Origin of the sequence: Paenibacillus sp. Soil724D2 (assembly GCF_001427935.1) — a bacterium.
Lineage (GTDB): Bacteria > Bacillota > Bacilli > Paenibacillales > NBRC-103111 > Paenibacillus_E.
The window spans coordinates 1-115,343 of sequence record NZ_LMRY01000004.1; the positions used below are offsets into that span (position 1 = coordinate 1).

Annotated in this window: 101 protein-coding genes and 1 pseudogene (1 of these 102 running past the window's edge); 84 read left to right on the plus strand and 18 right to left on the minus strand. The window is 44.2% G+C overall.

The window, feature by feature from the left end:
- Window positions 1-645: 645 nt before the first annotated feature.
- Genes ASG85_RS05900 through ASG85_RS05910 form a run of 3 tightly spaced genes read left to right on the plus strand, consistent with a single transcriptional unit; the run spans window position 646 to window position 7,331 of the window.
- Window positions 646-2,172 (plus strand): hypothetical protein, encoded by a 1,527-nt coding sequence (locus ASG85_RS05900; protein WP_060645642.1) that lies wholly within the window; start codon window positions 646-648, stop codon window positions 2,170-2,172.
- Window positions 2,156-2,917 (plus strand): DUF6063 family protein, encoded by a 762-nt coding sequence (locus tag ASG85_RS05905; RefSeq protein ID WP_235550073.1) that lies wholly within the window; start codon window positions 2,156-2,158, stop codon window positions 2,915-2,917. Before ASG85_RS05900 ends, ASG85_RS05905 begins: the two co-directional genes overlap by 17 nt.
- Window positions 2,901-7,331 carry a hypothetical protein gene (locus tag ASG85_RS05910; protein WP_060645643.1) on the plus strand — a complete coding sequence of 1,477 codons (4,431 nt, stop codon included), beginning with the start codon at window positions 2,901-2,903 and terminating at the stop codon, window positions 7,329-7,331. The genes ASG85_RS05905 and ASG85_RS05910 overlap by 17 nt, the downstream gene beginning before the upstream one ends.
- Window positions 7,332-7,455: 124 nt before the next feature.
- Here ASG85_RS05910 and ASG85_RS05915 read toward each other — a convergent pair whose 3' ends face one another.
- On the minus strand, window positions 7,456-9,024 hold the full coding sequence (locus tag ASG85_RS05915) for an alpha/beta hydrolase (protein WP_060645644.1): 1,569 nt from the start codon (window positions 9,022-9,024) through the stop codon (window positions 7,456-7,458).
- Between the two features lie 632 nt (window positions 9,025-9,656).
- On the opposite strand from ASG85_RS05915, the gene ASG85_RS05920 reads away from it, so the two are divergent.
- The 6 genes from ASG85_RS05920 (at window position 9,657) to ASG85_RS05945 (ending at window position 20,984) form a co-directional block, all read left to right on the plus strand.
- Window positions 9,657-14,429, plus strand: coding sequence for an S-layer homology domain-containing protein (locus ASG85_RS05920; RefSeq protein ID WP_060645645.1), 4,773 nt, complete (start codon window positions 9,657-9,659; stop codon window positions 14,427-14,429).
- Between the two features lie 404 nt (window positions 14,430-14,833).
- Complete coding sequence (locus ASG85_RS05925) at window positions 14,834-16,615, plus strand: LytS/YhcK type 5TM receptor domain-containing protein (RefSeq protein WP_060645646.1); 1,782 nt, start codon at window positions 14,834-14,836, stop codon at window positions 16,613-16,615.
- Window positions 16,596-17,348, plus strand: a complete 753-nt coding sequence (locus ASG85_RS05930) for a LytR/AlgR family response regulator transcription factor (protein WP_060645699.1) — start codon at window positions 16,596-16,598, stop codon at window positions 17,346-17,348. The genes ASG85_RS05925 and ASG85_RS05930 overlap by 20 nt, the downstream gene beginning before the upstream one ends.
- 134 nt (window positions 17,349-17,482) lie before the next feature.
- Entirely contained in the window at window positions 17,483-17,800 is a 318-nt protein-coding gene (locus ASG85_RS05935) for a DUF485 domain-containing protein (protein ID WP_057307449.1), read from the plus strand.
- Window positions 17,797-19,317 (plus strand): cation acetate symporter, encoded by a 1,521-nt coding sequence (locus tag ASG85_RS05940; RefSeq protein WP_060645647.1) that lies wholly within the window; start codon window positions 17,797-17,799, stop codon window positions 19,315-19,317. Before ASG85_RS05935 ends, ASG85_RS05940 begins: the two co-directional genes overlap by 4 nt.
- Before the next feature lie 140 nt (window positions 19,318-19,457).
- Window positions 19,458-20,984, plus strand: a complete 1,527-nt coding sequence (locus ASG85_RS05945; RefSeq protein ID WP_060645648.1) for a cation acetate symporter — start codon at window positions 19,458-19,460, stop codon at window positions 20,982-20,984.
- Between the two features lie 35 nt (window positions 20,985-21,019).
- Here ASG85_RS05945 and ASG85_RS05950 read toward each other — a convergent pair whose 3' ends face one another.
- The 4 genes from ASG85_RS05950 to ASG85_RS05965 all read right to left on the minus strand — a co-directional run bounded on the left by ASG85_RS05950 (window position 21,020) and on the right by ASG85_RS05965 (window position 24,213).
- A complete protein-coding gene (locus tag ASG85_RS05950; protein ID WP_057307175.1) occupies window positions 21,020-21,556 on the minus strand; it encodes a hypothetical protein in 537 nt (178 codons plus the stop codon).
- A gap of 556 nt (window positions 21,557-22,112) precedes the next feature.
- Window positions 22,113-22,493 (minus strand): WYL domain-containing protein, encoded by a 381-nt coding sequence (locus tag ASG85_RS39710; RefSeq protein ID WP_321166563.1) that lies wholly within the window; start codon window positions 22,491-22,493, stop codon window positions 22,113-22,115.
- A gap of 21 nt (window positions 22,494-22,514) precedes the next feature.
- On the minus strand, window positions 22,515-22,913 hold the full coding sequence (locus ASG85_RS39715) for a hypothetical protein (protein WP_321166564.1): 399 nt from the start codon (window positions 22,911-22,913) through the stop codon (window positions 22,515-22,517).
- Complete coding sequence (locus ASG85_RS05965; protein ID WP_060645650.1) at window positions 22,888-24,213, minus strand: helix-turn-helix transcriptional regulator; 1,326 nt, start codon at window positions 24,211-24,213, stop codon at window positions 22,888-22,890. Before ASG85_RS05965 ends, ASG85_RS39715 begins: the two co-directional genes overlap by 26 nt.
- A gap of 163 nt (window positions 24,214-24,376) precedes the next feature.
- Here ASG85_RS05965 and ASG85_RS05970 point away from each other — a divergent pair, with 163 nt between their 5' ends.
- The 16 genes from ASG85_RS05970 (at window position 24,377) to ASG85_RS06045 (ending at window position 43,422) form a co-directional block, all read left to right on the plus strand.
- Complete coding sequence (locus ASG85_RS05970; RefSeq protein ID WP_060645700.1) at window positions 24,377-25,789, plus strand: RtcB family protein; 1,413 nt, start codon at window positions 24,377-24,379, stop codon at window positions 25,787-25,789.
- A 25-nt stretch (window positions 25,790-25,814) separates the two neighbouring features.
- Window positions 25,815-26,270, plus strand: a complete 456-nt coding sequence (locus ASG85_RS05975) for a DIP1984 family protein (protein ID WP_057307179.1) — start codon at window positions 25,815-25,817, stop codon at window positions 26,268-26,270.
- A 795-nt stretch (window positions 26,271-27,065) separates the two neighbouring features.
- Window positions 27,066-27,848, plus strand: coding sequence for a nucleotidyltransferase domain-containing protein (locus ASG85_RS05980; protein ID WP_057307180.1), 783 nt, complete (start codon window positions 27,066-27,068; stop codon window positions 27,846-27,848).
- A gap of 15 nt (window positions 27,849-27,863) precedes the next feature.
- Window positions 27,864-29,285 (plus strand): RtcB family protein, encoded by a 1,422-nt coding sequence (locus ASG85_RS05985; RefSeq protein ID WP_057307181.1) that lies wholly within the window; start codon window positions 27,864-27,866, stop codon window positions 29,283-29,285.
- Window positions 29,282-30,592, plus strand: coding sequence for an AAA family ATPase (locus tag ASG85_RS05990; protein WP_057307182.1), 1,311 nt, complete (start codon window positions 29,282-29,284; stop codon window positions 30,590-30,592). Before ASG85_RS05985 ends, ASG85_RS05990 begins: the two co-directional genes overlap by 4 nt.
- 45 nt (window positions 30,593-30,637) lie before the next feature.
- Window positions 30,638-31,216 (plus strand): RNA 2'-phosphotransferase, encoded by a 579-nt coding sequence (locus ASG85_RS05995; RefSeq protein ID WP_057307183.1) that lies wholly within the window; start codon window positions 30,638-30,640, stop codon window positions 31,214-31,216.
- Entirely contained in the window at window positions 31,209-32,012 is an 804-nt protein-coding gene (locus ASG85_RS06000; RefSeq protein ID WP_057307184.1) for a TatD family hydrolase, read from the plus strand. The genes ASG85_RS05995 and ASG85_RS06000 overlap by 8 nt, the downstream gene beginning before the upstream one ends.
- A 255-nt stretch (window positions 32,013-32,267) precedes the next feature.
- Window positions 32,268-32,699 (plus strand): hypothetical protein, encoded by a 432-nt coding sequence (locus tag ASG85_RS37645; protein WP_156390255.1) that lies wholly within the window; start codon window positions 32,268-32,270, stop codon window positions 32,697-32,699.
- Window positions 32,700-32,761: 62 nt separating this feature from the next.
- Entirely contained in the window at window positions 32,762-34,201 is a 1,440-nt protein-coding gene (locus ASG85_RS06010; protein WP_057307186.1) for a hypothetical protein, read from the plus strand.
- 24 nt (window positions 34,202-34,225) lie between these two features.
- On the plus strand, window positions 34,226-36,040 hold the full coding sequence (locus tag ASG85_RS06015; RefSeq protein WP_057307187.1) for a HEAT repeat domain-containing protein: 1,815 nt from the start codon (window positions 34,226-34,228) through the stop codon (window positions 36,038-36,040).
- Window positions 36,016-37,107, plus strand: coding sequence for an ATP-binding protein (locus tag ASG85_RS06020; RefSeq protein ID WP_060645701.1), 1,092 nt, complete (start codon window positions 36,016-36,018; stop codon window positions 37,105-37,107). The genes ASG85_RS06015 and ASG85_RS06020 overlap by 25 nt, the downstream gene beginning before the upstream one ends.
- Window positions 37,065-39,437 carry a DUF5682 family protein gene (locus ASG85_RS06025; RefSeq protein ID WP_057307188.1) on the plus strand — a complete coding sequence of 791 codons (2,373 nt, stop codon included), beginning with the start codon at window positions 37,065-37,067 and terminating at the stop codon, window positions 39,435-39,437. Before ASG85_RS06020 ends, ASG85_RS06025 begins: the two co-directional genes overlap by 43 nt.
- A gap of 3 nt (window positions 39,438-39,440) precedes the next feature.
- Window positions 39,441-40,649: a VWA domain-containing protein gene (locus tag ASG85_RS06030; RefSeq protein ID WP_057307189.1), complete on the plus strand. Its 1,209-nt coding sequence runs from the start codon at window positions 39,441-39,443 to the stop codon at window positions 40,647-40,649.
- Between the two features lie 75 nt (window positions 40,650-40,724).
- Window positions 40,725-41,975: a stalk domain-containing protein gene (locus tag ASG85_RS06035; RefSeq protein ID WP_057307190.1), complete on the plus strand. Its 1,251-nt coding sequence runs from the start codon at window positions 40,725-40,727 to the stop codon at window positions 41,973-41,975.
- An 85-nt stretch (window positions 41,976-42,060) separates the two neighbouring features.
- Window positions 42,061-42,369, plus strand: a complete 309-nt coding sequence (locus ASG85_RS06040) for a hypothetical protein (RefSeq protein WP_057307191.1) — start codon at window positions 42,061-42,063, stop codon at window positions 42,367-42,369.
- A 96-nt stretch (window positions 42,370-42,465) separates the two neighbouring features.
- Complete coding sequence (locus ASG85_RS06045) at window positions 42,466-43,422, plus strand: 3'-5' exoribonuclease YhaM family protein (protein ID WP_057307192.1); 957 nt, start codon at window positions 42,466-42,468, stop codon at window positions 43,420-43,422.
- A 63-nt stretch (window positions 43,423-43,485) separates the two neighbouring features.
- On the opposite strand, the gene ASG85_RS06050 is transcribed toward ASG85_RS06045, so the two are convergent.
- Window positions 43,486-43,947, minus strand: a complete 462-nt coding sequence (locus ASG85_RS06050; protein WP_047676635.1) for an Lrp/AsnC family transcriptional regulator — start codon at window positions 43,945-43,947, stop codon at window positions 43,486-43,488.
- A 268-nt stretch (window positions 43,948-44,215) separates the two neighbouring features.
- On the opposite strand from ASG85_RS06050, the gene ASG85_RS06055 reads away from it, so the two are divergent.
- The 11 genes from ASG85_RS06055 (at window position 44,216) to ASG85_RS06105 (ending at window position 57,489) form a co-directional block, all read left to right on the plus strand.
- Window positions 44,216-45,601, plus strand: coding sequence for an amidohydrolase family protein (locus ASG85_RS06055; protein WP_057307193.1), 1,386 nt, complete (start codon window positions 44,216-44,218; stop codon window positions 45,599-45,601).
- Window positions 45,602-45,658: 57 nt separating this feature from the next.
- Entirely contained in the window at window positions 45,659-46,654 is a 996-nt protein-coding gene (locus tag ASG85_RS06060; protein ID WP_057307194.1) for an aromatic ring-hydroxylating oxygenase subunit alpha, read from the plus strand.
- A 199-nt stretch (window positions 46,655-46,853) separates the two neighbouring features.
- Window positions 46,854-47,954: an ABC transporter substrate-binding protein gene (locus ASG85_RS06065; protein WP_057307195.1), complete on the plus strand. Its 1,101-nt coding sequence runs from the start codon at window positions 46,854-46,856 to the stop codon at window positions 47,952-47,954.
- A gap of 37 nt (window positions 47,955-47,991) precedes the next feature.
- Window positions 47,992-49,371 carry an amidohydrolase family protein gene (locus tag ASG85_RS06070; protein WP_235549465.1) on the plus strand — a complete coding sequence of 460 codons (1,380 nt, stop codon included), beginning with the start codon at window positions 47,992-47,994 and terminating at the stop codon, window positions 49,369-49,371.
- Window positions 49,372-49,379: 8 nt separating this feature from the next.
- Window positions 49,380-50,096, plus strand: coding sequence for an NAD(P)H:quinone oxidoreductase type IV (wrbA, locus tag ASG85_RS06075; RefSeq protein ID WP_057307196.1), 717 nt, complete (start codon window positions 49,380-49,382; stop codon window positions 50,094-50,096).
- Between the two features lie 119 nt (window positions 50,097-50,215).
- Window positions 50,216-51,031, plus strand: a complete 816-nt coding sequence (locus tag ASG85_RS06080; RefSeq protein WP_321166565.1) for a creatininase family protein — start codon at window positions 50,216-50,218, stop codon at window positions 51,029-51,031.
- 37 nt (window positions 51,032-51,068) lie between these two features.
- Window positions 51,069-51,866, plus strand: a complete 798-nt coding sequence (locus ASG85_RS06085) for an ABC transporter ATP-binding protein (RefSeq protein WP_200961661.1) — start codon at window positions 51,069-51,071, stop codon at window positions 51,864-51,866.
- Between the two features lie 21 nt (window positions 51,867-51,887).
- Complete coding sequence (locus ASG85_RS06090) at window positions 51,888-53,225, plus strand: FAD-binding oxidoreductase (RefSeq protein ID WP_235550075.1); 1,338 nt, start codon at window positions 51,888-51,890, stop codon at window positions 53,223-53,225.
- A 134-nt stretch (window positions 53,226-53,359) separates the two neighbouring features.
- Window positions 53,360-54,139 (plus strand): ABC transporter permease, encoded by a 780-nt coding sequence (locus ASG85_RS06095; RefSeq protein ID WP_235549482.1) that lies wholly within the window; start codon window positions 53,360-53,362, stop codon window positions 54,137-54,139.
- A 59-nt stretch (window positions 54,140-54,198) separates the two neighbouring features.
- On the plus strand, window positions 54,199-55,419 hold the full coding sequence (locus ASG85_RS06100) for an amidohydrolase family protein (protein WP_060645703.1): 1,221 nt from the start codon (window positions 54,199-54,201) through the stop codon (window positions 55,417-55,419).
- 204 nt (window positions 55,420-55,623) lie between these two features.
- The gene (locus ASG85_RS06105) at window positions 55,624-57,489 is read left to right on the plus strand and encodes a sensor histidine kinase (RefSeq protein WP_162257238.1); all 1,866 of its coding nucleotides are present in this window, start codon (window positions 55,624-55,626) and stop codon (window positions 57,487-57,489) included.
- A gap of 46 nt (window positions 57,490-57,535) precedes the next feature.
- Here the strand turns inward: ASG85_RS06105 and ASG85_RS06110 are convergent, their stop codons facing one another.
- Both ASG85_RS06110 and ASG85_RS06115 read right to left on the minus strand, forming a co-directional pair.
- Window positions 57,536-57,775: an NHLP leader peptide family RiPP precursor gene (locus tag ASG85_RS06110; RefSeq protein ID WP_060645655.1), complete on the minus strand. Its 240-nt coding sequence runs from the start codon at window positions 57,773-57,775 to the stop codon at window positions 57,536-57,538.
- Between the two features lie 76 nt (window positions 57,776-57,851).
- Entirely contained in the window at window positions 57,852-58,784 is a 933-nt protein-coding gene (locus ASG85_RS06115; protein ID WP_060645656.1) for a hypothetical protein, read from the minus strand.
- Window positions 58,785-58,941: 157 nt separating this feature from the next.
- Here ASG85_RS06115 and ASG85_RS06120 point away from each other — a divergent pair, with 157 nt between their 5' ends.
- The 6 genes from ASG85_RS06120 (at window position 58,942) to ASG85_RS06145 (ending at window position 64,681) form a co-directional block, all read left to right on the plus strand.
- Complete coding sequence (locus tag ASG85_RS06120) at window positions 58,942-59,382, plus strand: MarR family winged helix-turn-helix transcriptional regulator (RefSeq protein ID WP_047676650.1); 441 nt, start codon at window positions 58,942-58,944, stop codon at window positions 59,380-59,382.
- A gap of 35 nt (window positions 59,383-59,417) precedes the next feature.
- Window positions 59,418-60,338, plus strand: a complete 921-nt coding sequence (locus tag ASG85_RS06125) for an AEC family transporter (RefSeq protein WP_060645657.1) — start codon at window positions 59,418-59,420, stop codon at window positions 60,336-60,338.
- 89 nt (window positions 60,339-60,427) lie between these two features.
- Complete coding sequence (locus ASG85_RS06130) at window positions 60,428-60,730, plus strand: hypothetical protein (RefSeq protein WP_057307203.1); 303 nt, start codon at window positions 60,428-60,430, stop codon at window positions 60,728-60,730.
- Between the two features lie 38 nt (window positions 60,731-60,768).
- Window positions 60,769-61,131, plus strand: coding sequence for a DUF423 domain-containing protein (locus tag ASG85_RS06135; protein ID WP_056835112.1), 363 nt, complete (start codon window positions 60,769-60,771; stop codon window positions 61,129-61,131).
- Between the two features lie 134 nt (window positions 61,132-61,265).
- Window positions 61,266-62,789, plus strand: a complete 1,524-nt coding sequence (locus tag ASG85_RS06140) for a PAS domain S-box protein (protein ID WP_060645658.1) — start codon at window positions 61,266-61,268, stop codon at window positions 62,787-62,789.
- A gap of 26 nt (window positions 62,790-62,815) precedes the next feature.
- Window positions 62,816-64,681, plus strand: a complete 1,866-nt coding sequence (locus ASG85_RS06145) for a putative bifunctional diguanylate cyclase/phosphodiesterase (RefSeq protein ID WP_060645659.1) — start codon at window positions 62,816-62,818, stop codon at window positions 64,679-64,681.
- A gap of 42 nt (window positions 64,682-64,723) precedes the next feature.
- Here the strand turns inward: ASG85_RS06145 and ASG85_RS06150 are convergent, their stop codons facing one another.
- Window positions 64,724-65,221, minus strand: a complete 498-nt coding sequence (locus ASG85_RS06150; RefSeq protein WP_060645660.1) for a hypothetical protein — start codon at window positions 65,219-65,221, stop codon at window positions 64,724-64,726.
- 231 nt (window positions 65,222-65,452) lie between these two features.
- Between ASG85_RS06150 and ASG85_RS06155 the strand changes: the two genes are divergently transcribed.
- From ASG85_RS06155 to ASG85_RS06220, 13 genes and pseudogenes are all read left to right on the plus strand, one after another.
- The gene (locus ASG85_RS06155) at window positions 65,453-65,965 is read left to right on the plus strand and encodes a DUF1003 domain-containing protein (protein WP_057307207.1); all 513 of its coding nucleotides are present in this window, start codon (window positions 65,453-65,455) and stop codon (window positions 65,963-65,965) included.
- Between the two features lie 136 nt (window positions 65,966-66,101).
- On the plus strand, window positions 66,102-66,404 hold the full coding sequence (locus ASG85_RS06160) for a YunC family protein (protein ID WP_057307208.1): 303 nt from the start codon (window positions 66,102-66,104) through the stop codon (window positions 66,402-66,404).
- Window positions 66,405-66,637: 233 nt separating this feature from the next.
- Window positions 66,638-67,426 carry a basic amino acid ABC transporter substrate-binding protein gene (locus tag ASG85_RS06165; RefSeq protein WP_057307209.1) on the plus strand — a complete coding sequence of 263 codons (789 nt, stop codon included), beginning with the start codon at window positions 66,638-66,640 and terminating at the stop codon, window positions 67,424-67,426.
- Between the two features lie 83 nt (window positions 67,427-67,509).
- On the plus strand, window positions 67,510-68,157 hold the full coding sequence (locus ASG85_RS06170; RefSeq protein ID WP_047676658.1) for an amino acid ABC transporter permease: 648 nt from the start codon (window positions 67,510-67,512) through the stop codon (window positions 68,155-68,157).
- Window positions 68,158-68,170: 13 nt separating this feature from the next.
- The gene (locus tag ASG85_RS06175; RefSeq protein ID WP_057307457.1) at window positions 68,171-68,893 is read left to right on the plus strand and encodes an amino acid ABC transporter ATP-binding protein; all 723 of its coding nucleotides are present in this window, start codon (window positions 68,171-68,173) and stop codon (window positions 68,891-68,893) included.
- A gap of 256 nt (window positions 68,894-69,149) precedes the next feature.
- Window positions 69,150-69,818, plus strand: coding sequence for an ABC transporter ATP-binding protein (locus tag ASG85_RS06185; RefSeq protein WP_057307458.1), 669 nt, complete (start codon window positions 69,150-69,152; stop codon window positions 69,816-69,818).
- Window positions 69,802-70,842: an efflux RND transporter periplasmic adaptor subunit gene (locus tag ASG85_RS06190; protein WP_063860178.1), complete on the plus strand. Its 1,041-nt coding sequence runs from the start codon at window positions 69,802-69,804 to the stop codon at window positions 70,840-70,842. Before ASG85_RS06185 ends, ASG85_RS06190 begins: the two co-directional genes overlap by 17 nt.
- A gap of 19 nt (window positions 70,843-70,861) precedes the next feature.
- On the plus strand, window positions 70,862-73,756 hold the full coding sequence (locus ASG85_RS06195) for an ABC transporter permease (protein WP_057307211.1): 2,895 nt from the start codon (window positions 70,862-70,864) through the stop codon (window positions 73,754-73,756).
- A gap of 2 nt (window positions 73,757-73,758) precedes the next feature.
- Window positions 73,759-74,643 carry an ABC transporter ATP-binding protein gene (locus ASG85_RS06200; protein ID WP_057307212.1) on the plus strand — a complete coding sequence of 295 codons (885 nt, stop codon included), beginning with the start codon at window positions 73,759-73,761 and terminating at the stop codon, window positions 74,641-74,643.
- Window positions 74,644-74,819: 176 nt separating this feature from the next.
- Window positions 74,820-76,115 (plus strand): homocysteine synthase, encoded by a 1,296-nt coding sequence (locus ASG85_RS06205; RefSeq protein ID WP_057307213.1) that lies wholly within the window; start codon window positions 74,820-74,822, stop codon window positions 76,113-76,115.
- 569 nt (window positions 76,116-76,684) lie between these two features.
- A pseudogene (locus ASG85_RS39825) lies at window positions 76,685-77,072 on the plus strand (D-alanyl-D-alanine carboxypeptidase family protein); the annotation flags it as partial.
- Between the two features lie 174 nt (window positions 77,073-77,246).
- Window positions 77,247-78,266 carry a Gfo/Idh/MocA family protein gene (locus tag ASG85_RS06215; protein ID WP_060645661.1) on the plus strand — a complete coding sequence of 340 codons (1,020 nt, stop codon included), beginning with the start codon at window positions 77,247-77,249 and terminating at the stop codon, window positions 78,264-78,266.
- A gap of 30 nt (window positions 78,267-78,296) precedes the next feature.
- Window positions 78,297-79,253 (plus strand): AraC family transcriptional regulator, encoded by a 957-nt coding sequence (locus ASG85_RS06220; RefSeq protein WP_060645662.1) that lies wholly within the window; start codon window positions 78,297-78,299, stop codon window positions 79,251-79,253.
- A 57-nt stretch (window positions 79,254-79,310) separates the two neighbouring features.
- Here ASG85_RS06220 and mtnA read toward each other — a convergent pair whose 3' ends face one another.
- Together mtnA and mtnK are read right to left on the minus strand one after the other, a co-directional pair.
- Window positions 79,311-80,402, minus strand: a complete 1,092-nt coding sequence (mtnA, locus tag ASG85_RS06225) for an S-methyl-5-thioribose-1-phosphate isomerase (protein WP_057307217.1) — start codon at window positions 80,400-80,402, stop codon at window positions 79,311-79,313.
- Complete coding sequence (mtnK, locus tag ASG85_RS06230) at window positions 80,399-81,625, minus strand: S-methyl-5-thioribose kinase (RefSeq protein WP_060645663.1); 1,227 nt, start codon at window positions 81,623-81,625, stop codon at window positions 80,399-80,401. Before mtnK ends, mtnA begins: the two co-directional genes overlap by 4 nt.
- A 205-nt stretch (window positions 81,626-81,830) precedes the next feature.
- Here mtnK and ASG85_RS06235 point away from each other — a divergent pair, with 205 nt between their 5' ends.
- The 8 genes from ASG85_RS06235 (at window position 81,831) to sufB (ending at window position 89,364) form a co-directional block, all read left to right on the plus strand.
- Window positions 81,831-82,283, plus strand: coding sequence for a Dps family protein (locus ASG85_RS06235; protein WP_057307219.1), 453 nt, complete (start codon window positions 81,831-81,833; stop codon window positions 82,281-82,283).
- A gap of 90 nt (window positions 82,284-82,373) precedes the next feature.
- Window positions 82,374-82,544 (plus strand): hypothetical protein, encoded by a 171-nt coding sequence (locus ASG85_RS37650; protein WP_162257239.1) that lies wholly within the window; start codon window positions 82,374-82,376, stop codon window positions 82,542-82,544.
- Window positions 82,545-83,307: 763 nt separating this feature from the next.
- The gene (locus tag ASG85_RS06240; RefSeq protein WP_060645664.1) at window positions 83,308-83,877 is read left to right on the plus strand and encodes a DUF1802 family protein; all 570 of its coding nucleotides are present in this window, start codon (window positions 83,308-83,310) and stop codon (window positions 83,875-83,877) included.
- Between the two features lie 167 nt (window positions 83,878-84,044).
- Window positions 84,045-84,875 (plus strand): Fe-S cluster assembly ATPase SufC, encoded by an 831-nt coding sequence (gene sufC, locus ASG85_RS06245; protein ID WP_060645665.1) that lies wholly within the window; start codon window positions 84,045-84,047, stop codon window positions 84,873-84,875.
- An 85-nt stretch (window positions 84,876-84,960) separates the two neighbouring features.
- Entirely contained in the window at window positions 84,961-86,256 is a 1,296-nt protein-coding gene (sufD, locus tag ASG85_RS06250; protein ID WP_060645704.1) for a Fe-S cluster assembly protein SufD, read from the plus strand.
- A complete protein-coding gene (locus ASG85_RS06255; protein ID WP_057307223.1) occupies window positions 86,253-87,479 on the plus strand; it encodes a cysteine desulfurase in 1,227 nt (408 codons plus the stop codon). The genes sufD and ASG85_RS06255 overlap by 4 nt, the downstream gene beginning before the upstream one ends.
- Window positions 87,466-87,900, plus strand: a complete 435-nt coding sequence (gene sufU / locus ASG85_RS06260) for a Fe-S cluster assembly sulfur transfer protein SufU (RefSeq protein ID WP_060645666.1) — start codon at window positions 87,466-87,468, stop codon at window positions 87,898-87,900. Before ASG85_RS06255 ends, sufU begins: the two co-directional genes overlap by 14 nt.
- 66 nt (window positions 87,901-87,966) lie before the next feature.
- Window positions 87,967-89,364, plus strand: a complete 1,398-nt coding sequence (gene sufB, locus ASG85_RS06265; protein ID WP_056834494.1) for a Fe-S cluster assembly protein SufB — start codon at window positions 87,967-87,969, stop codon at window positions 89,362-89,364.
- A gap of 73 nt (window positions 89,365-89,437) precedes the next feature.
- Here sufB and ASG85_RS06270 read toward each other — a convergent pair whose 3' ends face one another.
- A complete protein-coding gene (locus ASG85_RS06270) occupies window positions 89,438-89,866 on the minus strand; it encodes a PH domain-containing protein (RefSeq protein ID WP_057307224.1) in 429 nt (142 codons plus the stop codon).
- 223 nt (window positions 89,867-90,089) lie between these two features.
- Between ASG85_RS06270 and ASG85_RS06275 the strand changes: the two genes are divergently transcribed.
- The 6 genes from ASG85_RS06275 (at window position 90,090) to ASG85_RS06300 (ending at window position 94,420) form a co-directional block, all read left to right on the plus strand.
- A complete protein-coding gene (locus ASG85_RS06275) occupies window positions 90,090-91,193 on the plus strand; it encodes a C40 family peptidase (protein ID WP_057307225.1) in 1,104 nt (367 codons plus the stop codon).
- A 114-nt stretch (window positions 91,194-91,307) separates the two neighbouring features.
- Entirely contained in the window at window positions 91,308-91,529 is a 222-nt protein-coding gene (locus tag ASG85_RS06280; RefSeq protein WP_057307226.1) for a hypothetical protein, read from the plus strand.
- Window positions 91,526-92,188, plus strand: coding sequence for a hypothetical protein (locus ASG85_RS06285; RefSeq protein WP_057307227.1), 663 nt, complete (start codon window positions 91,526-91,528; stop codon window positions 92,186-92,188). Before ASG85_RS06280 ends, ASG85_RS06285 begins: the two co-directional genes overlap by 4 nt.
- Window positions 92,189-92,193: 5 nt before the next feature.
- Window positions 92,194-93,390 (plus strand): glutathionylspermidine synthase family protein, encoded by a 1,197-nt coding sequence (locus tag ASG85_RS06290; RefSeq protein WP_082562596.1) that lies wholly within the window; start codon window positions 92,194-92,196, stop codon window positions 93,388-93,390.
- The gene (locus tag ASG85_RS06295) at window positions 93,387-94,034 is read left to right on the plus strand and encodes a hypothetical protein (protein WP_057307229.1); all 648 of its coding nucleotides are present in this window, start codon (window positions 93,387-93,389) and stop codon (window positions 94,032-94,034) included. Before ASG85_RS06290 ends, ASG85_RS06295 begins: the two co-directional genes overlap by 4 nt.
- A complete protein-coding gene (locus tag ASG85_RS06300) occupies window positions 94,031-94,420 on the plus strand; it encodes a DUF350 domain-containing protein (RefSeq protein ID WP_057307230.1) in 390 nt (129 codons plus the stop codon). The genes ASG85_RS06295 and ASG85_RS06300 overlap by 4 nt, the downstream gene beginning before the upstream one ends.
- Here ASG85_RS06300 and ASG85_RS06305 read toward each other — a convergent pair whose 3' ends face one another.
- The 3 genes from ASG85_RS06305 to ASG85_RS38990 all read right to left on the minus strand — a co-directional run bounded on the left by ASG85_RS06305 (window position 94,421) and on the right by ASG85_RS38990 (window position 97,304).
- A complete protein-coding gene (locus ASG85_RS06305) occupies window positions 94,421-95,470 on the minus strand; it encodes an HD-GYP domain-containing protein (RefSeq protein WP_057307231.1) in 1,050 nt (349 codons plus the stop codon). It lies immediately after the preceding gene.
- A gap of 45 nt (window positions 95,471-95,515) precedes the next feature.
- Window positions 95,516-96,538 (minus strand): ThiF family adenylyltransferase, encoded by a 1,023-nt coding sequence (locus ASG85_RS06310; protein WP_060645705.1) that lies wholly within the window; start codon window positions 96,536-96,538, stop codon window positions 95,516-95,518.
- Between the two features lie 64 nt (window positions 96,539-96,602).
- Complete coding sequence (locus ASG85_RS38990) at window positions 96,603-97,304, minus strand: molybdenum cofactor biosynthesis protein (protein ID WP_057307232.1); 702 nt, start codon at window positions 97,302-97,304, stop codon at window positions 96,603-96,605.
- Between the two features lie 127 nt (window positions 97,305-97,431).
- Between ASG85_RS38990 and ASG85_RS06320 the strand changes: the two genes are divergently transcribed.
- From ASG85_RS06320 to ASG85_RS06375, 12 genes are all read left to right on the plus strand, one after another.
- Complete coding sequence (locus tag ASG85_RS06320) at window positions 97,432-97,902, plus strand: hypothetical protein (RefSeq protein ID WP_057307233.1); 471 nt, start codon at window positions 97,432-97,434, stop codon at window positions 97,900-97,902.
- Window positions 97,903-97,970: 68 nt separating this feature from the next.
- Entirely contained in the window at window positions 97,971-99,431 is a 1,461-nt protein-coding gene (locus tag ASG85_RS06325) for a bifunctional metallophosphatase/5'-nucleotidase (protein WP_057307234.1), read from the plus strand.
- Window positions 99,432-99,543: 112 nt separating this feature from the next.
- Window positions 99,544-100,356, plus strand: coding sequence for an undecaprenyl-diphosphate phosphatase (locus ASG85_RS06330; protein WP_057307235.1), 813 nt, complete (start codon window positions 99,544-99,546; stop codon window positions 100,354-100,356).
- Window positions 100,357-100,474: 118 nt separating this feature from the next.
- Window positions 100,475-101,608 carry an HD-GYP domain-containing protein gene (locus ASG85_RS06335; protein WP_057307236.1) on the plus strand — a complete coding sequence of 378 codons (1,134 nt, stop codon included), beginning with the start codon at window positions 100,475-100,477 and terminating at the stop codon, window positions 101,606-101,608.
- 64 nt (window positions 101,609-101,672) lie between these two features.
- A complete protein-coding gene (locus ASG85_RS06340; RefSeq protein WP_156390257.1) occupies window positions 101,673-103,901 on the plus strand; it encodes an MMPL family transporter in 2,229 nt (742 codons plus the stop codon).
- 129 nt (window positions 103,902-104,030) lie between these two features.
- The gene (gene yfkAB / locus ASG85_RS06345) at window positions 104,031-105,158 is read left to right on the plus strand and encodes a radical SAM/CxCxxxxC motif protein YfkAB (RefSeq protein ID WP_057307237.1); all 1,128 of its coding nucleotides are present in this window, start codon (window positions 104,031-104,033) and stop codon (window positions 105,156-105,158) included.
- A gap of 25 nt (window positions 105,159-105,183) precedes the next feature.
- Window positions 105,184-106,521 (plus strand): hemolysin family protein, encoded by a 1,338-nt coding sequence (locus tag ASG85_RS06350; protein WP_082562597.1) that lies wholly within the window; start codon window positions 105,184-105,186, stop codon window positions 106,519-106,521.
- 14 nt (window positions 106,522-106,535) lie between these two features.
- Window positions 106,536-107,582: a sporulation integral membrane protein YtvI gene (ytvI, locus tag ASG85_RS06355; protein ID WP_057307238.1), complete on the plus strand. Its 1,047-nt coding sequence runs from the start codon at window positions 106,536-106,538 to the stop codon at window positions 107,580-107,582.
- 29 nt (window positions 107,583-107,611) lie between these two features.
- Window positions 107,612-108,319 (plus strand): HAD family hydrolase, encoded by a 708-nt coding sequence (locus ASG85_RS06360; protein WP_060645667.1) that lies wholly within the window; start codon window positions 107,612-107,614, stop codon window positions 108,317-108,319.
- Between the two features lie 378 nt (window positions 108,320-108,697).
- Window positions 108,698-108,934, plus strand: a complete 237-nt coding sequence (locus ASG85_RS06365; protein WP_414858679.1) for a spore coat associated protein CotJA — start codon at window positions 108,698-108,700, stop codon at window positions 108,932-108,934.
- Window positions 108,931-109,197 (plus strand): spore coat protein CotJB, encoded by a 267-nt coding sequence (locus ASG85_RS06370; RefSeq protein WP_047676707.1) that lies wholly within the window; start codon window positions 108,931-108,933, stop codon window positions 109,195-109,197. Before ASG85_RS06365 ends, ASG85_RS06370 begins: the two co-directional genes overlap by 4 nt.
- Window positions 109,198-109,212: 15 nt before the next feature.
- Window positions 109,213-109,782 (plus strand): manganese catalase family protein, encoded by a 570-nt coding sequence (locus ASG85_RS06375; protein ID WP_060645668.1) that lies wholly within the window; start codon window positions 109,213-109,215, stop codon window positions 109,780-109,782.
- 384 nt (window positions 109,783-110,166) lie between these two features.
- Here ASG85_RS06375 and ASG85_RS06380 read toward each other — a convergent pair whose 3' ends face one another.
- The 3 genes from ASG85_RS06380 to nagB all read right to left on the minus strand — a co-directional run bounded on the left by ASG85_RS06380 (window position 110,167) and on the right by nagB (window position 113,000).
- Complete coding sequence (locus ASG85_RS06380; protein WP_057307259.1) at window positions 110,167-110,925, minus strand: YdcF family protein; 759 nt, start codon at window positions 110,923-110,925, stop codon at window positions 110,167-110,169.
- Between the two features lie 177 nt (window positions 110,926-111,102).
- A complete protein-coding gene (gene nagA, locus ASG85_RS06385) occupies window positions 111,103-112,275 on the minus strand; it encodes an N-acetylglucosamine-6-phosphate deacetylase (protein ID WP_060645669.1) in 1,173 nt (390 codons plus the stop codon).
- Window positions 112,272-113,000: a glucosamine-6-phosphate deaminase gene (nagB, locus tag ASG85_RS06390; RefSeq protein WP_060645706.1), complete on the minus strand. Its 729-nt coding sequence runs from the start codon at window positions 112,998-113,000 to the stop codon at window positions 112,272-112,274. The genes nagA and nagB overlap by 4 nt, the downstream gene beginning before the upstream one ends.
- A gap of 266 nt (window positions 113,001-113,266) precedes the next feature.
- On the opposite strand from nagB, the gene ASG85_RS06395 reads away from it, so the two are divergent.
- The 3 genes from ASG85_RS06395 to ASG85_RS06405 all read left to right on the plus strand — a co-directional run.
- On the plus strand, window positions 113,267-113,935 hold the full coding sequence (locus ASG85_RS06395; RefSeq protein WP_057307262.1) for an HAD family hydrolase: 669 nt from the start codon (window positions 113,267-113,269) through the stop codon (window positions 113,933-113,935).
- Between the two features lie 75 nt (window positions 113,936-114,010).
- Window positions 114,011-114,235 carry a spore germination protein gene (locus tag ASG85_RS06400; RefSeq protein WP_057307263.1) on the plus strand — a complete coding sequence of 75 codons (225 nt, stop codon included), beginning with the start codon at window positions 114,011-114,013 and terminating at the stop codon, window positions 114,233-114,235.
- Between the two features lie 208 nt (window positions 114,236-114,443).
- Window positions 114,444-115,343, plus strand: partial view of a cation diffusion facilitator family transporter gene (locus ASG85_RS06405; protein WP_082587992.1) — the 5' portion only. It continues 99 nt past the right edge of the window; 900 of the gene's 999 nt are visible here — the first part of the coding sequence; its start codon is at window positions 114,444-114,446; its stop codon lies off the right edge, out of view.

The window sequence follows — 115,343 nt, forward strand, 5'->3', positions numbered from 1 at the left end:
CACGACCTGTATTCTCAGTTCGTCAAACTTGCTATGCTTTACCCTCATACGAACAACCTCCGGCTAATTTCATTGTATTTTCTTAGCCTAAAAGTGTCTAACTTAATTAGGGGGCTTTATAGAAATGTTGTACAAACTGCAACTTCAACGTACAAAATAGCCTTTTGGCATATGAATTGTTGCAGAAATTGCAACATTGGTAATTACAATAGTCGATCGCATTAGCATTCAAGGCTAGCTGTGGTTAAAGCTAACCAAGAGGGCAGGGCACTTTCTGAGCACCATCTTTTAACAGCTTAATCCAGGTCTTCCTTTGAAGTGTAGTGTCACGAACGGGGGTTCAGTTCAGAAGTGGCTGAGGGATAGCCTTTTTTGCGTTTAATGAGTACAAACATTCGCCCATGGTGCTATACTAAAACGTGACGAAAAAAAAGGTTGGAAATTGAAGTGGAAACATCAGTATGATAAAGTCTGTTTGGGCTTAATCGCTTAAACAGGCTTTTTCTATTGGATGGATGGAACTACTTCCCAATGGCCTACCAATCCTTCAACCTTTGAAATTTTGATATAATAGGCATATATTCTCAAACAGGAGCAAGAAATATTACCCACACACGAGCTTTGTACGATTTGGAGGCACACAGCATGGATTACATAGAAATTGGTCAGGTTGTTTCCGGGTTTCGGGAACGTATGACCAAGCTGGCACTTTTTGATCCTCTCTATGAGCTTCAGAGAAAGCGGCAAACCGATCGGCAAAATAAACCGATAGATTTCATGGAGCTTGGGCTGTTGACGCTGCTTTACTTTTTTGAGCAGAAGTTGATGCGAAACAATAAGGTGGGTGTCAAAGACTTAGCCGAGTTTCTTTTGAAGGTGACAGGGATTTTCATCGATTTGGATGAAGCCGAATTTGAGGATCTGGCAAGGCAGATCACGCAAGTTTTTCGTCCAACGACAGGGAAAAAACGGGATTTCACCTTTATGAATTGGGAATCCGGCCAGTCGGAGCATATTTATATATCGATTCTGAAAGCGAATGCCTTCGACTTAAAAACGAATACGCAGTACTACACGCTCGACGAAGATGGGTTGGAGCTTATTTTTGCGACCAAGGAATTTTATACCGAATTTCAATTATCAATTCATCAGTTGGTACTGCGCAAGCAATTGGAAAAGGGCGAGTTCGAAGGAGCCCTGCGGCAGATTAATGAAATGCGGATTGATGTGGAAGCTTTGCAGGAGCGGATGGTCAAGCTGGAGCATGAGTTGAAAAGAAATATCGTGTCGGAAGAGACGTTCGGACGTTATAAAGGTCTGCTCGACGATATTTATTTGCGCTTGCAGATGGAGAACGAAGAATTCGAAGAACTGCGGCAATTCGTGAAGGAGACGAAGGATCGCGTTCAGGCACAAACGGTTAGACAAGCAGATCAACGGCCTTATGAGTTAATTTTACGTATATCCAATGAGCTGGAGAAGGTTCATGGCGAGCATTCGGATCTATTTCATGAAAGTATGGTTTTAAAATCACATGCACTTGGCGCAGCGCAAGAATCTTTATATTATACCGGGTTGGATTCCTTTAATTTTGATCAGGATATTGCTTCTCTTATCTTTAGTACGCCACTGCCTTTGGAGACGATGAAAGGGGTGCTGGCCCCGTTCTTACCAGTTCAAGAGACGAAGGCGTGGTCGCTTTTGACGGTGTGGGCTGAGCAAAATATGCTAGAAGATGGCAGTGGACAAGAACGGGATGATAAGTTCCTGGAACTTGGCGGAGACAGCGACGAATACCGTTACCAAACGATGCAGAAAAAGTTGTACAAGCTTCTGATGGAGCAGCTGCTGCAAATGATGGAAGAGCAGGGCCAAGTTGAATTAAAACTGTTTATTCAGCTGTTCAAAGAGAGCGAGCTTGCAAGATTGCTGGGCGAAAGAGCTTTCTATGATTTCTGGATCTATCTGCATCAAAGAAGCCCCCTTCGGGCGGATGATAGGGATAAGCAGCAGAATGAAGAGCAGGGGACGTTGCTGGAAGATATGTATATGCTTCTGGGAAGCCGCTGTCTGGTCATCATTGAGCAAGAAAATATTATTAAGGTAAACGATAGATTTAGCATTCAGAATATGTTGATTTCGTGGGGAGAACAGGATGACAATTGGACTTGAAAATGGGACAGTAATGAGAGCTTTTCGCATCTATACCTTGTTAGCTCGCGATAACGCAGTTGGCAAAGAGCGGCTCCAAGAATACATGGCCGACGATGTGGTGCGAGGGCTAGTGGATCAATTCGCGCGAGAAGTCGATTGCGTAACGGTTATTGCCGGCGAACAGCTGTATATGATTCCAGAGACACGGTTATCGCCTTTTCATATGAACAACGAAGTGATTAAACGTACCTATCTGCGAGCGAATGCCGTGAATGCGGATCTTTATCTGATGTATGTCAGCATTATTGTGTTGATTGGCGGCTTTTATGACAGCTACCAAACGATGGAGCCGACGAGAAGTTTTATCGGAATTGAAGAGTGGACGGAACTTGTGAATGAGCGAATAGCGTTATTGAAGACGCATCCTGAAGCTGAACTAAGAGAGATGGAGCAAGAGTTTTCCTATAACTGGACGGCCTTGATTGAAAAATGGAGTGCCATGGACGATATCAAGGAAACAGCTGCGAGGCAAAGCGGGAATACGATTAGCCGGGTTAGCTTTATGGATTCTGTCCGCAAGTTTCTCGTCGCGCAAGAGTTAGTGATCGATATTGGCAACCAGGAAATTACGTTAACCGAAAAGGCGAAAGTGGTCGTGCAGCGTTATTTTATGGAGCTGGAATATAACCGTGGCATTTTGGAGTTTTTATATCAAAGCAATACGTTTGAGGAGGAGGGAAGCGAACATGCCAGCCATCTCTAAAATACGTTTTACCAATGTGGTCTATGAGGATGGAAATAAGCGCTACAACGATGAATTGTTTCATTTCGATGGGCATAATGGCGCGATTCTTCTGGAAAATGGAGGGGGCAAGACGGTTTTTATCCAGTCTGCCATTCAAGCCATACTGCCGCATGCGGAACTTGCCGGACGTAAAATGAAGGATACGTTAAGTCTCGAAAACGGCCCTGCGCATATCGCGATCGAGTGGATTCTGAGTGAACGGCCACGGAGATATGTGGTCACTTGCGTTAGTTTGTTTCTAACAGCAACGGGGGTAGATTCCTATCGGTATGTCTATGATTATCCGGAGCTTGATGCCGATGCCATTGATCGGATACCTTTTGTCAAGGAAAGTGCAGGCAGCCTCCGAGCAGCCGATAAGGGCGAAATCCATGATTATTACCACCAAATGACGTCGAAACGGATGAACGCGAAGCTGCCGTCATCGATTAAAGAATACAAAAAAGTATTGGAAAACGATTACCACATTATCGCATCAGAGTGGGATCGAATTGCGAAGATCAATAGCTCAGAGGGCGGTGTAGAGAGCTTTTTTGATGAATGTAAAACGACGAGTCAATTGTTCGATCGCTTGTTGATCCCAACGGTAGAGGATGCGATGGCCGGGTATGAACAAGGCGAGTTCGCGAATAATTTTGAAATGCACAGGGACAGCTTCAAAAAATATAAAGAATTAAAAGAAAAAATCGAAGAAAATAAGAAGATCCTCGTTGAATTGGATGGCTATGTGCTTCATTTTGCCAAAATGGATGCCAAACAGATGGCTTATGCAGCTGCCCAGGCTGAAACGAAGGCCTATTGGTTATTAGTGAATGAGCATAAAAATGAGGAAGCCTCTAAGCTTTCACAATGGCACCGGCAAATGGCAGAATGCGATCAGCAGCTGCTGTTATTGGCTCGGAGGAAAGAATCCCTTCAGATTGCCAAGCAAAAACAAGATCAATCCGCTTTGGAAACAAAGCTGAGATTGGTCGAGGAAGACGTTGAGCGGAAAGAGGCGCAAGTACGAAGTGCTAAGCAGCACTACTATTCTCTGCGTTTGGCTGACTACAAGCAGCAGTGGACCTCTGCAGAAGAGCGCATGAATTATTTGCAGCGCGAACTTGATCAGTTCGGTAATACCCAAGAAGAGGGGGATCTTCGCGAAGCATGGAACAATAATAGCGGGCAAATTCGCAGTATTTACAGCAAGATGGAGCAAGAGTGGCAGGTGGAAGAAGAGAAACTCAGGCAGGAATTAGATGCTCATCAGAATAGGACGGCTTTAGAGGAAACGATTCTGAGAGATCTGTCGAGCGAACTTGAGGGATTGAACAAGCAGCTCATTGAACATAGATCCATTGTGCAGGCCCGCGAGAAAGATAAAGAAGTGCTTAGAGCTAATGTTTTGGCAAATCCAGCAGTCGAGAGCATGGAAGGCAGTATGACGGATTGGATTCAGCGTTATCAGAAGTTGGATGACAGCAATGTGCTGCTTGTGCAGAATAACAAGGATTTGGCATTCGGTAAAGAGGAAAGCATGAGAGAGCTGGAACGAGTGAGTGAAAGCCTTAAGATCGCCTATGTGGGACGCGCCAGCTCGGAGCAAAATCTCGAAGCATTTAAAAAAGAGCATCAATCCATGCTTACCGAAATTTCTGCGTACAGGTCATCATGGGGGAGACTCTCATCCGTATATGAGAAGCAGAGTTCGATTGAAGAGCGGCTTAGGGAGGATTTGGAAAAGCTGCACCTGCAGAAAGAAGCATATTTGCTGAAAGAACGTCTCGCTTTCCGGTATATCGATGATTACAGCTACCAGCATACATTTTTTGCGGATACCTATGTGGCAGGCTTGGTAGACAAGTGGAGAAATCAATTCGCGTTATTGGAGACAGGCATTCAATATTTGCAGGGCTTAGACCTAAGCGAGCGGGCAATGACACATCCTCTGTGGTCAGTGACTTTGATTACGACAGAAGAAGAGGTTGGGTTATTAACGAGCAAGCTTGGGCAGTATGCGGAGGATATGCAGTTTCCGATTCAAGTCATCTCATCGCAGGAAGCATCACGTCTAGCCAATATGGATACGCCGATAGCTGTGCAAGACAAAGCTTGGGTTGAACCGCAGCATTGGCGTGAAAATGCCGATGTCGCTGAATTTGCGAGCTGGAAACGAGCGATATCTCAAAAAGGTGAAGAGGTCCTGACAGCACGTAAAGTAAAGGAAAGCGAATTGCAGCGTACTTCTGATTTACAAACCTCTTTCAGTCGATTCACTGCTTCATACCCTCTAGAGGTCGTACAAGAAATGGAAAGGCAAGTTGGACTTAAGCGCGAACAAGTGCGTGAATTAGAAAGCCAGGAGGATTCCATCAGGAAATCCGTTCGTCAGGCTGAGCAAACGATTCAGCAGCACAATAACATCATGGACGAGCAAAAAGGTGAAATGGTTCAGCTCCAACAGTGGATTGAAAAAGGACGGACATATGTCGAGCTGGGGAAAGAAATCGCTGCATTGAACGTGGCGATTGATCAGCTTGTTGAACAGGCAGAAGATCAGCAAAGCAAGTTGGATAGCAGGCAGCGCTCTATGGAGCAAGTGAAGCTGCAGATCGAATCAGTGAAAAGCAGCATGAACTATTTGAGGACCGAGAAAGCGAGTCTTCAAAGTCAAGATACGTATATAGAGACTCTCGATGTACAGCCGATTGAAACGAATCATAGTTTAGATTGGTTGAAAACAGAAAGAAAAGATTTGCATCTCAAGTTAAATCGCATATCTCAAGGACGTCAGCAGCTTGAAACGGAGTGGAATCATGCCAAGACCAGCAGAACAACGCTGGAGAAGGAGATGAACAAGCTTCGACTGGAACAAGCGGACTTGGATTTGAATGAGGATCTTGCGTTTTCTGTGACCGGTGAAGACCAGATGTCGCAGCTGTTATCGGAGCTCAAGGACCTTGAATCTCGGTTGTCTCGTGACAAAGAAGAATTTACGCGAGTTGAGAAGCAATTTGATGCACTAGCGACGACAATTAAACTACTCATTGAGCAGTATGGCGCTGCGCATTCGGGGGGGCTGCCTGTAACCTTTACAGAGTCGCTGACAGTGGTGGATGATCAAGTTCAAAGCGAAGAAACACGCCTGCATCAGCAGAAGACGGGATTACAGCAGCAGCATACACAAATTCAGGCCCAATTAGGTAAAATCGAAGACGTTATCCAATACTTAAATCAATATAAAATCATGCATGGGTTTGAAAATTCACTCATTCAGGCGTCATTAATCACGCAAGAATTGAAAGCCGAGTTTCTGAATGACAGGATGAAAATGGTCCGAAAATCCGTGACTTTGTTATCCGCCGTTATGAAAGAACTGGAAGCCGAAGAGTCTTCTGTGAAAAAAGCCAGAGTTCATTTCGTTGATTTTTGCCGGAAACAAATCAAAGATATCAAAATGAGAGATATGGCCGAGCAAGGTGTCGAGAAAAAAGACAACTATCAGGAGTTAATGCAATTTCAACAGAAAATGCACAGCCGGATTGAACGTGTCAATCATGTCGCAGAAGAAACGATGCGTACACACAATCAACAGCTGGAACAGTATATTATTCATGTGCATAGCCATATCAAGCTGATTGCTTCTGAGCTTCGAGATATTCCTAATAAAACGAGAGTCAAGGTCGAGGATCAGTGGAAGCACATTTACTCGTTTCAAATTCCGGAATGGGATGAGCTTGAAGCCAAGGACCATCTGCGCAAGCATCTGGAGTGGATTTTGGCCGAACTGGACAAAGGTCATTACCTTGATGACAACGGTCAAGAAGTGAAATCGACGGTTCGCAAGGAGATCGAAAAATGGTTGGATACCAAGCAGCTACTGCACATTGTTTTGCAAGAAAGGCCGATGAAAGTATCCTGCCGCAAAGTAACCAATGAGAATAACGTGACGAAGGCCTCCTTCTCTTGGGAGCAGTCTAATAATTGGTCCGGCGGGGAAAAATGGAGCAAGAATATGACCTTATTCTTGGGATTACTTAACTATGTCGCCGAGAAACGACAGCATATTCAAGCGAATATGAAAAGACATCGGACCGTGATCCTGGATAATCCCTTCGGAAAAGCATCGAGCGACCATGTATTAAGTCCTGTATTTTTTATAGCCGAACAGCTTGGGTTCCAAATTATCGCGCTCACCGCGCATGCGGAAGGGAAATTTCTTAAAGACTATTTCCCTGTCGTCTTTAGCTGCAGGCTTAGACAAGCGGCTAATGGAAGCAAACTAGTCATGACCAAAGAAAAGGAAATTAATCAGGCCTATTTCCGTGATTATGCGCCGATTTCACTGGAAAGATTAGGGGATGTCAAGCAGATGGAGTTATTTATATAGCGGCTTGAAAAGTAAATAAACCTTAAGAAAGTCTGCCTGATCTCCCGCAATTACGCATCGGAGATCAGGCAGACTTTTTGTTACTTCTGAAAAACCTTGATTAAGCAGACTACTAGGGGGATTATTATGTTAATTCTTGAAGAACAGCCTGTTTCTTCATTTCCCACTCATTTGTGTTACTTTTTTTTCCAGACTTTAACAACAGTTCAATCATCCAATCGTAGTACCTGATTTCATGCTTCCTTAAAAATATGGCATAACTAACGAAATTCATTGCTTTCTCATAGTTTAATTTTTCTTGGTGAAATAGTATGAAATATTCAGTTAATTTGAGTAATTTTCTTTCAATATTATCTCTTAAGGTTAAAATCCAATTATCATAATATCCGCTAAGCCAATCAAGTGGTAAGTTTTCGATGATATCTAAAACCAATTTTTCCTTTTTTTTAGGTATCTCTTCGTTAGCAGCTCGGTGAAGCATTTCAATTAAATCATTTAAGTCACATTGGATTTGCCCCTTGAGGTAAATATGCTCCCTGTCTGTGTGTAGAAAACTAAATTGGTCCGTATAAATTAATTTGTTTAAATAATTAAGCGATACCCTGAGATTATTTTGAGCTTTACCTATTTCTAGATCTGGCCAAAATTCATCATAAAGTTCTTCACGTGTGGATGTGGGATGCAACAATAGATATATAAGTATTTTTTTTGCATTTCTTTTATTCCATCCCTCTAGAACTTCGGTATCATTAATGTAAACACGAAAGGTCGTTAATACCTGGATTTTCAATATGCCTGTTTGTTGTTTCTTTTGTTTACGGTTTTTAATTATTTCAAATAATTCTTCTTTTGTATCAATAAGCAATGGATCATTATATTGAGTGCAAGGTGTTGACAGATCTGGTGATTCTAAAAATCCAATGATCTTTTGAGCAGTTTCCTGTGGTTGATCAATAAAAGTTACATTTGAAGAGTTGGCAATTGTGATAAAGGTTGATTTAGGAATTAGGCTGGACATAACTCCTGACAAATATGGTTGTAGCAAGAGATCTGAGGATCCTGCCATGACCAGCGTTGGTACATGGAGCAATGAAAAATCATCCAATGATGGTCTTGCATCAATAAATAAGTTGAAAAGTTCAAAGTATTTTGTGACTATAACTCGTTGATATGCATTGTGAAGTAAATGAACTTCTTGTGAATCGGATGGTTTATTCGAAATCGTTTTAACTAAAAGAGATGATAAGGGCTCAATAGATGTTCCGCTAGCTAGGGAATGTCGGAATTCAACGGATTTCTTGAGTACATTCTCAGAGTAAAATCCAGGTGTAGAAATAAGCGTTAGTGATAGGATAGAGTTTACATTTTTTAGAGAGTAGTATATTCCGATAATGCCCCCAATCGCATGCCCGACTAGATGAAAACACTTCATTTTTAAATCTGAAATAACTTCATTTAAATCCTCACACATTAAATCCCAAGTAAAAGGAATGTCTCCAGCAGAAGTTAATCCATGTCCCCTTAAATCGTACAAGACAATATTATATTCTCCTTTTAGAAAAGGGACAATGTAATGCCAAGTTGTTAGATCTAGGCCTAAGCCGTGTATAAATACAATGTATTCCGCATCTATTTTCTCAGTTAAGTGAATTTCTCTATGTATTGTCACGTCATTGTTATGTAAGTTATTCAAGTTGCCTCCGAAAAATGGGATATTCTTGTAATGATAGTGTAATGGTGGAACTGGTAGTATTGTACTATAGATATGACAAAATAACTAATATCTAATCAATTTTTATTGTTTGATAGTTCGTCGGTCGGTTTTACCTAAGTGAAAAGACCTAATTTACTGAGGGTATTTATTTTTTAAACTTTGTTTTACCAATTATTAGGTACTAAGGATCATGGAACATTCGTTCCTATTAATGAAAAGCTAAGTAGGGTATGTGAGCATTTTGTGTCGAAAAGTGCATGTATCCACGATGCTGCTGACTGAAAAGCTAGAGAAAAAAAGTTTCACGGAAAGGGATGGGTGGATGGGAATCGGGACATTTAAGCAAATTTGATTGAAATACAAGCGACAAGCCCTGTGGAGGAACTAAGTATGCATGAAAGCTCAAATGTCGAACAAGGTATTTGTGAGGATGTGGAGCAATCCGCAACATAGAGGATTTAAGAAGTTTTAAATCTGCAAACGAAGATATTCACGGCGAAAGCGAAAGCGGTTATTTCTGTAAGGATGCTTGTCCAAAGAAAGGTTAAGTTTTATTTTATAGAAGTTATGTCCAAATCATACAATTATAATAATCGGAGGAACACAAAAAAATGAAGAAAATTTTACCAACAATTGTATCAACAGCTATGCTATTATCCCTTACAATTCCTGCACTAGCAGAAGAAACTAATCAATTCTCAGACATTACTAATTCATTCGCTAAAGACGCAATCATTCAGCTTCAAAAAGATGGCGTTCTAACAGGTATGGACGCTGAACACTTTGATCCGAAAGGCACGCTTACACGCGCTCAATTCGTTACTATCCTAGTAAAAGCTTTAAAACTTCAAATTGATAATAGCGCTGTTTCTAGTTTCACTGACGTTGAAGGTTGGGCAGTACCTTACGTTGAAGCAGCTAAAAAATATGGCATCATTGATGGCATGGGTGACGGTACTTTCGCACCAAACGGAACTGTAACACGCGAACAAACGGCTGTAATTATGGTTAAGGCATTGCAAAAGCAAGGTAAAATCGAAGATTCAGCAGAATTGACATTCACGGATGCTGATAAAGTATCTGATTGGGCTAAAAAATATGTTGCACTTGCTCTTAAATACAAATTGGTTTCTGGTAATCCAGACGGTTCATTCAATCCGCAAGGCAATGCAACACGCGAACAAGCTGCACAAATGGGTTCAAACTTCATTAAAGGCGCAGAAGAAGTTAAAGACCAACAAAAACCAGAAACACCACAACCAACACCTTCGACGACACCTGCTCCAAGCGCAACTCCTGCACCTAGTACTGGTGGCGGTGGCGGTGGTAGCACAGGCGGTGGCGGCGGTGGAAATAACACAACTCCGGCAACAACAAGCCTAACAATCACGGCACCTAATATTTCGAATGCTGTTCAAGGTACGCAATTTAATTTAGCCGTAACAATGAAAGGCGCAATAGAATCAGACCATGCAAATGATAAAGTAAGACATTATGTAGCCATTAGTGGTCTGACTTCAAGCGATATCGTCTTGACCGCAGTTAATGGTGTGGTTCCAGTAGTCGTTCAAGAAGGTACAGCGACTTTACCACTAATAATTGCAGCCGGATCAGCAGACGGTTTTAGATTGGGCGATTTTGTTTCCCAATATGCAGCAGGCGTAACAACTACGTACCCTGTCACTATTAAAAAAGTAGGCAATTATACATTTAATTATAGCCTAAAAACGGTTGGCGCTAGTCCAGTAAGTCTAGTAACGGGAGCAAGCACAGTGGCAGTTCAAGCTTCAACTACTACGCCTGCACCTGTAGTAGTTGACGGAGTAAGCATGAGAAATCTTACACAGTCCGAAGTAGCTGCAAATGGTAAAACTTCTTCTGGCGGTATTGAAGCCGTTGTTACTAATAGTGATGTTCCAGATTCCGTAAAAGACTTTAAATATATTGCTGTTCGCGGTTCTAGTAATGAACGCACAAACCTCACTTTAAATGATTTGGTACTAGGAGAGAATGAACGTACTGTAGAAAAAGGAAATAGTACAACAGTTTTTAATTGGGCTTTTTCAGTTTATAGCCTTGACCAAGAATGGTTTACAGTTATGTTCTATGATGCAAACAAAAATCCAATTGGTTACTACCAAAAAAATCAAGTTGTCGATTTCTTCCCTGCTGAACTAGGTTCGATATCATACCTAGTTGGCAAAGGGCTAGATGATGTTCTTTTTGCAGAAGACGTTGCTAGGGCGCGTGAGCGTTACGAAGAGTTAAACGAGCAACAAAAAGCATTAGTATCAAACTACAATGTTTTGTTAGCAGCAGAAGCTTTGCTTGAAAATCCAACGCCTGCAACTTTAGAATTGACTGCCATTGGTATCTTTTCAAGTAATGCTAATGACAAAACGATAGCAGTTAAAGGTGACACAGTTTCAGTATTGTTCCTATCCACAGAAGAAACGTTTATGCTTGACACTTTCAAGATCAACGGAAAAAATCCTACTTCATTTACATCAGAGCTAAAAAGCGGTAAATGGCTAAATCAAGCTAATTACGTTCTTGATGGAACTGAACCAGAAGGTCTTGTTACTTTCAAGATCAACGTAAAAAATAGTGCAGGCACATTATCAAAAACTATTGAAACTACAACAATTGGCGGTAGCGTTACAGTGGTAGTGCCTGTAGTAGAATTGCCTGATACAACAGCAATTGATACAGCTATTGCAGCAGCAAATGCAGCCAAAGCAAATGTTGAAATCAGTGTTAACGGATCAGATGTTGAAGTAACTTCTAAATGGGTAACAGAAGAAGTTAACGATGCATTAGTAGCTGCTATCACAGCGGCAACAACTGCTAAGGCTACAGCAACAACGGCACTTCAAGTAACGAACGCAGCAGCAGCATTAGATGCGGCGGTAGTAACGTATAATGCAGCTAAAACAAACGGAACAAAAGTATTGGTTGATACAACAGCACTTGACCAAGCAATTATTGCCGCTGAGATAGCTAAACAAGGTGTAGCAATCAGTGTAAATGGTACAGAAGTTCCAGTAGCATTCTCATGGGTTACAAAAGAGGTTTGCGATGTATTAGACGCAGCGATTGCAACGGCTAAACTTGCTAAAACAAATGCAACAACAACACAACAAGTAACAGATGCAGTTATTGAGCTGAATGACGCGGTACTAGTTTACAGCGCAGAAGTAAAAAATGGTACTTATGTAGCTCCTGTATTAGATACAACGGTAATCGACACAGCAATTTCAAATGCTAACACTATTAAAATGAGCTTCGAAATCAGCACAAACGGTAATGACGTTATACCTGCTGCTAAATGGGTAACACAAACAGACTTCAACACTTTACAAGCGGTAATACTAGCTGCTACGACTGTAAAAAATAATGCGGCAACCCAACAAGAACTAGATGATGCAGTAACATCATTGAATCTAGCCGTTGAAACCTTCACGGCTGCTGCACAATCTGGAACAAAGCCGCCGACTCCACTTGACACAACTTTGTTGGACGAAGAAATCACAAAAGCGCAGCTTCTACCTTCTTCGGTTCAAATTAGCTTAAATGGTTCTGACGTTGATCCGGCGAAACAATGGGTAACAACAGAAGTTAATGAGACATTGCTTGCTGCAATTACCGCTGCTCAAAACGCTAAATCAGCCGCAACAACGCAACATGAAATTACAGTAGCAGTAACAGATTTAAGTACTGCTCAACAGGTTTTCGAAAGTGCCAGAGCTTTTGGAACTAAAGTCCAACTAGACACAACATCACTTGAATTATCAATTCAGTCGGCTACTCTTAGTAGTGCCGCAATATCAGTTAGCGAAAACGGCTTAGACATTCCAACTACTAAATATTGGGTAACAGAAGACGTTATGAATACATTTAACGCGGCGATTCAAACCGCTACAGATGTAAAAACTAACGCAGATACGCAACAAGAAATTGACAATGCAATAATAGCGCTACAAATGGCTCAAGGTATGTTTTCAGTAAATCAGCAAAAGGGTACGCTTGCTGATCCAACGCTTACGACTGTAGCGACAGCGGAAGAATTAGCAACTGCTTTAACGGATACCTCTGTAAAAACAATTAAATTGAGCGATGATATTACTTTAGCTGCTGATTACTTGATGATTAATCGCGCAGTAACTATTGATGGAGGAAATTATCATTCAATCAATAAAGGTATCGCGGTAGAAGCTTCCAATGTTATCATCAAAAATATTCAAATCACTCCATCTAAGTTCTACACTGTAGAAGGTTTTGATTGGTTCTATGGAGTAATGGTTGGTGATGGTATGACAGGTGTACAAATTAATGATAGTCTTATTAATGGTATAAATGGGATTGATTCTATTGGTATCAGCGATAAAACAGGAAGCAATGGTACTCAATTTACTGTAAGCGGAACTAGCATCAGTAATGGATGGATTGGTATTATCGTTGATAGCCCAAACACTACTGCTACACTTACTGGTAACATCATTAATGATGAAAAACATGCAATCTCATTGGAAAATGCAACGTTAGGTAAATTAACCGTGACAGGAAATACGATTAATAGCCCGAAAAAGTTGAGTGATGGTGTTACAAATGGTGATGGAATCACATTGCCAAATGGTGCGCCAGAAACAGCGAAAGCTCCAGTACTAGCAGCTAACTTTTTCTCAGGTGTTGCAGAAGGTAGCGAAGTTGTAATTAAAGTTGCAGCAGTATTGCCAGTAACTATCAGCAATATTAGTATCACTTCAAGCAATGCAGACCCTAGATATGCTGTCACAGGCGACACAGTTACATTAACGTTCCGTACAGCAGAGCAAGTTACAAAGCTTGGTAGCTTTAAAATTAATGACAATGATCCTACTGATTTCACAAGCGTTTTGGATGGCAGCGACTATCTAAACACAGCTACATACACCATAACTGATTCTGACCTTGATACACTAATGACTTTCAAAATCAACGTTCAAAATGCATCAGGCGTTAGTTCTGCAACAACAGAAGCAACAACAGACAATAGCAAAGTACAAGTATTGAAAGCAGCTATTATCTCCAATGTTCATATCGAATCTAACAATGCTGATACAACAAAAGCAGCAGCAGGCGACACAGTAACTTTAACATTCACATCATCGCAAGGAGTTTGGGCGTTAAATGATTTCTTGATTAGTGGAAAAACTCCTACTACGTTTAATCTTGCAGGTGACTTTGGTGGTATCAATACTGTAACATACGTCTTAGACGGAACTGATCTAGTAGGTCTTATGACGTTCCAGATCAACGTTAAGAATGTAGCAGGATTGAATTCTGCACCAACCGCAGCGACAACAGATAGCAGCTCTGTAACGGTTATAACATCTACACCATAAAGACTAGTCTTCAATATAATCACTTCCTATAAACGGGAAGTGGTTATATTTTGCCCAATTAAAGAACATTCGTTCCCATTTTGACTACTTCACAAAACTCGTTTTTATACATATGTATGGCTATAGCAACTTTTCGGTTTTTGTGAATTATTTGCGACGACAAACAAAAAAAACACAACACACACTCACTGGTTGGTGTTCGCTAGGTAGATTGTTTAACGTTAAAAAATAATGTAATATTCAAAGGCTGTCCCGAAATCTGTAAAAGATTTTGGGGCAGTCTTATTTTTTTATCACCGTATGAAAAAGACAAGAAATGTGAGCCTACGACTGCTATTCATTTAGGTCTATTAATGGATAACACATAGAAATGCTATGCTATAATATACAGCAGGAGGGGTAATATGGAAGCGCTCGCACTTCTGCTTTTTGAGCGTATGGGTATTCTGTTGATCGTAACGTTTATCCTGACGCGAATTCCTATCGTTCGTCAACTGCTGGACAGAAAAATGTCCGTTATGAATACCATATATTTCATCTGTTTATTTGGCTTGTTCGGCATTCTTGGCACCTATGCAGGCGTGGTGATCGAGGGCGGAGTTATCTCGTCTTCCTTTTGGATCTTTCCTCTGCAAGCCAATCAAGCATTAGCCCATTCCGCTCTGGTTGGCGTTGTCATCGGAGGTTTAATGGGAGGTCCTATTGTGGGGATCGGTGCAGGTTTAATTACTGGAAGCCACTTATATGTGATGAGTGGATTTACAGGTTTGGCGGGTGGAATCGCCGCTCCTCTGACCGGATTATTAGCAGGCGGAGTGGCGAGATTCTTCTTGCAGGAACGGGTCATTTCTCCGGCTAAAGCCATTTTTATCGGCATGTTCGCGCCCATCGTGCAGATGGGAATTATCCTTATTGTATCAGTGCCATCTAAGAAAGCGATTGAACTTGTGGACTTGATCGGAATTCCGATGGTGCTCACGAACAGCATCTCCATCGCGATTTTCACAACCATGCTGCGTGTTGTATTCCGGGAAGAGGAACGCGCGGTTGCTTATGAAACTCAGCGAGCCCTGCATATTGCAGAAGCTGCGCTGCCTCATCTGAAGCAGGGACTAACTTATCAATCGGCAGATGCGATTGCTAGGTTACTGCTAAGGGAGCTTAAGACAGCTGCGGTTGCTATTACCGATACGGAGAACATTCTTTCCCACGCGGGGCTTGGTGATATGATTCTAATACCCGGTGAACCGATTCGCTCTAAGCTTTCGAGGCAGGCCATTAGCACAGGCAAGTTGCAAATCGCTCTTAACCACGAGGATATCCAACCGAATCATAGATTGCTTAGAGCTGCGATCATAGTTCCGATCAAGCAGGCTGGACAAGTTGCCGGTTTGATCAAGCTTTATTTTAAAAAACCACAGGAGATTCGTTCGGTTGAAATCGTACTTGCAGAAGGATTGGGCAAACTGCTTTCCTATCAGCTCAGTGTGGCCATGCATGAGAGTGTGGAGGCATTAATGAAGGAATCCGAACTAAGGATCCTGCAGTCGCAAATCAATCCTCATTTTTTATTCAATACGTTGAACTCCATTATCTCCCTGATTCGAATTGAACCTGATATGGCAAGGCATATTACCATGCAGCTTAGTACTTACATGAGGCTTAACATCAAGCTTATTGCGTCTCATACGATTTCGATCCAACAGGAAATCATGCATCTTAGCTCGTATTTGGAAATTATCCAGATTCGATTTAAGGATCAGATCACGATGGAAGTTCAGTTGGACTCTGATTTGCTAATAGCTATGATTCCTCCCGTTACGCTGCAGCCATTGGTTGAGAATTGTATCAAACATGGATTGAAAGATAGGAATCACGGGGGGCGAATCCGAATAGAAGTGTTGAACCATGAGGATACTTTACAAATATCAATCGAAGATAACGGAAGCGGCATACCTCCTGAATTGCTAGAGCAACTAGGCAATGAGCCGGTTAATAGCAGCGAGGGGAACGGGATTGGTGTTTACAATGTCAATCAGCGGCTGATCGGCTTGTTTGGCGAGGAGTCTCGACTTTTTATCGAAAATAATGTAAATGGCGGATGTAGATTTTCATTTAACATTCCTGGGACAAGTACCGAGAGGAGGGGATACGTAGGTGAGAACCATGAAGGTCATGATTGCTGAAGATGAGTGGTTAGCCCGTAAAGAGCTGGTCTACCTGTTGGGGATGGAAGAGGATATAGAGCTGATGCCGCATGCCTCCAACGGTAAGGAGTTATTAGAGCTTGTAAATGAATGGGAGCCAGACGCTATATTTTTGGACATTCAAATGCCGGAATTAGATGGCATGCAAGCCGCCCGTATGCTGAAAACTGCTGCACAAGTACCCCTAATTGTATTCACAACGGCCCACGATGATCATGCGGTTGAGGCGTTCGGGTTGAATGCTGTTGATTATTTACTTAAACCTTATAGTCATGAGCGTCTAAAGGAATCACTGGCACGGATTCGCAGCAAGCTTTCCAATAGCCCACTAACGACATCACTGCCCAGCAAAATGCAATTTTCCTCCAAAGCAAGGAACTGGAATAAGCTATTGATCATAGATGGGGAGAAGCATGTCCTGCTTGATCCTGAGACCATCCTTTATGCCGAGAGGGAAGAGAAAAGCATCCATATCTATACGTATTCCAACCAGATTTATATGTCCAAAATGAGCCTGCAGGAATTGGAAAATAAGCTCGGGGAACTACCTTTTTTTCGTCCTCATCGCAGTTATTTGGTTAATTTAAATGGTATCGATGAATTAGTTCCATGGTTCAATGGCGCTTTTAATTTGATTTTGAGAAATGAAAAAAGAACGCAATTACCCGTTTCGCGGGAGATGGCCAAAGAGCTGTTTAGGCTGCTCAAATGAAAATGAAACCGTTTAAAGCTCCTTATTAGGCAATTCAGGCGGGGAATATGACGATTCGCGACAGTCTCGATACAGAGGGCAAAAAATCGCATATAATCAATTTGAAGACGCTTACATCGGGAGGGACGAAGCAAATGTCAAACGGCAAGCCTGTTCAATATGGGGAAGTGGCACAGTCAGAAAAATTCAAGAAATTAATCGGCAACAAAAAACGATTCATCATTCCAATGACAGTTTTTTTCCTCCTTTTTTACTTTACTCTACCCATCTTAACCTCTTACACCAAAGTATTGAATAATCCGGCAATCGGCCCTATTTCGTGGGCATGGGTGTACGCATTTGCCCAGTTTCTGATGACTTGGGCACTCTGTATCATTTACTCCAGGAAATCCAAGGAATTCGACCGACAAGTTGAAGAAATAAAATCGGAAATTGGAGGTAATCCGTCATGAGTCCAACTGCCGTCATTCTATTTCTTTGCATTATTTTATTAACGATGATAATTACGTATTATGCAGCTAAGAAAACCGATAGTTCGAATGAGTTCTATACGGGTGGCGGAGGATTAACGGGGTGGCAGAACGGGCTTGCCATTGCCGGAGATTATATGTCGGCAGCCTCGTTCTTGGGAATCGCAGGGACGATTGCCTTGACTGGATTTGATGGATTCTTCTACAGTCTAGGTTTTCTAGTTGCTTATCTTGTCGTTCTTTATTTAGTGGCGGAACCGCTTCGGAATTTAGGGAAATATACGATGGCGGATATGATCGCGGCTCGATTTGCTAATCAGAATGTTCGTTCGGTTGCCGCATTAAACACGATCACCATTTCCATTTTCTATATGATCGCACAGCTTGTTGGTGCGGGTGCTTTGATCAAACTGTTATTCGGCTTTAATTACTATACCTCTGTATTAATTGTGGGCATCCTGATGACCATCTATGTGGTATTTGGCGGAATGCGGGCCACGAGTTGGGTACAAATTACAAAAGCTGTTCTTCTGATGGGTGGGACGCTGATCCTGTCACTTATCGTTCTAGCTAAGTTTAATTTCAGTATTTCCGAAATGTTTACCCAATTGAAAACAGCAACACCCTTGAAAGAGGCGTTTTTAAATCCTGGCAACAAATATAAGATTCCGGTTGAAACGCTCTCCCTCAACCTTGCACTGGTGCTCGGAACTGCCGGATTACCGCATATTCTTACTCGCTTTTATACAGTAAAAAATGCGGCTACGGCAAGAAGTTCTGTCGTCTCGGCAACATGGGTCATCGGTATTTTCTATGTCATGACCTTATTCCTTGGCTTTGGAGCTGCAGCATTTGTTGGTGCAAAAGATATTACAGCGATCGATAAAGGTGGAAATATGGCTGCGCCGCTTTTGGCCAAAGCACTAGGTGGGGACTTCTTATTTGCTTTTATTTCCGCGGTTGCTTTTGCCACGATATTAGCGGTAGTTACCGGATTGGTGCTTTCTGCTGCTTCGGCCTTCTCCCATGATTTTTACGGACAAATCGTTCGTAAAGGCAAAGCAACGGATAAGGAAGAATTGAAAATAGCCCGTTTCGCTTCGATTGGTGTAGCCTTGCTCTCGATTATCTTGGCACTGTTTGCTCAAAAGCTCAATGTAGCTTTCTTGGTATCCATTGCCTTCGCTGTTGCGGCAAGCGCCAATTTGCCAGTCATTCTCTTCACCGTCTACTGGAAAAGGTTTAACACGACTGGCGCGATTGTCGGTATGTTAAGTGGACTATTAAGCTGTATCCTACTTGTTGCCGTGGGCCCAAATATTTGGGGAGAGGCAGGAAAGGCTATTCTGGTGGGCAATCCGCTTATTAATTTGGCCAATCCTGGTATTATCTCCATTCCGCTTGGATTCCTGGGAGCCTATATCGGAACAATGCTTTCCACACAAAGAGATGATGTCAAATATACGGAAATTAATGTAAAAGCAAATACGGGTATGTAAGCAGCCCATTCTTTTGAACGCCAAGAAACATGCAAGCAGCCTTTCCTAAGGCTTGCTGCATGTTTTTGCTTTTTGTGGGCCTAAATATGCTATTCTTTTAGTAGTAAATAAAGAGCAGCCTAGGAAGGAATCGGGTCATTATGAATTTTTTCGCGTTTATCTTTTTCGTGGCCGTAGTGATTGGAACACTGGTTATTACGTACCATTCTGCTAAACGTACAATGAATACGAATGACTTTTACGTGGCTGGAAATCGACTCACTGGCTTGCAAAACGGGCTGGCCATTTCTGGTGATTATATGAGTGCCGCTTCTTTTCTTGGTATTACGGGGACCATTGCCATATATGGCTTTGATGGTTTTTTCTATTCAATAGGTTTTCTAGCATCCTACGTGATTGTTCTCTATATAATCGCAGAACCGCTGCATAATCTGGGACGTTTTACGATGGCAGACGCGATCGCAGTGAGGTTTCAAGAGAAGAATCTTAGAGGTTGGATGGCGATTAACAATATTTTGATCACGATCTTTTATATGATTGCTCAGTTGGTTGGGGCAGGGGGTATCATCCATTTACTGCTAGGGGTGGAATATTCCTCAGCAATCCTTGTAGTCGGCAGCTTGATGACCATTTATGTAGCTTTCGGTGGTATGCTTGCCACTTCTTGGGTGCAAATCATCAAGGCTATTTTACTCGTGTGCAGTACTTTTATGATCAGCCTGATGGTACTTGCCAGATTTAATTGGAATCTATTTGATCTGTATGTGTATGTTTCGCAAGCAACTCCGTTAAAGGAGAAATTTGTACAGCCTGGGAATTTTTTTTCGGGACCCTTGGATACGCTTTCCTTTAATCTGGCTTTGGTATTGGGGACAGCAGGGCTGCCGCACATCGTCTCCAGATTCTATACAGTCAAGGAGGCGCAGACCGTCAGGTCTTCCGTCATTCATGCAACTTGGCTAATCGGTGCTTTTTATGTGATGACCATCTTTCTTGGTTTTGGTGCTGCAGCCTTCGTTGATCGAACTTTATTATTGGGTGAGGACAATATGGCGGCACCTTTACTCGCAAAGGCGCTTGGCGGCGAGTTTTGGATGGCGTTCATTTCAGCGGTTGCTTTTGCCACCATTCTGGCTGTTGTTTCTGGGTTGGTGCTGGCGGCAACGTCCGCTTTTTCGCATGATATCTACAGCAGTATACTGAAAAAGGGAAAAGCAACAGAGGCCCAGCAGATGCTGGTTGCCAAATGTTCGGCTATAGTGGTCGGCGTATTGTCTATCGTACTTGCTTTAGGTGCTCAGCGGTTAAACGTGGCATTCCTAGTCTCGCTGGCTTTTGCGGTAGCCGCTTCCGCGAACTTGCCCTTACTGCTGCTAACGCTGTACTGGCGCCGATTCAATTCAACTGGTGCCATAATCGGGCTGTTAACGGGACTTATCACTTCGATCTTGTTTGTGATTCTAAGTCCCAATGTAATGGATCCATCGTCTGGTTGGATTCGTCGTGAAGCGCTGTTCCCTTTGAATAATCCAGGAATTGTTTCTATACCGCTTGGATTCCTTGGAGGGATTCTGGGTACTTTACTGACTTCGAAGAAGAATGATCCGGATCATTACGATAAGATGATGGTTCAATCCCAATTGGCGCGGGTGGAATTGAGAGAATAGGTGCGGGATACGAAATTTCAATAAGGAGGAAGGGGTTACTCCGGGTCGTTACCGAGAGATGAATGTTGCACATTTTTCTGTTGATCCGTGATAAATTTATAAAATAACACAAGGGCTGATTGTGAAAATAAATAGATGGGGAAGGAATAATAGATGAGGTAGGAATCTTTATAAGTAAACACTCCCGCCTTTAAACATACCCATTCAAACCCAGCGGAAAGTAATGAAAACAACGCGATATATCCGACGGCTAGTATTCCTTTTAATCGAAATAGATCATAAAAATACATAAATATATATCCAAACGGAGCATACATAAAATATACAACAAAATCCATGATTGAATACGCAGGTCCGTCCATAATATCATAAAGATCAAAAATATGGCCGCCAATTGAATTATCCAACATACTGGCAAGCGTGGAGCTGAAAAGCAATAATAATAAAGTAACAGATAGGGGGAATCGTTTCGGCATGAAGTAAATAAATCCATATGCGAAAACAATGCATATAAGCACAAAGTAGTCATTCATATCGAATGCGCGTTCATCAAATGGCATAAAACTTCTCATGCTAATAGGTACACATCCTTCTGAAACATTTTAAGGCAAGGATTGTAAGGTACAACAAAAACAATCGGTACCCGAATAAAACAGCCAAATGCCACATTCCGTCGTATGTAAACAAGTTCAAAGAACGACCAATGAATTCAAAGGCAAGAAGAGTAACTAGCGAAGTTAAAAAAAACGCCGTTTTTGTAAAATGAATGTAGGCATGAACAAGGATCACAATCATTGCAGGGATAACTAAGCTTTGATACAACGAAAATGAAACGTAAAGTAAAGGATTTTTCGATATATGATAAAATTTGATGGGTTCCGCAAGCAGATACGCAATGCTGGTATTCACGAAATCTACGAATAAAAACACAAAGGCGAGATGTCTATGAGACGATTTTTTGGCTAATGTAGCTAGAATTCCGAATAGTAACCAGCAAAAGAACAAGTATAAGGAAATTACCATTTAACCCCACCATTACATTACAGTTTCAATTCTCTGTATTATTGAAATAAATGGAATAAATTATACACAGGAATGAATGAATCCAATCGTGTATAGTGGGTTGGACTATAACTCCCCATACCTAGCCAAAGCTCTTTTGGCCGAATCAAGCATTCTCCTTTGCAAGTGCTCGCCTTGGGTAACGCGTACCCGCTTACCCAAGAAGCGAAGTTTGCTCAGGACATATTCGGCTTCATTATTTTGAAAGGTTAATCGGATTGTATACGTTTCTTGAATTTCATCGTAATCAACTTGCTTCTCAAAGCAAGAGAAGGCATATAAAATCCGGGACAATTCTCGATTGTACGCCTTTATAACCTCGATCGTCGCATGAATCTGACGTTTTTGCAGCAATTTCTCTATGTCTAAACCAATTTGGGCGACTCGCTCAGGTGAAATGGACAACTCTTTGATCGATTCAATTTTTTCGAGTTTCGTACTCATCATTGCTCGATGCCTGATGTGATACTAGAGCAAGTACCATTCTTTTTTCACCAAGGAATACTCAAGTTTATAGGGAAAAGCCATTTCATTGATAAAAGTCCGATCATCCTTCACTCTGTAAGTAAGTTGGATAGCGGCTTGACTCGTAATGAATCGACGTAATGCGCGAAGCATCGGGTGATAGACTAGCTTCTCCTTACTTCGAGCTTTCTCAATAAAGGCATCAGAAAAATCCAAGGTCTTCTCATCAACTAGCACAAATTCAAGTTTTTCCAGTGTTTCCGGTGTGAAAGCATAGGATGCAGAGGGATGGTTAAGCATAGTTTTGAGCCATGACCTTTCCTGTGAGGTGATCATGAAAGTGCCCGAGTTTTCTAGCCGCGTAATCATTTGATAGTTAAATATTTTCTCGAACAGGTTCATAGTACGCCTCAAGCTCCTTCCACTCCGCGATCATCTCATTCCGAAAATAGATCGGTTCAAGCACTTCGCAGCTAGATCCGAAGCTTCTAATCCAAGGCTTAATTTCCGTAGTTCCATTCACCTTAATTTCGAAAATAAACGAATCGATCTGTTCTTCCGTGATCTCTCCCCACTGTCCTTGAAGAAGGACACGATCTTTAATGAAATTCGGCCCCGTATCACCTGGGTTAAAAAATCTTACTCTCAAGATAACCGGTCGTCCGGTATCAAGGACCCAACTATGCTTTATACTCTCTTCCAATATACTTTTCTTCTCATTAAATAAAGTTGAGTCGACACTTTCTCCATGCTCAATCTGAGTCATGCCTTCCATCCGATATTTCTTGATACCATGCCGGGAATCATAAGCAAGAAGGTACCATCGTCCATATTGGTGATCGTAGACAATTTTGAGTGGTAGTGTTTTCTGCAGCTTCCCTTCCATTTCACGTTCGAACAATGGATTTGTGTTTTTCGAAGAATAGGATTGCGAATTTTTGGGCGAAAAGTATAGAAACTCGATCTTGTGGCGATTTTGAATGGCTGATAGAAGGATGGAAAGATGCGCTTCATCCAAAATACGTGAGTGGTAATGATATTTAAAAAGGAATGGCTCTATGGATGCCGTTTCCGATGAGGTCCGATTCATCTGTTTTTTTAGCCCGTCTCGCAGTAAATAGCCTTGAACCGACGGTACCTGTGTATTCGACATCACATCAACAAAATCATAGAGATCAAGAAGCTCATCCTGACTAAGTTCATGGATTAAATCATTATGTATGCGATAACGATAGGGACGCGGTCCAGGCACTTTTTTAATGACACCGACTTCTTCGAGATATTTCAAGTCGTTTCGAATCGTTTTCTCATCAGGAAGTGAGGAATCGCTTTGGATATCTTTACAACATACGTCTAGAAGTTCAATAGCGGTAAGTGCCTGCTCATTCAAAGCGGTAAGAAGAGTAGAAATTCGCTGACTTTCGGATTCTTTCAATGACTTCGCTCGAAATAAGAACAGCAGCATAGGATCCGTTGAATCGAAATAGCTGAAGCGCAGCATCTCGGCGAATTCTTTCCTTTGCGTATCCGGTGCTTGTTGATACATCGTCGCTACGATTTCTTTTAACCGGCGTAAGGTTTTATCAAAGGTATGAACCGAGATACCCAGCCTCTCCGCAAATTGCTGACGACTGTACGCCCCGCTTGTGAGGACAAGCATACGCAGAAATTGAATTTCTTTATCAAAACTTTCCTTAGCCATTTGGACCCCTCGCTCTTCATTTCAACCTTATCTCATTGTAACAGGGGAGAGAAATGGAGAAAATGGAAAACTTTTCACCTGTCGTCATACTTTCACCATGTTCGTTCGCACGCAAATAAGCGAAGATAGCTTTAGAAGAAAAACGGAGGTTAATGAAATGGATATGAAAACAATTGTACACGGCGGTAATCATTATGAAAAGGAACTAGAACATGGCAATCTTCATGTTTTTGCTAACCCGGATGTGTTCCAATCTTTTGAGAACAAAGTATTCGAAATGGCAGATAATAACCTGCGGATTCCGCGCAATGTGCATATGAGCTACACACCTGACGCCCATGTTGGAATTGGAACTTGCATTGGGACAACGGCAGTGTGGAGCATGAAAGACGGGTTCGTTTCCCCATCCATAGTTGGTGTAGATATCGGCTGCGGCATGCGTGTTCATACGATATCCCTGCATAAACGTGATATTCAAGACAAGGGTATTCGCAGGGCGCTAATCAAAGCAATCGAGAAATATGTTCCAACCAATGAGCGAACGAATACGAATTATTCCGATATCGATATCATGAATGTCGTTCAAAACGGATTAAAAGGACTTCCTGAGAAATACGTTCCGAATGAACAATGGCTTACACATGTAGAAGAATCTACATTTAAGTTCGACCACGCCTACCTCGAGAATTTGCCAACAAAAATCAGTAAATATGCCCATGGTCAGCTTGGGACGCTTGGTGGCGGGAACCATTTTATAGAGATTCAATATCTAGAAGTGGCGGAAGTTCATAAGGATTTGGCAGCAAAATGGGGCTTGTTCGACGGTCAGGTTGTCGTCATGATTCACTCCGGTTCTCGTGCATGGGGAGCTATGTTAGGTCAAGAATTCACCAAGGTTTTTAGAGAAGTAATGAACAGTTGGGGTGTCGTAAATCCGGATCGGAATCTCTTATATGCGCCAATTGCAAGTCATGAAGGGCAAACCTACTTAAATCTGATGTATTCCGCTCTAAACTTTGCAGTAAGTAATCGACATATGATTGCTTATGGCGTGCGTGAAGCTTTCAGAGAAGTTTTTGGCGAGAATGAAGAAGTGCCTGTTCTATATGACCTTATGCATAACTATGCGCTAAAGGAATTTCACCGCAATCAGCCGATGCTTGTTCATCGGAAGGGAGCGACAAGAGCGCTGCCGCCAGGTCATTTCCTGAATTCAGCTGCCTATAAAGAAACGGGGCATCCGGCATTAATCCCAGGTTCTATGGGAACCTCATCGTACATTATGGTTGGGAAAGAAGAAGGGCTGAAAAACTTCTACTCCATCTGTCACGGTGCGGGCAGAGCAAGATCACGGAAAGCAACGAAAGAGCTCGTCACTGTTGATCAATTCGCGCAATCGATGAAAGTTGGAACAGATGATGAGATTCTGGTTAATCATCGCTCCCTGCAAACCATCCTTGATGAATGTCCGCAAGCCTATAAGGATGTGGATCAGATTATTGATAGTGTTGTGGGTGCATCGTTAGCGGATGTGGTGGCGATTTGTAAGCCGATGGTTGCGATTAAAGGCGTTTAGGAAAATAATAGGAGAGGTGAAAACAATGAAATTAGCAGAAGCTTTAATGAATAGAGCCGATTGCCAAAAGCGTGTGGAGCAATTGAAAGCTAGATTAACACGCAGCGCCAAAGTCCAAGAAGGCGAGCAACCTCCTGAGAATCCAACAGACCTTTTTCAAGAGTTGAACGACACTTTAAATGAATTTGAATCTTTAGTGACGGCCATCAATCGGACGAATTCTCAAGTCTCGTTGAGCACTGGGGTTACACTTGCCGAGGCATTAGCACAAAGAGATACATTATCCATTCGGAGATCTATCATTCAAGATGTTATAAATGCTGCAGCTATTAGACAGGACCGATTCAGCAAATCGGAAGTGAAGTTTTATTCGACTGTATCTATTGTGGTTTTGCAAAAGCAGGTTGATCTGTACTCGAAAGCTTTTCGCGAACTAGACACGACCATTCAAGAAGCGAATTGGAAAACAGAATTGTTGTAAGTTATTTCATTATGACGTTGGTAGCCTTTTGTCCGAAGGTGAGCACAACCCGCCAACTGGGTAAGTTGGAACTGATGGTGGATGTGAGGGGCCATGTCCTGTAGGTTCGAATCCTGCTTAAACAACTAATGCCCATTACAGTTACAATCGTATAAGTTATGTTTATTGTTACAACCAAGTGCTGATTCAGACGAAATGGTGAGGGTGGGAACGGGGACTTTCATAGTGGAAATAAAGGAACGTCGATTCGTTATTCTTCCTTAAAATGACTTAAAATGCTTGGACGCGGAAAGTCAGTATCTTATTTGTCCAAAATGAATAGTGAAACTTGTCAAATGGAGCATATAGAGCATCCTCGTTCCGCTTCATCACTAAAAGGGGCAGTATTCGAACAAATAGAGCACTGACGTTCCGCTATTAGTGAAAAGGTGACGGTTTATGCAGCAGATCCTTGCCAAATTGATCGTCATAGCTTCTGATTGCAATAGATTATATTTATGATAGTGATCATTATAATTAATCTTTCCGCCGCAACGGATTGACAGTTCTTGGGTTTGACTCGTATGATGTTTGTAAATGAATGGAAAGGAGGCCGACGATATGATTCGCAATCAAATTTCTATGAATAACCTGACAATTGAAAAGCACATCATTCCATCGGTCTCAACCGGACTTGTGACGAATACGTAGGTACTCTTTGAGTAGGCCTAGTTTAAATTTGACATGATAAAGCCGTAGACGATGTTGGTCTATGGCTTTTTTGCGTCCACATAATAAGAAGAAAGGGTGAGTCCCATGACATTTGATATAGGAAAAATAGATAGTGAGCTTAAAAGAATTGAGCAAGAGGAAGGTGTACGGATCCTCTATGCCTGTGAATCGGGTAGTAGAGCGTGGGGATTTCCATCGAAAGACAGTGATTATGATGTGAGATTTATCTACGTAAGACCTGTGGATTGGTACTTATCTCTATTCGAGAAACGAGATGTCATTGAACGTCCGATTAGCGATCAGCTGGACATCAACGGTTGGGATTTGAAAAAGGCGCTGAACTTGTTTCGTAAATCGAACCCACCTTTGCTCGAATGGCTTCAGTCGCCGATTCAATATATGGAGCAATACGGTGTAACGGAGCAAATCCGCGAGCTGTCACCGCTAACCTTTTCACCGCGGTCTAGTATGTATCACTACTTGCATATGGCGAAAGGGAACTTTCGGGAATATTTGCAGGGTGAATATGTGAAAATCAAAAAGTATTTTTATGTGTTACGCCCAATACTGGCTTGCCAGTGGATTGAAGAGCGCGGCAGTATGCCGCCGATGGATTTTGAAGAGCTGGTAGAGCAAATGCTGCTGGAATCGAAATTAAAACAAGAAGTATATACGTTGTTGGCGCGTAAGAAGGCTGGTGTCGAATTCGACTTAGAGCCGAAAATTACGGTAATCAACGATTATTTAGATCGACAAATCGCTTATTTTGAAGAAACTGCCAAACATATCGCTGTCTCTGGCGAAAAACAAGAAGCAGCATTAGATGCTTTATTCCGAGATGCGCTAAGGGAGGTTTGGGGTTCATAGAGAGGAACAAAACGAATGAAAGAAAATTATATTCAGCAGGTCCAGCTCCCATCGGGAGTTGTGCATGTATACGCAGGAACTGAGTTGTTTAAAGCTTTAGATTATCAAGTTTTTCAAATGGCCAATAACAATTTGCAGATTCCTAATCAAGTGTATATGAGCTATACGCCTGACGTACATGTGGGAGTTGGCACTTGCATTGGGACGACAGCAGTTTGGAATACGAATGACGGATATGTATCTCCATCCATTGTTGGTAGCGATATTGGCTGTGGGATGAGGGTACATATGACGAATTTGCATAAGGATGAGCTGAAGGATGTGAAGCTTCGCCGCAAGCTTGTGAAAACGATCGAGAAGTATTTACCCGTTGAAGATCACGCACGTGGGCATTTCTCGGACATCCGATTGGAAAACATCGTCACCAAAGGACTGCATGGACTTCCAAAGAAGTATATTCCCGATGGCTACACGCCTAGGAAGGCGACTTCGCTTACACATGTAGAAAGCAGCAAATTTACGATGGATGAAAATGCATTGAATCGATTTCCGAGCCATGTTTGGCATCGGTCACACCGCCAGCTTGGGACGCTTGGGAATGGGAACCATTTTGCGGAGATTCAGTCGATAGAGATTGCGGAAGAGAACCGTGAGGTGGCTGAAGCATGGGGACTATTTGATGGTCAAGTGGTCATTATGATTCACTCGGGCTCGCGTGCATGGGGTGGCTCTGTGAGTCAATATTGCAGCAGTGATATGTTGAAGGTGATGAGGATGAACGGATTAGGGACGGCTGATCCTAAGCTGTTATTTGCACCTTTAGATCATCCGGCGGCCCAGACCTATGTAAATTTGATGTATTCGGCGCTTAATTATGCTGTTGTAAATCGTCACCTCATTGCGTATGCCATTCGGGAGGCTGGCAAAGATGTGTTTGGGTCGAAGTTTGAAATGACCACCTTGTACGATCTTATGCATAACTATGCATGGGAGGAAGAGCATGAAGGGCAGCCCTATTTTGTTCATCGAAAAGGGGCGACGAGGTCGCTTCCGGCAGGCCATCCAAGCAATCCGCTGCCTTATCTAAACACGGGTCACCCTGCATTGATTCCAGGTTCAATGGGGACGGCTTCCTACATTATGGTAGGAGCTCAGGGTGGCAAAGCTAACTTTCATTCCATCTGTCATGGAGCAGGACGAATTCGCTCGCGTAGCGCGACGAAAAGATTGATAACGCTAAATGAATTTGCTTCTTCCCTGCGAGTAGGTACGGATGAGGAAATTGTCGTAAACCAAAGATCGTTAGAGTCGATTCTAGATGAATCGCCTCAGGCTTACAAAGATGTAGATCAAATTATTGAGAGTGTCGTCGGAGCGGGATTGGCAGAAGTTGTAGCCAAATGCAAACCTATGGCGGCAGTAAAAGGTGCCAAATGAAACAATTACAAAGCTTGAAAATTAATGAAGAATCCGCAGCTGTATCAGCTCCGATTAGGTCTGAAAGCGGCTCGCTTAAAGCATATGGGGACTATGCCTATGTATTAGAACGCATTCAATATGTGCTGGAAGAGAAATATGGTCACGACTTTGAACCCTATTTGAGTGATGATGGGAAAGAAGAGTATTGGGAGCTGCTTGAACAGGATGTGAAGACAGAGTCTAGTGATGTGCATTTCGTCACTAGGATCTTCGACCATATGGAATCACGTGCATTCGGAATAGATGAGGAAAGTGATGCTGCGTCTTATCGAACGTTTCGTACACTGCGTAATAACGTTTTTGCTTACCCGTCCTGGGGAATCGCTTTAGCTAGAGTACCTATCTTTCGAATGAATGGCGTCGGAGAAGAGGATTTTGTTTTTGCTGTGGATGATGCGAGTCTGTTGCATTTTCTAGAACACGCTCGGCAGCGGCGAAGAGACTTGGATCGGCGACAAGTGACCGTTTTCACGGATGGGCCTCATGGAATGGAAAAAGAACTGGCTCCAATTACACGTATGGTCGACCGTGCGGAGGTCATTATGAAGGATGAAGTGAAGACGGATATTTATCGTTCTATCGATCAGTTTTTTGCTGAGGATCGTGCCTTTTTCAAAGAATATGAGCTTCCTTACAAAAGAGGCATCCTGCTCTATGGGAAGCCTGGCAATGGAAAAACAACGCTCGTCAAATCGATTGCCGGCAGCGTAAAAGCTCCTGTTGCTTATTGGCAAATAACGGAGAACACCGGTAGCGAATCTATCCAAGAGGTATTTCAAGCTGCAGCTAAAATGGCGCCAATGATTCTTGTTATTGAAGATATCGACGCTATGCCTCAGCGGGCAAGGTCGTACTTTTTAAACATTCTGGATGGTGCGACTTCCAAAGAAGGTATATTCCTTATTGGGACAACGAATTATCCGGAGCAAATTGATCCGGCACTTATGAACCGGGCAGGGAGATTCGACCGTGCTTATGAAATCAAGCTCCCAGACCTAGAGCTGAGACAAATCTATTTGGAGCAAAAGGGGATAGGGAAGCTTCTGAGCGAAGAGTTGATTCGCGTAACGGCGAAGCAAACGGAAGGGTTTACTTTTGCCCAGTTAAATGAATTGTATGTATCGGCTGCGCTTCAGTGGCATTACGAGCAAAACGTGAATATCGAGAAGCTGGTGAAATCGATGAAGTCTGATCTGCACAAAGGGCAGACGATGTCATGGATGAAAGAGGATGCGGATGTGAGGGTTGGGTTTTTGGTTAGTTGAGAAATGTGATAACAAATATGAATTAGATTTTAGGACGTGATTGACATGTTACCTGATAAAGTACAAATCCAATTAAGTAAGTTTATGAGTAAAATACTTCGGCACTCACCAGAAGAGTTCGGACTTAGCATCGATCCTATTGATGGTTCATGTGCGATTGCTGATTTAATAGAAGTTCTTCGTGTACAAACGAAGTGGTCAGAGATTAGAGTGAGCAATATTGAAGAAGTTGTAGCGCGCTGTGAAAAGCAGCGTTTTGAAATTAACGGCGATCGGATTCGGGCCAGATATGGACATAGCCATGATAAAGTCAGCTATCCAATGGCTGTGACTCCTAATGTGCTCTACCATGGCACGAATGTGCAGGTTGCCCCTGTGATTTTAAAACAGGGGCTGCGTCCCATGAAGCGTCAATATGTCCATTTGTCCGAAGGGCTCCATTTTGCAATTCTTGCTGGTCAACGAAGAGGGAAATTAGTTATTTTAGCCATTGATACGGAGAAGGCTTCCCAAGCTGGAGTAGTCTTCTACTACGCGGGCAATGAAGTATGGCTTGCAGACATAGTTCCTGCTGAGTTTTGCAGCGTTTATGGGGACGAAAAGGAAGGACAGGTAGATGGATAATCAACTCATTGATATTGGAGTTAATTTGATGCATCGTTCTTTTGATCAGGACCGCGACGAGGTGGTTGCGAAGGCATTAGCAGCGGGAGTGTCTCCACTCCTTTTGACTGGCACAAGCGTGAGAAACAGCGAGGGAGCTGCGCGTTGCTCCAATAAATTTCCGGGGAAATTATTTTCAACGGCTGGGATTCATCCGCACGATACACGCAATTGTACGACGCATATCATTGATAAGCTGCGTCAACTAGCGAAGCTGCCTCAAGTCGTGGCCATTGGTGAATGCGGACTGGATTATAACCGTGACTTTTCACCACGCGATGTGCAGCGTAAATGGTTTGAGGAACAGATTCAGCTTGCCTGCGAGCTGGAAATGCCGCTTTTCCTACATGAGCGAGAAGCCCATTATGATTTCGTTCGCATAATAAAGCCTTATATTGGCTCAATGAAGGTAGTGGTCCATTGTTTTACAGGGTCCCTGCATGAGCTTCAAGTCTATCTGCAGCTAGGATTTTATATCGGAATCACAGGCTGGATCTGTGACGAACGTAGAGGTAAACACCTGCGTGAGCTTGTGAAGCATATACCTCTAGATCGTTTAATGCTAGAAACCGATGCCCCATTCCTTACACCGCGGGATTTACCCTCAAAGCCGCAGGGTGGCCGGAATGAGCCAGCTTTTCTACCACACATCGCAACGACAGTTGCTTCATGCCTTGGTATAACTGTTGAGGTAGTTGCCGAATCAACGACGCGGACAACAAAGGATTTTTTTGGATTAAACGAACGCAATATGTGAGGATTTCCTCTTTGGCTTCAACCTCCTAGACGTTTAGGTTTTAGGTGGTACAAATAGTCAAAGGGGATTTCCTCTTTTTTTGATTATATTACACGCCAGAAAGTATACGATTTCGGCATTCCGAAAGCCACTTCCATATTTGCAAATAAACCTTCTTCTTGGCATGGTCGCTCATCTTTGAAAGTCCCCGATAGAGAGGTTACCCTCTAAAGGTAAGATAAGTCATTATATCCGCGCCGTGTGCAACCTGTAACGATGTTTTACATCGTTACAGATGGCTCGCCGTGGCCGTCGCGCGCTGTAACGATGTTTTTCATCGTTACAGATGGCTCGCCGAGTCTGTCGCACGCTGTAACGATGTTTTTCATCGTTACAGATGGCTCGCCGTGTCCGTCACGCGCTGTAACGATGTTTTTCATCGTTACGGATGGCTTGCCGTGTCCGTCACGCGCTGTAACGATGTTTTTCATCGTTACGGATGGCTTGCCGTGTCAGTCGCGCGCTGTAACGATGTTTTTCATCGTTACAGATGGCTCGCCGAGTCTGTCGCGCGCTGTAACGATGTTTTTTTTCATCGTTACAGATTGTTCAGTGGGGGCTGTTAATCGAAAGACTTGCCTAATGGCCAAGTTTTTCTTGTTTTTCTACTCCTTCGTTCTATTCGCAACTGAAATTCCATACCCATGAAAAAGGAAAAATTAGGAATTGTGTGGAAACTGTTTGTATAACCAAGTTATGAGGGGTACAAGATGAATTATTTAACGGAGTCGTATGTAGATAGTTTGGCGCTTAACAGCAGTGCGATCAAGAATGGCAAGGATTTGGTGAAGAAAAATAGTTTTCCGCTGCTCTGTCAGTCGGAGGACGAAACGATCATTTTTGGGGAGTGTAAAGGTAGCGGAAAAGACCCGTATCGATGTTCGGTCGATGTGGCGAAAGAGGGGAATCCCGTATTCCGCTGTTCTTGTCCGAGCCGTCAGTTTCCGTGCAAACATAATCTCGGTTTAATGTATGCCTACACGTCAGGCAAGACGTTCATCACTGCACCTGTGCCACAAGATATTGTGGATAAAAGGGAAAAGGCGGAGAAGCGGGAAGAGAAGAAGAAAGAACCTGTCGACCCGGATGCTCCAGCAGTTAAGCGCAAGACGAACAAGTCAGCATTAATGAAGAAAATAGCTGCACAGCTGGAAGGGATCAGCATTGCTGAGAAGCTTATCTTGCAGCTTGTACAGTCAGGGCTAGGAAGCCTGGACAAAAAGGCGCTGCAAACTGCTGATGAGCAGGCAAAACAACTTGGCAACTATTATATCCCGGGGATCCAAAAGGCACTTCGTGATTTGACGCTTCAGTTAAGAGCAGAGGAAGATCGGGAGACCGTGTATACCAACGTGATTGAGCAGCTTACCACACTGCAAGCATTGATCAAGAAAAGCAGAGAATACCTCAACAGCAGATTGGAAAATCCAGATCATCCTATGGATACGGAATCAACGTTGGAAGAATGGATTGGGCATGCCTGGCAAATTGCAGAACTGAGGGAGTATGGTCGCGCTCGCAGCGAGTCCTCGGAATTGCTGCAGTTGTCGTTCCGATCCTATACGGATCAGGCGAGGGGCGAGTTCATAGATGAAGGGTACTGGTCGGACCTGCAAAATGGACAGATCCATTTTACAAGAACATATCGGCCATTCCGTGCAGCGAAATACATACGTGAAGAGGATTCTATGTTTCAAGTCGTCGAAGCGAAGGAACTTGCGCAATACCCCGGGGAGCTTAACACGAGGGTTCGTTGGGAGGAAGCGATGTTCCGCGAAGCCGACTCACAAGATTTTCAGAAAATCCGTGCTTCAGCTCACAAGTCATTCCCAGAAATCATTAAACAAGTGAAGAATCAGATTAAAAACCCGCTTTCGGACAAGCGCCCTGTCGTACTGCTGCAATTTGCTGAGATCAAGAAGACGGAAACTTCCTTTGTACTCTTAGATGAACAAGGTAAGCAGCTTCCACTTGCAGACATTCCATATCTCAGCGAGCCTACGACTCATTTGCTGCCTATGTTGAATAAGACGTACTTACAGAATCAGGCTCTTCTGGTTATGTTCGAACACAATTGGAAGCATAACAGGCTTGAGGCGCAGCCTTTAAGCATCGTAACGACAAATGAAGTCGTTCGCTTGCTGTATTGACGAATAGAATTAGGAGACGAACCCATGAGTATAGATCTATTGTTTGAGCTGCAGCATGAGGTGCGGCGTTTGTTTATAGCAGGTAGCGGGATGGCGGCAGGCGATTTACGTTTGCAGAAAATGCTTCCCCAACTTCAGAAGCTTGGCGAGTCAGCGCCGGTGTTTAACCGAATGGCTCAGGCGGTTAGTCAAGTTCTTGAGGCGGAGACGAGTGGCTCAGCGAGCAGACTTTTAGAGTTAGGAACAATCTTGAATTCCGTGCTGTACACGCAAGGGAAAACGGAGACGAAAGAGGAACTCGTACCTGTGGAAGGAACGGGAGTGAAACTTTCGACGTCAATCCCGTACCGCAAGCTGCATCCACTGATTGAGGCATTGACGCAAAAAGGTCAGGGTCGAATGGAGCAGATTCGTCAAGGGTACGACGATGGGTTGTTTCATGATTTCCGCGTCATACCTGCTGCTGTTTCTGCGTTAGAGGATAGTTATGTAGAAATACCCGATTTTCTTCATCGAAAGGTGCTGCCCGAACTCGGAATAGAGGCTCTCCCCGCGCTTCTGCAGCAATTTAAGCTAGATGGCGGGAAAGGTGACGCCCGCAGATTGGAGCTAATCCATGATTTGCTTGCCCTATCTGCCTTAGATCTCCTTCTTCAAGCAGCTAAACAGGGTTCTACGGAAGTCCGTTCCACGGCGATTGAGCTTCTGGGCGATTATCCTGAGCAAGAGGATTTTATTCTAGAGCAAGCTGATGATAAGAAAAAAGAGATACGCAGAGCCGCCTTATTCGCCTTATCTCGTCTTGGAACGGAGCAAGCCATCGCTCGCCTTTACAAGGCACTGGGTTCGAAGGATCAGGATCTTGCCATTGAGCCGATTCAATTATGCAAGGCCAACGATTTGACTCTCAGTGTCATCGGGCATGCGGAAAGCGTGTTGGAGCGAATCGTTCAACGTACAAACGTGGAAGATTCCGCACAACAGTTGTTGGCGGACATCCGCAGCTTACAAGGCAAAAGAGTACCGGAAGTCGTGGATTTCCTAGAAAAATTGCTGTCTACGACTAGTTTTATTGTTCCCGAAACGGAAGCCGTACAGGATGCTGCCGCTGATCTTCTATTGCAATTAGATCTGCCTGAGGCAGACCGTTTTGCTGTTACTTTACATGAGGTGTACAATCGCAAATTTATTGCTTACAGCTTTAGAGCGGCCATCAAGATTCTTCCTCCAGAAGACGTCTACGAACGCTTTTGCCATGATCTTAAGGATAAAAAGCAGCCGGCGGCTAAGGATTTATTGCGAGGATTGTATGAAGTGACACCGACGCTGCTATACCAAGCAGATGAACCCAATGAGGTTGCTTCAGCAAAACTTACAACATGGGATTCAAGATGGGTGCATCTGTTTGTGAAATTGGACGAGGAAGAGCTCGTGTGTAGATTTGCTCAAGACCCGGACCCGAAAGTCACGGCTTATCTAGTCAAAAAATGCGAAGAGCTGCATAATTTTAACCGAAATAAAACAGCTAATATGTTGTTGATTCTCTTCAGCCAAAACTATCCGGATGCGCCAAGGCTTCTCATGGATATATTGGAAAAAGGCGGAGCCAAGCAGTTCTATTATTTGGATCGAGTCCAGCTTACGTTGCTTTCATTACTGCCAAAGTCTTATGCAGAGAGATTGCAGCTATTCGCAGAAGGGCTATCCTATCAAGGCATGAAAAATCAACTGCTAGAAATCGCGGAAACAATAGCTGCGAAGCCGGAACAAAACGAACGCTCAGATAACGAAGAGAAGGGACAGGGATTATGGGGATGGATCAAAAGCAAGATGTCGTAAGGTTACCCGCTGAACGTTTATACATCGAAGAATTGGAAGCTTTAAAGAAATTGGATCAGGACACGAAGCCGGCTGGATGGCAGCTTTCTCCGAAGGCAGTACTGACGTTCCTGATAGGTGGAAATGTAAAAGGGGTCGCAATTACGCCGAAATATATCGGCAACAAGCGGCTGGTAGAAATGGCAATAGCCACGCTATTGACAGACCGAGCTCTCATGCTGATCGGGGAACCAGGGACGGCTAAGTCTTGGCTTTCGGAAAATTTGACGGCAGCGATCCATGGGGATTCTGGCAAAGTCATTCAAGGAACGGCGGGTACGAGCGAGGAGCATATCCGTTATTCTTGGAATTATGCCATGCTGCTGGCGCAAGGACCCTCCGACCAAGCGATTATCAAAAGCCCGATTTTCCGCGCAATGGAAACAGGCGGGATCGCCAGATTTGAAGAGATCTCGCGCTGCGCATCCGAAGTACAGGACGCTTTGATCTCCATCCTGTCGGAGAAGACGATCTCGATTCCGGAGCTGGGCAGAGAAGTGTTCGCTGCAAGGGGATTCTCTATCATCGCAACGGCCAATACGCGCGATCGTGGAGTGAATGAGATGTCAGCCGCCTTGAAGCGGCGTTTTAACATCATCGTGCTTCCATCCCCTTCGGATATTGATACGGAAGTGGAGATTGTTCGCAAACGTGTCAGAGAAATTTCGACGAGCTATGAATTGAGAGCGTCGCTCCCAGAGGAGGAGGCGGTGCGCAAGGTTGTGACGATTTTCCGCGAGCTGCGCAGCGGGATGACACTCGACGGCAAAGAGAAGGTGAAAGGGCCGAGTGGCGTGATTTCGACTGCTGAAGCAATCTCGCTGTTAACGGGCAGTATGGCGCTTGCAGGAAGCTTTGGCAGCGGACAGATCAGTGAAGAAGATATTGCCGCTGGGCTCCAGGGAGCTATTGTGAAAGATGAAGAGAAAGACCGCCTCGTGTGGAAGGAATATCTCGAAAATGTGATGAAAAAGCGGGGATCGACATGGAGAAATCTGTACTTCGCGTGCTCGGAGATGAACAACTAGATCGCAGTCAGGGGTTTCATGTTTTTGGTATACGGCATTTATCTCCTGCAGGTGCTTTCCACCTGCTTGCTTTCTTAGATGAAGTGAAGCCTACGGCCGTGCTCGTTGAAGGACCTAGCGATGCAAGCGGTTTTATTACTGAACTGACTTCGCATGGCGTAGTCCCGCCGATTGCTATTTTGGCGTATACGGATCAACTGCCTGTGAGGACCCTTTTGTACCCGTATGCAGATTATTCACCGGAATATCAGGCGTTTCAATGGGCTAGCCGCAACGGTTCTCAGGCAGAATTTATCGATCTACCGTCCGAACACGCCTTGGCTATTTACGAGCAAAGGAAACGGAGGTCAACTTCTGCTGAAGGCGAGAGCAATCAGTCTGAGGTTGACGATTTTCAGGCTTATGTCCTTGGACAGAGGACGCTTTATCAGCAGCTTGCTGAATTGTCGGAAGAACCGGACTATGAAGCTTACTGGGAACGGCATTTTGAACATAATTTGCAAAAAGACGCCTACCGCCATGGCATTTATCAATTCTCGGCTCAAATGCGGGAGCTGACCGCGCAGCAGGAGTGGCAATTTGCGCCACAAGAAGCGGCTTACAATGAGATTCGGGAAGCTTACATGCGGCGCAGAATTCAGGATGCTATTGAAGCTGGGCACGCTCCTGAGAAAATAGTAGTCGTAACCGGCGCACATCATGCCTCCGCATTAGACTTCCGCTTTCCAGTGATGACGGATGAAGAGATGAAGGGGCTGCCCAAGACGACAACTAAGATTACTTTAATGCCTTATTCTTACTACAAGCTGTCTTCGCACTCGGGCTATGGGGCAGGGAACCAGGCTCCCGCTTATTTCGAATTGTTTTGGCAGTGCCTTCAAAAAGGTGATCTGAGCAGGCTTCCTTCCTTGTATTTTTCTCAGGTAGCTGCTTATCTCAGGGAACATGGCACTTATAGATCCACAGCCTCGCTCATCGAAGGTGTGAGGCTGGCAGAGGCTCTTGCTGCTTTGCACGAAGGTAATCATCCTACGTGGAAAGATCTTCGGGACGCAGCAATGGTATGTCTCGGTCATGGGGAGCTTTCGACAATTGTGGAAGCTTTGGCAAGAACGGACGTGGGTACGGCCATCGGCAGATTGCCAGAAGGAGTTAGCCAGACGCCGATTCAAGATGATTTGAACAGAGAACTCAAGCGGCTCAAGCTGGAGAAATTCAAGTCTACGGTTGCTTCAACCTTAGAGTTGGATTTACGTGAAAACCGCAGGGTGAAGTCAGAAGAAGCTGCATTTCTGGATTTGAAGCGGTCTGTTCTGCTGCACAGGCTGGAATTGCTTGGCATTAACTTTGCCAAGAAGCAAAGAGTGAATCAAGACTCCGCATCGTGGGCGGAGAATTGGGTGCTGCAGTGGACGCCGGAAGCTGAGATCCAAGCCGTGGAGTCGACCTTGAAGGGGGAGACGATTGAGCTGGCCGCGGCTTTCGTGCTGAAGGAGCGGCTCGATGTTTGCAGTGATATCGCGGAAGCTTCGCGCATCATTCGGGTCGCCTGCGACTGCACGTTGACGGAGCTGATGGAGCAGGCCAAATCTATGCTGCAAGGGCTTGCGGTGGATGCAGGCAACTTCGAGCAGGTCGCAGGGGCGGCCTACGAGCTGTCGGTGATGATCCGTTATGGATCGATTCGCCGAATCGAAACGGATACCCTTGTTCCGCTGCTCCAGCAGTTGTTCCTGCGGGGAACGCTGCTTCTTGTAGATAGCGCGGGTTGTAACGATGACGCCGCTCAGGGCATGGTTCGGGCGATTCAGTCGCTGCACACAATTGCCCAAGACCATTTTGAAGCGGTAGACGACGCTCTGTGGTTGAATAAACTGCAAGAGCTGGCTTCTCGCGATGACCGAAATGCAAAGCTGTCGGGCTTCGCTTTCGCTATATTACTTGAGCGAAATGAGATACCAGATGAGCGTGTTGCGATGGAAGTTTCGCGTCGCCTGTCACCGGGAATTCCTGTTGATCTGGGGGCGGGGTGGTTCGAAGGCATGTCGATGCGCAACCGATACGCGCTGCTGTCTAGGGTATCGTTGTGGCAGCAGCTCGATGCCTATATCGGATCGCTGGATAAAGAGGCATTCCAACGCTCGCTTGTGTTTCTGCGCCGAGCTTTCGGTTCATTCGAGCCGAGGGAGAAGGCAACAGTAGCAGAGATGATGGGCAATATTTGGGGTGTTGGTGCTGATAACGCCGGAACTGCTTTGCAGCAGCCGTTAAGCGAGGAAGAGAAGGAGAAGCTGGATGAGCTCAACGATTTTGATTTTGGGGATTTGTAGCCTATGACCATGATAGATCAAGAACAATTGAAGCGATGGCGGTTGATCCTAGGTGCTGCTTCCGAAGAGAAGCTGCAGTCTTTTGGCGCTGGAGACGGAATGCTCGACGAGGAGTCGAGACTCATGGATGAGGCGCTTGCCGCGATCTATGATGAGACATCCGGCATTAGTGCTGGTGACTCGAACGTAGGCGGCCCTCGCAAAGCGGGGCTGGGGCCTTCGTCCCCGAAGCTTGCCAAGTGGCTGGGCGATATCCGCACCTTTTTCCCTCCGGACGTGGTCTCCGTCATCCAGTCCGATGCTATTGAGCGCAAAGGCTTGAAGCAGCTGCTCTTCGAGCCGGAGCTTCTTTCCCAAGTGAAGCCGGACATCCAAATGGTAGCCACGTTAATGGCGCTCAAAGGGAAAATTCCGGAGAAAACGAAAGAAACAGCAAGGCAATTAGTGAAGGCTGTGGTAGATGAAATTGTGAAGCGGCTTTCTCAGGATTTGCGCCGGGCTGTCACTGGTGCCTTGAATCGCAGGCAGCATTCGCCGCTGCCGTCGTCCACGGGACTGGACTGGAACACAACCATCCGCAAAAATCTTAAGCACTACGACAAGGAGCGCGGTCTCCTGCTGCCCGAAAAAGTCTACTTCTTTGACCGAGCACGTCGAAGCAAAGAGTGGACGGTCATCCTGGATATTGATCAAAGCGGTTCGATGGCGGGCTCTGTCATTTACGCATCCATTATTGGTTCTATTTTCGCCAGTATGCCGGTTCTGGACACGCGAGTAGTTGCTTTTGACACCGAGGTCGTTGATTTAAGTGAGCAGTGTGCAGAAGATCCCGTCGATATGCTGTTTGGGATTCAGCTTGGCGGGGGAACAGATATTAACAAATCCATCGCTTATTGCGAGCCTTTTATCACGGAGCCGAAGAAAACGCTGTTTATCTTGGTCTCAGACTTATATGAAGGCGGCAATCGGACAGAGATGATTCAAAGACTTGTCGACATGCATCAGGCTGGCGTGAAGACGATCTGCTTACTCGCTTTATCTGACCAGGGCGTGCCTTCTTATGACGATGCTGTTGCTAAAAAATTGGCTCAATACGGTATCCCTTGTTTCGGATGTTCTCCCGAGAAGCTCCCGGAATTCATTGAAGGTGCATTGAAAGGGCATGATCTTACGTTGCTTGCGGAGAAGGTGAAGCATGGTAAGGGGATATAGCTTATAATGCTAGCAGCCGAACAGTCCTAAGCGTAAATTCAATGAGCAGTATTTTTGGGGAAAGGGAGTGTGCTCTTGAAAGGTAGGATTCACGGATTGCTGTGTTTTGTTTGTTTACTGGGTCTGTTTATCAGCTTTATGACGCCTAAGGCGTATGCTTGTTCCCGCGGGCCGACAACGTTTGAGGAAGATTTTCTGGAAGCGAGTGCGATCTTTACGGCTAAAGTCACGAGCGTGGATGCCGTGTATCCGTCGCAGAAAATAGCAGTGGTGGAACCAGATAAAGCATTCAAGGGGCAGTCTTCGACCTTTGTTGTGACCAATGATGATTCGGACCAATGCGGTGCTGGTATCGAAGTTGGGGAAACCTATCTATTTTACTCCCGCGGATGGGATTTACCCTACGTTAGTGTATTTGATACACATCTTCTAAGTACAGAAAGAGCAGAAATGCTGACGCACTGGCTCTTAAATAGGACTGAGAATCAACAACCAAAGCCTCCCCGAACGGAGACTATTCTTGCCTACAGACAAGGAGAGATCCGGATATTTGTTGAACATCATGATAGAGGGTACTCAAAAAAGTCCTTCATAACAAACAACTCCATTTATGTTCCTCTTTCCTTTTTCAACGATACACTTTGGCATTCGGCGGACTGGAATGAGGATAAGAATGAAATTGTCATCGATACAACCAACCGTCTAGAATTCGAAGAGCCAGATCCCAATGCCCTTCTTGCTCCCCATAGAGGGGCGCCTAAAGAAATTAGCGCAGCGTATAATGATATTAAAATCAAAGTGAAAAGTGAAACCCTAAAGGAACATCCGGAAGCGTTTGTTTCGGGTGATGAAATCTTTGTCCCTTTACGCGTCGTCGCAGAAAAGCTTGGTTATGAAGTCGAATGGGTAGACACTTCTTCTTCTGTCATACTCCACATCCCTCTTGAAAAGCAAGGTGGGCCCAAAACTTTGGCCATGAGATATATCAATAATACCGGGTTGGAAGGCAAGCTTGAGATAGAGCGGCTAACAGCGAATGAGATCACTTATCGGGTTTACCACGAGCTTCTTCCGAAAAGCATTGAAGTTAAGCCGGAAACGGTCCCTTTTGCGGAACTGTTAAAAGAAGAGCTTGGATATCGAAAGTATGGCGTACAATTTTATTTGAAAATGGATAAACAGGACATACGGCTGTTAGTGTCTCATGAACTCCTTCACAAAATCGAAAGTGACGCTTCATTTCGCGAAAAAGTCGGGGCAAAATTAGGACAGCCGATGAGCGAGATACCTCGCAACAGGATACTAGCTGTAAAAGACTTTGAGTGAGATTACAATCACAAATATATAAGGTATAGCAGGATAATGATGTATGGGTGGTGGGAGTCCCCCAAAACAAGGAGGACCGGGTTTGATGGATCAGAAAGCAAATTCTGACTTCAGTAAATCGCTTTTCAACGATTATCCCTTATTGACCACGAAATTGTATATTCCGCAGCAGCCATCGTATCATGTGTCCAGAGAACATTTGATGGAGAAGATGTCTAAGGCGTTGAATTGCAAAGTGACTCTGGTCACTTCCCCTCCGGGATTTGGTAAGACGACGATGGTAAGCCATTGGTCACAAAACCAACAGTTACCCGTAGCATGGGTCTCTTTAGATCAAGGCGAGAATGACGTGCTTAGGTTTTGGCTCATTTATGATTTTACGAGTGGATGTTGACCGACATAACGTCTCCTCAAATTTCTATCATTTTCTATTCATTAATTCGATCCTATTCGTAGTATAATGTTCCTAATGACATATGGAGGAACTAAAATGACGTTAATTAAGCAATTGCAAGCACCAGAAGAGTTTGTAGGTTACTACCTCATTAAAGAATTAGAAGTTAAACAAACGAATACCACACCTGCCAAAGATTTCATGGACATTGTGTTATGCGATGCTAGTGGGCAGATCTCTGCAAAACTATGGGATGTTAGCGCGACCGATAAAGAAACATTTTTCCCGATGACGTTGGTCAAAGTTCAAGGCTTAGTTCAAACCTATCGCGATAAATTACAGGTGAAAATCGGTAGATTACGCAAGGCGCTGCCAGAGGATGGCATACATATTACAGATTTCATCCGATCAGCACCGATTAGTCCGATCGATCTTATTCATACGATCAATCAAGTTTTAGAAAGTATTACAAATCCGACCATCAAGTCGATTGTTACGTTTTGTGTGAGCAAAGTGGAGGAGAAATTAAATCATTCCCCAGCCGCCAAGACTCATCATCATGCCTATTTCGGCGGCCTTGCTTATCATATTGTGCGGATGCTGGAAATTGGTGAATTTATTTGCAAACAGCGGCCATTTCTCAATCCCGATTTAATTAAAGCGGGCATCATCTTACATGATATCGCCAAACCCGAAGAGATGATCGCGCAGCTAGGAATTGTTTCGGATTACAGTGTGCAAGGAAAGCTGCTCGGACACATCTCGATGGCGTCGAACTGGATTACGGAAGCTGCCTTGCATCATGAGATTGATCTCCAATCCGATGTTGTCATTGGCCTGCAGCATATTGTGCTGTCCCACCACAACTTGCCTGAATGGGGGAGTCCGGTACTGCCTCAAATTCCAGAAGCTGTTGCCTTGCATTACATTGATTCGATGGATGCGAAGCTGCAAATGGTGGAGGATACCTTGCTAACAACGCCAGAGACAGAAGCATGGACACCAATGATCCGCGGACTTGAAAATAAGGCGATGTATCGTTTGAACTTATAATCTATCTCAAAATAACGAAAACTGCGTGAGCTCCGATGCTCGCGCAGTTTTTTTTGTCTTTTCTCACAGTTCCAATCCTGTCCCTTGTTTAAATCGTTTAATGACGACCTGCGTGTTAACGCGTACGACGCCTTTCAATTTGTAGATATTTTGGTAAAGGAAGTCTTCGAGCGCAGCATCATCTTTGAGCAAAGCATGCATATGCAGGGAGCTGCTCCCTGTCATTTGGTAAATACTGATAACGTTGGAGTCAGCGGAGAGCAGATTACCTACTTCCTCGGCAAAACGCGGCTCCACTTCGACTTCGAAAAAAGCGCTGACGACTTTACCTAATTTCGTTGCGTTCAACCGAATGGTAAAGTTTTCAATGACTTCCTTTTCGATGAGGTTTTCGACTCGTTTTTGAATCGCAACACGAGAGAGATTGAGTATTTCTCCGATTTTTGCATAGGATATCCGGCCGTTCTCATGTAGTAACTTGATGATTTCTTGATCTACTTGATCGAGGTGAGGAAGCTCCAACATAGGCAAGACTCCTTTTTCGTAAAATATATACAGATGTAAATATTATCATAGTATTCTCATAAAAAGAACCGATTTTTCGTTCGAAATCAAATTATGTTAATCGATATTACTAATATTATGTTAAAAACGTAACTATATCTATTTATTTCATTTACAAATGGAGTTGACGATAAAAAGCTTCATCCATATAATGATGTTAATTAACATAACACGTAAATAAAATAATAAAATTAATGTTAGATTATATAACGTACAAAAAGGTGGTAAAATGTCAAACAAATTAATTTACAACGGTACGGTGTTGACCATGAATGCCTCCAATCAGATTTTCAAACCTGGCTATGTATATATGGAACACGATGTGATCCGTGAAGTGGGGGAATGGAGGGCAGACGGGAGCTTAGACCATTTAATCTCACAATCTTCGTATACGTACAATGCTTCGGGTAAAGTCGTCATTCCTGGGATCATCAATGGCCACACCCATTTGTTTCAAACGTTCATGAGAGGGGTGTCGGATCACTCACCGCTCGCACAGTGGCTGAAGGAGATTATTTGGCCGATGAGTCTCGCGATGGAGCCAGAAGACTTTTACTTAGCTGCTTTAATCGGGTGTATCGAAAATTTAAAATCGGGTGCGACATATATGATGGATCACCATTATATCCACACGTATCCAGAGAATGATGCAAGTGTACTGCAAGCGATGGTGGATTCGGGGATTCGCGGACATTTAGCCAGAGGCGGCTCGGATTTGGCCGGAGAAGTCCGATTAAGGGAGACGGAGGAACAGATCTTTGACAGTACAGATCGATTGCTCGATGAATGGGATGGCGCTGCTTCCGGCCGGATTCGAATTGCATTGGGGCCGCTAAATTTATATGGATGTTCCCGAGGGTATCTAGAGCGGGCGGCTGTCTTTAGCCGGGATCGCAAGCTGATTTCTCACGTACATGTCGCTGAAACGAGTGAACAGATCGACACAACGATGACCCGCTATGGGCTTCGCAATTTGGAATTACTGAATGAAGTTGGTCTGCTCGGCGAGCAAACTCAAGTTGTTCATGGTGTGTGGCTCGATGATGGAGAACTAGAAATGATTCGTGCAAAGCAAGCTTCCGTCATCCATTGTCCAGTATCCAATATGTACTTAGCTTCTGGTGTTGCCAGAGTACCTGAAATGCTGCGAATGGGCATTAACGTTGCCCTAGGTACGGATGGTCCTGGCAGCAATAATTGCCAAGATAACTTAGAAGTGCTGAAGTTCACGGCATGCTTACATAAGGTAAATGAGCTGGATGCTACCTTATTGCCTCCGATGGATGTGCTGCGTATGGCTACAGTGAATGGTGCCAAGGCCGTTGGAAGGAGTGCTGATTTGGGCAGTCTTGAGCCAGGCAAGAAGGCAGATGTAGTGACCGTAGATATGATGAAAGCCCATATTAGTCCCGTGCATCGCGCTTCCTCAGCACTGGTTTATAACGCGAACGGCAATGATGTCGATCTCGTTATTGTTGGCGGTCAGGTTGTCGTAGAGAAGGGTAAAAGCACGTGGATCGATGAGCAGGAAGTTCTAGAGAGAGCACAAGCAAGGGTTGATCTTCTACGCAGTAAGCTGTCTGGTCAGTATCCTATTTTTTCAAATATAGAGTAATTCATCTTAAAGCTTGCGCTAAACAAATGTTCAGAAACCCAAAGGAGGATGATTTCAATGGCTTTACAACGTCTGCATGATCCTGTACTTGAAAATGATTGGCATGCTGTGTATCTCGCGTCTGAACTGAAAGACCAACCTGTAGGTGTCATCATTTTGGGGGAAAGAGTAGCCATTTACCGCTCTAGCAAAGGGGTTCATGCCCTGCAAGATCTATGCGTTCACCGTGGAGCCATGCTTTCCAAAGGGTGGGTACAAGATGATGTCCTAGTCTGTCCATACCATGGCTGGCAGTATGATTCATCTGGGCAATGTGTCTGTATTCCAGCTCAGCCTAAGGGAGAGAAGATTCCTCTCAGAGCTAAAGCGCAAACCTATGCCTGTGAAGAGAAGTACGGCTTTATCTGGGTATGTATGGGTGAACCCGTGGCGCCTTTGCCTCATTTCGAAGAGTTTGCTAATCCGGAGTTTCGTCCATTACCTTGCGGCCCATACAAAGTTGAAGCAGCTGGAACGAGAGTGATTGAGAATTTTACAGACTTCGCACATTTGATGTTCGTTCATCAGAATCTGCTCGGACACCCCGACTATGCGGAGCTGCCTGACTTTCAGGTTATCAAGGAGAAGGAACGCATTTATATCGAGAATATTCCGATCTTTCAACCCGTTGCCCATTCTGGCTCAGATAAGAGTGAAGGTACGACTTACGTCTATATGAAGGAAGTTTATCGGCCTCTATCCGCTCGATTATCCAAAGCAGATCCAAGTAATGGCCAAACCTTGTGGATTATGTTGACGGTATTGCCTGTGGCCGCAGAAGAATGTGTTGTGTTCATGATGGTATCGCGGAATTATGCCTATGACGTAGATGACGCGAATTTTATTCGCTTCCAGGATATCGTGTTTGAACAAGATGCGAGGGTAATCGAGACTCAGAAACCGGAGTTACTACCACTGGATCTACAGGTCGAACTCAATCACAAGGTAGATCGTTTCTCCATTGCGTATCGCCGATGGTTGAAAGAATTAGGTGTGGTGGTTGGTACAATCTGAATAATGTTCGTCTTTTGTGTAATTATAATGTGTTTTACTGAAATAACTCTTGTAAAAGTAATAAAAACACGTACTTTTGTTGTGTAAAAACACAAAACGTTAGTCTATTCGTTGACTTGAACTGGCCTTCAACTCTATATTTGACTAAAGATTGATAAGTGCTTTTGTAGAGAAAACCAAATATGGAGGGGAAGTTTATATGAAACCATTTAATCTTACTAATCCGCTTGCAGCGAAACGCCCAGTTGTTTTGTCCATTAGCTTAGTTATGATCTCAAGTATGCTTGCCGCATGCGGTAACGCAGGCTCCTCGGTTTCAACGTCAGCGCCATCTACACCACCATCGGCGCAAGCGACGGCTTCCGCCGCTCCAGCAGCTTCACCGGCTGCAACTGCAGCTACCAAGGCAGTCATACCTGCAACTGTTGTTTTAAACTGGTTCGCCGAACCAGAACATGGCGGGAACTTTGCGGCCGTGGCCAAAGGATTCTACAAAGACGCAGGATTTGATATGACGCTTATGCCGGGTGGTCCGCAGGTTTCTTCTACACAAATCGTCGCTTCTGGCAAAGCGCAGTTCGGAATGGCCAATGGCGATGATATCCTAGTAGCCAGACAAGAGGGTATTCCGATTGTAGCCATCGCGACCTCCATGCAAAAAAGTCCGCAAGCTGTGTTTTATCATAAAGAAGATGCTGCGATTAAAGATTTTGGTGATTTAAACGGACATAAGGTATATGTGGCATCAACGGCCAGTTTCTGGCAATTTATTAAGAAGAAATACAAATTAGACAGTGCCCAAGAAATGAAATACACAGGTCAATTAGTTAACTTTGTCAGCGATCCAAAAGCTCTTACGCAAGGGTATATAACTTCTGAACCGTTCACTCTTTCTCAGCAAAAGGTAGAGCACGGCACGCTCTTGGTTGCCGATTCCGGTTATAACATTTATGCTGGCGTATACTTCACAACGGAGAAAATGATTGCTGAACATCCAGACCAAGTGAAAGCTTTCGTCGAAGCTACGGTTAAAGGCTGGGATTATTACAAGGATCATTCCGATGAGATCAATCCTTCCATCCAAGTGAAGAATCCAGATATGGGCTTAGATATGATGAAATATAGCGCTGCTAAAGAGATGGACTTTGTATTCGGTGGAGATGCAGGAACCAAGGGCACAGGAGTAATGACCAAAGAGCGCTGGGCAGAAGTTCAGAAGCAGCTTGTTGATGTAGGTGTTTTGAAAACAGCAGAGAACATCGACAAAGTGTTCACAACGCAATTTTTACCTAAAAAGTAAGGGGTAAAGGATAAGAAATAATCAGGGGGTGGCGGCATTGGCTTCTAGCAAGAATATGGATTTAGTGAACGTTCGATTGCCAATGGAGGATGAGGGGCATTTGTTTCGTCTCTCGATTCGTGAAGGCGTCTGGACTCAGATTCAGAAGCAAGAAGCTAATGCTGCCTATTCTGGTGCAATGTCATTGGAACAATGGAAACCGCAGCTTGGAACAGGAGAATCGGGCGTCTCGTTCATTGACCTTGAAGGAAAAATAATACTGCCAGGCTTCGTAGATGCTCATATGCATTTAGACAAATCTTTCTCGCTAACGTCAGTTGAGAACCGGAGCGGGACCTTAGAAGAGGCTGTACGCAATTATTCAAGTGCATCACCGTCTTTTACCAAAAATGAGATTAAATCAAGAATCATGCGTTCGGCTTTGCAAGCTTTATCATTTGGTACAACACACATTCGTACACATCTTGATTTTAATTTGAGAGCCTCACGAGAGGTAGCCTTACGCACAATTGAGGCTGCTTTGGAAGCCAAAGAAGCATTATCGCCTTACATCAGCTTACAGCTGTTTCCGATGTGTCCTTATAATTTCATGTCACTAGATGTTGATGCTGTGGAGGAAGCACTAAAGATGGGCGTCGATGGGATTGGTGGAGCACCGCATTTGTCATTAACCCCTAAGGAAGATATCGATTATATATTCAAATTAGCAGAGAAATATGATGTGCCGATTGATCTGCATTGTGATGAAACAGACAATCCAGCTATGCGCACCATCGATCATATCGCTTTGCGAACGAAATCAGAGGGTTATTCTGGAAGAGTTACCGTCGATCATTTATGTGCATTAGCTTCAATGACGGATCAAGATGCTCACGGCATCATTGACCGTATGGCTGATGCAAGCCTCAAAGCAGTCTCATTACCAGCAGTCAATTTGTATTTGCAAGGAAGACATGACGGATTCCCCGTTAGACGTGGTGTAACTCGCTTGAAGGAAATCTGGGAAGCAGGCATTCCAATTGCAGTGGCTTCTGATAATATTCACGATCCCTTTCATCCTTTTGGCAGAGGCGACTTATTACAAATTGCTCTTATTGGCTCTTATGCCGCTCATATGGGGCGACCGAATGATCTTCGCACACTGCTGCGCATGATCACAGATGTGCCCGCCAAGGTGCTGGGTCTAACTTCCTATGAGGTAAAGGTTGGTAATTATGCGAATTTTATTATTATAGACGGAAGTACACCGGAAGAACTCTTTACCATGCTGCCTGAACGCCGTTGGGTTTATAGTCACGGAAGCTTTGTGCGAATGGCTTCAAATAAAGCAGAGTGGCAGGATAAGACCTTAGCTCATTATTGGCAAGAGGCAAGCGAGAGTGTATCCTTCCATAAACCTGAATTCGCGAAAGGGTGAGAGTCTTAATGGCTAACCTGTTGGTCATCTATTACAGCGCATTCGGTCACGTATTTCAAATGGCGCAGGCTGTTGCAGATGGAGCTAGCCAATCCGGAGCGCATCAGGTCAGGATCGTTCGTATTCCGGAAATGATTGCTGTTCAAAATCGTGTTATTCAGCAAGATAAAGAAAGATCCAGAGCGGGAAATGAGCAGTTGGCAAGCGCAGCGACGCTTTCTAAGCAATTTCGCTTAACAGATCGTTACAGTAAATATGAAGCTACACAAGCCTTACAGCAGGATATTCCTATTGCGACGAACGATGATTTGCGTTGGGCGGATGGCATTCTATGGGGATTTCCTACGTATTATGGCACGATGCCTGCCCAAGTTAAGCTATTTCTTGAAATGGCTGGAGAGCTTTGTATTGAAGGTGCTTTGGAAGGAAAACCGACAGGCATTTTTAATAGTACAGCTTCCATTCATACGGGACATGAAGCTGCTATTTTAACCGCTATGGTTCCGTTATTTCATTTTGGCATGATATTCGTTGGACTGCCATATTCGGAGAATCCCGAATATTTAACCGCGGATGCGATTGGTTGCTCGCCTTATGGGGCATCCACTTTAGCAGGGCCAGACAGTTCGCTATCTCCGGATCCAAGAGAGCTTCTGATGGCCGCTCGATTAGGAGAGAGGGTTGCTGATGTAGCCGCTGCTTTACAGCTATTCCAATCAAGATAAGCTTAATTTTCTTAATTTTGAACGACGCTAATTTGAAAACTTAGGATCCGCTCTTCACTTTGAGTCTGGGTCTTTTTTCATAAGAGCTTATTCGTACTATAATGTCCACTTACTTGGAGGTGCTCAGCTTGTCATTCAGTCGTTATCAAGGAAAAGCGTGGGATCGCTGCTTTTTTCCCCGTTTAAGTAAGCTCGAGGTTGCTCAGGTTCCCAAAGATAATGCGCTCATCGTTCTGCCGGTTGGCGCGATTGAGCAGCATGGTCCGCATATGCCAGTGTTTACCGATACATTAATTTCCGAAGTGCTCTTGACCGAGGCTTTCGAACAGCTTCCCGATGATGCGAATATATGGTTGCTGCCGGCCATTCCGTATGGGAAAAGTACAGAGCACCTTGGCCATCCAGGAACAATAACTTTATCTGCTACTACGTTAATGGCTGTCGTGATGGATATAGCGAAAAGCCTGAGCAAAAGCGGATTTCAGAAATTAGTACTAGTGAATACGCACGGGGGCAACACGGATTTATTAAATATGATGGGCCGGGAAATTCGTATTGAAACGGGATTGGCTGTATTTCGATTAGATCCCGGTGGACTCGGTGGGGCTGATGAATGGATAACGCCGCTGGAGAAGCAGGCTGGTATTCATGCGGGTGATATGGAAACTTCCTTAGTGATGTCTGCTAAGCCCGATTGGGTTCATATGGAGCTTGCTCCTACGGAATATCCGAATTACCCGGATTCGCGTTATTTGGGCCTTCGCAATCGTGCTTTTGCTTGGGTGATGGATGATTTATCCCATTCAGGCATTTCTGGCGATGCTACGCAAGCAACGATAACGAAAGGCCATGCGATGGCTGAAAGGTACGGTGCACATATTGCTGAGGCGCTGCTCATCTTCCAAGCTTTTGAGATGACGTCTTTGAAAAATTAGCCCCAAAAAACATATACAGGAGATGAAGAAAATGGCTATGAATTCTTCTCTGATCCATACATCCAACTCACAAGTATCCGGTCCGAAATTCGTAAGTATGGAGAATCTCTCTAAAACGTACCCAAATGGAACAATTGCCTTGCAAGATGTGAATCTAACGATACAAGAAGGGGAGTTCCTTTGTTTTGTTGGTCCGTCTGGTTGTGGGAAATCAACGATTTTCAAAATGATCACAGGGCTTGCCAAGCCGAGTAAAGGGACGTTAGATGTATTCGGAACGACGCCGAAAGAAGCACGAAAACAAAGTGATATCGCCTTTGTTTTCCAAGATCATACGCTGCTGCCTTGGTCTACGGTAGAAGCTAACGTAAGATTGCCGCTTGAATTGCGCGGTGTAGATAAGAAGACACAGAAAGAAGAGGCCCAGCGCGTATTGGAGCTAGTTGGCTTGAAGGACTATATGAAGGTGCTGCCTAGACAGCTCTCCGGAGGAATGAAGATGCGTGTCTCCATCGCGCGCGCCCTCATTTCAAGACCAAAGCTGCTTCTCATGGATGAGCCCTTCGGCGCCTTAGACGAAATTACGCGTCAAACCTTGCAAATGGAGCTGCTCAATATTTGGCAGCAGGATAAATCCATGACCGTGCTATTCGTTACGCATAACGTATTCGAATCGGTATTCTTATCCACAAGTGTTGTTGTGATGACACCGCGTCCCGGTAAAATATCAGCGAAGATGGATATCCCAGTCCCCTTTCCTCGAGATGAAAGCTTCCGCACAACGACGCAGTTCAGTGATTTAGTTCGAGAAGTATCTGAAGCTTTGGATCATTGATATGAAAGGGTGAATAAGCTCATGGCCATGAATATTAGCTGGGAGAAAGAGATACAGGAGCAGCTTGCTAAAGAAATCGTGTTTGTCGATGGCGAAACGAGAGAAAAGCTCTCTAAAGATTATTACTGGTACTCCCCTGTGCTTAATCGCCAATTGCAGAATATAAAGGCAGCCGATGCCGTTGCCATACCGCGCAATGAAGCCGAGGTGGCGGAAGTATTAGCCTTTGGTTACCGCCATAACATTCCCGTTACGGTTCGTGGGGCTGGTACAGGTAACTATGGTCAAGCGGTCCCCATGCAGGGCGGTATTGTCTTAGATTTAAGCCGAATGGATGAAATTCTTGAAATCGGACCTGGGTTTGCTCGTTTACAATGTGGAGTTCGTCTAGGTGTCATTGATAAAAAGGCTCGCGAAGTCGGACAAGAAATTCGCATTTACCCCAGCACCTATGTGAAAGCGACGGTGGGCGGCTTTGTGAGCGGTGGTTCCGGCGGAATTGGCTCGATTACTCACGGAAACCTATGGGATGGCAATGTGCTGGAAGCCGTCATTTATACGATGGAAGAATCTCCGCAGCGTTTGGTTATCCAAGGCCGTGATTTATTTGATTATATTCACAATTATGGGACGACCGGCATTTTGACCGAGGTGACCATCCCGCTTTCTCCTCGAACCGAGTGGGCTCAGGCTATTGCTAATTTCGACACCTTCGAGCAGTCGATGCGATTCGGTGAGGCTCTTGCCAGAGAAGAAGCTATTCTGAAACGACTCATTGCTCCGATGGAGTGGCCAATTCCCTCGTATTTCGTTCCGTTTGCCAAAGTGATTAAGTCTGGTATGGCCGCTGTCATGCTTGAATTCGCTGAGGATTCACTGCCGTTAGTTGAAGCTCTAGCTCAAAGTTATGGCGGGCACATCGGCCATCTTATTGAGGCTAAAAATTACCGAAAAACGATCGGGGTATCGGATTTCACATGGAATCATACGACACTATGGGCAATGAAAACGGACCCTTCCATGACATATCTCCAAGCTGGATTTAAGCTGGATAGCTATATGGAACAAATTCAGAAGATTAAAGACAAATATGGGGAAGAGGTTTACCTGCATTTTGAATGGGTACGCAGCGGTGGAGAAATCTCGCCTAACTCGCTTCCAGTTGTTCGCTTTGAAAGCGAAGAACGTTTATACGAAATCATTCGATATTGTGAATCTATCGGCGTGAAAATATTTGATCCTCATACCTGGGTGTTGGATCATGGCGGACGTGGTGAAGTTGGCAGCATGGAGCGTAAGAAACGTGAGAATGACCCAAGAGGGCTGCTTAATCCAGGGAAAATCATTTATGAGATGTAAATGAAGGAGGACGTACAATGGCTGTAGATTCTAAATACCTGCAAATACTGCCGGATGAAATATTCCCTGCCCGCGAACGGGCAGCTTGGGCTAGTCGATTGGAAGACGGGGCCTCGCCAGGGCGTCGACTCCTGATGCTGCTTAAGAATCTTTTGCCGCCCTTAGTCGCCTTTGTTGTTTTCATCGGAGGCTGGGAACTTATTGCTTATTTGGTGAAAGCGCCTGTTTATCTAGTACCTAAGCCTTCCGATATCGTAGCAGCAGCCGTAGAAAACAGACACGGACTATGGGTATCTGTAAGGACAACAACGCTGGAAGCTGTGCTTGGATTTTTCCTCAGTATTATATTAGGGATTACAGGTGCCATTCTATTGGCAAGCTCCAAATGGATTGAGAAGAGTGTTTATCCTTATGCGATTATTTTACAGACCATTCCGATTGTCGCCATTGCCCCTCTCATAGTGATATGGTTCGATGCGGGTGTGAATGCGATTGTCATTATTACATTCTTAATCGGATTCTTCCCCATGCTTTCGAATACGTTAATCGGTCTAAATTCCACGGACCAAAATATGAGTAACCTGTTTTATTTATACAATGCGAATGCGATTCAAACGATGTGGAGGCTGCGCATACCAGCTGCCCTTCCTTATATCGTAGCCGGTTTGAAAATCTCATGTACTTTATCCGTAGTCGGGGCTATTGTCGGTGAATACATTGCCGGTATTGGCGGAGGACAAGGCGGACTTGGTTATGCGATAACATATGCCGCTGCTCGTTTAAAAACACCTTACTTATTTGCTTGTGGACTTTCAGCATCAGCACTGGGCATTATTTTCTTTCTATTAGTCAACGCTTTCGCCAAATGGCTGCTTAGTTCTTGGCATGAATCAGAGATGAAAAAGGATAACTAAATGGCACCAAGGTAAAGAGGGTGAGTTAGCTGCTTGATATTGTATTTCGTAATGTGCGAATGCTTGGACATTCAGAGGACCGAGGTCTTGTAGATATCGGTGTAAAAAACGGAAAAATCGCCATACTTGGAAGTATTGCCGAGCATGGGGAACGTGAAATCGATGGTATCGGTCACCTGGTGCTCCCTCCTTTTGTGGAGTCCCATATTCATTTGGACACCGTCCTAACGGCGGGGGAGCCATCATGGAATGAGAGCGGGACCCTATACGAAGGTATCGGATTATGGCAAAAGCGGAAAAAAACGCTCACCTACGAAGATGTCACCGAACGAGCAGAGAAGGTGCTTCGGATGCAGATGGCTGCCGGCATCCTGCATGTGCGTTCCCAAGCAGATATCTCTGACCCGAATTTGACTGCTCTACGTGCGCTTCTTGCCCTGCGCGAGCGCATAAAGCCATACATGAACCTGCAGGTTATCGCGTTTCCTCAAGATGGTATTCGCGCTTGTCCGGATAATGAAAGCCGTCTGGAGCAAGCGCTTGAGCTTGGCGCAGATGGCATTGGAGCGATTCCGCATCTAGAGCCTACGCGTGAGGAAGGGCTATTATCGCTTGAAATTTGCTTCAATCTAGCAGAGAAGTATGGCTGCTTCGTCCATGTTTTTTGTGATGAAATGGACGATGCGCACTCCACTTTCCTAGAAAACGTTGCCCATCTAGCGATTCGTTCTGGACTACGCGAGCGAGTAACAGCTGCGCATGCGAACGCTGCAGCTTATTATGGCGAAGCTTATTACCAAAAGGTGCAGGGATTACTTGCGCGTTCGGGCGTGAATATCGTTTGCTGTCCGCTCATCAATAGTGCTATGCAGGGCAGATACGACGTCTATCCCAAAGGCCGAGGGATCACCCGGATTAAGGAATTATGGACGGCTGGTGTTAATGTTAGCATCGCGCATGACGATATTCAGACGCCTTTCTATCCTCTGGGTACAGGGAATATGCTGCAAGCAGCCCATATTGCTGCTCATTTAGCACATATGACGGGGCGCGAGGAAGTGGCGGAGCTTGTGCGTATGATTACGACGCGTGCAGCGAAAACCTTGCAGCTCAAGGAATACGGGCTCGAGATTGGCCATCCTGCAAGCTTTATCTTGCTGCCTGGAGATGATGCTATGGCTCTTGTTCGTAAGCAGCCTGGTTGTCGTTATGTTGTGAGCCAAGGCAGCATTGTCGCTGAAACTGTGCCTGCAAGGAGTCAATTGTTCACTACATTATAAATGTAAAAATTTATACAATAAGCTGTACCCCCTGATGATATTTTGCAGGGGGTTGTTTATGTTTTGTTTTTCAAATGTTTACCGTGTAATAAAAAGGGAATGCAAAGAAACCTGTCGAATTTATTATATTGTTAATTACTTACAGTTTTCTTCGGGGGAGGAAAATAAATGAAATGGATATCTCGACGAGAATTCTGGAAAACGATGTTGGTTATGATTTTCTGTTGTGGATTTATGTCTTCCCATGCTAATGCCGATGATCAAGAGGATTTGAAACCGATTCCAGCGTGGAGTATATTGTGGAGTGATTCAACCGATGGAATTGATGATGTTATGGCTTCTTCAACTACAAATAAATGGATAACAGTCAGGAATGGCGACGCGTCTCCCGAGAAACCGAAAGAAATTTCATCAGCATGGGTTCGATTCCAGCTTCCGCCTGATGTACCCAAAGACTATGGCATTTACATTGAACAAATTTATGCCCAGCAACTCTGGGTATATATTGGCGATCGATTAGTTCGAGAAATAAACTTTGATTTTCCAACTGATGAACAGAGAAGCTTATTTCCTGTAGGTAGTGAAGATGGGGGGGGATTCGTATATTTAAAGCTGGGGACATCAATGGATCGATTAGGTTTACATTCAGAAATTAAACTGGATCATTATTCAGCTTTGACTCGATCATTTATATTTCGGGATTTGCAGAACATCATTCTAGGCTGTGCATTTCTTTTTATTGCAGCGATTATGCTGATATGTTCTTTCTTTTTGAAGCAAATTCAACTTGCAAGCTGGATTTCACTTAGTTTACTTATTTTAGCTCTAGGAACTATTTTTATTACGTATTCGCCTTTCATGTACGCAAATTTCACGAGTTATGGCGACCTATTTCTTGATTTATTTGATATTTCACTTGCTGTTTTTTTACCAACACTCACCTATTTCTTTGAAAAAATATTTGATAATGGGAATTTTAAGTGGATTAGAGCGTTTAGGAAATTCCAGATTATTTATTCCGCTATTTCAATTGCATTTATGTTTATTAATCAACTCAATGATTATCGATTTATCAAAGCGTATTTCTTTGCGTCTGTTACCGTTTTGGGGTCTATTATGATTATTCAATTCATTTTAATTATTGGCTTATCCATTGTATTCGTGAAAAGAGGGAACAAGGAAGCTGTTATTTTTTCAACCGGTTTTGCCTTATTGGCTCTAATGAGTGTCCTAGATTTAATGTGCTACTATGCTAGTTCTCAAAAATATCAATTTTTCTTGTGGAAATGGGGCGTAGTAGGATTTATAATTGCCCTCATTGTTATATTAGGTAGACGCTTTGCAATCAATCAGGAGCATATGATCAACTATTCTAAGGAATTAGAGTTTTACAACCATCAGCTTCAGCTCTCGGATAAGATGGAGATGATAAGCTCGTTGGCGGCATCTGTCGCGCATGAGGTGCGAAACCCTTTGCAAGTAACGAGAGGATTCTTACAGCTTGTCGCAGCTAGAACAGATGATAAGAACAAAGAATACATGGGAATAGCAATAGAAGAATTAGATCGGGCTTCGCTAATCATTACGGACTTCCTGACATTCGCAAAGCCACAGCTGGATGAACTCGTTGATTTAAATGTTTCGAAGGAAATTAGTCAAATTGAAGGTATTATTGTACCATTGGCCACATTACATGGTGGGCGGATTACGGTTAGTGTTCCTAATGATTTGTTTATACAAGGGAATTCATCAAAGTTGAAGCAAGTGCTTATAAATATTATCAAAAATAGTATCGAAGCCTTTCAGGTTGATGGCCAGATTCATATATGGGCATATGAGAAAGATGGAGAAGTATATATTCATTTCAAAGACAATGGAGAAGGAATTGAACCTGCGCAGTTAACCAAATTAGGAGAGCCTTACTATTCCACGAAAACGAAGGGAACCGGATTAGGACTCATGGTTACTTTCCGAATTATTGAAATTATGAAGGGCCACATTGAATTTAAAAGTCAAAAATACGTAGGTACTGAGGTAGTCCTTAGGTTTCCATCCATAGCTGTAAAATAAAGAAGAGGTGCTGCGTAATTACGTGGCACCTCTTTTATATTTTGTTTTACCAGATACTTTCAACGGCATTCGAAGTAACTAATACTTTTGCAGGATTCGTAGGAATGACGAGAACAAATTCAGTAGAAGTTTCTTCTACGGCTTTAACTTTGATGTCATCTGGGAGTGTGATGCCAAATGCTTGTTTTAATGCGGCTTTGGGATTAGCAATAAGTTGGTTCTTGAATGCTTCGTCTTCCCAAGCCTTTTGGATAATTTGAGCTTTCAATGTTTCATTGGATGACATGACTAATCACTCCTCAATTGGGTAAATTTACCTACAAAAAAATTATAGCACGAATATTCGGAATAATCTATCAAAATTAACTGGTTTTCGACAAAAAATAATAGAATCCCCCTGATGCTAACATTTTTCTATTTTCTTTGATTTCCAGTGCTACTTTTTGAATGTTTTGCACAAGCGAATCATGGAAATTGATCATTTGCGTCATAGATATTTGTAAGTCTAACAATTGCTCATGATGAGTAATTGCGATTTGCCCATAGAAATCCAGAAAGTCATGCACGTACAGCTGCTGCTTCACCATTTCAGGAGATATAGCACTATCCGTTGAAAGCCGCAACTGCTTACGCATCGAAGCTAATAAACAGTTGTAAGAACCTTCTTCCAAATCTTCTTCCCAGTCAGCCCAATCATCCAGCATTTGTAAAGTGATAAGCGTTTGTTCAACAGCCGCAGTAACGACAGGGATAAGGTGAGCTTGGTTAGTTAATAGAAGTGCTCCTGTGCTGGCATTTTTGACTGGACTTGCTTTCTTAGCGACTTTGCTAATGTCGTGATGGAAGTAATCGGATTGCTGCTCATTGGAAACAGCTTCAGACCATTCCATGATATACGTCTCATAGTTACCCCAGAAAGGCGACGCGGCAGGGAACATCTCTCTATAAATAGATATGAAATGCATATGGAATAAATTGGCGAGAGGCAGCTTGTCCTTATGCTCACCTTTGGCTGAATCCATAATATCATCTTGTATAAAATAGTAGAGCATGACGAAAACATTCGCTAATGAGAGTTTATTCATTGACTCTGGTGGCAGATCACTAATGTCTTTCATCCAATACGGTAGAAGGTAACAGATATAATTTTTAGTGCTTTCTTCTTTTCTTCCGTCAAATGTAGCAAGATAGGCAAGCCCGAGGTGATCTAACGGTGCTGGAAATGCGCTAATGATGCCCTCTGCCTCTGCAAATACGTCGGCAAGTTCTTTCTCATGAGCAAGAAACCAGTTCATAGGTCATTATCCCCTTTATTGGTATATTCTTGAAACTAGCCTAGCATGAATTCACAGAGTATACAATTAGTATTTTCTTGACAGAGGGAGTAATTTTATATACATTTGAAACAAATCGATTGTTCACAATATGACTGATAGAAAGGAAACCTATCCAATGAGCAGCAGTGAATTTTTAAAGCTAGAAAATCAACTGTGCTTTAGTCTATATGCAAGCTCGAGAGCCATTACTCGCATGTATCGCCCTTTTCTTGAAGGTTTGGGGATCACCTATCCGCAATATTTGGTGCTGTTGGTTCTCTGGGATCAAAAGGAAAGTACAGTTAAAGAGCTTAGCGAGAAGCTTGATCTTGATTCGGGTACTTTGACACCTATGCTTAAGCGGATGGAAGCTCAGCAATTGGTTCAAAGGAAACGATCTTCTGAAGATGAGCGTGTCGTGAATATTCAAATCACAGAAGCGGGTCTTGCCCTCTACGAGAAGGCGCTTTGTATCCCACAGTCGCTGCTTGCGTCAAGCGGGCTATCTCCTGAAGAAATTTACACGTTCAATGAACAGTTGAAACGTATTATCAGCAGCGTAAATGCGTTCGACTAAGGAACGACTATAGGTTTTTGAAGTGAGGCTCTGGAATGAGTTATTTCATATACATTTTGGTAAATAACATTGTACCTATTAGTATTATGATTGCAATCGGCGCGGCGATGTACCGAGCTTTCTACATTGATATTAAGACATTATCGAAGCTTAATTTCTACGTGTTTTCACCTGCGCTCGTTTTTGTTAAGCTTTATGAGTCCGAAATGAACTTGCATGTTTTAATGCAGGTTCTCTTGTTTTTTGTCCTTTTCTTTAGCCTCCTTTTTGCAAGCATTGAGGTTATTATTCGTTTGAAAAAGATGCAGCGCGGTATGCGTATTGCCATGCGTAATAGTGTGATCTTCTACAATAGTGCAAATTACGCACTGCCGCTGAATCAAACTGTTTTTGGTGGGAATGCTTATACCTTATCTATCCAAATTGTGATCATGATTTTGCAAACGCTAATTCCCAATACCTATGGCATTTATACCTTAAACGCACATAAATCAACATGGAAAGCTACGATGAAAACCATACTTTCCTTACCGGTCATTTATGCCATTCCAATTGCTCTGCTACTGCGATATTTCCATTTACCTGTTCCAGAATCGGTTCATATACCGCTGCAGTATATTTCAAACGCTTTTATGGCGACAGCCTTACTTACCCTGGGTGTGCAGCTTGGCGGCATGAAATGGGAATTTCATTTTTCTAACGTGCTCGTTTCTAATATACTAAGACTTGCCGCAGGACCATTGCTCGGATTTTTCGTTGTTTGGCTGCTCGGGATTGAAGGAATTACGGCCAAAGCATTGATTCTCTCGTGTGCTGTGCCCACCTCTTTAAGCAGCGTATTGCTGGCCATTGAATATGAGAATGAACCGGAGTTTTCTTCACAGGCTGTCTTTACTTCAACTTTATTTAGTATGTTTACAATTCCAGTTGTTATCTTTTGTTTGGATTTTATATGAACATGGATGGGAATCATGAAGTTAGCAGGAATTTCGACATTTTTCGGCGAATGGGTAACCATACTTATCTATAAAGGGGGACTTCCTTCATGCGTTACCAATTTTGTCAGTATGTTACGATTGTGGATATGAATGAAGAAATTTTGTCAGAGGTATTATTTGAGCATGGCGAGTTTGAATCGAATGCATTAACGATTGGTTCATCTGTTGTGATTTATCAGCTTGGTCTGAAGCAATTTGATGTTGTTTATGACAAAAGAGAAGGCAAAACCGCTCGTAATAAGGTTGTAGACATTGAACTCGATCTTATCAAAAAGCCTTCGATAACACGTGTGTTTTTGGAGCCCGTGCGGTTAATTGTCGGTCAGCATGATATTGGCGAAGTGGAGTAAATAAATGAATCGTTACGGAAGGAAAGTAGAAGAAAATGATGAAACTTTTTTTGCTATTAGGTAGTGTGAATGCATTTCTTTCAGTCGCTCTAGGCGCTTTTGGGGCTCATTACTTGAAACAAAGAATTCCGGATAAGATAGATGTGTTTCAGACCGGCGTTCAATATCACATGATTCATGCGATAGCTCTCATCCTTATTGCTCTTTTGTCGGACAAGCTGGCAAATAGCTCTATGGTGAATGCTTCGGGGTGGGCCATTTTTATCGGTATTATCCTGTTCTCAGGTAGTTTATATGGCCTGAGTTTGACTGGACTCAAGTTTTTTGGACCCATCACTCCGCTAGGCGGGCTGAGTTTCTTGGTTGGATGGATACTTCTGGCCGTGGCCGCTTACAAATAAAAAAATGGAAAGAGTCAGGGAATCTGACTCTTTTTTCATTGTCTTGTGTCTTCTTAGCAGGAAAAAGCGCGGATCATGTAGAAAGTAGTCATGACGGAAACGATCATTCTTCCTTAATTGAAAGGATGTGGCGCATGGCTGATTTCACGGGGAACCAATCAGAAACGGGTAAGTCAATTGCTTCGGAACTAAAGCTACTCACAAGCCATGAGCTATATCATCAATTGTTTGGTTGCGCAGTCATTGCAATGGCAATCGTTAGTCTGGACGGCAGGTTACTCATGGTGAATACATCATTATGCCGCCTCTTAGGCTACACAGAAGAAGAAATGATTGGTCTGCCTATTCAGGAGTTTTCGCATCTTGATGATGTGGAGACCTATGCAGAACTATGTGAGCAAACTCTTCGTGGTGAGCGGGAATCTTCCCAAAAAGAGAATCGCTACGTCCATAAGGATGGCTCCATGATTTGGGGAATAGTTCAAGTTTCCTTCATTCGTGATACGGATGCACAACCCCATCTTGCAGTGGTTCAGATTCAAGATGTATCAGAACGTAAGCGTTTGGAGCACAAGCTTGAGGAAAGCAGACGTGTTTATCAATCCCTGCTGAATCATAACCAAAATCAGCTCATTCTAAATGCCGTTTCAGAGGGGATGTTTGGCATCGATGAGCACTTTGGCACTACGTTTTGGAATAAGTCGGCTGAGTGCTTAACGGGTTACACCTATGAAGAAATGGTAGGGAAGAATCCTTATCTCGTATTGACACGTGCGTGTGGAATTGATGAAGATATGCAAAACAAGAATGCCAATATGTTATATCGAACGATGCTTGAAGGGGTTTGTGATTGTTCAAACGAGATCTTTTACAAAAAAAATGGAGACTCGTTTCCGGTTGAATACATAGCTTCGCCGATCTTGGATCAAGATCACATCATTGGAGTTGTCCTATCATTCAAGGATATTACTGAGCGGCAGCGCACGGAAGAGCTGCTCCACAGGTCAGATAAGATGTCCCTTATCGGGCAGCTTGCTGCTGGGGTTGCTCATGAAATTCGTAATCCATTGACTACGCTCAAAGGATTTATGCAATTTCTGCACCAGGGTGCTGCAAATAAGAAAGAATACTACGATATTATGATGTCCGAACTAGAGCGGATCGAACTGATTACTACAGAAATGCTCGTTCTTGCTAAGCCGCATTTCATACATTACCAGCCCAAAAGCATCGAGAATATTATCAGAAGTGTCATTACCCTGCTTGAAACACACGCCTATATTAACAACATTGAATTCGTTGTCGCTTTGGAGCATCATTTGCCGCTTGTTCTGTGTGAGGAAAACCAGCTGAAGCAATCCTTCATTAATTTGATCAAAAATGCGATGGAAGCAATGCCAGATGGCGGACAAATCGATATTCAACTATTTTCAGTTGGAGACAAAGCGGTGCGTGTATTGTTTCAAGATAGAGGGCATGGGATACCGCAAGATGCATTGGCTAGGCTTGGAGAGCCCTTCTTTACAACGAAGGAAAAAGGGACTGGGCTTGGCATCATGATTACGAATAAAATCATTGAGGATCATCACGGCCAGTTTGTGGTTGAGAGTAAAGTGGGAGAAGGAACGGTTGTCAGTGTGACGCTTCCTAGTACCTAGAGTGAGCAGTAAGAGGAGGCTAATTTGTGAAAAACCGGCTCTATATTGGCGGATATCTGTTATTCGCCATATTCGTAAGCTTTTACGTAAAGCCGTATGCTGCATGGATTTGTTTGCTTGCCTCACTAGTGCTGCTTATCGTGCTGCTTAGAAAAGGTGGAAGTACTCAGTCCTTAATAATGGAAATGCCGCGGGATCACACGTATTTAAATGTGCTTGATTCCTTATTCGAGCACAATCCGAATGCAATTGGTATATTTAATCAAGAAGGTAAATTTGTTCGGATTAATCTAGCGGCAGAAACCATTCTAGGATACTCCGTATCGGAGCTGCTCAATCAACCGTTTATCAGCTTTGTTACACAAGAGCAGCTGGAACGGACAGGCAGCCAGCTTGAACAAGTGATAAGCGGGTCTCCTGTTACCTTTGAAACTGCTGTCATACATAAAAGCGGCTATCGGGTGGATTTGAGTGTTACGGCTGTTCCTGTTGATTTGCAGCCTAATTCCAAAGGCAATATTCTCATTTGCCAGGATATCACAGAGCGTAAGCGCGGCGATGAGCAAGTTCGCTATATGGCTTATTATGATGATATGACAGGGCTGCCGAACAGGCGCATGTTCAGAGATAACTTGAATGAGCGGCTAAGTATTTCCAAATCCATTGGACAAAAGGTGGCTGTCTTTTACTTGGACATTGATCGCTTCAAGCTGGTCAATGACAGCTTCGGTTACGATTACGGAAACATGCTGTTGCTGCAGCTAGCAGAGCGTTTCACGAGATGTGTAACGGACAATGATTACTTGGCTCGCACAGAAGGCGATGAATTTGCCTTTTTCTACACGAATGTAGCCGATTCAAATGACGTAATTGCAGTTATCGCAGAGATTAATCGTGTCCTCGAAAAGCCGTTTCTTTTAGAGCAATATGAACTGCATATTACAGCTAGTATCGGCGTTGCGATATCTTCAGATGATGCCGACGAAGCGGAAATGCTTATGAAATATGCTGACATTGCACTAGCCAGAGCCAAAGAGAAGGGGCGCAACGACTTTCAGATCTTCAATACGGATATGAAGTCGGTTTCAATAAACCGACTCAAGCTGGAGAGTGAGCTTCGCAGGGCGATTGTCGGGGATGAGTTCGTCTTATACTATCAGCCTCAGGTCGATATTGAGACAGGGCGTATTGTCGGTGTTGAAGCTTTGATCCGCTGGGATCATCCGGAGAAAGGTCTCATCTCACCAAACTATTTCATTCCCTTTGCTGAGGAGTCTGGATTGATCGTGCCGATCGGCGAATGGGTACTGCGCGCGGCATGTAAACAAAATAAAGCATGGCAGAACCAAGGCTATGCGATGATGCCAGTATCGGTGAATCTGTCTATGCGGCAGTTTTTTCAACACAATCTCAAAGGCAAGATCAGACATGTTTTAGAACAAACAGGACTTGATCCGCAGTATTTGGAACTTGAAATCACCGAAAGCATGACGATGGATGTTGATCATGCTATTCAGTCCTTACTTGAGCTTAAGGAACTTGGTGTGAATGTAAGCATTGATGATTTTGGGACAGGCTACAGTTCGCTGTACTACTTAAAGAAATTTCCGATTGATAAGCTGAAGATCGATCGTTCCTTTGTTAGAGATATCATGGTGGATCCGAATGACGCGGCCATCGTGGCCACAATTATTGCGATGACCCACCATCTGAATTTGAAGGTCATTGCTGAAGGCGTAGAAACCGAAGATCAACTGCATTTCCTGCACCAGAACCGTTGTAATGAGGTGCAGGGCTATTGGTTTAGTCCACCCGTAAGTGCGGATGAACTAGAGAAAATGCTAAGAACGGGCATCCCGAATGCATCAGCTGCATCTGTCCATGTTAAATAAATAATAAGAGGGTATCCTTCTGGGATACCCTCTTACTTTTATTTAGAATGCGACATAATCATCAATTTCATTCAATTTGAATAAGTAGACCTTCTTCTCATCTACATGATACACCGATACATTTTGATTACTGCTATCATAATTCAAAATACGGCAAGGAAGATTAAGCTTGATTCCCTGACCTTTGATAACCGTTAAACGGATTAACGTATTATTCACTTTGAAACTTTCCAATTGCTCAATAATTTTATCTGAAGCTCCACTGTTGGCGGTGGCTTTCGCCGCGGCTGTTACAGTTGAAGGCGGGACAGCAGCCGTTTTTTTGCTTTGTTGTAACGGAGGGGTGCTCTCTTTTGTCGTGTTAAGTTCAATCAGCTTGCCAAGTTGAATACCTTTAATAATTTGGTAATCCTTGACTGCATCCACATTCAGAAGATGAAGCAGCTTTTCCATGGCAAGGCCATTGGTGGCTTCTTCAATCAGAATTTCTACGGTAAATAAATGTCCATTCGGACTTGTGTCTGCTTTTCCTTGACTCATATAGCCTCCTTGCTGCCTAGAAACTGCTCTTGCACTTACTATAACATGATATCATACCCAAATATAGCTTGCTTCCCCCAAAGATCAAAAGTACTTTCAACATACACTACAAGAACCCTATTGGAATGTTGGAGATGATTAATAAAATGAAGTTAATCAAAGTATGATATGATGTTTTAGTTATATGAGAATAAAAATCCATTTCAATAACAAATAAAGGCAGTGATAATAATGGAAAATGAAAATACAAAGGATTTAAAAGAGTATGCAGGTAGAATTCAACGATTGGTTGATAATTTTCAAAGCAATATCCATGAACATTTAAATGCGGATTATGTAAAATCAACAAAATGGTCGGATAGACTCGCCGATAATGTTGCAAGTTTTGTCGGAAGTTGGAAATTTATTAATATTTTCATGGTGTTTTTGGCTATTTGGGTTATTTTAAACTCTCTGGCGATCACGAAGGTTATTCATTTTGATGAACCGCCTTTTATTTTGTTAAATCTTCTATTATCCTTTCTTGCTGGATTCCAGGCTCCAATTATCATGATGAGTCAGAATAGACAGTCAGCAAGAGATAAACAAGAGGCTATTATTGATTTTGCGATTAACTATAAAGCTGAACAAGAAATAGTTGATATGCAAGGACATTTACATAGACTTGAGGCGGATTTTGCTGAGTTTAGAAATGAAGTGAAAGAAGAACTCTCAGAGATTAAAAAACTTTTACAAGGAAAATGAAAATCCATTTGAAGGTATGTCAATTGCTTTCCCCGCGAATTTGAAATTCAGCAGAAACTTTTCAAACCTTTCTCACACCGTACTAGCCGAGCGCGCATATACTAACGTAAGACTGCGAAGAGGAGCTGTGCAGAGCATGATGCGCGTTGAACCCATTCTCCTTGAAGGACGTACTGCAATTGCTATTGAAGTGAAGCTGCCGAAAACGACGCTGTTGGTTGTGACAACGGATAAAGGTTATATTATGTGTGGCGCTCTCGATGTTGCGCTGCTTAATGAACGCTTGAGCGACAGGAATATTGTAGCTGCACGGGCAACGGGGGTTCGTACGATTGAAGAACTTCTGGAAGCGCCGCTTGAATCGGTGACACACACGGCAGAAGATTTGGGCATTGTAGCTGGGATGACGGGACGGGAAGCTATTTTGAAAATGATGTAAAGGTGTTTTGAATGATGAAATTAGAACGCTTGGGATCTTAGGATCTCGGCGTTTTTATTTGTTTGAGCACGATGACCAACCAGCCACCTATTCATTGTGCACATTTCTAAAAATGAAAAAAAATAACCATTTTCAATATATTTCTAACGAATTTTCGCAATGAAGGCGTTGTTATTTTATTGACCAAGTGTTAAAATATGATTCGTCCATTACATAGAACGGGGGGAATTATTTTGAAAAAATTATTGTTTTTTGTATTAACTGTAGTTTTAGTTGTGGCGCTAGCAGGTTGTGGTTCTAAGGAAAGTGGTGGCACGAAGTACAAATTTGCTACTGATGCTGCCTATGCACCAATGGAATATATGGATAAAGATAAGATGACAGGCTTTGATATCGATTTTCTTGCTGAAGTGATGAAGGAAGCAGGTCTTTCCTACGAGGTCACGAACACAGGCTGGGATACTATGCTAACAAGTGTGAAGCAAGGTAAAGAGTTTCAAGCAGGAATTTCCAGTGTTTCAATTACAGATGAACGTAAACAAACTTACGATTACTCCATCCCTTACTTCGAATCTACGAACATGATTCTTGTTAAAGAAGGCAGCCCGATTAAAAGCGCGGCAGACTTGAAAGACAAGAAAGTAGCTGTTCAAATTTCTACAACGGCGGATACGCTGATGAGTAAAATTATGGGTGATAAGAACCCATCCTTGAAACGTCTGGATAATAACACATTAGCTTTAATGGAGCTTGAGAATAACGGTGTTGATGCGGTTGTAGCTGATATTGCTATTGTTCGTGAATATGTGAAAAATAATCCGAACAAGAAATTCACTACGATTTCTGATCCGAAAAGCTTTGAGTCCGAATACTACGGTATTCTGCTTCCAAAAGGGAGCGAGCTTAAAGCAAAGCTAGACCCGGCGATCAAGAAAGTTATTGAGAACGGTGCTTATGCAAAAGTGTACAAAAAATGGTTCGGTCAAGAGCCTGATACAAAGAAATTACTTGAACAAAAATAATAGGTCAACAGCATGCGTGACTTCAACCTTGCGCATGCTTTTGTTCTTTAAATAGCAAAATAATTGATGAAAGGAAGTGTGGAATGGATTTTCGTTTTGACATCATTATTGAATATATACCTTTATTACTGAAGGGTACACTTTGGACGATTGGTATATCCATTCTTTCCATCCTGTTCGGCTCTGTTTTAGGGCTAGCTGTTGGATTAGGCAAAATGTCGCACCGTGGTTACCTAAGATGGCCAACTAGTATTTATGTAAACTTTTTCCGCGGCACACCGCTGCTCGTTCAAATATTACTCGTCCACTTTGGAATCGTTCCATTATTCATAGGAACAACGAATGCGATCATCGCTTCAATCGTTGCTTTATCTCTGAATTCAGCAGGCTACATGGCCGAGATTTTCAGAGCTGGTATTCAATCCATCGATAAAGGACAAACAGAAGCCGCGCATTCGCTAGGATTGACCCATTTCCAAACCATGAAATCGGTTATTTTGCCTCAGGCGATCAAACGTATGATTCCTCCATTTGGAAATGAGTTTATCGTGCTAATTAAGGACTCTTCCTTATTCGCTGTTATTGCTGCACCAGAATTGATGTATTGGTCCAATGCGATGCGCAGCCAGTACTTTAAAGTCTGGGAACCTTATTTGACAGCTGCTCTTATTTATTTCATTCTCACTTACTCTCTAAGCAAGCTGCTTGCTTATCTGGAAAGGAAAGTGTAGACATATGACAGCTATGATCGAAGTTAAAAATCTTAAGAAATCGTTCGGGGATAATGTCGTCCTGCGAGATATTAGTGCCGATATTCAGAACCAAGAGGTTCTTGTTGTGATAGGACCTTCCGGATCAGGGAAATCGACATTTCTGCGTTGTCTGAACCTGTTAGAACAGCCGGATAGCGGCAGTATCTTGATTGATGGTAAGTCGATTATGGATCCGACGAATAAGATCAATGAGATCCGTATGGAGCTCGGGATGGTCTTCCAGCGATTTCATTTGTTCCCGCATATGAAAGTCATTGATAATATCATGTTAGCGCCTGTTCAGGTGAGAAAATGGCCGGAAGATAAAGCGCGTAAGAAAGCGCTAGAGCTTCTTGATAAAGTTGGGCTGGCGGATAAAGCCAACGCCCTTCCGGACTCGCTCTCGGGCGGTCAGGCGCAGCGTGTTGCTATTGCACGGGCACTCGCTATGGAGCCGAAGATTATGCTGTTCGATGAGCCTACATCGGCTCTTGATCCTGAAATGGTCGGGGAAGTGCTTGCTGTCATGAAGCAGCTGGCCAAAGAAGGGATGACAATGGTTGTCGTCACGCATGAAATGGGCTTCGCCCGCGAAGTTGGTGACCGCGTTATGTTTATGGAACAAGGCGTTATTGTCGAAGTAGGAAAGCCCGAGCAGATTTTTGAAAATGCCACGCAGGAACGTACGAAATCATTTCTGTCTAAAGTGCTATAGTACTTTATAAAAGAATAGAAGTAAGCAAGGAGGATCGCATGCCGATCCTCTTTTTTATTTGTATCTTTTTGGCAAAAGATAGTTTTATAATGAAGGTAACTTATCTTATATTGAAAATAAAGGTGATTTATTCCATCGCTTTCGGTCATTTATTTAAGCGCTTCCAAAGAAGTGTATTTCTCTATCCATTCTTGGTCATTTCGATTCCAATTCTAAAGAGGTGTTAGCATTGAAAACGTATGAAAATCAAGTGCCCATGGTACAAGCAATTGGCGTTACGCGTGTTTTTGGGAAAGGGCCGGGAGCTGTTCACGCATTGCGGGGAGCTCATTTAAGTATTCCCAGAGGCAGACTAGTGGCGTTGCGCGGGAGATCCGGATCTGGTAAAACAACGCTGCTCAATATATTAGGGGCGCTCGATCATCCGTCGGAAGGAACCGTTTATTTAGAAGGCTTGGAGATTAGCCGTTTATCTGATTCCAAGCGCAATGAAGTCAGACGGAAGCAGATTGGTCTTATTTTTCAATCTTTTGCCTTGGTGCCGTATATGTCAGCCTACGAAAATGTAGAGTTTGGATTGCGCATTTCGGGTATTCACCCCAATCAATATAAGAGTTTGGCGGAAGAAGCGCTGGATTTCGTTGGATTGAAGCCGAGAATGAAGCATCGTCCCTATGAACTTTCCGGCGGAGAACAGCAGAGGGTTGCGATTGCCAGGGCCATTGCGCACAAGCCGAAGTTGATTTTGGCAGATGAGCCTACAGCTGAGTTAGATAGCAGAATGGGCCTCCAGGTGCTTAAATTGTTCAAAGATTTGGTGCAAGAAGGAATGACGATTATTTTGACCACGCATGATCTCGCTATTATGGAAATTGTAGATGAAGTGTATGCACTGGAGGATGGTACCATTGTCGACGAAGGTTAATAAATTCGCTTCTCAGCTCGTTCTATTAACAAGTGCTGTGTTTTTACTAGCGGGATGCTCTCTGTTGCCCAAAGAAGAGGAAGCGCTTAAACCGCCTTTAATCAAACCCGTGAAAGAAAATTTCGACCTTTACGAAGTGAAGAAAGGCAGTATAACGAAGAAAGTCAGTGTTATTGGGACCTTTAAGTCTAGTCAAACGACCAACTATTATTTTAAAGAGTCCGGTCATCGGTTAGCTGGATTGCGCGTTAAACTAGGAGATACCGTTAAGCCGGGGGATGTGCTCGCTGAACTGGAAAAAGGCGACTTAGAAACTCGGATTGCCCTTCAAAAACTGAATCTGGAGAAAGCCCAGATTGCTAGTGTGCAAACGAGACAGGTTGACCCCGATCAAGTGCTAGCCAATCGTTTGAAGGCCATAGATGTCGAAGCCGCGCAGCTTCAATTGGCAGCCCTCCAAGCCGAGCTGGACAAGACAAGGCTGACGGCCGATTCCGCAGGAGTAGTAACTTACTTAACCGATGCACAGCAAGGAAATGTCGTGGATGCCTTCAGTACGCTTGTCGTCATCGCTGATCCTACAAAGCTGCAGCTATCTTACGAATCTTCAGATACAAGCACTCTTTCCGGTATTGAAGTTGGCATGGATGTTGAAGTGAAGATTGGTTCCTCTGGAAATAAGATACAAGGTAAGGTGCTGCGGACGCCATCAAGCTCACCGCCAACGGACAACAAAGCGCAAGCCGAAAGAAATGCGAAAACGATTATCGTTGGGGTTCCCGATCGAACGGAAGGAGCAGCGATCGGTATATCCGGAGACATAACAATCATCGTCGAGAAAAGAGAAAATGTCATTGTCCTCCCAAGAACAGGTCTTCGAAGTTACCTAGGTAGGGATTACGTTCAAGTGTTGATTGGTGAAAGTCGGAAAGAAGTCGATGTTGAGAAAGGGCTTGTAACACCGACAGAAGTGGAAATCCGAACCGGACTAAAGGAAGGTCAGAATGTTATTTTAAATAACTAGCATCTTTAGGAGGATAGCAATGGCTTTATTTCTGATGATTCTCCGTAAAATGGTCAAAAACCGCTGGCTAGAGCTTAGTTTACTGGTGGGACTAATTATTTCGGTCGCACTTGCCAGCTCAATGCCCATTTATACACACGCCATTTTACAGCGTATGCTGATCAAAGATTTGGAAGTTCTACAAACCAACTCGCAGCAATATCCCGGGCATGCCTACAATTCTGCCTACATAATGGGAGAAAGCGGAGATCAATTTTTAACGGAAACGGATTCATTTATGGCAGAACAAAGCCAGCAATTCGGCTTGCCGATTCTCCTATCCACGATAACGCGCAGCACATCAAATTTCGAGCTTACACCTAGCGATCCAAGCAAGGTAGACCCTAAAGTAAGCCGCGCAGCTGAATTAACAGCGATGTCGGAGTTGGAAAAGCATATACGTATTGTTGACGGTGTCATGCCTTCTAAGGAACCTGTGGATGGTGTATATGAAGCGTGGGTATTTCCTGAGCTGCTGACTCAATTAAAAATCGTTCTGGGCAATGAATTAACCATCGCTAACAAAGATTTGAAACAAAATATTCGAATAAAGCCTGTTGCTGTTATTGATCGTACAGATTATGCCGATCTTTATTGGACGAATAATATGAGCGATTTGCGTTCAAAATTTTTCATTCCCTTTACCTTATTTGAAAAAGATTTTACGAAAAACAACAGTTTTCCCAATACATTTTCCTATTGGGATTACATTTTGGATTATCATCAATTAAAGTTGGAAGGGCTTGAAGCCTACACCAGCACAGATGAAAGGATAACCAGCTATTTAAGCAATCATTTCAACACATATACAGTCAAAAATCCAGCGATTACTACATTGAAATTGTATGGTGAGAAAGAGAAAAAACTCCGAATTATGCTGTGGTCGCTTAATGTGCCCATTAGTATTTTACTAGCCTTCTATTTATTCATGGTTGCCAATTTGATTACAGAACGACAGAAAACAGAGATTGCCGTGCTTCGCAGCAGAGGAGCAAGCCGGACTCAGATTCTGCTGGGTTATGTGCTGGAAGGTATTTTATTAGGGGGAGTTGCACTTCTAGTTGGTCCTCTAATTGGCCTTCAGTTAACCAAAATACTGGGTGCATCGAATGGATTCTTAACGTTTGTCCAGCGCACAGCGATGGAAGTTAAGCTGAATAAAGAGGCCTATCAATACGCTTTAATTGCTGTAATCGCATCGGTATGTATGACTCTTATTCCCGCTGTACTCGCCACTCGCGCTACAATTGTTAGCCATAAACAAACCATGGCGAGGAAGAACAAGCTCTCTTTTGTACATAAAATGTTTCTCGATGTTGTTTTATTGGCTGTTTCTATTTATTTATTACAAAGCTTTAACCGACGAATGAATGATCTCGTTGCCTTAGGGCTGGACTCTATGGACATGAAAGTAGATCCACTTCTTTTCGTAGTCCCTGCATTATTTATATTTGCCATGGGCCTATTCCTGCTTCGGATATATCCATGGGTCATTCAACTGTTGTATCTCATAGGTCGAAAATGGTGGCCTCCTTATTTGTACTCAACGCTGCTCCAAGTTGGCAGATCAACCACACAATATCAGTTCATTATGCTGTTTATCATCATGACACTTGCAACGGGGTTGTTTAGTGCCAGCGCAGCAAGGACGATGAACAAAAATATTGAAGAGAAGATCCGTTATAAGAATGGGGCCGATATCGTTCTGCAAACCAAATGGGACAATGATGCACCGCCCCCAGATTCAGGCCCATCTGGCCTTCAGTCAGAAGCGGGTTCCAGTGCTAGTCAACCCGTTATTAAGAAGCGAGTCCAATATACGGAGCCGCCGTTCTTGCCCTTCACACAGCTGGCAGGTGTGGAGTCAGCGGCGCGAGTGTTTAATAAGAAAGATGCTTATTTCGCGCTTGGCAAAGAAACGAAAAAAACAGCGTTCATGGGCATTGATACCGATGAATTTGGTCAAACGGCTTGGCTCCGCGACCATTTGCTCGATCATCACTTTTACGAGTATTTAAACCTATTGGCTGGCGATTCCAAAGCGGTGCTTATTTCCAAGTCTATTGCCGAGGAAACTGGAGCCAAAGTGGGCGATGTGGTGCATTTAGGATGGAATGATGTTGAGGGAGCTACTTGTGTTGTGTATGGGATTATCGATTACTGGCCGAGCTGGAATCCCAATCCGATCTTAACTGCTGGAACCCAAACAGGGAGCAGCTCTAACACGACGAAGCAAAGTAAAGTGGATGCGCCGAAGTTAGTGATTGGCCATCTCTCCTACATTCAAAATAATATGGCTGTAGAGCCGTATGATGTTTGGCTAAAGCTAAAACCGGATATGACAAGTCAAGCTTTGTATGAAGAGCTAGAGCTTAAACATATACCCCTCTCAAATTTAATGGATACGAAGCAAATGTTGGTTCTGTCCAAGAATGATCCATTCCAACTGGCTGTGAATGGCGTTATGACGCTTGGCTTCCTGATTGCTATTGGCATAAGCTTTATTGGGTTTCTCCTGTACTGGGTGCTTTCGTTGTCCGGACGGATCTTACAATTCGGCGTGCTACGGGCGATGGGAATTTCTTTTGCGCAGCTGATCGGAATGCTAATCGCTGAACAATTATTAACTTCTGGCGCAGCTGTTCTAATTGGCATGATAACGGGGAATACGGCCAGCAAACTGTTTGTTCCGTTATTCCAATTAACTTTCGATTCATCAAGTCAAGTGCCGCCTTTTCAAGTGAGCTTTGATCCGAATGATCAACTGCATTTGTACGTCATTGTCACTGTGATGATAGGGACGGGGCTATTACTACTCGGGACGATGCTTTCCAGAATTAAGATTCATCAAGCCGTTAAGCTTGGGGAGGATTAAGGATGATTCACTGTGAAAATCTAGTGAAAATTTATAAAGCGGCTGACATTGAAGTCGTCGCCCTGCAAGGGCTTGATCTCCATATTGAGGAGGGAGAGCTGATGGCGATTATCGGCAACAGTGGCAGTGGCAAATCGACTTTGTTGAATATGCTGGGAGGGTTAGATCGTCCTTCGGCGGGTAATCTCCACGTAGATGGGAAGGATTTGTTGAAATTTAAGGAATCGGATCTGGTGAGGTATAAAAGGGAAACCGTTGGCTTCGTCTGGCAAAATAATGCGCGTAACCTGATTCCCTATTTGACAGCTTTGGAAAATGTAGAGCTGCCTATCCTGCTGCAGGGACGACGCAAGCGTCATCGAGCACTAGATTTACTGGAAGCTGTAGGTTTGAGCCATCGAAGAAATAATAAGCTAAATGAGCTTTCTGGCGGAGAACAGCAGCGTGTGGCCATTGCTATTGCACTCGCTAATCAGCCGAGGCTCTTGCTCGCTGATGAGCCGACAGGTTCTGTCGATACGAAGATGGCGAATCAAATTCTGGATCTGTTCCGTGAGCTGAACCGCAGCTTCGGTTTAACGGTTGTTATCGTCACACACGATCCGCTTCTTGCTAAGAAAGTAGACCGTGTCGTTGCCATTCGTGACGGCAAAACCTCCTCGGAGATATTGCGGCGCAAATCCTACCAGGAGGAATTGCTGGAACTGGAGCAAGGCATCGTTGCTGCCGAAGATGATTCTCATATCGAATACGCGGTCATTGACAAGGCAGGCAGACTGCAAATTCCTGCAAACTTCCTCGAATCGATTGGTGCTTCGAATACGAATAAAATTCGCGTTGCGATGGAAGATGGACGAATTGTTCTCCTTCCGCCAGATCAATCTTGAGAAAGGCCCGCTCTTGCATGTACATTTTGGTATAGAAAAAAATCGCAATATGTTAATATTGACTTTACCTAGATATTTCCATTAGAATAATTGTATACTATTCCAGTAGGAATTATCAAATTTAATGTAAATGACTGCTATTATTCAATTTATTTTTATCCTAGGAGGCTTGTGCAATGTCAGATTCAGAACGCCAGTACTTACCGGAAACGTTAGCGATTCATGCAGGTCAACAGGTTGATCCAGCGACGAATTCAAGGGCTGTACCGATTTATCAAACGACGTCCTATGTGTTTAACGATACGGACCATGCTGCAAATTTATTTGCGCTCAAAGAATTTGGCAATATTTATACGCGTATAATGAACCCTACGACCGATGTATTTGAGAAACGGATTGCCGCGTTGGAAGGGGCCCCAGCCGCACTTGCTGTAGCATCCGGTCAGGCAGCCATCACCTTCTCCATTCTGAACATTGCTGAGGTAGGAGATGAAATCGTTTCAGCTTCTGCCTTGTATGGCGGTACATATAATTTATTTTCAAATACATTAGCTAAACTAGGCATTAAAGTGAAATTCGTTGATTCGAGCAATCCGGAAAACTTCCGAGGTGCGATTACGGACAAGACCAAAGCCATTTATGCGGAATCAATCGGTAATCCTAAAGGGGATATTCTCGATATTGAGGCTGTAGCGGCTATAGCTCATGAAAATGGAATTCCTTTGATTATTGATAATACATTCCCGAGCCCTTACCTGCTGAGACCGATTGAGCACGGGGCCGATATTGTTGTTCACTCCGCAACCAAGTTCATTGGTGGACATGGAACAACGATTGGCGGTGTTATTGTAGATAGTGGTAAATTTGATTGGGCTGCAAGCGGTAAATTTCCTGGTTTGACGAAGCCTGATCCAAGCTATAACGGCGTCGTCTATACCGAGGCTGTCGGTCCAATTGCCTACATCATTAAAGCACGGGTTCAACTGCTTCGAGATTTAGGGGCTTCGTTATCTCCTAACAGTTCGTTCCTTTTATTGCAAGGACTTGAGACACTGCATCTGCGTTTGGAACGCCATAGTTCCAATGCCCTTAAGGTTGCTCAATTTTTAGAGTCACATGACTCCGTCGAATGGGTTAGTTATGCTGGTTTAGAAAGCCATCCTTCCTATAAACTTGCTCTGAAGTATTTGCCGAAGGGTCAAGGCGCTATTTTGAGCTTTGGTATCAAAGGCGGTATTGAAGCCGGTAAGAAGCTGATACATTCCGTTAAACTATTCTCGCATTTGGCGAATGTCGGTGATTCGAAGTCATTGATTATTCATCCTGCCAGTACGACGCATGCACAATTGAACGAGCAGGAACAAGTATCTGCCGGTGTGTCTCCAGGACTTATTCGATTATCCGTTGGTACAGAAGCGATCGAAGATATTATCTATGATTTGGAACAAGCGATTGCATCAAGTCAAAGCTAGAAAATTAAAAAGAAGTTATTTTACGAATTCTAAGCTTGTAACCATACACGAATACGCATAAAATAAGAAGGCTGTGATTTAGGCTCAAAACCTAAAATTGCAGCCTTTCTCATTTGCGATGCAACTTTTGCACGCGATCAGAAGTCTATTCATGTGTAATTTTTTTTATTTGAGGAGGCAACTAGAAGATCATGAACAACAAGTCGACATATACGCTCGCCATACTCTTGGCGTTAAGCATAGCAACAGGATGCAGCAAGGGGGAAGTAGCTCCTTCAGGTAGTCCCACTGCAACGGCTACTCCGCCGGTTAGTTTGGGAAGTCCTACACCTTCTTCGAACCCATCTCCATCGCCTGTAGTAACCCCGAAACCCACAGTAGTTCCTACGGCTTCCCCATCAACCTCTACCGTTCCGCCAAAGAGTGGAGCTATCCAAGTTGTAGCCAAACCGGAGAGTATAACGGTTCTTGTAAATAAGCAAAATTCACTGCCTTCCAGCTATGAGCCGACTGATTTGGTATATCCTGACATTCCGTTTATTTTTTCTGAGAAAAATGAAAAACGTAAAATGCGTAAAGCCGCTGCAAGTGCGATCGAAAAACTCTTTGCTGGAGCTGAGAAGGACGGTATCCGCCTATCTGGAGTTTCGGCATATCGCTCTTATGCAACCCAGAAAGCTCTTTTCCAGCGTTATGTGCTTAAAGACGGCGAAGAGAAAGCCAAAATGTACAGTGCTGTCCCTGGGACGAGTGAGCATGAAACTGGGCTAGCCATAGATGTTACGGGCAGTGATGGGAAGTGTGCGGCGGAAGATTGCTTCGCTGGAACCAAGGAAGCGAAATGGCTTGAAACACATGTGGCGGAGTACGGGTTTATTATTCGTTATCCCAAAGGTAAATCAACGATTACCGGTTATCAATACGAGCCATGGCATATTCGTTATGTGGGTATAGATGTTTCGAAAGAATTGGTAGCCAAAAGCTTGACAATGGAGGAGTATTACAATGCGGTGCCTGTAACCAAGTAGTGAAGGTGTCACTATTTTGCACCTTATTCTGTCGTTAATTCGAAATTTATCAGGACGTTATGTCATGTTACAATGAAACCAAGTCACTTATTTGGAGGTTAACATGATTAAAGTAGCGATGTTAAGTTTTTGGCACGTGCATGCAAATGACTATGCAAAACAAGTAGAGGGGCATCCAGTTACTCAGATTGTTGCAGTTTGGGATGAGCTTCCAGAACGTGGACAAGCGGAAGCCGCAAAGCGCGGTGTGAGCTTTTACTCAGATCTAGCAGAGTTATTAGCAAATAAGGAAATTGATGCTGTTGTTGTGGATACACCGACCAACCTACACCGAGACGTAATGATCGCCGCTGCGAAGGCAGGTAAACATATTTTCACAGAAAAAGTTATTGCACCAACCTTACATGAAGTGAATGAGATTCTGAATGCTGTTAATGAAGCGGGAGTGACATTGACAGTTTCATTGCCTCGTTTGAATCCAACGTATACGTTAGCGATTCAAGAAATTATCCAGAAAGAATTATTGGGCCAGATTACACTCGTTCGAACACGCTTATCACACAATGGCGGCATTTCCACGAATGAAAATCCGAACGGATGGCTGCCAGAGCATTTCTACAATGCAAAGCAATGTGGCGGAGGAGCCCTTATTGATCTCGGTTGTCATCCTATGTATTTAACTCGTTTATTGTTGGGGCTGCCTGAAGCTGTAAGCGCTTCTTATGGCTACGTAACAGGTAGAGAAGTTGAAGATAATGCGGTAGCAACCCTCCAGTATGCAAATGGTGCTCTTGGCATCGTAGAAGCTGGTTTTGTGAACGCATTTTCACCATTTGTAATTGAAGTTCACGGTACGGATGGCAGTGTCCTTTATTCCGACCATGATGGAAGAGTCTTACTTCGTACGAAAAAGCTTGCAGATGCAAGCACGCAATGGGTGGCGTATGAGAACGGTCCAGAAGCGAAGCCATCTGCGTTCGATCAATGGGTAGCTCATATTCAAAATGGGACAAAAGCGGTTGAAAATATTGAGCTTGCTGTGGATTTAACGAAGCTGATGGAGGCTTCTAATCGTTCCGTTGCAACCAAACAACAAGTGCGACTTGATTCACTGAACCAGTAATTTTTGCAGGAAAAAAAGGAGGGGCTACAGATGAGTCAGCCATTTTACTTTGAACCCATGGTCGAGAATCCAATGGCATTGGATCGCTTGGAATTAAGCTTCAGGTGGGGTTCTTATGGACTTCGAGTACTGCGTTGTCATCTGACCTCCTTTCCTGCAGGAACGATCATAGATTTCCACCAACATTCCGAGTATGAAATTCATTACATCCCCTATGGCAAAGGCAGGGTGATCCTGGACGGCGTCACGCATCCCCTTCAAGAAGGCATGCTTTATGTAACGGCACCAGGCGTTAGTCATCGCCAAGAAGCGGATGAGCGGGAAGCGATGGGTGAACTATGCCTGCATGTGGATATCGTAAAGCTGGATCAAGGTGAAGATGAGCGAGGGTCTATGCCCGTCCCAGAAGCATGGGGAGAAGCTTGGGAGATTGCTGAGGCAGATGCATGCTTAAGGCAGCTGAGCGAGCTTCCTCATGTCCCTGCTTTAGACCGACAGGAAGCCATGAAGTGCTTTCTTATCGCTTATGAAGCTTGGAGAAGCAATCAGCTGGGGCAGTACACGATCATTAAGCAGTCCATTGTGCAAATGTTGTTAAGGACAGTGGGGGCCTATAAGGCGGACCAGCAAGGTGTGAACCTGCCTGCACGTGATATGAAGAGCTATCGGTATCAGCTAGCCATTCAATTCATTGAGGATAACTTCCGTAGACCACTGACGCTTGAAGGAGTAGCTGAACGCTTACAGATCAGTTCGAGGCAGCTTCAGCGCATCTTTAAGGAGCAAGCGAACATCTCGTTCAGCGAATACTTGGAACAGGTGCGTTTGAAACATGTTTGCAGCGAGCTGCTTCAAACCTCATTGACCCTTGACAAAATTGCGGAAAGCAATGGTTTTGCTTCTAGTAATTATTTGCACTATGTCTTTAAGAAAGCGCATGGTGTCACTCCGAATCAATATCGTGATCAACTATTGAACCCTGTATAAAAGAAAAAGGCTGTTCCCTCGTAGTGTGAACTATCTACGCAGGGAACAGCCTTATTTTTATTCGAACAGCTTCCGCAAGTTTTCCGTATAAGGAGCTTGTATAATGCCTTTTTCGGTAATAATGGCTGTCACATATTCGTTAGGTGTCACGTCGAAGGCTGGGTTGAACACTTTTACCCCTAGCGGAGCTGTTCGTTTACCGAAGCCTTGTGTAATCTCATCCTCATGACGCTCTTCAATGGGGATGTCTCCGCCCGTAGGCGTATTCAGGTCGATCGTGGAGAGCGGGCTCGCCACGTAGAACGGTATGCCATGCGCTTTCGCCAGCACAGCTACGCTGTAGGTGCCGATTTTGTTGGCGACGTCACCGTTAGCCGCTACACGGTCTGTTCCTACGATGACCGCCTGGATCCAGCCCTTCGACATGACCGCGCCGGCCATGTTGTCACAGATCAGTGTCACGTCAACGCCTGCTTGCTGCAGTTCAAAGGCGGTCAGCCGTGCGCCTTGCAGCACCGGGCGGGTCTCATCTGCGAACACTTTGATGTTCATGCCTTTTTCTTTGGCCAAATAGAACGGCGCTAGCGCCGTGCCGTACTTGGCTGTTGCTAAGCCCCCGGCGTTGCAGTGCGTCAGCACGCCGAACCCATCCTCGAACAGCGTTAGCGCATGTTCGCCGATAAGGCGGTTCGTCTCCTCGTCCTCGGCTTGAATCTTCTGCGCTTCGTCGAGGAGAGCTTCCTTGAAGGCAGCCGGGCTTCCGCCCGCTGCTGCCAAAGCGACAGCCTGCGCTCGCATGCGATCGAGCGCCCAGAACAAGTTCACGGCTGTCGGACGCGACGTCGCCAGGTAATCCGCTTGCTTCTGGACTTCCGCCAGAAGCCCGTCCAACTGAGCATCCACTTCACGGATGCCGAGGTATACCCCATACGCGGCGGCGATTCCTATCGCTGGTGCGCCGCGAACCTTCAAATGCCGGATGGCTTCCCACACCTCTATCGGTGTCTCCAGCGGCAAATACAGAATCTCTTCCGGCAGCAGCCGTTGATCGAGCAGATCAAGCTGCTGGCCATTCCAACGCAAGGATTGCAAGGCACCTTGGTTCTCAAGGTTTTGCACTTCTAAATCTTTGTTGTTATTGTTCGTCATAGGACTAAGCCTCTTTCTGCAGCAGATTCTTGGGTGGCGATGGCAATAAGCTCATCGATGGATTTCACTTGACGATGGGTACGAATGAATGAAGTGCCAATGGCTAACGCCAAGCGCTGTGCACGCTCTCTTGCAGCTGCATCTTCGATTTTATCAATATCAGCCACATGTGCAAGTCCAACAATACGGCGCACCATTTTGGCTCCGGCGAATCCGATTGTGTCTTGCAGCAAATTGGCTAAGAAGTAGTTTTGATAGCCAGGTGTTTGGAATACACGATCTACACCGTGCTCATCCCATAACGCGCGGAAATTCGTTTCGAAATGGGTCCATACGTCCTTCACGGTTTGAAGTAAATACGCGCGGTAGGAAGCACGGCTCTCACTATCTTTACTCCAGCCCTCTTGGGCAGCGTAATTAAGGAGCAGATTCCCGAGTACAGCGCCAATATCGAAGCCCATCGGCCCGTAGTAAGCGAACTCTGGATCAATCACCTTCGTGGAATCAGGTTTGATAAAGATGCTTCCTGTGTGCAGATCGCCATGTAGAAGCGCTTGTGCACTCGTAAGGAATTTATTGCGAAGGATAGCTATCTCAAAGTGAAGCTCGCTGTCTACCCAAAGCTTTTCTGCCGCATCGCGGATGTGAGCTTCGATATTGTTCGTTTCTGCATCGCGATACGGATCATCGAAGATTAAGTCTTCTGTAATTTTGCAAAGCTCGGGGTTGATAAATCGACCCTGCTGGATTTTCTTTTCTTGTTGGTTCTTGCCTAGATCCGATGTGAAAAATAACGTATTTGCTAGAAAGCGACCGATATGCTCAGCAAAGAGTGGGTACTGGTTACGTTCAATCAAACCTCTGCGCATAATGATATGGTCACTCAGATCTTCCATTACGGTAAGCGCTAAATCAGCATCATAGGCATAAACGTGAGGTACGAGGTCTGGATTCAAGCCTTCTTCGATCAAGAGCGCTTCACTTTCAATTCGTGCGCGGTCCAGCGTTAACGGCCAGGATTCCCCGACAACTTTGGCATAAGGAAGGGCTTGTTTTAAAATAATACTTTTTCCTGTAGCTGTTTCCGATATGCGAAAAACGAGATTTAAGTTGCCGTCGCCGATTTCATGACTAGTTAAGTCTGAGCCCGGTTGAAACAGATTTGGAATTTGACGTGCGTATTCAATAGCTTGGACTTCGCTTAAAGGATGATAAGTGGACATGTAGTAACCTCCTATGGTTCATTGTTTAATTCCAACTAATTTACTGTGTTTTAATCGTCTTTTCCTAGTATAAGACAAAATGTAGCTGCTTGAAATACTAACTTAGGAAATGTTGCACAAATTACATAAAATAAGTGCTTCTAACGTAAATTAACGTGTACATGAACAGAATAAAACCAATTAATAAAAGATCAGGAGGCTTAATATGGTGACAACGTCCTTAACCCAATCTATCCAAGTTGTTCTGAATAAGCAAATTGCAAACTGGGGTTTACTTTATGTCAAGCTGCACAACTTTCATTGGTATGTAAAAGGCAATCAGTTTTTCACCCTGCATGTTAAATTTGAAGAGCTATACAATGAAGCTGCCCTGCATGTGGACGAGCTGGCTGAACGGTTGCTTTCTATCGGTGGTCAGCCGGCAGCTACAATGAAGGCTTTTTTGGAAATATCGTCCCTAAAAGAGGCTTCAGGTACAGAAACCGCCACGAAAATGGTCGAAGCTGTTATTGAAGATTTCACGATCCTTACGCAAGAATTGAAAGCAGGTATGCAGGCTTGTGAAGAAGTTCAAGATGACACCACGTCCGATATGCTTCTAGCCATTCAAACTTCATTGGAAAAGCACCGCTGGATGCTGCAGTCGTTCCTAGGCTAGTCCAAGTTTACAAAATCTTTAACCAGAACAAACATGTACTTGATGAAACTTGGCTATACTTGGAGCAAAACAGTTCTGGAGGATGTCATTGTGATGAAAATCCTGAATCTGCTGCTTATTGTGGCTGCTTGCTTCTTCTTGCTCCTGATCGCTTTCGATGCTGATGTTCCTAGCGCGACTGCTGATCCTAATCCCATGAAACAAAATCAAGATCAGTTTACGCGCATGCAACCAACATATTACGCTGAAACTTCGAAATAAAAGAGAGTAAAGGGATGGCCCAGTTTAGTAGGGACATCCCTTTTTTACGCTGCATTCACTTATATGGAGCAACTTTAAGTGACTATTCTTCGGTTTACGTGTAATGAAAATTTTGGTACCTACATCGGTAAATGATGTTTTGTACACTGCCAAGTCGCAAGCCGAAACTTGGAGGCTCCCATCGTTTTGGACTAATAAAATGATTTGCAAAACGCAAACCTACCGATGATCTGTTCCCAGGTTTACTATCCCGCTCTAGTGGTGATGGAAATAGGCAATAGGCATAACCCAATAATTCTTTATTAGGGTCATTCAGTTTTCGAGAGGGCCATAGTGGTTACCAATGTTGTATTTTCTGCAACAATTCACACCCCTAAAGGCTATTTTGTAACTTGAAGTTGCAGTTTGTACAACATTTTGAGCCCATTTGTAACGAAATGGCCTGGATAGGACCAAATTGTTGTACATGATGCAACAACGAAGGGAGAGAGGCGAGATTTAGGCACCAATTGTTGCACTTACTACAACATCATTCAATCAAACATATGGATTTATTCATCGAACAACCTCAATTGAGCATAGATGACGATTAATCCCGATTTAAGACACATCAATCTAAGATCATATTGGTTGAATGAATCGACGGTCTCTAACGTCAAACAGGAGTTTCTAGTTTAGCCACACGTCTTCATGTCACATTGTTTTGCTTCTTGATATTCCTTATAATAAATAAGATTAATGAGGAGAACGAGGTGTTTGCGTCATGGGGAAACCAAAGGCTCTGAAGGAATGGGCATCGGCTGTTAAAGCATTGGAAGATGGGACACAAATATTTATTATGCGCAAGGGAGGAATTGTTGAGGAAACAAAAGATTTTCAAGTGGAATCTGCTGATTTCTTTCTCTATCCGACGTATGAACATCAGAGAAAAGAATTATTGAAGGAAGATTATCGCGGGGTTATCGATGAATCCCTCAACGGCTGGAGTGCAGAGGATACACACGTAACGATTAGCAGCTATGCTCGAATGGTAGAAGATATTGAGGTCAGTGATCAAGAGCAGTTGAATAAACTGTACCCTTATCACATTTGGACCGAAAATTTCACGGAAGAAAAATTAAAGTGGAAACGTAAGAATCCGCTTCATATCATGCTGTTAAGGGTATATACATGGGTACAACCCTTGCAGATTCCGATCGAACAAGCCTATATAGGCTGCAAATCATGGATTGAGCTTGGGGCAGCTATCCCGGAAGAGTCTTCCTTGGTTCCAGTCTTGAGTAATGAGGAGTTTGCTGCGAGGGTTGCTGAAATTAAGCGCACTTTGGCGTAATTAAAAGGTAACATTTTCAGAAAATGCCCAGCTTTTTCATGCAAATGCCCTTTCTTGATTTAGCATAGTAAGTTATAATAGAATTATTCTAATGAGAATCAATGATAATCATTTGAAATGATTGTCGTTTATCTTGTACATTCAAACACATTATGGAGGCTTAAGAAATGGCGAATTCATCAACATTTACAATAGACGGTCTAAAAGCGAACGTCGAAGGGAAGGAAATTTTGAAGGGGCTTAGCCTGGAAATCAAAGGCGGCGAAATTCATGCCATCATGGGACCAAACGGTACAGGTAAAAGTACATTGGCTTCTGCGTTGATGGGTCACCCGAAATATGAAGTAACCGAGGGCACTGTAACATTAGACGGTGAAGATGTTCTAGAAATGGCTGTTGACGAGAGAGCACGCGCTGGTTTGTTCCTAGCTATGCAATATCCAAGCGAAATCACGGGTGTAACGAACGCTGACTTCTTGCGCAGCGCAATGAATGTTCGTCGCGGTGAGGGCAACGAAATTTCGTTGATCAAGTTCATTCGCCAAATGGAAGCGAAGATGAAGCAGCTGGAAATGAATCCAGAGTTCATGCACCGTTACCTGAACGAAGGCTTCTCCGGTGGTGAGAAGAAACGTAACGAGATTCTGCAAATGCTTTTGCTTGAGCCAAAGTTTGTCATCCTTGATGAAATTGACTCCGGACTCGATATCGACGCATTGCGCATCGTAGCTGAAGGTGTTAATGCTATGCGCAGCGAAGAGCGCGGCTTCTTGATCATTACGCATTACCAACGTTTGCTGAACTACGTTAAACCCGATTTTGTACATGTTATGATGCAAGGTCGTATCGTGAAATCCGGTGGTCCTGAGCTTGCAGAGCGTCTGGAAGCGGAAGGTTACGATTGGATCAAAGAAGAACTCGGTATCGTGGATGAAACGGTTGGTCAAGATACGGAAGAATTCAAAGTTCCAATGAACACGCCAGGACCGAAGTACTAAAGGAGAGACTTTGGTCTTCGACCCAAGGTCCCAGAAAGGAGAGACTTTGATCTTCGATCAAAGATCCCTATAAATGGAGGAAATCATGAGCATTCAAACAACACTTTCCATAGATACTAATGCTGTCATCGAGCTCTCCCGCAGCAAACAAGAGCCGGAGTGGGTGACTGCCCTTCGTACAGAAGGGTTAGCGTTAGCGAATTCTTTGGAATTACCTGCACTAGAAAAGACGAGAATTGACCGTTGGAGCATCTCCTCCTATGGTTCATATAAAACGCAAGCTCCTTTGACATCCCTCGATGCGTTACCCGAAGTTGCCAAAGGATTAGCCAATTCCGATAACTTGATCGTACAACGCAACTCCGGTATCGTGTTCAACCAAGTATCAGCGGAATTGAAACAGCAAGGCGTTATTTTCACCGATTTGGAAACAGCAATTCGCGATCATGAGGAGCTTGTAAAGCCTTATTTCATGAAAGCTGTAGAATCAAATGAAAATCAATTAACAGCTTTGCACGCGGCTCTATGGAACGGTGGTATTTTCCTCTATGTTCCGAAAAACGTTCGTGTGGACCTTCCAGTTCAAGCGTTATTCGTAACCGATGATGCCGAAGCTACATTCACGCCGCATGTCTTGATTGTTGCTGAACAGTTTAGTTCAGTTACTTATGTAGATAATTTTGTATCTTCCGTATCAGGTGTTCCAATGGTACAAAATGGAATCGTTGAAGTATTCGTGAAGCCAGGTGCTCGCGTTAACTATGCGTCCGTTCATAACTTGGAAGAATCCGTTACCGACTTGACATACCGGCGTGCGATCATTGATAACGATGCGAGCATTCAGTGGGTAGTTGGTGAAATGAACTACGGCAACACACTTTCTGATACAACTTCGATCCTCAAAGGCAAAGGTTCCGACTCCGATGCTAAAGTGATCTGTGTAGGAACTCAGGAGCAGAAGTTGAACCTGACAACACGCGCTGTTCATTGGGGCAAAGCTTCGACAAGCGACATGATTACTCGTGCCGTTATGAGAGATAGCTCAACAGCGATCATCAATGGGATTACGAAGATCGAAAAAGGAGCACAAGGCTGTAACGGTCAACAAACAGAAAAAGTGTTGATGCTTAGCCCGAAAGCACGCGGCGATGCGAATCCGATTCTCCTTATTGATGAGGACGATGTAAAAGCTGGTCATGCAGCGAGTGTTGGCCAAGTCAATGCTGAGCAAGTTCACTATCTGATGTCTCGCGGGATTACGAAGGAAGAAGCTCAGCGCTTAATTATTTACGGATTCTTGGCGCCAGTCGTTTCCGAAATTCCAATTAAGAGCGTTGAAGAACAGCTGCAAAGCTTAGTGGAGAGGAAGCTAGGACAATGAAACCTGCCGAGATACGTGAACTTTTTCCCATTCTGAAGCAAGAAGTGAACGGTCATCCGCTGGTGTACTTGGACAGTGCTGCTACTTCCCAGAAGCCTATTCAGGTGATTGAAGCGCTGAAGCACTACTATGAGTGGGACAATGCGAACGTTCACCGCGGGGTTCATACCTTAGGTTCCCGTGCAACGGATGCATACGAAGGAGCTAGAGCCAAAGTGGCTAAGTTCATTGGTGCATCCAGCGAGCAGGAAATCATTTTCACTAGAGGCACGACAACGGCAATCAACATTGTAGCAAGCAGTTATGCGAAATCTGTCCTGCGTGAAGGCGATGAAATCGTCCTTACACCGATGGAGCATCACAGCAACCTGATTCCTTGGCAGCAAGCTGCTAAGGCAACAGGCGCTACTTTAAAATATATTCCTTTACAGCCTGATGGTTCGATTTCGCTTACTGATGTTGAAAAAACCATAACTGATCGTACGAAAATCGTTTCGGTTGTGTATGTTTCGAACGTTCTGGGTGTCGTAAATCCGATCAAAGAAATCACCCAAATCGCCCATAAACATGGAGCGAAGATGATGGTCGATGGCGCACAAAGTACACCGCATATGAAGGTGGATGTACAGGATTTGGATTGCGACTTCTATGCGCTTTCCGGTCATAAAATGTGTGGTCCGACCGGAATCGGGGCATTGTATGGGAAGAAGGCATTGCTAGAAAATATGGAGCCTGTCGAGTTTGGCGGTGAAATGATTGATCATGTGGATCTCTATGAGTCCACTTGGAAGGAACTGCCTTGGAAGTTTGAAGGTGGAACACCAATCATCGCTGGAGCAGTAGGTCTTGGCGCGGCTATTGATTTTCTACAAGAAGTCGGTATGGACAATATTTATAAACATGATATTCAGCTCACGAACTATGCGATGGAGCGGATGGCTCAGATCGAAGATCTGACTATCTATGGTCCTACAGCTAATCGTGCAGGACTCGTTACGTTCAATCTAGGTGATGTTCATCCTCATGATGTGGCAACCGTCCTGGATGCGGAGGGAGTTGCTGTACGCGCTGGTCACCATTGTACTCAGCCTTTAATGAGATGGCTTGAAGTAAGTTCCACGGCTCGTGCTAGCTTTTATCTGTACAATACAGAAGCAGATATTGACCGTCTTGTGATGGCCTTACTAAAAACAAAGGAGTACTTCGGCCATGCAATTGGATGATTTATACCGTAGAGTGATTATGGATCACTATAAAACACCGCGCAACCGTGGGAAGTTTGAGTCAGGCGAAGCCGTTACGATTGATCTGAATAACCCAACATGTGGTGATAAAATCTCGCTGCAAATGCAGGTTGAAGGTGGAATCGTGAAAATGGCTAAGTTCACAGGCGAAGGCTGTTCGATTAGCTTATCTTCCGCATCGATGATGACGGATGCTGTCAAAGGTAAAACAATCGAAGAGGCGCTGAAGATGGCCGATAATTTTTCTGGCTTGATGAAAGGCGAACCTGTCGAATTTGAATATGAAGATATTGAGGCATTATCTGGGGTAAATAAATTCCCAGCACGCATTAAATGTGCAACCCTGGCTTGGAACGCACTTCGCAAAGGGATTGAACATTCTCAAAAAACCGATAACTAACGCAAAAGCGATGCATAGATTAGAAAGCTGTTTATGCTGCACAAAAATTCTAAGGAGGAATTAACCATGGCTAAACAAATGCCAGATCTCGAGGATTATAAATATGGTTTTAGAGATGAGCATAAATCGATTTTTCAATCGGGTAAAGGCTTAACTCGTGAAATCGTTGAAGAAATCTCCAGAATTAAAGGCGAACCTGAGTGGATGCTAGAGTTTCGTCTGAAATCCCTGGAGCAATTTTTCAAAATGCCAATGCCACGTTGGGGCGGAAACATGGATGATCTGGATTTCGATGATATCCAGTACTATGTACGACCGTCTGAGAAGCAAGGTAAAACGTGGGAAGAAGTTCCTACAGAAATTAAAGAGACATTCGACAAGCTCGGTATTCCTGAAGCGGAACAAAAATTCTTAGCTGGTGTATCGGCTCAGTATGAATCTGAAGTTGTTTACCACAGCATGCAAAAGGAACTAGAAGACCAAGGCGTTATCTTTACAGATACGGATACGGCGCTTCGTGAGTACCCAGAGCTGTTTAGACAATATTTCGGAACTATTATTCCGCCGAGCGACAATAAATTCGCTGCGTTGAATAGTGCGGTATGGTCCGGTGGTTCCTTCATTTATGTCCCTAAAGGCGTAAAATGTGAAGTTCCATTGCAGGCTTACTTCCGTATTAACTCCGAGAACATGGGACAATTCGAGCGTACTTTGATCATTACCGATGAGGAAAGCTTCGTGCACTACGTAGAGGGCTGTACAGCTCCTATTTACAGCACAAACTCCCTTCATAGCGCGGTAGTTGAAATCGTATGTCTCAAGAACTCCCGTGCACGTTACACAACGATTCAAAACTGGGCACCGAATATCTACAACCTCGTTACCAAACGTGCAGTTGCAGAAGAAGGAGCTACAATGGAATGGGTCGATGGTAACATCGGTTCCAAACTTACGATGAAGTACCCAGCTGTTGTGCTAAAAGGCCGCGGCGCTAAAGGGATGGTTCTTTCCATTGCTGTAGCTGGTAAAGGGCAGCACCAAGATGCTGGCGCGAAAATGACCCATCTGGCGCCTGACACAACTTCAACGATCGTATCCAAATCGATCTCCAAGCACGGTGGTAAAGTAACATACCGTGGTCTGGCTTCCTTCGGACGCAACTCCCAAGGTTCCAAAGCGAACATCAAATGTGATACCTTGATTCTCGATAACGAGTCAACGTCAGATACGATTCCATATAACGAAATCATGAACGACAACATTACGCTTGAGCATGAAGCAACAGTATCCAAAGTATCTGAGGACCAATTGTTCTACCTCATGAGCCGCGGACTTACTGAGGCTGAAGCGACGCAAATGATCGTTATGGGCTTCATCGAGCCGTTCACGAAAGAACTTCCAATGGAATATGCCGTAGAAATGAATCGTCTCATTAAATTTGAGATGGAAGGTTCCATCGGTTAATCGATATGTACAACTAAAAGCGTGCCCGAGTTTCTCGGGCACGCTTTTTTAAGTGCAAATAAGTCTCTCTGATTTAAGCGTTAATACGTTTACGATTCTGTGTCGCTAGAGTCAGAATTGCAACATAGAAAGGTTGTAGGTTGAATTTTTTACCGAACTCAAATTTATAGGAAGTCGTTACAGCATTGTTGGCTTTGTAATAAGGAGATGTAATGTAATGGATCGTTAATTCACTATCATCGAAGCCTGTGCCGCCTGTTTCCATCGTGACCTCATAGATGGAGTCAAGATCAATGGAAGCTATCCTTGTTTTTTTGCCAGTAACACCTTGATGGTCAATAAGAATGATTCTTTCGTCCGTCACGATAAATGTATCTCGGACTAACTTAAAGCCTGTTGTCACCTTTTCGCTGGGCATGAGATAGATGCCATACTGCTTTGTGAGCTCATCAACGGAAACCTCTGAAAAATTGCCTAAAAGTCCATTCAAAAAACCTGCCATTTCGATCACTCCTTCATTCAATATATTCCCATATTCGACAAATAGATTGGGATTACCTTCTTCTCTCCCTCCCTCGGTATGAGATGGTACAGCTAGCGTTCGGTCTAATCTAGAAGCTTCCAAGATGATCCAAGCTGTTCAAATGGCCCTTTATGCATATTTGCAAGCCACTTGTCTCACTCTATAGAGGATAATTATGAGTCCCCAAAGGAGAATAGAAGCGATGTGGAAAAGGCTAAAAGTAGCAGCAATTGGTAGCATAGTAGTCATGATGGCAACTACAACCGCTTGTGGGAGGAATAATGTTAGCCCCTATAATGCGGCACCAACGCAAAATCCTACCACACAGTCAGGTACAAGCAATATGCAGTCTCAGAGTTTGTCACAAGCTGGACAAGGAACGACATTAGGTAATGATGACGCAGTTGTGCCCATTAAGGTGATTAACAATGTAAATTATGTAGCCGCACGTGAACTCATCCAAACCCTAAAGTTCCAGTCAAACTGGGAAGATGGCAATCAGAAGCTGTTAATTGGCGATAATGATGCAAACTTTGAAGTGACCATGAATTCGACGAAAGCCATGAAGGATGGTTCAGAAATCAAAGTTAGCCAGCCCTTTATCAAGGAGGGGGATTCGGCCTATTTGCCAGTCTCCGCTTTGGCCGATTTGTTTCAAGAAGACATGTCTTATGAAGTGCAAAATGGCCAATTGTTGATTCATGCTGCTCCGGTTGCTCCAATTGAGCGTGAAGATGACAATGACCCCCGTGGTAACATACCGGAGCTTGAATTTGGCGATGATCCAACGGATCCTTTCAAAGGTGAAGGTACGGGAGCGAATCCGGCATCAATGCCACAAGATGAGGGTGATCTTGAAGTGTGGGCATCCACTAATCATGAAGAAGTAATTCCAGTCCTTAAGAACATTGATATTAATGCAATGATTAACAAAGGCAAGCAATATTTAGGTGTGAAATATCTATTCGGTTCAGGACCTTATCCGCAAACAGGAAAATTTGATTGCTCGACGTTTACCCAATATGTATTTGGAAAATATGGTGTAAAGCTACCGAGGCTTGCTCGTCAACAAGCGACGCAAGGACAATTAGTTAGCCGAAAATCCTTGCGCAAAGGTGATTTATTGTTTTTCTATGTACCAGGTCGATTCAAAACCAATAAAACAGTTGGACATGTAGGTATTTATATAGGCAACATGCAAATGCTAAATGCTTCACCTGCACCAAAGAATGGCGTTCAGATTATTAATATCAATAAACCGTATTGGAAATCAACATTTCTACGAGCAAAACGCGTCGCATATTAATCCAATAAAGTCTATCCTTAGGGATAGGCTTTATTTATTTTCACTAAATTGAAACAAAAGGTCTGTTCACGCGTTTTATTTAGTATACAGATTTGGATGGAGGAAGATGAATCGATGAATATTACACTTTTTGAAAAATTGGTGGACGGACAACTGCAAAAAATTAGTGAACGCCCGTGGGATGAGCAGCTCATTCAGGCCTTAAATGTAGCTAACTTTGTTCTTATTGGCGGTAAGGAATATGAGATGATTGAAGGAAGATTGAACTTAGATCTTAATGTTTTTGAACTTCTGCTGGTTACAGTAGGTTCAGAAGGGGGAGGGAACAGGCAGTGAAACGACCGCTTAAAGTACTTTCAGCTTCTATAGGCATCATGCTCGTTAGTCATATGCTGCTGCTATCTGCGCATGCTGTAGAGTCTCCTAATCCGAGTGCTGCTGGAGCCGGATCATCTAAGCTAGTTGAATGGTCATCAGAAGACGTCAAAGCTTATTATGACCCCTCGGTTGACTGGAGTTTGCCCGTACCCGTGTTATCGGATAATAAAGCGTCGTCGCCTTCTCCGTCTCCTACACCTGCAGCAGGGGGGAGCTCAACGAGCTCTGGAGGAAGTACGACCCCAATCATTGTGAACCAAGTAACTGGTGGCGGTGGTTTTGGTTGGGATGATCTATTACTGTATCATTTGATCTTTAATACAGTAAGTCCTTACTCATCGAGTAGTTGGGGAAGCAATCACCGTTCCTATCATTACCGTTCAAATACACCATATGTGACGAAAACCTATCAACCGAATTCATTCTCGAATCGATCCACAACGAAGACACCAACAACCTCAAGTGGAACAGGTTCGTTTACAACCAATAAGTCATCGTCAAACAGTACGAGCGGCGGAACAACATCAAGTTCCAAATCGACCTCAACCTCTTCCGGTAGTATTGGCGGTAAATCAAGTGGTTTCAGCTCTTCGTCAAGCTCCAGTTCGGGAGGTTAACTTCTGTGATATTTGAAGTTATAGGGACGCCATTTGCCGACAGAGATCATAGGGTGCAGCAGTTGGCGGACTTGGGATTTACATGGGCAGATATGGAAGAGGAAGCGTACTGGATTGACCAACTTGTGGTCATGGAGCGACATGCATATGAAGAACTTATCCATGCGGCTGGCGCTTTGTGGCTCGTGTTTGATAAGACCGTTCGTTATGTGAAAGGGAAAAGGGAGTTATATGAGCTCTTGTCTATTCCTGAAGTGCTGTGGGATGGGTTAGATCGGCTCGAACCGGGTGCCGCGGGCTTCATTAGTCGATATGCCAGATTTGACTTTACCGTGAATCAGCAAGGAGAAATTAAGCTTTTAGAGCTGAATGCAGATACACCAACAGGCTATGTAGAAGCAGCGATCGCTACACCTTGGTTATGTGATCAAATGGGAATAGAATCACCGAACCGTGCTATGAAAGAATTCATACGCTCAGCGTGGGAGATCGAAGCGCCTGACTTTGCTGCCTGCATCGCATATGGAAAGCATGTTGAAGATACAGGAACCATTGATGCTCTTGTAGCGCATAGCGGAAGAAGGGTAACCTGTGTCGATTGTTTGGATTTATGGATTGACGAAGGCGTCGTTAAGGTCGGAGAGAACCAAATCATCAGCAAAATGTTTGCACTATATCCGAAGGAATGGATGGGCATTGATGATGGAGGAGAGGCCTTCTCTTATGCAATTGAAGAACAATTCATACAACTTTTCAATCCATTACATGCGGTTATCTTGCAGTCAAAAGGCTTGCAAGCCATCATATGGGGCTTGCATGAGGAAGGCGCAGAATTGTTCACCTCAGATGAGCATGAGGCAATAAGGACCTATATGCTGCCTACTTATATGACGCCTGATCTTACAGGTGATTACGTGTCTAAATCCATGTTCGGTAGAGAAGGCGGCTCGGTTGAGTTGTATAACGCGCAGGGTGAATTAGAGGTCAAAGATGAAGTTGGCTTTGACACGAGTGTATTTTTCAAGCGTGTTTATCAGCAGCGAGCTGATTTGCCTGAGCTATCTTTTGCTCATGGAATTAAACATTTATTAACAGGTCTCTTTGTCCTTAATGGAACACCGTGCGGGCTATTAGGGAGAGCAGGCGGGAAAATTACAGGAAATGCGAGTCAATTTGTAGCGATAGGAGTGAAAACACCTTGAAACAAGGACGATTTTGGCTAATGGCCGCGGGCCTCATTGTATGTATCCTAATCATTTGGGGCATTAGCAGTGCTTTTCATAAGAAGCCAGCTGTTCTGAGTAAGGCGACGGTGGGAAGTCCGGCAAGCACAAGTGATAGGAGTGGTGAAGTGCCGTGGGATTATCAAGTACAGCAGGCGAAAGTAGGGGATTTATTGGATGGGGATATGGTCCTGCTGCCGAATAATGAACGGATTTCGAATGATCAGAATTTTGCTACAGGGGATCAAGTATGGGTGCTGAGCTATATGCAGGCAACAATGAAAACAAATGATCAAGGGAAGAACGATGTAACACTTTCGCAATGGAAGCCTATTAAGACGTTCAAAACGAAAGAAGAAGCTGAAAAAGATGCAGGGGAGTTAAAAATAGAAATAAAGACGGATGTAAAATTAGTAGGGGTTTACAAAACGGAGTTGGATGGCAAATTCCGCTATTTCGCGGTAGCTGATCTACCAACGGGACAGAAAGTGAAGCAGCCCATTCCAGAGGAGCGCTATGTAAGCTTTAAAAACAAGAAGGAAGTACAGGTTATTCTAGAGGAAGTACACGATTACAGCAATTTTGATCAATCCATGGCGAAATTTCGGGGGTGGGCAGAATGATTGTTTTGGATATTGTAATTAGTTTATTTGTGATTGTCCTGCTGCAATTCGCAGGTATGTATGTGTTTAGTTTAATGACGCCCTACCGCGATATGGAGGAAATAAACAATGGCAATGTAGCCGTCGGCATCACCATGGGTGGTAAATTTGTAGCTACGGCGATAGTATTAGGTATCTCAGCTTATACAAATTCATCGATTTGGCATATGAGCTTATGGTTCGCGGTAGGGTATGTATGTTTGGTTGCTACGTATTGGATCTTTGATTGGCTTACACCTGGTGTGAAGCTATCTGATCAACTAAAGCAAGGAAATGTAGCGGTTGGCACGCTGCTAGCTGCCGTCTATATTGGAATCGCAATTGCAGTCAGCAGTCTTATCATTTAATTAGATCGCGATTTTCGTTATTTCCACATCGCCAAGCTGTGATAGATCCAAGAATTGATTATTAATGTTAATGAGCGGTCGGAAGAAATCAGTTGGATTTGTCATAACAATTGTACCGACGCGTCCGTCACTGAGGGATACTTTCTTACCAATAAAATTAGGAATCATGTTGCGGATAAAGACTTGCGTTATTTTCGGATCAAGCTGGCCAAAACTCATGCGGTGCAGTTCCTTAAGAACGATCAGTAGATCACGTTTTTGCTGGTAAACCCGGTTGCAGATCATAGCACTATAAACGTCTGCAACCGAAATAATAAGCGAGTACGAATGGATTTCCGTACTCTTTTTGCGTAAAGGATAGCCTGTACCATCCATACGTTCATGGTGCTCTAGAGCAACGAGAGCAAGGGTATTGTCATTTAAGGATTTTTTGATGATTTCATAGCCATATATCGTATGCTTCTGAATTTCATTGTACTCATCATTGGTTAGCTTTGCGGGTTTATGTAGAATGTCCGAATGGATCTTGCTTTTGCCAATATCGTGGAGATAGCCTGCTTTTCCAATATGAAGGGCTTCTTTCTCACTTTTATTCATCCACTTGGCAATATAGTAGGATAACATACCTACTTGTACACTGTGTTGATATGTATAATCATCATTGCTGTTCAAAGAAATCAGCAGTGAAACAACGTCTTTCTCCTCCTGAAAGCTTTCTATCATCGGATTGAAAGCGGATTCTATAAGTTCATTATGAATAGATTCCCCGTTTTCGACGGCAGCAAATAAATCTTTTATACCGGTGATTGCATCGTTAAAAGTGTGTAATTGCGTGCTATTTGCTTGTCGGACTGTAGGCTCTTCAAGCACATTTACGGCTTCATTCCCTCTAGGGTGTATATCTACATATTCTACATTGTGGCGATTGAGCATCAAAATATCTCCGCTATCAACGACAGTACCTGATGAAAGAAGATGAAGTCCTACCATATTGTAGGAATCAGAACTAAGTTTATCACCAACAATAAGTTGAAGCACATGTATACGCATAGAAGCTCCTCTCCTAGTCCTATAATCCGTAGGTATATAGTTATACTACATCCCAATATATCGGCTGTAAAGACTTTTAGCCTGAATTAAATCTTCGGTTCCTTGGATGAGAACACGGCCATCTGGAAAGATGATCATGTGCAAATCGGGGGCTGCTTGGAACTTTAGAAGGAAGCGATTTCTCTCAACCGGACCAAGTGGTTTTAATCGTTCTTCCCAATATTCAAGCGGTTTATCGGATGGAATTATCGGATGAATCTGGACGGAATTACGGCCGCATAAGGATTGAATCGTGTCACTTTCTACACCGACTTCTAAGTAATCGTACTGCTTCATTGCGCAGGCGGGACAGTCTGATTTAAGCGCTCCTGCTACACTAATTGCTGAATTCTGATTGAACCATAAGTCCCATTGCTGCATTCTAAGATTAAGCTGTTCGTTCGCGCCAACAAGTAATTTAAGAGCTTCCGTTGCTTGAAAGGAAGCTACAACATGAATGATTCCGCCAATAACGCCAGCAGTATCGCAGGTTTCAGTCGTACCTGCGGCGGGGGCTTGTGTGAAAAGGCAGCGAAGGCATGGTGTTTGTCCTGGAATGATCGTCAAAGAGACTCCTCTAGAGGCGACCGCACCGCCATAAATCCAAGGAATCCCTAGTTTGATACTCACATCGTTAATCAGGAAGCGAACCGAGAAGTTATCGGTTCCATCTAGAATTAAATCTACATCACTTAACAGCTGTTCAGCATTCAAGGAATTCAGATCGGTTACATGAGGCTCAATCGTTACCTGTGAATTTACGAGTTGTAACCGTTTAGCTGCTGCAATCGCTTTGGGTGTGGTGGAAGCTGCATCCTCTTCGTCGTATAGCATTTGCCGTTGTAAGTTGCTAGTATCGACAAAGTCTCGATCAATCAGTCGTACATAACCGACCCCTGCGCGAACCATATGGTTGGCAAGAACGGTGCCTAGAGCACCCATGCCTACGATAGCTACTCGACTTCCTCCAAGTTTGCGCTGTCCTTCTTGGCCAATGGGGGAAAACAGGACTTGTCTGGAATAGCGCATGTCAACGTCATCATTTTGATCTATATGTAAATGTGTGTCCAAATGTGGTCATCTCCAGTCTGGTTTATTCGAATCGTGGCGTTTGGAGCGGGTTCCAGGGACCTGTTTGGCTGCCTTTCCACTCCGAACCATCTTCCCAAATTTCTTTTTTCCAAATGGGTACGATTTGTTTCAGGCGTTCAATCGCATACCGACTCGCTTCATAGCAATGGACACGATGCGGGGATGAAACGGCAATTACGACGCTAGCTTCGGCAATAGCGACCTTGCCCAAACGGTGTGTAATTGCACAAAGTGTGCCTGGCCACTGATTTTCTATCTCTTCACCTATGGTTTCCATGGTCTTGAGTGCCATCGGTATGTAAGCTTCGTATTCCAAAAGGACGGTCCGCTGCCCATAGGTCATCTCTCTTGTTGTCCCTATGAAGGCAAGCGAAGCGCCGTGATTGGGGTGGTTGACTTTAGAAGCTACCTCGGATGGATCAATCGTATCATGGGTGATTTCATATTTAGAAGGTTGACCGCCTGACACAGGGGGAATCAGTGCAATTTCATCTGCGGCTGTGACAATTTCCTGATCTCCGGCATAGGCTTGATTTTTAGCAAAAAAACAGGCTGCAAGTTGAGTGGAAGCCGCCGGATAAGCTGCTGAGATCTGCTGTTTGAGCTGCTCAATAGAAATGGATTCTTGTTCGATATCTATAATTAGGACGGAAGTCCCGAATAGGTCTACCAAACCTGCAAAGAGTTGGATGTGTATGTTCACGGCTCTGCTCCTAATGACTTAGTGTTGGAATCCTTTACAGCATATCATATTTTGACCTGAAAATGGTATAATGGGTAGAGCATTTGGATGACAAATGGCGCTTAGGGATGAAAGGGGAAATGTATTCATGCAAGAAGATTTACGCATACAAGTGTCAGACCTACATATAAAAAATGAAGCATTCACGATATCCGAGATGGTTGAACTTGCGGAGCAAAAGTTAGCGCTTCAGGAGCGTGTACCGAATGTGCAGGGGGACGCTTTTGATTTGAAATCATGGTATCGGAGCTGGAAGATCAGCCATAATGGGACGCATGCTGAAGAACCTACGCATCTAAAGGTGGAGGCAGTAGACGAATTTGAAGCTCTAATGCCTTGGTCACAATTAGATTCCGCTTTATTTCTATATGCTCAAGATGGACAGGCGCTCAAGAAAGGTTATCCGATTCGTCTTTATGTGCCGGATGGCAGCAGTGAATGTCTCAATGTCAAAAGTGTTATTAAAGTGTGGTTTCTTCATGATCAGGCGCTCGGGGAAGAAGCGACCTTCGGCTTCAAAAACAGAGTGGCGCTTGATGAGCTAAAATTCAAGAAATGAGAGGAGATTCTGCTGCATAAGATTAGACATGCTTCGGATCTGGTTTACAAAGAAAAGAGGTGAACGGTGTGTCTGAGCCCTTGCAAAGACTTGTTATTTTACATACGAATGACATTCATAGTCATTTTGAACAGATGCCCAAAATTAGCGCTTATTTTGATCGCGTACGTCGACTGTGGCCGGCTGATCAGGTGTTGACACTTGATATTGGCGATCATATGGACCGGATGCGCCCTGAAACGGAAGGCACGAATGCTTCTGCCAATTTGGAAATTATGAACGCGACCGGCTACGAAGCGATGGTCATGGGGAATAATGAAGGGCTAACGTTCACGCCGGAATTGTTAAGAACGGTAGTGAAGGAACATGCCAAATTTCCAATTATAGGCAGCAATATTGTAGAAGTGGCGACGAATAAAACGCCCGATTGGATGCTTTCTACACTTACGATTGAGAAATCGGGTCTCACCATTGGAATCATTGGGGTAACCGCGGCTTACCAAGCGTACTATGAACTGCTTGGATGGCATGTAACGGACCCAATCGAATCTGTAAAGGCCCATACTAGGCTTCTTCGCCCAAGTGTGGATATCATTGTTGTCATGTCCCACTTGGGATTGCGATCGGATCAACGAATGGCTGAGGAGCTGGAAGGCATCGATGTGATCCTCGGCGGCCATACGCATCACGTGCTTGAGGAGCCGCTCCTGCTCAGCGGCACCTATATTTGTGCGGCCGGCAAGTTCGGTCAGTATGCCGGCCATATTGAACTTGCCTACGACCCGGCGCAGCGCCGGATCGTAGAATTGAACGGCCGCGTCGTCCCTATGACGGACGCAAGTGAAGAAGACAGCAGCGTTACCACGCTGCTGGAGCACTACCGCATCGCCAGCGCGGCGGCGCTGGATGCGGAGGTGGCGCAGCTGCGGGAACCGCTGCGCCTGGATTGGTACGGCGAATCCCCGCTCGGCAACTTGCTTGCCGCAGGGATTCGCCGCTGGACCAGCGCCGAGATCGGGCTGGTCAATAGCGGCCAGCTCCTTCAGGGACTGAAGGAGGGGCGCCTGACACGCGGCAGATTGCTGGAAATCTGCCCGGGTCCGATCAACCCCTGCCGGCTGCTGCTCAGCGGGGCGGACCTGCTGCAAGCGCTCGAAGAGTCGCTGCTTGACGAGTTCATGGAGAAGCCGATTCGCGGCTTCGGCTTCCGTGGCGAGGTGCTGGGCGTACTGTGTGTCGACGGATTGACCGTCACGACCGACAGCACCCGTGCACCTTACGAACGTATCATCGCTGTGAACGTTGGCGATGAGCCTTTAGACCCTAACCGTGATTATGTTGTTGGCACGATCGATATGTTTACTTTCGGCTCAGGTTATTTATCGCTCAGCCGAGGTAAGCAGGTGACGTATATGCTGCCTGAATTTATCCGTGATGTACTTGCTTCTGAGCTTCGGGATGAAGACGCGATCCTAAGCAGTCATTTCCTAAGATTTACGGATAGAAGGCCTCCTGCTAATAATGAATAAGTCGAACAACCACGACCTTTGTCGAAGGAGTTGTCAGATCTACCAAGTTACAGGTAGAATAGATAATTGGACAGGAGTACAACTATAAACTCTCAATTCATAGGGGGAAAACATGCATACTATTTTTGAAGCGATCATTATCGGGATCGTAGAGGGGTTGACCGAGTTTTTACCGGTTTCTTCTACGGGGCATATGATTCTAGCACAAAGCTTATTAAACACCCAAAATGATGAAGTCATGAAAACCTTTGATTTTGTTATCCAGCTTGGCGCCATTATGGCCGTCGTCCTCATTTATTGGAAACGGATTTTATCTTTATTCGGGTTAGTGAAAAGAAAAAGCGAGAGTAAGTCAGGAAAGAAACTGAACTTGCTGCACATTCTTATCGGGATCATACCAGCTGGTATCATCGGAGTCTTGTTTAATGATTTCGTCGACGAGAAGCTTTTTAACTCAACAACCGTGTTAATTGGACTTGTTCTTGGCGGTATCCTATTGATCATCGCAGAGAAGAAGAAGGAACAGCCGAGTGCTGTCGTTTTGGATGATTTGACTTATCGTCAAGCGTTCTTCATCGGTTTGTGGCAATTGGTATCCATTTGGCCAGGATTCTCCCGGTCTGGATCGACAATTGCGGGTGGCATGCTGTCCGGCGTAAGCCGAGCTGCTTCTGCCGACTTCACGTTCATTATGGCGATTCCAATTATGTTTGGAGCTTCAGGTGTCTACTTTCTTAAAAACTACGAAGCACTCTCTTCGAATGACTTAGGTTTCTTTATAGTCGGTTTTGTCGTTGCATTCATCGTTGCATTGTTAGCGGTTGTTACTTTCATAAAGCTTGTTCAAAATATGAAATTAACGTATTTTGCCTACTATCGATTTGCAGTAGCCATCATTTTCGCACTTTATATGTACTTAAAGTAACCATAACTGTTTCGTTTATCGAACCGCGTCGAATGATGCGGTTTTTTTTATTGAACTTTTTTGTGAAATCTATTACATTTAGATAGAAAGTAACGCTCACCTATTCGGGGGTCCTGAAATGCTGTTAATGCCGATCAACATGTGTCATCCTGGAATGAGGTTGGCCAAGAATATTTACAACGACGATGGTATGGTCCTGCTGGCCGTTAATGTTGAGCTTTCTCAGAGACTCATTGATCGACTTTTTACATACGGGATCGACTACATATATATTCAAGATTCTCGGACCAATGACATCATTCAAGAGGATATTATTCAAGATGAAACGAGGACGAAGGCTGTTCTCGAAATCCGAAACACCTTTAAGAAAGTAATGGAAGATTCGAACAAACGCGGAGCCGTTAATTATTATGATATCGGACGTAACTTCCGCGATGTGATGAAAATGATTATTGACGATCTAAGCGCTCATCAAGGGGCAATGGTTATGCTCAATAATATGAATGTAAAAGATAATTACTTATTTCAGCATTCTGTGAATGTAAGTATTTATGCCATTATGCTGGGAATTAGCTTTGGGTACAGTCGTGAGAACCTAGAAACACTTGGATTAGGCGCTTTGCTTCACGATATTGGTAAGACGAAAGTACCACTTGGTATTCTTCGCAAGCCTTCGCAATTGACCGAACAAGAGTTTACTGAGATGAAGAATCATACGACATACGGGTTTAACATTTTGAAAGACGAACCAAACATTCCTCTTTTGTCAGCGCATTGTGCTCTTCAGCACCATGAGCGAATTAACGGAAGCGGTTATCCGCGTGGGATTCAAGGTACAGACATCAACGAATTTGCCAAATGGGTTGGGTTAGTCGATTCTTATGATGCTATGACGACAACAAGAGTATATAGAAGACCTTTACTGCCGCATGAAGCTATGGAGCAACTGTTCGGGGGCTCTGGCACGATGTATGATCAAAGTCAGATTGCCTTATTCCGTGATAAAATCGCGATTTACCCATTAGGCATAACCGTTCGATTGAATACCGGAGAGTTTGGCATCGTATCTAAGTTAAACGTGACCGTGCCTCATAGGCCGATCGTTCGCGTGCTGCAGGATGAATCCGGTCAAGAGCTAAAGGAACCGTACGAAATTGACCTGTCATCGAAGCTTTCTACATTAATTTCAGAAATTGGGGAAATTAAAGTAGGCGAGTTTGATACGGATGAAAGTATGCCGACCATATTTTAAGATAAAATATAGATAACAAGCACGAAGAACCTGGGAATCCAGGTTCTTTTTGCAAATTAGGGGGATGCGTGTGAGAGAATCAGCTGTGAAAGGAAAGTTCTGGAGATGGGGATATGCGATGCATCGTTTTCGATGGCTCGTGCTGGTAATTGGCGTACTCCTGCTTCTCAGCTTTGCTTTTTTTGCTCAGCAAACACCGGGTATGCTCAAAGACAACGGCTTTACGCCTAAAGGTAGTGAGTCTGATCGTGGCCTCATTCAAATGCGGGATGAACTGGGTGTCCCACTTACGATGTTGAACCTGGTTTATACGGGGGCAGGGCTTGATATGACGGACAAAGTCCATCAACAAGCCATTTTGGATTCGCTAAGCGAACTTACGAAGCTGCCGTATGTGGAAAGTGCGAAATTCGTCGCGACACCTCGTAACGAAGGTCATTTGGATGTACTAGCCGTAACCGTATCACTAAATCTAGATACCGACCCTGCTTTGGAGAAATATCCGGAGCTTAAAGAACGCGTGCACCCGCCAACTGGCATGAACGTATATGTGACTGGTGGACCTGCTATTTTGCATGATATGCAGGAAGCGAGTAAACATGATATTGCCAAATCAGAAGCCATTGGTTTGCCGATTGCGCTGATTGTATTATTAATCGTGTTTGGCACCCTAGTCGCGGCGCTATTACCGATGATCGTTGGGCTTATGAGCGTAACACTTACGTTAGGGATTACCTATTTTATCGCCCAGAACCAATCCTTATCGAACTTCCTTCCGAATATGGTGACGATGCTCGGTCTCGCCGTAGGAATTGATTACGCTTTGTTTCTAGTTAGTCGCTTTCGGGAGGAACTCAAGGTACAGAAGAATGTGGCTGAAGCTGTGGCCATGACTTGTCAGACGGCTGGGAAATCGATCTTTTTTTCCGGTATAGCGGTGCTGATTGGGCTGCTTGGCATGTTATTCGTAGATCTCACCTTTTTCCGCTCCTTGTGTTTGGGCGGTGTAATTGTCGTGTCGATATCCGTTATCGTTGCGAATACGATGCTGCTGTCACTCCTCGGTATACTTGGTGAAAGGATCAACTCTTTGCAGGTCGTTCCTAAACGCTTTCGCAAGCAAGAAACGTCCCGCTTTTGGGAACGGATCGCTTATGCTGTAATGAAACGACCCGTTCTGCTGGTTGTCATCGTCGGGGGTGCCCTGATCTACACGATGACTCCGATGGGGCAAATAAAGTTAAACGTACCGAATGCTGAGGTGCTGCCTCCCAGCTACGAATCCCGATATGGCTCGGAATTATTGAAAGCGGCCTATGATCCGCGTATGATGGGGCCCATCCAAATTGTTATTCATACAGAGGGAGAAGTGTGGGAAGAGGCTTCGATTCGTAAAATTCGGGCTTATGGTGAACAGGTTAAAGGGGTATCAGGTGTAAAAGAAGTACAGAGTTTCATCAGTTCACTGGGTCAACATTCAGATGCCGAGTTAGCAGTCATGCTAAGGAATTCAAATGTCAAAGCACAAATAGAAGGCAATAAATTGGCAAAAGGACACACGGCTCTGATGGTTGTAGTGCCTGAGAAAGATACCGATGATCCTTCGACGGATGGCCTTGTCCGAGAACTCCGCAGCTTAAGTAAGGACGGACTTGATATTGTAGTCACGGGTGGACCGGCCTATAGGCTGGATATTATAGATCGCATTCAGAATGAAATTCCTGAAGTATTAACTTTTGTGATGGGAATTACCTACATCGTTCTATTGCTTGCCTTTAGGTCCGTTTTGCTACCGCTCAAGGCTGTATTAATGAACATGCTCAGTCTTGGCGCGAGTCTAGGTGTTGTGGTGTTAGTGTTCCAGCATGGCTACATGGCTGATTTGCTGCACATAACGTCCATTGGTTATGTCAGTGCAACGCTGCCAGTTATCATTTTTTGTGTAGTATTTGGCATATCCATGGATTATGAAGTATTCCTGATTTCTCGCATTATGGAGGAGTATGAAGCAAGCGGTGACAATGATAAGAGTACGGCTGAAGGGCTTAAGAAAACGGGAAGTTTAATTACAAGTGCAGCTTTCATTCTAGTTGTAGTTGTAGGATCATTTATTTTTACAGATATCGAAATCATGAAGGCGCTGGGGCTTGGTCTAGGTCTCGCCGTGCTGATAGATGCGACCATAGTTCGAGTGATGCTCGTTCCGGCACTCATGAAACTGCTTGGGGATGCGAACTGGTGGGCACCTAAATGGCTGCGAATGGGTTCGCAATCGAAAGCAGAGAAGCGGTAGCGAAGCTTCACAATAACTTGCTGCCGTTTCCTTTTTTGCGAATCATAAGTTACAATAAAGGGCATAGGTATAGGCATGATAGGAACAATTAGCTTGTGAATAGGAAATGATAGGTCAGGTGTAAACAGCATGAATATGAATGGAACAAGCTCCATCCTACCGGAGCTAACCCCCGATTACGATCCATGGGACCCTATTCGGTCTTATCGCAAATACGGGAAACACGTACTAACAAGTGTAGAGCTTACCATAACGAATTTGTGCAATATGCGATGTGAGCATTGCGCGGTTGGGGATTCGTTAACCATGTCGGAAGGACCGCGTATTCCCTTGCCGATCATTTTGAAGCAGCTCGATCAGGTTGAGCATTTAGAAACGATCAGCTTGACCGGTGGAGAGCCTTCGTATCACATCAAGATCGTCAAAGACTATATGCTGCCAATCCTTAAATATGCTCGAGAGCGTGGTATTCGTACACAAATCAATTCCAATTTAACGCTTGACTTAGCCCGGTATGAACTTCTCGCTCCATATCTGGATGTCATGCATATTTCTTTCAATTACTTGAACGCTGACGATTTCCATCAAGTCGGCTTTGTGAATAGCGGGCATCCGGTTAGTCATGATACCGCGGCGCGCATGTATGAACGCATGGTTGATAACACGATCGCGCTTAGCAAAGGCGGACTTTATGTCTCAGCGGAATCGATGATCAATACACGCACACATGAGAAATTACCGCAGATTCATAAGCTCATTGAGGAGATGGGCTGCAAGCGCCATGAGGTTCACCCGATGTATGCCAGTTCCTTTGCCTCTCATCTTCCAATGGTATCTCTGGACGAGTTAAGAACGAGCATTCATCGGTTGTTAGACAGCCGGAATCGTGACATGTGGATGCTGTTTGGCACACTGCCATTCTTTGCTTGCAACGATCTTCAAGAGGATAGAATATTGGTTAAAAGGCTTCGCGAGGAGCCGAATGTAACCGTTCGTAATGATCCGGATGGACGCAACCGCTTGAATGTGAGCACTTTTACAGGAGAGGTGTTCGTCACGGATTTTGCAAATGAACCCGCTCTCGGTAACATTCATGACGACCAGTTAGATACCATTTTTGCCCGTTGGGAGAATAATCCGCTGAATCAGCGTGTAAATTGCTTCTGCAGCAGCGCTTCTTGTTGTGGTCCTAACCTGCTGGTAGCCGACTCGTATTACCGTTCTGTTGATTTCAAAAGCCGCAAAGCTATCATCTAATCATATTACTGAAGGAGATATACGCTTGCCACATACTTCGTTTGATTTCGGTTCCATTGTTCTTAACCTGATAGTAGTTATTATATTAGTCCTGCTCAATGGTTTCTTCGTTGCTGCTGAATTTGCGCTTGTGAAGGTTCGACAATCCCGCATTCAACAGTTAGTCAATGAAGGCAGCGGCAAAGCAAAGTATGCTATCAAAGTTACGTCGCAGTTAGATACTTATTTATCAGCAACACAATTGGGGATTACACTTGCCTCCCTGGGACTAGGCTGGGTTGGTGAGCCTGCCATCTCGGAGTTGATCATGGAACCCCTCTTACATAAGCTTCAAGTAGAGACTTCGGTTTATACGACGACATTATCTTTCATTGTTTCATTTGGATTTATTACGTTCCTGCACATTGTGCTTGGTGAGCTGGCTCCGAAATCGTTCGCGATTCAAAAAGCGGAATTAACCTCACTATGGCTCTCAGCGCCGCTGCTCTTCTTCTACAGGCTGTTTCGCCCGATTATCTGGGTGCTGAATGGTACGGCCAATAAATTTCTATCATGGATTGGTGTTGAGCCTGCAAGCGAGCATGAGGCCGCCCATACGGAGGAAGAGATTCGTATCCTGATGGATGAGAGTGTCAAAAGCGGCCATATCGATCAAGATGAAATGGTGCTTTTCGATAATATTTTTGAATTCTCAGAACGTATTGCCCGTGAGGTTATGCTGCCGCGGACAGATATGGATTGTCTATACCTTGAGCAGAGCTTCATTGATAATTTGCGTATGGTCCATGTGACGAAGCATACACGTTACCCTGTGGCTGATCAGAATAAGGATAACATCGTCGGTTTCGTTCACATTGCTGATTTACTGACAGCAGATCCGGATGAAGAACAGGAAATTAAAAATTTTATTCGTCCAATTCTTAATGTTCCAGAGTCGATGGAAGTCAGTCGCGTATTGAAATTAATGCAGAAAAAACATTCTCAACTTGCTATCGTTATTGATGAATACGGCGGTACTGCAGGACTTCTAGCACTAGGGGACATTCTGGAGGAAATTGTTGGCGAGATGCACGATGAGTTCGATATCGATGAGCGGCCAGGTGTTGAGGTGAAAGAAAAGTATACGTCCGTAGACGGCCGTGTCCTGATTGAAGACTTGAACGATATGCTGGATTTGGACATCGAGGACGAAGATGTAGACTCTATCGGTGGTTGGTTGTTTAAGAAGCTTGAAGGTGCACCTGTAAAAGGCAAAAGAGTGGCTTTCGGCAACCATGTGTTTGAAGTATCCGAAGTTGATCGACTGCGTATCGTACGCATTCACATAACGAAAATCAACTCTGTCAAACCTGTAGATGAATAAGCGGAGGAGTACTGATGTCGCCTAAGACGATCTTAATCATGGTGCTTGGATTGCTGCTATTGTACGGATTGTTCACCATAGGTTTGCCATTTTTACTCGCGCTCGTGACAGCTATTTTCTTGGACCCTTTAACCGTACTTCTCATGCGTGCTGCAAGGGTGAACCGATTAATTGCAGCTACGATCATTTGTACCGTCTTTACGCTGCTGACGCTGACCTTATTTTATTTCATTGGGTTAAATGTCGTCACAGAGCTCATTGATCTTGGCCGCAAAGCGCCAAATTATATGGATGAAGTGAATAAGTATATGGATCAAGCTGTCAACCGCACACAGTTGTTCTACGATTCCTTGTCACCAGACATGGCGGCACAAGTGCAAACTTGGCTGGAAAGCAGTACAGAAACCTTAACAGGGGCTTTAACCAATGTATTAAGCGGCATTTCTGGCTTCTTTTTAAATATGGCTGGAAAAATACCGAATTTATTTATCTTAATGCTCATGTACGTCATTGCTTTATACTTGTTTATGTTTAGTTTGCCAAAGCTTAGGATGTCTTTTCTGTCCATGTTTGAAGAGCATTCCAAAGGGAAGATGGAAAACGTGCTGACTTACCTGCGAGAAGCTATCTTTGGCTTCATTCGAGCGCAGCTCATCATGGCCGTGTTAACCTATTTGGTCACGTTTATAGGCTTGCTGGTCTTAAGCGCTGAATATCCGCTAGCCATTTCCTTATTAGTAATGGTTATGGAGTTCGTTCCTGTGATTGGTACCGGGCTTGTGTTTATTCCTTGGCTCGTCTATCAACTTCTGATTGGACATACGGGAATGGGTGTAGGATTGTTAATCCTTTTCCTTGCTTTGACGATATTCCGCCGCATTGTAGAGCCAAAAGTGCTCAGTGATGCTGTTGGAATTAATGCGCTCGCTGCTTTGATCAGTTTGTACGTTGGTTTCGAGTTATTAGGAATAACAGGTCTCTTTCTGGGGCCTTTGGTTGTTATTATTTATCAAGCTATGCGTAAAGCAGGCCTGTTGAACTTAAATATTAAGCTGGATTGAGCCACAGTAGATGAACAGGGTGGTAGGGTATGAAGTTAATTTTATTTGATTTGGATGATACGCTGTTTGACTTCTCAAGTACGTGGAATGTCGTGATGAAAAAGATGTTTGCGGAGCATGAGGTAACTAAAGAGTATGATAACGAGGCGTTCTTCTCCGCATTTCAAAAGAAAAGCGATGAATTATACTACCTATATGAACAGCGCATTTGCACGGTTGAAGCATATCGCAACCGAAGGCTGATCGAAACATTAGCAGACCACCAGTATACGATGTCGGAAGATGAGGCAGAAGCTTTCAACCTACAATACGTCCAACAATATGAAAAAAGCTTAGAGCCTGATCCTCACGTGTTGGAGCTGCTGCTAAAGCTCAAGGAGCGTTATCAGCTAGGAATTATTACGAATGGACCTCATGATATGCAAGAGGGTAAAATAGTGCGTCTAGGCCTGAAGGAATTATTTCCTCCTGAGCAGGTATGGATCTCTAATGTCGTTGGTATGGCCAAACCTGATCCACGTATTTATCAACTGGCGCTTGATTATTTCAATGTGCTGCCAGAGGACACCTTATTCGTTGGTGACTCATGGGAAGCGGATGTAGCTGGTCCGCTGCAAATAGGCATGAAGGCAGTTTGGCTCAATAAATATGGTAAAACGCCTCGCGCCTCTGCCTCCGATAAGAAACCGCTCGCGATCGTTAGTCAGCTTCATGAACTTATTGATTTTCTAAATTAGTAAGCCTCTGATTCATAAATTGAAGTCCCTGCTTAGTTGCCCGATGGCAACGCGGCAGGGACTTTTTTTTCAATATACGCGCTTGGCTCCTAAATATTTAGGTCCCAATACGAACTCATCATACTCTGAGGATAAATGCCAGCTGACCTAGTGGCTGATAAGAACTGTCCATTCCCCATGTAGAAGCCTACATAGTCTACCACTCCCGAAGCTGCAAATTGCAAAGAAATCCAAATCGCCTGGCCGTCAACGATTAACTCATACAATATGGAAATGTTGGAAAACATGTGATTTTGGCCAAGTCATGCCGCATATAACGAGCATATAGGCCTTTGTTGCTACGCCTGTTTACTCCCAAGACAGAAGAGGAGGAGAGATATGTATATGCATGCGGATTCACAATTCAAAAAATATTTTCCATTCATCGGTCCGTTTGATCCTTGTCCACCCATTCGAGTGAAATTGTATAACACACCGCCTCAATTATATATTACCTTTCAACCACCCGGCTTGCCACAGTTTAGCCCCTATGAAGCATTGAGAAAAGGAACGCTCTGGCCAGCGCTTTACGGGCCTTATGAGTCCAAAGCGGTAGAAGGAGGCCCATTGACATGAGTGAACCCATGTTACCAGACTCGTATTACAGACAGCTTCACGATCTACAAGCCGTAGATTTCGTCTTAGTCGAGCTGACGCTGTATTTAGATACTCATCCTGATGATCTGGGTGCCATTCAACAATACAACCAATTCGCACAGAAGAGGAAACAAATTGCTGGGCAGTTTGAGATGGAATTCGGCCCCCTCATGCATTTCGGTCATAGTTATACCAAACAACCTTGGCAGTGGTGTGAACCTCCATGGCCATGGCAAGTCTGAGAAGGAGGAGAGCGCATGTGGATTTATGAAAAAAAGCTGCAGTATCCAGTCAGAGTCAGTAAATGCGACCCTCGGATGGCAAAACTGCTCCTTGAACAATATGGGGGTGCTGACGGGGAGCTTGCTGCGGCATTGCGATACTTGAATCAACGCTATTCGATCCCAGATAAGGTGGTGGGGCTTCTAACGGACATTGGGACTGAGGAATTTGCCCATTTAGAAATGATTGCAACGATGGTGTATAAGCTTACAAAAGACGCAACCATCGATCAACTGAAGGCCGCTGGTCTCGACGATCACTATGTAAGTCACGACAAAGCGCTCTTCTATCAGAATGCATCCGGTGTACCTTGGACAGCCGCTTACATACAAGCCAAAGGAGACCCCATCGCGGACCTCTATGAGGACATTGCCGCAGAGGAGAAAGCAAGAGCCACCTATCAATGGTTGATTGATGTAACCGATGACGTTGACCTGCAGGACAGTCTAAAGTTCCTCCGCGAGCGGGAGATTGTGCATTCCCTGCGATTTAGAGAAGCTGTTGAAATCTTGAAGGATGATCGGGAGGCACAGAAGGTTTTTTAAAAAGGAGGAGCGGACAAGGACGAGGTAGCTAATTTAGGGATAAAAAAGCGGGCCGTGAGGCCTGCTTTTTGTTGTTGTGCGCAAGTTGTAGTAAGTGCAACAATTGGTGCCTAAAGCTCGCCTCTCTCCCTTCGTTGTTGCATCATGTACAACAATTTGGTCCTATACAGGTCATATCGCAACATATGGGCTCAAAATGTTGTACAAACGACAACTTCAAGTTGCAAAATAGCCTTTGGACGTGTGAATTGTTGTAGAGAATACAACATTGGTAACTACTATAACCCATTTGCCCTCACGAAGCTGGATGACTCTCAATCGAATAATGATACAAAAGGAATACCAGTGCTGTTATTGTATGAGTGGCAATAAGAGGATATCCGTCTAATTATTCCTAGCTGCAAACAAGCCTAAGAATTCCTTCAGCGCAATGGTTGTAGTGGATAAACCGCTGGAGGATGGAATGAATTTGCTGATACTTAGGAGCTGATTCTGCTGGGAAATATAGTCGGTAGGATATGGGACTACATCTATTTTGAGTTTTTGGAATTGCTTAACGGATCGGGCCATGTGGAAGGCAGATGTGATGAGAATTGGAGATTTCCAGCCTTTTTCTGTGAGAATCGCTTGTGTATTCACGGCATTTTCCTCGGTATTGCGACTCTTATCGTCCATAGCAATGGATGATTCGGGAACGCCAAGCGCGAGAAGGTGCCGTTTGGCAATTTGGGATTCATTGCCCGTATCACGAAACACTTGACCGCCAGACAAAAGGATAGGCAGCTTTGTGCTTCGGTATAGCTCAGCAACAGTTAATACACGCGCGGCCGTGTTTCCAGTCAGATATCCTTCCCCTTTGGTAAGAGGGTCTGGATTTTCCAAGGTTGCGCCTCCAGTTAGTAGAACTAGCACGTCGCCGGACACTTGAACTGGTGGTGTGTACCTTCTTTCAATGGAATTTAGTAATGCATTGCCGAAATAAGGCATGGAGGATACGCCTAAAAGAAGTGCGGCTAGACCCACAAGTAGCGTACCGAGGTACTCCTTTTTTTGCTTCAGCCATAAAGCTATAGCCAAGAGTAGAAGTATGATAATTCCAGGAGGGAATAATAGGGTGTAAGCGATTTTTATCAAATAAATCATATCAGGTGTCAGACCCTTTCTTATGAAAGCTTAAGTATGGTTTTAGGGGTTTTCGACAAAAGTTGGTACTTTCCTGCAAATTTACAAGAGCTTCAAAGAGGCGAAATGAAAAAAGCCCCGGCTTCGCGATTAGAACGAAGTCGGGGCTATATCAACGAATATGTGTGTCAAGCCTACTTATGCTGTAATTTCTTTGCCGCGAACCCATACTTGTTCGAGCTCTAATTCAGGGCTGACGAGCAGCAAGTCAGCCTGCTTGCCCTGCGCAATCGAGCCGTGCGACCCCTCGAGGCGCAGCAGCCTCGCAGGGTTGCCGCTCGCGAAGCGGCTCGCGTCTTCGACGCTGACACCGACCTCGCGCACCATAAACCGGAGCGCCTCGATCATCGTCAGCGTACTGCCGGCGAGCGCGCCGCCTTCCGTCAGCCGGGCTACGCCCGACTGTACGGTCACGGCTTGCCCGCCTAGCTTGTACTGCCCGTCGCCGAGTCCCGCGGCTGACATGGCGTCCGTGATCAGCAGCAAGCCATGCGGCTGCTTCACCATAGCCAGCAGGCGAATCGCTGCCGGGTGCACGTGGTGCCCATCAGCGATCACTTCGCCGCTGATACGTTCGTCGGTGAGTATCGCACCGACGGTTCCAGGTTCGCGATGATGCAGCGGCTTCATCGCGTTGTAGGTGTGCACCGCATGCGTAAGCCCCTCGCGAACCGCCGCCTGAATGTCGGCATAGTTCGAGTCCGTGTGGCCGCAGGCGGCAACGATGCCATGATCGCGCAGCCACGCGATCATCTCAAGGCCCCCCTCGCGTTCGGGGGCTAGGGTCAACTGCTTCATGAGCTGCGGATAGCGCTCGTGCCAGTCTTCGATCCATGAGAGCTGAGGCGGTACCATGAGGTTCGGATCTTGCGCGCCTGCCCATTTGGGTGAGATGAAAGGACCCTCTAGATGTACGCCGAGCAGCTGAGCATATGGCATCTCCTGGTTCTTATAGCGGTCTACTTCACCAAGGACCCGATCTATTGCATCTCGAGTCGCTGTCATCGTCGTAGCCAGCATGGAGGTTGTGCCGTGTAAGGCATGAAACCGAGTAATAATGTCAAGTGTCTCTGGATTCGCATCCATGAAATCGGCGCCGTATCCACCATGAACATGAACATCGATGAACCCTGGCAACAACCAGCTGCCATGGGCATCGATTGACCTAGCAGCAGAACCGGCAGCAGACGGGTCCCACTGTGACATATCGCCCACAAAAGCGATAAAGCCATCCTTCACATGAAGGATGCCTCGCTCGATGATTCCCTGCTCAGTTACGATTTTAGCCCCCGAAATCACAAGTTCACTCATTCAAAAAGCCTCCCCGCCTCAGCATCAAGAAGAACGACAAGGTGTGGGTGAGTTTGCAAAAGGGTTGCCGGAATTTCCGTTGTTATCGGACCTGTAAGTGCGCGATGTACGATTTCGGCTTTATCGGCTCCACGAACGATCAACAGGATCGTTTTGGCTTTCAAGATGGTTCCTACACCCATGGTTAAGGCATGAGTCGGAACTTCATCGATGGAGTTAAAGTAACGTGCATTCGCTTCGCGAGTTTCCTCTTTTAATTCTACGCGGTGTGTACCGCTGATTAAGGAATGATCAGGTTCATTAAAACCAATATGCCCGTTATGGCCTAACCCGAGAATTTGCAAATCGATTTGTTTAGCTTCTTCTAAAAGTTGATTATAACGCTCGCATTCCGCTTCTAGATCCGCCGCATTTCCGTTTGGGATATGGGCTTTAGCAACAGGTAAGTCAATATGTGCAAACAAATGCTGCTGCATATAAGCGTGATAACTTTCTGGGTGATCTACCGGCAAACCGCAATATTCATCCAAATTAAAGGTTGTGACGGATTTAAAGCTAACCCGTCCTTTATCGTAGGCTTTAACTAGCTCCTCATAAACGCCTACAGGTGTTCCACCTGTGGCTAGACCCAATACCGCTTTAGGCTGCATTTGGACAAGCGAGGTAATAATGCCAGCTCCAGCTTCATTCAGCTCTTGTTGATTTTGAAAAATATGAAGATTCATGATCGTCTTCCTCACTTTCAAAGATAAGTTATCGAATAGGGATGTTTGCAAGATGTTATGCCTATTTTGATTAATTATGATGGTATTTTGCATAAAAATATCATTTTCAAAACAAATTACTCTCATTTCAATCATAACTGAATTTTTTCTTATCGGCAACAGGCTTTTTCCTAAATATGAATATTGACTTACATGGGTATGTTTGCCATTCTTATCTAAGATCATAACAATTATTTTCTATACTGAGCATAAGAAGGAGCTTGATAATGAGTAATCAGAGAAACCAACCCGAAGCGATGCTTTTTGACTTGGACGGAACATTATTTCAGACGGAGACCTTACTTCTGCCTGCTTACCATAAGACGTTCGATGAGCTTCGAGCTAAAGGCCTTTTTACTGGTGAGACTCCACCGGAAGAACGAGTCTTAGGGGCGCTAGGTATGCTTCTCGAGCATATCTGGGAGCGAGTCATGCCAAATGAGCAGATGGCAACTCGTCAGGAAGCAGATAAGCTGCTGATCAAGTACCAAGTGGAGGGACTTCAGCAGGGGCAAGGCGATCTTTATAAAGGAGTAGCTGAAACCTTAGAAGTTTTACATAGTAAAGGAATTCGTTTATTTGTCGCAAGCAATGGACTCGAAGATTATGTGCGGCATGTGATTGAAGCTAAAGGTGTAGCGCATTTATTTGAAGGATTGTACAGTGCAGGGCAATATCGAACGAGATCTAAGGTGGATTTAGTAAAAATTCTGCTGGAAACACATCATATCCAATCAGCCTGGATGGTTGGCGATCGCTCATCCGACGTAGAGGCAGGACTCCAGAATAACCTAACCGTAGCGGCTTGCGATTATGCAGGCTTTCGTGAGTCGGGAGAGCTAGAGGGTGCGCATATACGAATCCGCAGCTTCGCCGAACTGCTTGAATATTTGTAAATAAGGGCTAGGCAGTCGCAAACATGGCTAGATGGGCATACACTGTAGAACTTTGATAGAAAAAGGGTGATCAGAATGCCTTCTTTTATAGGAATATTAAACGTTATTAGGAATGAAGGAAATCTGGTGAATGGCGATACTGGCATACTTGCTCCGACAAGTGCAACCAAATCCTATGCCGGCGGCGGCGGAGGAATAACGGGAGATTTCGGGGTAACCAATACGCTAGTTAGCGCAACGATCACGTTTGACCCGGATGGGATAGAGGCTGGAGCGAACAAAGCCGCAACGGTGGCATAGCAGTTAGACAAACATTCGTTAGATCGATTCAGGCTCAAGTGAAATTGAGCATATGAATCGATCTTTTTTTTGCAGATACGATATTGACATCAGCATGTTTAACTTACTATTATGTATATATGAGCAATTGCTCATATATAATGGTGCCATGTATAAAGCAAACGGCAGTATTTCATTCTAAAGGATTGAGAGACAGGGAGGGAAATCCATGCAGCATCATGAGTCTGAAGTACAATCACATCAACACAAAGATCACTCTAATTGCAGCGGTCACGTGGGTCACCAAGGACACGACCACGCTCACCATGGACATCATCATGGACATCACCACCATGGCCACAGCGGAAATAAACAAGGACTCCTTATTGCGCTATGTATTACAGCGAGCATCATGATTTTAGAGTTTGCAGGGGGATTATGGACCAATAGTTTAGCGCTGCTCTCGGATTCAGGCCATATGTTAAGTGATGCAGGCTCTCTTGTATTGAGTCTCACCGCCCTTTGGTTCGCTGCCAAGCCATCATCAGCTCATAAATCCTATGGTTTTCATAGAATTGAAATCTTAGCGGCTCTTTTCAATGCTGTCACCCTATTTGTAATAGCAGGGCTCATTATCTGGGAAGCAATTGGGCGATTTATGGATCCTCCTACTGTTGCCAGCGGTTCAATGATGCTCATTGCATGCGTCGGTTTAATGGCCAACTTACTTAGTGCTTGGGCACTTATGCGTAAAGGGGATGTGCATGGCAATATCAATCTGCGCAGCGCTTATATGCATATTCTAGGTGATGCTTTGGGCTCTGTGGGCGCTATTTTAGCCGGTGGGGCTATGCTGATCTTCGGTTGGTATGCAGCGGATCCAATCATTAGTATTATTGTATCTCTTCTTATTCTTAAGGGGGCTTGGACCGTCCTGAAATCGACGATCCATATATTGATGGAGGGAACTCCAGCAACTGTTTCTTATGGGGATGTCAAACACGTACTGGAGAGCATTGATGGTGTTATTAATGTTCATGATTTACATATTTGGACGATTACTTCAGGCCTTGATTCTCTGAGCTGCCATTTACTCATTGCCGATGATCATGATAGTCAGGTAGTCCTC

Coding starts and splice junctions, on each gene's coding strand:
- ASG85_RS05900 (WP_060645642.1), top strand. CDS start 646: ATGGATTACATAGAAATTGGTCAGGTTGTTTCCGGGTTTCGGGAACGT.
- ASG85_RS05905 (WP_235550073.1), top strand. CDS start 2,156: ATGACAATTGGACTTGAAAATGGGACAGTAATGAGAGCTTTTCGCATC.
- ASG85_RS05910 (WP_060645643.1), top strand. CDS start 2,901: ATGCCAGCCATCTCTAAAATACGTTTTACCAATGTGGTCTATGAGGAT.
- ASG85_RS05920 (WP_060645645.1), top strand. CDS start 9,657: ATGAAGAAAATTTTACCAACAATTGTATCAACAGCTATGCTATTATCC.
- ASG85_RS05925 (WP_060645646.1), top strand. CDS start 14,834: ATGGAAGCGCTCGCACTTCTGCTTTTTGAGCGTATGGGTATTCTGTTG.
- ASG85_RS05930 (WP_060645699.1), top strand. CDS start 16,596: ATGAAGGTCATGATTGCTGAAGATGAGTGGTTAGCCCGTAAAGAGCTG.
- ASG85_RS05935 (WP_057307449.1), top strand. CDS start 17,483: ATGTCAAACGGCAAGCCTGTTCAATATGGGGAAGTGGCACAGTCAGAA.
- ASG85_RS05940 (WP_060645647.1), top strand. CDS start 17,797: ATGAGTCCAACTGCCGTCATTCTATTTCTTTGCATTATTTTATTAACG.
- ASG85_RS05945 (WP_060645648.1), top strand. CDS start 19,458: ATGAATTTTTTCGCGTTTATCTTTTTCGTGGCCGTAGTGATTGGAACA.
- ASG85_RS05950 (WP_057307175.1), bottom strand. CDS start 21,556: ATGAGAAGTTTTATGCCATTTGATGAACGCGCATTCGATATGAATGAC.
- ASG85_RS39710 (WP_321166563.1), bottom strand. CDS start 22,493: ATGATGAGTACGAAACTCGAAAAAATTGAATCGATCAAAGAGTTGTCC.
- ASG85_RS39715 (WP_321166564.1), bottom strand. CDS start 22,913: ATGAACCTGTTCGAGAAAATATTTAACTATCAAATGATTACGCGGCTA.
- ASG85_RS05965 (WP_060645650.1), bottom strand. CDS start 24,213: ATGGCTAAGGAAAGTTTTGATAAAGAAATTCAATTTCTGCGTATGCTT.
- ASG85_RS05970 (WP_060645700.1), top strand. CDS start 24,377: ATGAAAACAATTGTACACGGCGGTAATCATTATGAAAAGGAACTAGAA.
- ASG85_RS05975 (WP_057307179.1), top strand. CDS start 25,815: ATGAAATTAGCAGAAGCTTTAATGAATAGAGCCGATTGCCAAAAGCGT.
- ASG85_RS05980 (WP_057307180.1), top strand. CDS start 27,066: ATGACATTTGATATAGGAAAAATAGATAGTGAGCTTAAAAGAATTGAG.
- ASG85_RS05985 (WP_057307181.1), top strand. CDS start 27,864: ATGAAAGAAAATTATATTCAGCAGGTCCAGCTCCCATCGGGAGTTGTG.
- ASG85_RS05990 (WP_057307182.1), top strand. CDS start 29,282: ATGAAACAATTACAAAGCTTGAAAATTAATGAAGAATCCGCAGCTGTA.
- ASG85_RS05995 (WP_057307183.1), top strand. CDS start 30,638: ATGTTACCTGATAAAGTACAAATCCAATTAAGTAAGTTTATGAGTAAA.
- ASG85_RS06000 (WP_057307184.1), top strand. CDS start 31,209: ATGGATAATCAACTCATTGATATTGGAGTTAATTTGATGCATCGTTCT.
- ASG85_RS37645 (WP_156390255.1), top strand. CDS start 32,268: ATGTTTTACATCGTTACAGATGGCTCGCCGTGGCCGTCGCGCGCTGTA.
- ASG85_RS06010 (WP_057307186.1), top strand. CDS start 32,762: ATGAATTATTTAACGGAGTCGTATGTAGATAGTTTGGCGCTTAACAGC.
- ASG85_RS06015 (WP_057307187.1), top strand. CDS start 34,226: ATGAGTATAGATCTATTGTTTGAGCTGCAGCATGAGGTGCGGCGTTTG.
- ASG85_RS06020 (WP_060645701.1), top strand. CDS start 36,016: ATGGATCAAAAGCAAGATGTCGTAAGGTTACCCGCTGAACGTTTATAC.
- ASG85_RS06025 (WP_057307188.1), top strand. CDS start 37,065: ATGGAGAAATCTGTACTTCGCGTGCTCGGAGATGAACAACTAGATCGC.
- ASG85_RS06030 (WP_057307189.1), top strand. CDS start 39,441: ATGACCATGATAGATCAAGAACAATTGAAGCGATGGCGGTTGATCCTA.
- ASG85_RS06040 (WP_057307191.1), top strand. CDS start 42,061: ATGGATCAGAAAGCAAATTCTGACTTCAGTAAATCGCTTTTCAACGAT.
- ASG85_RS06045 (WP_057307192.1), top strand. CDS start 42,466: ATGACGTTAATTAAGCAATTGCAAGCACCAGAAGAGTTTGTAGGTTAC.
- ASG85_RS06050 (WP_047676635.1), bottom strand. CDS start 43,947: ATGTTGGAGCTTCCTCACCTCGATCAAGTAGATCAAGAAATCATCAAG.
- ASG85_RS06055 (WP_057307193.1), top strand. CDS start 44,216: ATGTCAAACAAATTAATTTACAACGGTACGGTGTTGACCATGAATGCC.
- ASG85_RS06060 (WP_057307194.1), top strand. CDS start 45,659: ATGGCTTTACAACGTCTGCATGATCCTGTACTTGAAAATGATTGGCAT.
- ASG85_RS06065 (WP_057307195.1), top strand. CDS start 46,854: ATGAAACCATTTAATCTTACTAATCCGCTTGCAGCGAAACGCCCAGTT.
- wrbA (WP_057307196.1), top strand. CDS start 49,380: ATGGCTAACCTGTTGGTCATCTATTACAGCGCATTCGGTCACGTATTT.
- ASG85_RS06085 (WP_200961661.1), top strand. CDS start 51,069: ATGAATTCTTCTCTGATCCATACATCCAACTCACAAGTATCCGGTCCG.
- ASG85_RS06090 (WP_235550075.1), top strand. CDS start 51,888: ATGGCCATGAATATTAGCTGGGAGAAAGAGATACAGGAGCAGCTTGCT.
- ASG85_RS06095 (WP_235549482.1), top strand. CDS start 53,360: ATGCTGCTTAAGAATCTTTTGCCGCCCTTAGTCGCCTTTGTTGTTTTC.
- ASG85_RS06100 (WP_060645703.1), top strand. CDS start 54,199: ATGCTTGGACATTCAGAGGACCGAGGTCTTGTAGATATCGGTGTAAAA.
- ASG85_RS06105 (WP_162257238.1), top strand. CDS start 55,624: ATGTTGGTTATGATTTTCTGTTGTGGATTTATGTCTTCCCATGCTAAT.
- ASG85_RS06110 (WP_060645655.1), bottom strand. CDS start 57,775: ATGTCATCCAATGAAACATTGAAAGCTCAAATTATCCAAAAGGCTTGG.
- ASG85_RS06115 (WP_060645656.1), bottom strand. CDS start 58,784: ATGAACTGGTTTCTTGCTCATGAGAAAGAACTTGCCGACGTATTTGCA.
- ASG85_RS06120 (WP_047676650.1), top strand. CDS start 58,942: ATGAGCAGCAGTGAATTTTTAAAGCTAGAAAATCAACTGTGCTTTAGT.
- ASG85_RS06125 (WP_060645657.1), top strand. CDS start 59,418: ATGAGTTATTTCATATACATTTTGGTAAATAACATTGTACCTATTAGT.
- ASG85_RS06130 (WP_057307203.1), top strand. CDS start 60,428: ATGCGTTACCAATTTTGTCAGTATGTTACGATTGTGGATATGAATGAA.
- ASG85_RS06135 (WP_056835112.1), top strand. CDS start 60,769: ATGAAACTTTTTTTGCTATTAGGTAGTGTGAATGCATTTCTTTCAGTC.
- ASG85_RS06140 (WP_060645658.1), top strand. CDS start 61,266: ATGGCTGATTTCACGGGGAACCAATCAGAAACGGGTAAGTCAATTGCT.
- ASG85_RS06150 (WP_060645660.1), bottom strand. CDS start 65,221: ATGAGTCAAGGAAAAGCAGACACAAGTCCGAATGGACATTTATTTACC.
- ASG85_RS06155 (WP_057307207.1), top strand. CDS start 65,453: ATGGAAAATGAAAATACAAAGGATTTAAAAGAGTATGCAGGTAGAATT.
- ASG85_RS06160 (WP_057307208.1), top strand. CDS start 66,102: ATGATGCGCGTTGAACCCATTCTCCTTGAAGGACGTACTGCAATTGCT.
- ASG85_RS06170 (WP_047676658.1), top strand. CDS start 67,510: ATGGATTTTCGTTTTGACATCATTATTGAATATATACCTTTATTACTG.
- ASG85_RS06175 (WP_057307457.1), top strand. CDS start 68,171: ATGATCGAAGTTAAAAATCTTAAGAAATCGTTCGGGGATAATGTCGTC.
- ASG85_RS06185 (WP_057307458.1), top strand. CDS start 69,150: ATGGTACAAGCAATTGGCGTTACGCGTGTTTTTGGGAAAGGGCCGGGA.
- ASG85_RS06195 (WP_057307211.1), top strand. CDS start 70,862: ATGGCTTTATTTCTGATGATTCTCCGTAAAATGGTCAAAAACCGCTGG.
- ASG85_RS06200 (WP_057307212.1), top strand. CDS start 73,759: ATGATTCACTGTGAAAATCTAGTGAAAATTTATAAAGCGGCTGACATT.
- ASG85_RS06205 (WP_057307213.1), top strand. CDS start 74,820: ATGTCAGATTCAGAACGCCAGTACTTACCGGAAACGTTAGCGATTCAT.
- ASG85_RS06215 (WP_060645661.1), top strand. CDS start 77,247: ATGATTAAAGTAGCGATGTTAAGTTTTTGGCACGTGCATGCAAATGAC.
- ASG85_RS06220 (WP_060645662.1), top strand. CDS start 78,297: ATGAGTCAGCCATTTTACTTTGAACCCATGGTCGAGAATCCAATGGCA.
- mtnA (WP_057307217.1), bottom strand. CDS start 80,402: ATGACGAACAATAACAACAAAGATTTAGAAGTGCAAAACCTTGAGAAC.
- mtnK (WP_060645663.1), bottom strand. CDS start 81,625: ATGTCCACTTATCATCCTTTAAGCGAAGTCCAAGCTATTGAATACGCA.
- ASG85_RS06235 (WP_057307219.1), top strand. CDS start 81,831: ATGGTGACAACGTCCTTAACCCAATCTATCCAAGTTGTTCTGAATAAG.
- ASG85_RS06240 (WP_060645664.1), top strand. CDS start 83,308: ATGGGGAAACCAAAGGCTCTGAAGGAATGGGCATCGGCTGTTAAAGCA.
- sufC (WP_060645665.1), top strand. CDS start 84,045: ATGGCGAATTCATCAACATTTACAATAGACGGTCTAAAAGCGAACGTC.
- sufD (WP_060645704.1), top strand. CDS start 84,961: ATGAGCATTCAAACAACACTTTCCATAGATACTAATGCTGTCATCGAG.
- ASG85_RS06255 (WP_057307223.1), top strand. CDS start 86,253: ATGAAACCTGCCGAGATACGTGAACTTTTTCCCATTCTGAAGCAAGAA.
- sufU (WP_060645666.1), top strand. CDS start 87,466: ATGCAATTGGATGATTTATACCGTAGAGTGATTATGGATCACTATAAA.
- sufB (WP_056834494.1), top strand. CDS start 87,967: ATGGCTAAACAAATGCCAGATCTCGAGGATTATAAATATGGTTTTAGA.
- ASG85_RS06270 (WP_057307224.1), bottom strand. CDS start 89,866: ATGGCAGGTTTTTTGAATGGACTTTTAGGCAATTTTTCAGAGGTTTCC.
- ASG85_RS06275 (WP_057307225.1), top strand. CDS start 90,090: ATGTGGAAAAGGCTAAAAGTAGCAGCAATTGGTAGCATAGTAGTCATG.
- ASG85_RS06280 (WP_057307226.1), top strand. CDS start 91,308: ATGAATATTACACTTTTTGAAAAATTGGTGGACGGACAACTGCAAAAA.
- ASG85_RS06300 (WP_057307230.1), top strand. CDS start 94,031: ATGATTGTTTTGGATATTGTAATTAGTTTATTTGTGATTGTCCTGCTG.
- ASG85_RS06305 (WP_057307231.1), bottom strand. CDS start 95,470: ATGCGTATACATGTGCTTCAACTTATTGTTGGTGATAAACTTAGTTCT.
- ASG85_RS06310 (WP_060645705.1), bottom strand. CDS start 96,538: ATGCGCTATTCCAGACAAGTCCTGTTTTCCCCCATTGGCCAAGAAGGA.
- ASG85_RS06320 (WP_057307233.1), top strand. CDS start 97,432: ATGCAAGAAGATTTACGCATACAAGTGTCAGACCTACATATAAAAAAT.
- ASG85_RS06330 (WP_057307235.1), top strand. CDS start 99,544: ATGCATACTATTTTTGAAGCGATCATTATCGGGATCGTAGAGGGGTTG.
- ASG85_RS06335 (WP_057307236.1), top strand. CDS start 100,475: ATGCTGTTAATGCCGATCAACATGTGTCATCCTGGAATGAGGTTGGCC.
- ASG85_RS06340 (WP_156390257.1), top strand. CDS start 101,673: ATGCGTGTGAGAGAATCAGCTGTGAAAGGAAAGTTCTGGAGATGGGGA.
- yfkAB (WP_057307237.1), top strand. CDS start 104,031: ATGAATATGAATGGAACAAGCTCCATCCTACCGGAGCTAACCCCCGAT.
- ytvI (WP_057307238.1), top strand. CDS start 106,536: ATGTCGCCTAAGACGATCTTAATCATGGTGCTTGGATTGCTGCTATTG.
- ASG85_RS06360 (WP_060645667.1), top strand. CDS start 107,612: ATGAAGTTAATTTTATTTGATTTGGATGATACGCTGTTTGACTTCTCA.
- ASG85_RS06365 (WP_414858679.1), top strand. CDS start 108,698: ATGTATATGCATGCGGATTCACAATTCAAAAAATATTTTCCATTCATC.
- ASG85_RS06370 (WP_047676707.1), top strand. CDS start 108,931: ATGAGTGAACCCATGTTACCAGACTCGTATTACAGACAGCTTCACGAT.
- ASG85_RS06375 (WP_060645668.1), top strand. CDS start 109,213: ATGTGGATTTATGAAAAAAAGCTGCAGTATCCAGTCAGAGTCAGTAAA.
- ASG85_RS06380 (WP_057307259.1), bottom strand. CDS start 110,925: ATGATTTATTTGATAAAAATCGCTTACACCCTATTATTCCCTCCTGGA.
- nagA (WP_060645669.1), bottom strand. CDS start 112,275: ATGAGTGAACTTGTGATTTCGGGGGCTAAAATCGTAACTGAGCAGGGA.
- nagB (WP_060645706.1), bottom strand. CDS start 113,000: ATGAATCTTCATATTTTTCAAAATCAACAAGAGCTGAATGAAGCTGGA.
- ASG85_RS06395 (WP_057307262.1), top strand. CDS start 113,267: ATGAGTAATCAGAGAAACCAACCCGAAGCGATGCTTTTTGACTTGGAC.
- ASG85_RS06400 (WP_057307263.1), top strand. CDS start 114,011: ATGCCTTCTTTTATAGGAATATTAAACGTTATTAGGAATGAAGGAAAT.